At 66.5% G+C, this 109885-nt stretch carries 108 protein-coding genes and 3 tRNA genes (1 of these 111 cut by a window edge); 45 read left to right on the top strand and 66 right to left on the bottom strand.

The window, feature by feature from the left end; genetic code table 11:
- A protein-coding gene (locus RSW2DRAFT_RS06345) for a type I polyketide synthase (RefSeq protein WP_008029178.1) crosses the window boundary here: on the bottom strand, positions 1–8640 show its 5' portion. Its footprint begins 42 nt before the window's first position; the window shows 8640 of its 8682 coding nt (coding positions 1–8640); the start codon lies at positions 8638–8640; its stop codon lies beyond the left edge, outside the window.
- 129 nt (positions 8641–8769) lie between these two features.
- On the opposite strand from RSW2DRAFT_RS06345, the gene RSW2DRAFT_RS18675 reads away from it, so the two are divergent.
- Positions 8770–9792 carry a GNAT family N-acetyltransferase gene (locus RSW2DRAFT_RS18675; protein ID WP_008029176.1) on the top strand — a complete coding sequence of 341 codons (1023 nt, stop codon included), beginning with the start codon at positions 8770–8772 and terminating at the stop codon, positions 9790–9792.
- 84 nt (positions 9793–9876) lie between these two features.
- On the opposite strand, the gene RSW2DRAFT_RS06335 is transcribed toward RSW2DRAFT_RS18675, so the two are convergent.
- The 5 genes from RSW2DRAFT_RS06335 to RSW2DRAFT_RS06315 all read right to left on the bottom strand — a co-directional run bounded on the left by RSW2DRAFT_RS06335 (position 9877) and on the right by RSW2DRAFT_RS06315 (position 15039).
- On the bottom strand, positions 9877–10644 hold the full coding sequence (locus RSW2DRAFT_RS06335; RefSeq protein WP_008029175.1) for a squalene/phytoene synthase family protein: 768 nt from the start codon (positions 10642–10644) through the stop codon (positions 9877–9879).
- Positions 10641–12263 carry a citramalate synthase gene (cimA, locus tag RSW2DRAFT_RS06330; RefSeq protein WP_008029172.1) on the bottom strand — a complete coding sequence of 541 codons (1623 nt, stop codon included), beginning with the start codon at positions 12261–12263 and terminating at the stop codon, positions 10641–10643. Before cimA ends, RSW2DRAFT_RS06335 begins: the two co-directional genes overlap by 4 nt.
- 88 nt (positions 12264–12351) lie before the next feature.
- On the bottom strand, positions 12352–13794 hold the full coding sequence (gene cysS, locus RSW2DRAFT_RS06325; RefSeq protein ID WP_008029171.1) for a cysteine--tRNA ligase: 1443 nt from the start codon (positions 13792–13794) through the stop codon (positions 12352–12354).
- A gap of 180 nt (positions 13795–13974) precedes the next feature.
- Complete coding sequence (locus RSW2DRAFT_RS06320) at positions 13975–14547, bottom strand: LysE family transporter (protein ID WP_232209656.1); 573 nt, start codon at positions 14545–14547, stop codon at positions 13975–13977.
- A 36-nt stretch (positions 14548–14583) separates the two neighbouring features.
- Entirely contained in the window at positions 14584–15039 is a 456-nt protein-coding gene (locus RSW2DRAFT_RS06315; RefSeq protein WP_008029168.1) for an Lrp/AsnC family transcriptional regulator, read from the bottom strand.
- Between the two features lie 123 nt (positions 15040–15162).
- On the opposite strand from RSW2DRAFT_RS06315, the gene RSW2DRAFT_RS06310 reads away from it, so the two are divergent.
- The 3 genes from RSW2DRAFT_RS06310 (at position 15163) to RSW2DRAFT_RS06300 (ending at position 17961) form a co-directional block, all read left to right on the top strand.
- On the top strand, positions 15163–16542 hold the full coding sequence (locus RSW2DRAFT_RS06310) for a pyridoxal phosphate-dependent decarboxylase family protein (protein WP_008029167.1): 1380 nt from the start codon (positions 15163–15165) through the stop codon (positions 16540–16542).
- Entirely contained in the window at positions 16539–17375 is an 837-nt protein-coding gene (locus RSW2DRAFT_RS06305; protein ID WP_008029166.1) for a TPM domain-containing protein, read from the top strand. Before RSW2DRAFT_RS06310 ends, RSW2DRAFT_RS06305 begins: the two co-directional genes overlap by 4 nt.
- Before the next feature lie 91 nt (positions 17376–17466).
- Entirely contained in the window at positions 17467–17961 is a 495-nt protein-coding gene (locus tag RSW2DRAFT_RS06300) for a hypothetical protein (protein WP_008029165.1), read from the top strand.
- Here RSW2DRAFT_RS06300 and RSW2DRAFT_RS06295 read toward each other — a convergent pair whose 3' ends face one another.
- On the bottom strand, positions 17962–19761 hold the full coding sequence (locus RSW2DRAFT_RS06295) for an ABC-F family ATP-binding cassette domain-containing protein (RefSeq protein WP_008029164.1): 1800 nt from the start codon (positions 19759–19761) through the stop codon (positions 17962–17964).
- Positions 19762–19869: 108 nt separating this feature from the next.
- On the bottom strand, positions 19870–20619 hold the full coding sequence (locus RSW2DRAFT_RS06290; protein WP_008029163.1) for a GNAT family N-acetyltransferase: 750 nt from the start codon (positions 20617–20619) through the stop codon (positions 19870–19872).
- A 122-nt stretch (positions 20620–20741) separates the two neighbouring features.
- Here RSW2DRAFT_RS06290 and msrB point away from each other — a divergent pair, with 122 nt between their 5' ends.
- Entirely contained in the window at positions 20742–21140 is a 399-nt protein-coding gene (msrB, locus tag RSW2DRAFT_RS06285; protein ID WP_008029161.1) for a peptide-methionine (R)-S-oxide reductase MsrB, read from the top strand.
- Positions 21141–21148: 8 nt separating this feature from the next.
- Here the strand turns inward: msrB and RSW2DRAFT_RS06280 are convergent, their stop codons facing one another.
- Complete coding sequence (locus tag RSW2DRAFT_RS06280; protein ID WP_008029158.1) at positions 21149–21652, bottom strand: outer membrane protein assembly factor BamE; 504 nt, start codon at positions 21650–21652, stop codon at positions 21149–21151.
- A 170-nt stretch (positions 21653–21822) separates the two neighbouring features.
- Here RSW2DRAFT_RS06280 and RSW2DRAFT_RS06275 point away from each other — a divergent pair, with 170 nt between their 5' ends.
- The 8 genes from RSW2DRAFT_RS06275 to RSW2DRAFT_RS06240 all read left to right on the top strand — a co-directional run bounded on the left by RSW2DRAFT_RS06275 (position 21823) and on the right by RSW2DRAFT_RS06240 (position 27527).
- Positions 21823–22416 (top strand): YceD family protein, encoded by a 594-nt coding sequence (locus tag RSW2DRAFT_RS06275; protein ID WP_008029156.1) that lies wholly within the window; start codon positions 21823–21825, stop codon positions 22414–22416.
- 177 nt (positions 22417–22593) lie between these two features.
- Positions 22594–22800: a 50S ribosomal protein L32 gene (gene rpmF, locus RSW2DRAFT_RS06270; protein WP_008029154.1), complete on the top strand. Its 207-nt coding sequence runs from the start codon at positions 22594–22596 to the stop codon at positions 22798–22800.
- A gap of 25 nt (positions 22801–22825) precedes the next feature.
- Entirely contained in the window at positions 22826–23947 is a 1122-nt protein-coding gene (gene plsX / locus RSW2DRAFT_RS06265; RefSeq protein WP_040671705.1) for a phosphate acyltransferase PlsX, read from the top strand.
- Complete coding sequence (locus RSW2DRAFT_RS06260; protein ID WP_008029151.1) at positions 23944–24915, top strand: beta-ketoacyl-ACP synthase III; 972 nt, start codon at positions 23944–23946, stop codon at positions 24913–24915. Before plsX ends, RSW2DRAFT_RS06260 begins: the two co-directional genes overlap by 4 nt.
- Before the next feature lie 115 nt (positions 24916–25030).
- Positions 25031–25333 (top strand): integration host factor subunit alpha, encoded by a 303-nt coding sequence (gene ihfA / locus RSW2DRAFT_RS06255; protein ID WP_008029149.1) that lies wholly within the window; start codon positions 25031–25033, stop codon positions 25331–25333.
- A 15-nt stretch (positions 25334–25348) separates the two neighbouring features.
- Entirely contained in the window at positions 25349–26236 is an 888-nt protein-coding gene (locus RSW2DRAFT_RS17375) for a MerR family transcriptional regulator (RefSeq protein WP_008029147.1), read from the top strand.
- Positions 26237–26299: 63 nt separating this feature from the next.
- A tRNA-Pro gene (locus RSW2DRAFT_RS06245) sits at positions 26300–26377 on the top strand.
- Positions 26378–26444: 67 nt separating this feature from the next.
- Positions 26445–27527 (top strand): 2'-deoxycytidine 5'-triphosphate deaminase, encoded by a 1083-nt coding sequence (locus RSW2DRAFT_RS06240; protein ID WP_008029145.1) that lies wholly within the window; start codon positions 26445–26447, stop codon positions 27525–27527.
- A gap of 10 nt (positions 27528–27537) precedes the next feature.
- Here RSW2DRAFT_RS06240 and RSW2DRAFT_RS06235 read toward each other — a convergent pair whose 3' ends face one another.
- The 11 genes from RSW2DRAFT_RS06235 to murI all read right to left on the bottom strand — a co-directional run bounded on the left by RSW2DRAFT_RS06235 (position 27538) and on the right by murI (position 36602).
- Positions 27538–27750, bottom strand: coding sequence for a hypothetical protein (locus RSW2DRAFT_RS06235; RefSeq protein WP_008029142.1), 213 nt, complete (start codon positions 27748–27750; stop codon positions 27538–27540).
- 3 nt (positions 27751–27753) lie between these two features.
- On the bottom strand, positions 27754–28407 hold the full coding sequence (gene scpB, locus RSW2DRAFT_RS06230) for an SMC-Scp complex subunit ScpB (protein ID WP_008029140.1): 654 nt from the start codon (positions 28405–28407) through the stop codon (positions 27754–27756).
- Positions 28404–29192 carry a segregation and condensation protein A gene (locus tag RSW2DRAFT_RS06225; protein WP_008029137.1) on the bottom strand — a complete coding sequence of 263 codons (789 nt, stop codon included), beginning with the start codon at positions 29190–29192 and terminating at the stop codon, positions 28404–28406. The genes scpB and RSW2DRAFT_RS06225 overlap by 4 nt, the downstream gene beginning before the upstream one ends.
- Positions 29185–30219: a beta-N-acetylhexosaminidase gene (gene nagZ / locus RSW2DRAFT_RS06220; protein ID WP_008029135.1), complete on the bottom strand. Its 1035-nt coding sequence runs from the start codon at positions 30217–30219 to the stop codon at positions 29185–29187. The genes RSW2DRAFT_RS06225 and nagZ overlap by 8 nt, the downstream gene beginning before the upstream one ends.
- The gene (locus tag RSW2DRAFT_RS06215; RefSeq protein WP_008029133.1) at positions 30216–31205 is read right to left on the bottom strand and encodes an SPOR domain-containing protein; all 990 of its coding nucleotides are present in this window, start codon (positions 31203–31205) and stop codon (positions 30216–30218) included. The genes nagZ and RSW2DRAFT_RS06215 overlap by 4 nt, the downstream gene beginning before the upstream one ends.
- A gap of 73 nt (positions 31206–31278) precedes the next feature.
- Positions 31279–33021, bottom strand: coding sequence for an arginine--tRNA ligase (gene argS / locus RSW2DRAFT_RS06210; RefSeq protein WP_008029131.1), 1743 nt, complete (start codon positions 33019–33021; stop codon positions 31279–31281).
- A gap of 72 nt (positions 33022–33093) precedes the next feature.
- Positions 33094–33579 (bottom strand): holin family protein, encoded by a 486-nt coding sequence (locus RSW2DRAFT_RS06205; RefSeq protein WP_008029129.1) that lies wholly within the window; start codon positions 33577–33579, stop codon positions 33094–33096.
- On the bottom strand, positions 33570–34181 hold the full coding sequence (locus tag RSW2DRAFT_RS06200; protein WP_008029128.1) for a holin-associated N-acetylmuramidase: 612 nt from the start codon (positions 34179–34181) through the stop codon (positions 33570–33572). Before RSW2DRAFT_RS06200 ends, RSW2DRAFT_RS06205 begins: the two co-directional genes overlap by 10 nt.
- Positions 34182–34254: 73 nt before the next feature.
- Positions 34255–34710 (bottom strand): cytochrome c maturation protein CcmE, encoded by a 456-nt coding sequence (gene ccmE / locus RSW2DRAFT_RS06195; RefSeq protein ID WP_008029126.1) that lies wholly within the window; start codon positions 34708–34710, stop codon positions 34255–34257.
- A gap of 17 nt (positions 34711–34727) precedes the next feature.
- Complete coding sequence (argC, locus tag RSW2DRAFT_RS06190; RefSeq protein ID WP_008029124.1) at positions 34728–35756, bottom strand: N-acetyl-gamma-glutamyl-phosphate reductase; 1029 nt, start codon at positions 35754–35756, stop codon at positions 34728–34730.
- Positions 35757–35789: 33 nt separating this feature from the next.
- A complete protein-coding gene (gene murI, locus RSW2DRAFT_RS06185) occupies positions 35790–36602 on the bottom strand; it encodes a glutamate racemase (protein ID WP_008029122.1) in 813 nt (270 codons plus the stop codon).
- Between the two features lie 227 nt (positions 36603–36829).
- Between murI and RSW2DRAFT_RS06180 the strand changes: the two genes are divergently transcribed.
- Positions 36830–37723 (top strand): LysR family transcriptional regulator, encoded by an 894-nt coding sequence (locus tag RSW2DRAFT_RS06180; RefSeq protein WP_008029121.1) that lies wholly within the window; start codon positions 36830–36832, stop codon positions 37721–37723.
- 345 nt (positions 37724–38068) lie between these two features.
- Here the strand turns inward: RSW2DRAFT_RS06180 and RSW2DRAFT_RS17880 are convergent, their stop codons facing one another.
- Positions 38069–38242 carry a hypothetical protein gene (locus RSW2DRAFT_RS17880; protein WP_008029119.1) on the bottom strand — a complete coding sequence of 58 codons (174 nt, stop codon included), beginning with the start codon at positions 38240–38242 and terminating at the stop codon, positions 38069–38071.
- Positions 38243–38339: 97 nt separating this feature from the next.
- Positions 38340–38585 carry a hypothetical protein gene (locus tag RSW2DRAFT_RS06175; RefSeq protein WP_008029117.1) on the bottom strand — a complete coding sequence of 82 codons (246 nt, stop codon included), beginning with the start codon at positions 38583–38585 and terminating at the stop codon, positions 38340–38342.
- Positions 38586–38746: 161 nt separating this feature from the next.
- Here RSW2DRAFT_RS06175 and purL point away from each other — a divergent pair, with 161 nt between their 5' ends.
- From purL to grxD, 4 genes are all read left to right on the top strand, one after another.
- On the top strand, positions 38747–40909 hold the full coding sequence (purL, locus tag RSW2DRAFT_RS06170; RefSeq protein ID WP_040671739.1) for a phosphoribosylformylglycinamidine synthase subunit PurL: 2163 nt from the start codon (positions 38747–38749) through the stop codon (positions 40907–40909).
- Positions 40906–41373 (top strand): hypothetical protein, encoded by a 468-nt coding sequence (locus tag RSW2DRAFT_RS06165; protein ID WP_008029113.1) that lies wholly within the window; start codon positions 40906–40908, stop codon positions 41371–41373. The genes purL and RSW2DRAFT_RS06165 overlap by 4 nt, the downstream gene beginning before the upstream one ends.
- Before the next feature lie 66 nt (positions 41374–41439).
- Positions 41440–41682: a BolA/IbaG family iron-sulfur metabolism protein gene (locus tag RSW2DRAFT_RS06160; protein ID WP_008029110.1), complete on the top strand. Its 243-nt coding sequence runs from the start codon at positions 41440–41442 to the stop codon at positions 41680–41682.
- 16 nt (positions 41683–41698) lie between these two features.
- Positions 41699–42061: a Grx4 family monothiol glutaredoxin gene (gene grxD / locus RSW2DRAFT_RS06155; RefSeq protein ID WP_008029108.1), complete on the top strand. Its 363-nt coding sequence runs from the start codon at positions 41699–41701 to the stop codon at positions 42059–42061.
- Between the two features lie 131 nt (positions 42062–42192).
- Here grxD and RSW2DRAFT_RS06150 read toward each other — a convergent pair whose 3' ends face one another.
- From RSW2DRAFT_RS06150 to RSW2DRAFT_RS06140, 3 genes are all read right to left on the bottom strand, one after another.
- Positions 42193–42567: a cell division protein ZapA gene (locus RSW2DRAFT_RS06150; RefSeq protein ID WP_008029105.1), complete on the bottom strand. Its 375-nt coding sequence runs from the start codon at positions 42565–42567 to the stop codon at positions 42193–42195.
- Positions 42560–43066 carry a hypothetical protein gene (locus RSW2DRAFT_RS06145; RefSeq protein ID WP_008029103.1) on the bottom strand — a complete coding sequence of 169 codons (507 nt, stop codon included), beginning with the start codon at positions 43064–43066 and terminating at the stop codon, positions 42560–42562. Before RSW2DRAFT_RS06145 ends, RSW2DRAFT_RS06150 begins: the two co-directional genes overlap by 8 nt.
- Positions 43067–43289: 223 nt before the next feature.
- Positions 43290–44264 (bottom strand): DUF808 domain-containing protein, encoded by a 975-nt coding sequence (locus RSW2DRAFT_RS06140; RefSeq protein WP_008029101.1) that lies wholly within the window; start codon positions 44262–44264, stop codon positions 43290–43292.
- Between the two features lie 126 nt (positions 44265–44390).
- Here RSW2DRAFT_RS06140 and RSW2DRAFT_RS18245 point away from each other — a divergent pair, with 126 nt between their 5' ends.
- From RSW2DRAFT_RS18245 to RSW2DRAFT_RS18240, 3 genes are all read left to right on the top strand, one after another.
- Positions 44391–44534 (top strand): hypothetical protein, encoded by a 144-nt coding sequence (locus tag RSW2DRAFT_RS18245; protein WP_008029099.1) that lies wholly within the window; start codon positions 44391–44393, stop codon positions 44532–44534.
- A gap of 105 nt (positions 44535–44639) precedes the next feature.
- Positions 44640–45641, top strand: a complete 1002-nt coding sequence (gene gap, locus RSW2DRAFT_RS06130; RefSeq protein WP_008029097.1) for a type I glyceraldehyde-3-phosphate dehydrogenase — start codon at positions 44640–44642, stop codon at positions 45639–45641.
- A 211-nt stretch (positions 45642–45852) separates the two neighbouring features.
- Entirely contained in the window at positions 45853–46020 is a 168-nt protein-coding gene (locus RSW2DRAFT_RS18240; protein ID WP_008029095.1) for a hypothetical protein, read from the top strand.
- On the opposite strand, the gene coaD is transcribed toward RSW2DRAFT_RS18240, so the two are convergent.
- From coaD to RSW2DRAFT_RS06115, 3 genes are all read right to left on the bottom strand, one after another.
- Positions 46021–46512, bottom strand: a complete 492-nt coding sequence (coaD, locus tag RSW2DRAFT_RS06125; RefSeq protein WP_008029092.1) for a pantetheine-phosphate adenylyltransferase — start codon at positions 46510–46512, stop codon at positions 46021–46023.
- Between the two features lie 81 nt (positions 46513–46593).
- Positions 46594–47028, bottom strand: coding sequence for a CBS domain-containing protein (locus tag RSW2DRAFT_RS06120; protein ID WP_008029091.1), 435 nt, complete (start codon positions 47026–47028; stop codon positions 46594–46596).
- 54 nt (positions 47029–47082) lie between these two features.
- Positions 47083–47973 (bottom strand): LysR family transcriptional regulator, encoded by an 891-nt coding sequence (locus RSW2DRAFT_RS06115; protein ID WP_008029089.1) that lies wholly within the window; start codon positions 47971–47973, stop codon positions 47083–47085.
- 98 nt (positions 47974–48071) lie between these two features.
- On the opposite strand from RSW2DRAFT_RS06115, the gene RSW2DRAFT_RS06110 reads away from it, so the two are divergent.
- From RSW2DRAFT_RS06110 to RSW2DRAFT_RS06100, 3 genes are all read left to right on the top strand, one after another.
- Positions 48072–49571: a CoA-acylating methylmalonate-semialdehyde dehydrogenase gene (locus tag RSW2DRAFT_RS06110; RefSeq protein ID WP_008029087.1), complete on the top strand. Its 1500-nt coding sequence runs from the start codon at positions 48072–48074 to the stop codon at positions 49569–49571.
- Between the two features lie 75 nt (positions 49572–49646).
- Positions 49647–50336, top strand: a complete 690-nt coding sequence (locus tag RSW2DRAFT_RS06105; RefSeq protein WP_008029086.1) for a Crp/Fnr family transcriptional regulator — start codon at positions 49647–49649, stop codon at positions 50334–50336.
- 118 nt (positions 50337–50454) lie between these two features.
- Positions 50455–50658, top strand: a complete 204-nt coding sequence (locus RSW2DRAFT_RS06100) for a YgaP family membrane protein (RefSeq protein WP_008029085.1) — start codon at positions 50455–50457, stop codon at positions 50656–50658.
- A 123-nt stretch (positions 50659–50781) separates the two neighbouring features.
- On the opposite strand, the gene uvrA is transcribed toward RSW2DRAFT_RS06100, so the two are convergent.
- Entirely contained in the window at positions 50782–53643 is a 2862-nt protein-coding gene (gene uvrA / locus RSW2DRAFT_RS06095) for an excinuclease ABC subunit UvrA (protein ID WP_008029083.1), read from the bottom strand.
- Positions 53644–53861: 218 nt separating this feature from the next.
- Between uvrA and RSW2DRAFT_RS06090 the strand changes: the two genes are divergently transcribed.
- Entirely contained in the window at positions 53862–54230 is a 369-nt protein-coding gene (locus RSW2DRAFT_RS06090; protein WP_008029081.1) for a rhodanese-like domain-containing protein, read from the top strand.
- On the opposite strand, the gene RSW2DRAFT_RS06085 is transcribed toward RSW2DRAFT_RS06090, so the two are convergent.
- From RSW2DRAFT_RS06085 to RSW2DRAFT_RS06065, 5 genes are all read right to left on the bottom strand, one after another.
- Positions 54227–55399: an MFS transporter gene (locus RSW2DRAFT_RS06085; protein WP_008029079.1), complete on the bottom strand. Its 1173-nt coding sequence runs from the start codon at positions 55397–55399 to the stop codon at positions 54227–54229. The two genes, RSW2DRAFT_RS06090 and RSW2DRAFT_RS06085, sit on opposite strands and share 4 nt — an antisense overlap.
- A gap of 89 nt (positions 55400–55488) precedes the next feature.
- Entirely contained in the window at positions 55489–56883 is a 1395-nt protein-coding gene (gene lpdA / locus RSW2DRAFT_RS06080; protein ID WP_008029077.1) for a dihydrolipoyl dehydrogenase, read from the bottom strand.
- A 72-nt stretch (positions 56884–56955) separates the two neighbouring features.
- Positions 56956–57525, bottom strand: a complete 570-nt coding sequence (locus tag RSW2DRAFT_RS06075) for a DUF924 family protein (RefSeq protein WP_008029076.1) — start codon at positions 57523–57525, stop codon at positions 56956–56958.
- A 66-nt stretch (positions 57526–57591) separates the two neighbouring features.
- Positions 57592–58629: a tRNA preQ1(34) S-adenosylmethionine ribosyltransferase-isomerase QueA gene (queA, locus tag RSW2DRAFT_RS06070; protein ID WP_008029075.1), complete on the bottom strand. Its 1038-nt coding sequence runs from the start codon at positions 58627–58629 to the stop codon at positions 57592–57594.
- The gene (locus RSW2DRAFT_RS06065; RefSeq protein ID WP_040671702.1) at positions 58626–61847 is read right to left on the bottom strand and encodes a YhdP family protein; all 3222 of its coding nucleotides are present in this window, start codon (positions 61845–61847) and stop codon (positions 58626–58628) included. Before RSW2DRAFT_RS06065 ends, queA begins: the two co-directional genes overlap by 4 nt.
- A 195-nt stretch (positions 61848–62042) precedes the next feature.
- Here RSW2DRAFT_RS06065 and RSW2DRAFT_RS06060 point away from each other — a divergent pair, with 195 nt between their 5' ends.
- From RSW2DRAFT_RS06060 to RSW2DRAFT_RS06050, 3 genes are all read left to right on the top strand, one after another.
- A complete protein-coding gene (locus RSW2DRAFT_RS06060; protein ID WP_008029073.1) occupies positions 62043–62516 on the top strand; it encodes a peroxiredoxin in 474 nt (157 codons plus the stop codon).
- Positions 62517–62892: 376 nt separating this feature from the next.
- On the top strand, positions 62893–64233 hold the full coding sequence (locus RSW2DRAFT_RS06055) for a M23 family metallopeptidase (RefSeq protein ID WP_008029072.1): 1341 nt from the start codon (positions 62893–62895) through the stop codon (positions 64231–64233).
- Entirely contained in the window at positions 64223–64765 is a 543-nt protein-coding gene (locus RSW2DRAFT_RS06050) for a bactofilin family protein (RefSeq protein ID WP_008029071.1), read from the top strand. The genes RSW2DRAFT_RS06055 and RSW2DRAFT_RS06050 overlap by 11 nt, the downstream gene beginning before the upstream one ends.
- Positions 64766–64817: 52 nt before the next feature.
- Here the strand turns inward: RSW2DRAFT_RS06050 and RSW2DRAFT_RS06045 are convergent, their stop codons facing one another.
- The 4 genes from RSW2DRAFT_RS06045 to RSW2DRAFT_RS06030 all read right to left on the bottom strand — a co-directional run bounded on the left by RSW2DRAFT_RS06045 (position 64818) and on the right by RSW2DRAFT_RS06030 (position 71080).
- Positions 64818–65969: an anaerobic sulfatase maturase gene (locus tag RSW2DRAFT_RS06045; protein WP_008029070.1), complete on the bottom strand. Its 1152-nt coding sequence runs from the start codon at positions 65967–65969 to the stop codon at positions 64818–64820.
- A gap of 2 nt (positions 65970–65971) precedes the next feature.
- Positions 65972–67099 (bottom strand): peptide chain release factor 2, encoded by a 1128-nt coding sequence (prfB, locus tag RSW2DRAFT_RS06040; RefSeq protein WP_008029069.1) that lies wholly within the window; start codon positions 67097–67099, stop codon positions 65972–65974.
- Positions 67100–67240: 141 nt separating this feature from the next.
- Positions 67241–69787 (bottom strand): penicillin-binding protein 1A, encoded by a 2547-nt coding sequence (locus RSW2DRAFT_RS06035; protein WP_008029068.1) that lies wholly within the window; start codon positions 69785–69787, stop codon positions 67241–67243.
- Positions 69788–69874: 87 nt separating this feature from the next.
- Positions 69875–71080 (bottom strand): N-acetylmuramoyl-L-alanine amidase, encoded by a 1206-nt coding sequence (locus RSW2DRAFT_RS06030; RefSeq protein ID WP_008029066.1) that lies wholly within the window; start codon positions 71078–71080, stop codon positions 69875–69877.
- 196 nt (positions 71081–71276) lie between these two features.
- Between RSW2DRAFT_RS06030 and RSW2DRAFT_RS06025 the strand changes: the two genes are divergently transcribed.
- Complete coding sequence (locus RSW2DRAFT_RS06025) at positions 71277–72017, top strand: DsbA family protein (RefSeq protein ID WP_008029064.1); 741 nt, start codon at positions 71277–71279, stop codon at positions 72015–72017.
- A gap of 47 nt (positions 72018–72064) precedes the next feature.
- Here the strand turns inward: RSW2DRAFT_RS06025 and ispG are convergent, their stop codons facing one another.
- The 3 genes from ispG to hemA all read right to left on the bottom strand — a co-directional run bounded on the left by ispG (position 72065) and on the right by hemA (position 75820).
- Positions 72065–73198 carry a flavodoxin-dependent (E)-4-hydroxy-3-methylbut-2-enyl-diphosphate synthase gene (ispG, locus tag RSW2DRAFT_RS06020; protein ID WP_008029062.1) on the bottom strand — a complete coding sequence of 378 codons (1134 nt, stop codon included), beginning with the start codon at positions 73196–73198 and terminating at the stop codon, positions 72065–72067.
- Positions 73199–73283: 85 nt separating this feature from the next.
- Entirely contained in the window at positions 73284–74483 is a 1200-nt protein-coding gene (locus RSW2DRAFT_RS06015) for a helix-turn-helix domain-containing protein (RefSeq protein ID WP_008029061.1), read from the bottom strand.
- A 113-nt stretch (positions 74484–74596) separates the two neighbouring features.
- A complete protein-coding gene (gene hemA, locus RSW2DRAFT_RS06010; protein ID WP_008029059.1) occupies positions 74597–75820 on the bottom strand; it encodes a 5-aminolevulinate synthase in 1224 nt (407 codons plus the stop codon).
- A gap of 323 nt (positions 75821–76143) precedes the next feature.
- On the opposite strand from hemA, the gene RSW2DRAFT_RS06005 reads away from it, so the two are divergent.
- Positions 76144–77523 (top strand): M20/M25/M40 family metallo-hydrolase, encoded by a 1380-nt coding sequence (locus RSW2DRAFT_RS06005; protein ID WP_008029056.1) that lies wholly within the window; start codon positions 76144–76146, stop codon positions 77521–77523.
- The gene (locus RSW2DRAFT_RS06000) at positions 77520–77963 is read left to right on the top strand and encodes a GNAT family N-acetyltransferase (RefSeq protein WP_008029055.1); all 444 of its coding nucleotides are present in this window, start codon (positions 77520–77522) and stop codon (positions 77961–77963) included. Before RSW2DRAFT_RS06005 ends, RSW2DRAFT_RS06000 begins: the two co-directional genes overlap by 4 nt.
- A gap of 82 nt (positions 77964–78045) precedes the next feature.
- On the opposite strand, the gene RSW2DRAFT_RS05995 is transcribed toward RSW2DRAFT_RS06000, so the two are convergent.
- From RSW2DRAFT_RS05995 to yajC, 20 genes are all read right to left on the bottom strand, one after another.
- Complete coding sequence (locus RSW2DRAFT_RS05995; RefSeq protein WP_008029053.1) at positions 78046–78264, bottom strand: hypothetical protein; 219 nt, start codon at positions 78262–78264, stop codon at positions 78046–78048.
- Positions 78265–78334: 70 nt separating this feature from the next.
- Positions 78335–78411, bottom strand: a tRNA-Asp gene (locus tag RSW2DRAFT_RS05990).
- A gap of 34 nt (positions 78412–78445) precedes the next feature.
- Positions 78446–78522: transfer RNA gene (locus RSW2DRAFT_RS05985), tRNA-Asp, on the bottom strand.
- A 151-nt stretch (positions 78523–78673) separates the two neighbouring features.
- Positions 78674–79960: a hypothetical protein gene (locus tag RSW2DRAFT_RS05980; protein WP_008029051.1), complete on the bottom strand. Its 1287-nt coding sequence runs from the start codon at positions 79958–79960 to the stop codon at positions 78674–78676.
- Positions 79957–80955 (bottom strand): zinc-dependent alcohol dehydrogenase, encoded by a 999-nt coding sequence (locus tag RSW2DRAFT_RS05975; protein ID WP_008029050.1) that lies wholly within the window; start codon positions 80953–80955, stop codon positions 79957–79959. The genes RSW2DRAFT_RS05980 and RSW2DRAFT_RS05975 overlap by 4 nt, the downstream gene beginning before the upstream one ends.
- Positions 80955–82289 carry a histidinol dehydrogenase gene (hisD, locus tag RSW2DRAFT_RS05970; protein WP_008029045.1) on the bottom strand — a complete coding sequence of 445 codons (1335 nt, stop codon included), beginning with the start codon at positions 82287–82289 and terminating at the stop codon, positions 80955–80957. Before hisD ends, RSW2DRAFT_RS05975 begins: the two co-directional genes overlap by 1 nt.
- 34 nt (positions 82290–82323) lie before the next feature.
- Positions 82324–83124, bottom strand: a complete 801-nt coding sequence (locus RSW2DRAFT_RS05965) for an ABC transporter permease (protein ID WP_008029043.1) — start codon at positions 83122–83124, stop codon at positions 82324–82326.
- The gene (locus RSW2DRAFT_RS05960; protein ID WP_008029041.1) at positions 83121–84065 is read right to left on the bottom strand and encodes an ABC transporter permease; all 945 of its coding nucleotides are present in this window, start codon (positions 84063–84065) and stop codon (positions 83121–83123) included. The genes RSW2DRAFT_RS05965 and RSW2DRAFT_RS05960 overlap by 4 nt, the downstream gene beginning before the upstream one ends.
- 69 nt (positions 84066–84134) lie before the next feature.
- Positions 84135–85247, bottom strand: a complete 1113-nt coding sequence (locus RSW2DRAFT_RS05955; RefSeq protein ID WP_008029039.1) for an ABC transporter substrate-binding protein — start codon at positions 85245–85247, stop codon at positions 84135–84137.
- 52 nt (positions 85248–85299) lie between these two features.
- Positions 85300–86457: an ABC transporter ATP-binding protein gene (locus RSW2DRAFT_RS05950; protein WP_008029038.1), complete on the bottom strand. Its 1158-nt coding sequence runs from the start codon at positions 86455–86457 to the stop codon at positions 85300–85302.
- 53 nt (positions 86458–86510) lie between these two features.
- The gene (locus tag RSW2DRAFT_RS05945; protein WP_008029036.1) at positions 86511–87287 is read right to left on the bottom strand and encodes a glucose 1-dehydrogenase; all 777 of its coding nucleotides are present in this window, start codon (positions 87285–87287) and stop codon (positions 86511–86513) included.
- A gap of 145 nt (positions 87288–87432) precedes the next feature.
- A complete protein-coding gene (locus RSW2DRAFT_RS05940; protein WP_008029034.1) occupies positions 87433–87975 on the bottom strand; it encodes a DsbE family thiol:disulfide interchange protein in 543 nt (180 codons plus the stop codon).
- Positions 87968–88129 (bottom strand): heme exporter protein CcmD, encoded by a 162-nt coding sequence (gene ccmD / locus RSW2DRAFT_RS05935; protein ID WP_008029031.1) that lies wholly within the window; start codon positions 88127–88129, stop codon positions 87968–87970. Before ccmD ends, RSW2DRAFT_RS05940 begins: the two co-directional genes overlap by 8 nt.
- Positions 88126–88857 (bottom strand): heme ABC transporter permease, encoded by a 732-nt coding sequence (locus RSW2DRAFT_RS05930; protein WP_008029030.1) that lies wholly within the window; start codon positions 88855–88857, stop codon positions 88126–88128. The genes ccmD and RSW2DRAFT_RS05930 overlap by 4 nt, the downstream gene beginning before the upstream one ends.
- A gap of 87 nt (positions 88858–88944) precedes the next feature.
- The gene (gene ccmB, locus RSW2DRAFT_RS05925; protein WP_008029028.1) at positions 88945–89601 is read right to left on the bottom strand and encodes a heme exporter protein CcmB; all 657 of its coding nucleotides are present in this window, start codon (positions 89599–89601) and stop codon (positions 88945–88947) included.
- On the bottom strand, positions 89598–90227 hold the full coding sequence (gene ccmA / locus RSW2DRAFT_RS05920) for a heme ABC exporter ATP-binding protein CcmA (RefSeq protein WP_008029027.1): 630 nt from the start codon (positions 90225–90227) through the stop codon (positions 89598–89600). Before ccmA ends, ccmB begins: the two co-directional genes overlap by 4 nt.
- A gap of 135 nt (positions 90228–90362) precedes the next feature.
- Complete coding sequence (locus RSW2DRAFT_RS05915) at positions 90363–90716, bottom strand: Mth938-like domain-containing protein (protein ID WP_008029026.1); 354 nt, start codon at positions 90714–90716, stop codon at positions 90363–90365.
- 4 nt (positions 90717–90720) lie between these two features.
- Complete coding sequence (secF, locus tag RSW2DRAFT_RS05910; RefSeq protein ID WP_008029025.1) at positions 90721–91683, bottom strand: protein translocase subunit SecF; 963 nt, start codon at positions 91681–91683, stop codon at positions 90721–90723.
- 12 nt (positions 91684–91695) lie between these two features.
- Positions 91696–93363, bottom strand: a complete 1668-nt coding sequence (gene secD, locus RSW2DRAFT_RS05905; RefSeq protein ID WP_008029024.1) for a protein translocase subunit SecD — start codon at positions 93361–93363, stop codon at positions 91696–91698.
- Between the two features lie 45 nt (positions 93364–93408).
- Positions 93409–93747, bottom strand: coding sequence for a preprotein translocase subunit YajC (yajC, locus tag RSW2DRAFT_RS05900; RefSeq protein ID WP_008029023.1), 339 nt, complete (start codon positions 93745–93747; stop codon positions 93409–93411).
- Between the two features lie 199 nt (positions 93748–93946).
- On the opposite strand from yajC, the gene serS reads away from it, so the two are divergent.
- On the top strand, positions 93947–95236 hold the full coding sequence (gene serS / locus RSW2DRAFT_RS05895) for a serine--tRNA ligase (protein WP_008029022.1): 1290 nt from the start codon (positions 93947–93949) through the stop codon (positions 95234–95236).
- Here the strand turns inward: serS and RSW2DRAFT_RS05890 are convergent, their stop codons facing one another.
- Entirely contained in the window at positions 95237–95824 is a 588-nt protein-coding gene (locus RSW2DRAFT_RS05890; protein WP_008029021.1) for a lytic transglycosylase domain-containing protein, read from the bottom strand.
- A gap of 192 nt (positions 95825–96016) precedes the next feature.
- On the opposite strand from RSW2DRAFT_RS05890, the gene ssb reads away from it, so the two are divergent.
- The 7 genes from ssb (at position 96017) to RSW2DRAFT_RS05855 (ending at position 101368) form a co-directional block, all read left to right on the top strand.
- Positions 96017–96541 carry a single-stranded DNA-binding protein gene (gene ssb / locus RSW2DRAFT_RS05885; RefSeq protein ID WP_008029020.1) on the top strand — a complete coding sequence of 175 codons (525 nt, stop codon included), beginning with the start codon at positions 96017–96019 and terminating at the stop codon, positions 96539–96541.
- A 17-nt stretch (positions 96542–96558) separates the two neighbouring features.
- Positions 96559–97536 (top strand): acyltransferase family protein, encoded by a 978-nt coding sequence (locus RSW2DRAFT_RS05880; protein ID WP_008029019.1) that lies wholly within the window; start codon positions 96559–96561, stop codon positions 97534–97536.
- Between the two features lie 75 nt (positions 97537–97611).
- Entirely contained in the window at positions 97612–97974 is a 363-nt protein-coding gene (locus tag RSW2DRAFT_RS05875) for an SUF system Fe-S cluster assembly protein (protein ID WP_008029018.1), read from the top strand.
- A gap of 51 nt (positions 97975–98025) precedes the next feature.
- Positions 98026–98385, top strand: a complete 360-nt coding sequence (locus RSW2DRAFT_RS05870; RefSeq protein WP_008029015.1) for a HesB/IscA family protein — start codon at positions 98026–98028, stop codon at positions 98383–98385.
- A 60-nt stretch (positions 98386–98445) separates the two neighbouring features.
- Entirely contained in the window at positions 98446–99186 is a 741-nt protein-coding gene (tpiA, locus tag RSW2DRAFT_RS05865; protein ID WP_008029013.1) for a triose-phosphate isomerase, read from the top strand.
- 89 nt (positions 99187–99275) lie between these two features.
- Positions 99276–100187 (top strand): DMT family transporter, encoded by a 912-nt coding sequence (locus RSW2DRAFT_RS05860; RefSeq protein WP_008029011.1) that lies wholly within the window; start codon positions 99276–99278, stop codon positions 100185–100187.
- Positions 100184–101368 (top strand): cytochrome P450, encoded by a 1185-nt coding sequence (locus RSW2DRAFT_RS05855; protein ID WP_008029010.1) that lies wholly within the window; start codon positions 100184–100186, stop codon positions 101366–101368. Before RSW2DRAFT_RS05860 ends, RSW2DRAFT_RS05855 begins: the two co-directional genes overlap by 4 nt.
- A gap of 58 nt (positions 101369–101426) precedes the next feature.
- On the opposite strand, the gene RSW2DRAFT_RS05850 is transcribed toward RSW2DRAFT_RS05855, so the two are convergent.
- Positions 101427–101888, bottom strand: coding sequence for an Lrp/AsnC family transcriptional regulator (locus RSW2DRAFT_RS05850; protein WP_008029008.1), 462 nt, complete (start codon positions 101886–101888; stop codon positions 101427–101429).
- Between the two features lie 157 nt (positions 101889–102045).
- Here RSW2DRAFT_RS05850 and RSW2DRAFT_RS05845 point away from each other — a divergent pair, with 157 nt between their 5' ends.
- From RSW2DRAFT_RS05845 to RSW2DRAFT_RS05825, 5 genes are all read left to right on the top strand, one after another.
- On the top strand, positions 102046–102351 hold the full coding sequence (locus RSW2DRAFT_RS05845; protein WP_008029006.1) for a DUF2849 domain-containing protein: 306 nt from the start codon (positions 102046–102048) through the stop codon (positions 102349–102351).
- Positions 102344–104011, top strand: coding sequence for a nitrite/sulfite reductase (locus RSW2DRAFT_RS05840; RefSeq protein WP_008029004.1), 1668 nt, complete (start codon positions 102344–102346; stop codon positions 104009–104011). Before RSW2DRAFT_RS05845 ends, RSW2DRAFT_RS05840 begins: the two co-directional genes overlap by 8 nt.
- Positions 104001–104756 carry a phosphoadenylyl-sulfate reductase gene (locus RSW2DRAFT_RS05835; protein ID WP_008029002.1) on the top strand — a complete coding sequence of 252 codons (756 nt, stop codon included), beginning with the start codon at positions 104001–104003 and terminating at the stop codon, positions 104754–104756. The genes RSW2DRAFT_RS05840 and RSW2DRAFT_RS05835 overlap by 11 nt, the downstream gene beginning before the upstream one ends.
- Positions 104753–105157 (top strand): DUF934 domain-containing protein, encoded by a 405-nt coding sequence (locus RSW2DRAFT_RS05830; RefSeq protein ID WP_008029000.1) that lies wholly within the window; start codon positions 104753–104755, stop codon positions 105155–105157. The genes RSW2DRAFT_RS05835 and RSW2DRAFT_RS05830 overlap by 4 nt, the downstream gene beginning before the upstream one ends.
- Before the next feature lie 72 nt (positions 105158–105229).
- Positions 105230–106039: a ferredoxin--NADP reductase gene (locus RSW2DRAFT_RS05825; protein WP_008028999.1), complete on the top strand. Its 810-nt coding sequence runs from the start codon at positions 105230–105232 to the stop codon at positions 106037–106039.
- Between the two features lie 75 nt (positions 106040–106114).
- Here the strand turns inward: RSW2DRAFT_RS05825 and RSW2DRAFT_RS17135 are convergent, their stop codons facing one another.
- Positions 106115–106567 carry a hypothetical protein gene (locus RSW2DRAFT_RS17135; RefSeq protein ID WP_008028997.1) on the bottom strand — a complete coding sequence of 151 codons (453 nt, stop codon included), beginning with the start codon at positions 106565–106567 and terminating at the stop codon, positions 106115–106117.
- Between the two features lie 291 nt (positions 106568–106858).
- Here RSW2DRAFT_RS17135 and infC point away from each other — a divergent pair, with 291 nt between their 5' ends.
- Positions 106859–107347: a translation initiation factor IF-3 gene (gene infC, locus RSW2DRAFT_RS05815; RefSeq protein WP_232209655.1), complete on the top strand. Its 489-nt coding sequence runs from the start codon at positions 106859–106861 to the stop codon at positions 107345–107347.
- Between the two features lie 29 nt (positions 107348–107376).
- Here the strand turns inward: infC and RSW2DRAFT_RS05810 are convergent, their stop codons facing one another.
- Together RSW2DRAFT_RS05810 and RSW2DRAFT_RS05805 are read right to left on the bottom strand one after the other, a co-directional pair.
- Positions 107377–108429 carry an XdhC family protein gene (locus RSW2DRAFT_RS05810; protein WP_156790653.1) on the bottom strand — a complete coding sequence of 351 codons (1053 nt, stop codon included), beginning with the start codon at positions 108427–108429 and terminating at the stop codon, positions 107377–107379.
- Positions 108430–108568: 139 nt separating this feature from the next.
- Positions 108569–109885 (bottom strand): OmpA family protein (locus tag RSW2DRAFT_RS05805; RefSeq protein WP_008028993.1); only part of this gene is annotated, 1317 nt, incomplete at its 5' end.

Raw genomic sequence — 109885 nt, 5'->3', positions numbered from 1 at the left:
AGCAGAAATCGTGTCGATCTGCGCCATCCGCACCTCGCCCAGGGCAAAGCTGCCCGGGTGATGCTCCAGCCCCAGCAGGGCGGTTTCGGCCATGCAGGCGTAAAGCTGGTTCGGCGGCAGTCCGAACAGGGCCAGATCACAGGCGTTGCCCGGGGGCAAGGCAATCCGCCCGCCCTCGATCACCAGGGCATCGGGGCGACGGGCGGCCAGATCGGGGGAAACATCGCCCGGCACCGACAGATCGACCACCACCACCGGGCCGGGGCCAAGGCTGTCGGCAAACAGGATGGGCGTGCTGGTGTTGGTGGCGGTGACGATGACGTTGCAGGCGCGCAGTGGCCCCAGGCTTTCGGCCAGTTCGATCTTCGGCGCCGCCCGCCCGGCCGCTGCGGCATCTGCCCGCAAGGTCGCGGCCATCGCCTGCAACCGCGGCAGGCTGCCCGCGCGCCCCACCAGCACCATGTCGTCAAGCTGCACCGCCAGCCGCCGCAAGTAACTGCTGCCGATATTGCCCGCAGCCCCCACCACCCCCAGCCGCAGCGCCTGCCCCGGCAGATGCCGCGCAATCGCCGCCTGCACCGCCGCCACCCCGGCGGCGATGGTCAGCGCATTGCCGGTGGTCAGCCCGACATTGCTGTGCAGCCGGGTGCCATTGCGGCTGACAATCGACAGGAACCCGCCTAGCCCGGCGGTGCGGCAGCCCGACGCCTCGGCCATCTCCAGCGCCTGCTGCATCTGGTTCAGTATCGGCGCGGTGCGGCCCTGCCGCATGGCGGTTTCGATCATCAAACTGGTGGCGAGCAGCGTCAGGAGATGCATTTCCACCGCCGCCCCGCTGGCCGAGACCAGCTTTTGCACCGCCGAAAGCGTCGGCGGCACGATCGGCGCCAGCCGCGCCACCAGCGCCTCGCAGGCCGCATCCGACAGCCGCGCCCAGGAGGCATCCCAACGCCGCAGCGACGCCGGATCGGCGAAATGCGAAAGAAACGCCACGCGCGGGGTGTCGGGGTCGGCTATGGCCGGTTGCAGCGGGGCCGGGGCGGGCCAGGAAATGCTGCACTCCAGCCACTCGTTGCGCTGCAGCAAATGGCTGGCCAGATAAGCGCCGTCACCATGCTGCAACGCAGCAAAAGCGCCGTCCAGCGCCGCGATCAGCCGGTCAATCTCGGCTTCGGTGACGTAGGCCGCGGGTTGCAGCCGCAAGGTATCGGGCGCCGACAGGCTGGTGGCGACGCGGATGCCGTGGCGCAGCAAAAGATGCGAGCAAACCAGTTGTCCCAGCCCCTGATGCTGACTTGCCTGCCCGATCAGCCCCGGCTTGGCCGAAAGATCGGCCAGTTGCACCGCCTGCATCAGCCCGACACCCCGGATATCCGCCACCACATCGGGGTGCCGAGCTTGCAGCATCTCCAGTTTGCTGCGCAGCATTTCCCCGGCCCGCTGCACCCGGCCCGCGGTCTCGCCCTGCCCCAGCCGCAACGCCGCCAGCGCCACCATGGACGACGGCGCGTCCTCACCGAAGGTCGAGCTTTGCACGATGCCGAAGCCATCGACATAGCGTTCGCTGCGGATCAGCAGCGCCGAGATTTTAGCCAGCCCGCCACCCAGGCTTTTGCCGAACAGGTGGTAGTCACCCAGCACCGGCGCCGCCGACAGCCCGCCGCAGCGCCAGAAACCGCATTGGATTTCGTCGAAGACCAGCGGGAAGCCGTTTTCATCGGCAAGCCGGCGCATCTCTTGCAGGAAAGCGGCGTCCAGCGGCCAGACCCCGCCCTCGCCCTGCACCGGCTCGGCAAAGATCGCCGTCACCTGCGACAGCGGGCCATCGGCGGTCTGCAAGGTTTCCTCGGCCAGCATCGCCCGCAGCGCGTCGGGGTCGTTGCGCGGCAGCAGCCGCACCCGGAACGCCCCGGCTTTGATCGGCGCCAGCCGGAAATCGGAAAGCGCCAGCGCCCCCAGTGTCTTGCCGTGATAGCTGCCCTCGACCGCCAGGAACACCGGGCGCACCTGCGCCGCCGCCGGATGGCCATGCAGGCGGCGGCGCTGCTCGGCCCAGGCGTGCTTCAGCGCCGCCTCCACCACCTCGGCGCCGGTGCTGGCCAGAAGCGTGGTAAAGGCCTGCGTGCCGCCGCCCAGTTCCACCGCCAGCCCCCGCGCCAAAGCCTCGCCCGCCGCCGGATGCGCGCCTTGCGCATGGGTCGGGTGCTGGGCGGTCAAGCCCTGTTGCAGCACCGCCACCAGCGAAGGATGGTTGTGGCCGAACAGGCAAGAGCCATAACCGGCTACGAAATCAATCACTTCGCGGTGCTGACCGTCGATGCGGCCCCAAAGCCTTGTGCCCAGGGCCCGGTCATATACCGCGTCCAGCTTCAAGGCCGACAGCCGGGCGGCAATGTCGGGGCGCAGCTGTGGCGGGCCGTCGGTCGCAGGTTCCGGCATTTGCGGCAGCAGGGTTTCGGGCCGGTCTGCGAGCGGCAGGGGATTGAGGCCCGGGTCGGCAGCGGGTTCGGCTGCGGGCGCTGCGATTGCGCCGGGGCCAGCGGTTTCCGCCGCCGCCAGCAGCAGTGCTGCCAGATCGTTCAGCGTGGTGGCAGCACCAATGGCATCCATCGGAAAGCGCAGGCCAAGGTCTTCCTCGACGCTCATGCCGAACTCCAAGCCGGCCAGACTGTCGAACCCCAAAGCCTCCAGCGGCGCCTCCAGCGCCAGCGTTTCAACCCCCTGCCCCATCACCCGCGCCAGCCGTTGCGCCAGCGCCTGCGCCAGCGCCGGGACGCGGGCGGCGGGGTCCAGCGCCATCACCTCGGCCAACAGCGGCGCGTGGCGAGCACGCGGTTTGGCGGCACCGTAAAGGCCGCGGCAGATCGCAAGACTGGCCAGCGGCGTTGACTCTCCGGCGGCAAACCGCGCCACCACCACCGGCCCCGGCAGCGCCATCGCCTTCAAAACCTGCGCCAATCCGTCCTCGGGCAGCAGCGGGCGCAGGCCAAGCCGGGTCATCCGCGCCAGTGTGGCATCGTCCTGCAAGGCCATGCCGGACTGCCACGGCCCCAGCACCAGCGCCTGCCCGGCCAAGCCCTGCGCCTGCCGCCGCGCGCAAATCGCCGCCATCGCCGCATTGGCCGCGGCATAGGCCATCTGCCCCGGCGAGCCCAGCAGGCTGGCCACCGAACCAAGGCAGACAAAGCTGTCCAGCGTCAGCCCCTGGGTCGCCGCCTCCAGCGCCAGCGCGCCGCCGACCTTGGGTGCCCAGACCTTGGCAATCGCCGCGGGCGTCACCTCGGCCAGCAGCGCGTCGGCCAGCACGCCCGCCGCGTGCAGCACATGGCGGACCTGCAGCCCGGCCTCGTCGGCCTGCGCGATCACCGCCCGCAGCGCCGCAGCATCACTCACATCGACCGCCGCACAGATCACCGTCGCGCCACCCGCCCGCAGCGCCGCGATCTGCGCCTTTGCCGCGGCAGAGGGCGCCGAGCGGCCCAGCAGCACGAACCCCCGCACCCCATGCGCCGCCAGGTGCTGCACCAGCCCCAGCCCGATGGCGCCAAAGCCGCCGCTGACCAGCGCCGCGGCAATGCCCCCTGGTGCTGCTATCGGCGCCGGGCCAACCGTCAGCACCACCTTGCCAATGTTGCGGGCCTGCGCCATGTGCTGAAAGGCTTCGGCGGCATTCTCCAGCGCGAAATCGCTGTGCGGCAAGGCATGCAACCGGCCATCGGCAAAGGCCGCCAGCACCGCCCGCAACAGCCGCTGCCCCTCGGCCGGGCGCAGCGCGAACAGCAGTTCCATGTCCAGCGCGTGCAGGCTGACCGAGGCGTGAAAGCCGCGCATCGGCAGCGGGCTGTCCTCGACGATATCGCGCTTGCCGATCTCGATGAAGCGCCCGAACGGCGCCAGCAGGCCAAGACTGGCCGGGATCGCCGCCCCTGAAAGCGAGTTCAGCACGATATCGACGCCACGGCCTTGGGTGGCCGCCCGCACCGTTTCGACAAAGCTCAGATCGCGCGAATTGCCGACCGCCAGCACACCAAGGCCCCGCAGAAACGCCTGCTTTTCGGCACTGGCGGTGGCGATCACCTGCGCGCCAAAGGCATGGGCGATCTGCACCGCTGCCAGCCCGACCCCACCGGCTGCGGCATGGATCAGCACGGTGTCGCCCGCCGCCAGCCGCCCCAGATCGACCAGCGCGTGGCAGGCGGTGGTGAAGGCGATGGGGATGGTGGCGGCATCTACCATGCTCAGGCCCGCGGGCATCGGCACCACCGCCGTCGCCCGCGCCAGCGCATGCGTGGAGAAGGCGCTGGAGGCCACGGCCAGCACCGCATCGCCCAGTGCAAGGTCGGTGACTCCGGCCCCCAAAGCCACGATCCGGCCCGCACATTCATCGCCCAGCCACAGCGGCATGCCGGGGCGGTTTGGGTAAAGTCGCAGCGATTTCAACACGTCACGGAAGTTCAGCCCGGCAGCCTGAACCGCGATCAGCACCTCGCCGGGGCCGGGAGTGGGGGCATCGGCGGGTTGCAGGCTCAGGTTGGCAATACCGCCGCGCGGCCCGGCGATCAGGCGGCGACTGTCGCCACGCGCCGGGCCGGGGCGCCAGCCGGTCTGCGGCAGCGCAAGCGGTGTCAGGCGGGGGGCGGCAAGCGTGCGGCCTTGCAGGACCTGATCCGGCTCGTCGCGTCGGGTGGCGGCCGAGGCGAGGGCCTGGCGGATCGCCTCGGGGTCGGCATCGGCGGGCAGAACAAGGCCGACGCAGGACAGATCGGGCGCCTCGTTGCGGATCACCCGCAGGGCGGCGCGCAGGGCTTCGGCCTCGGGGCCGGGGGTGGCGGTGCGCAGGATCAGCAGCAGGTGCGGGCGCGGCGTGGTGGCCAACAGGCGGCGGGCATGGGTTGCCAGATCGGCCAGCAGGTCCGGCCCCTGCCCCGCCATTTCCGCCGCATCCGCCAGCAGGGCGACAATGCGGGGGGGCGGGTCGGGCATATCCGCACCGATACCGGGCGCTTGCAGCAGCGGTGCCAGCGTGGTGGCCAGCGCCTGCCCCGCCAGCGGCAGCAGCCACCAGCCGGTGTTCCAGCCCTCCGGTTCCACCAGAGGCGGCAGGGGAAGAAGTTCGGTGGCAAACAGCGGCCCGGTGGTGGCGGCAGCGTGACCCATATCCAGTCGGCGGATCGACAGGCCGCCCAAGGCCAGCCCGACCCGGCCCGAGGCATCTTCCAGCGTCAGATCAAAGGCCTTCAGGTCGGGGAAATGCGGCCCCGGTTGCAGGGCCAGACGCACTGCGGCCGCGTTGGGCAGGCTACCTGAAAGCTGCAACCGGGCGATCGACACCGGCACCCACAGGCCCTCGGCAGCCTCGCCCTCGGCGGCGCGCAGGGCGGGGGCCAGGGCATGCAGGGCGGCATCCAGTTGGGCGGGGTCGATGACATGGCGGGGCCAGTCGCCGGGGCTGGTGACCGTGGCGCGGGCCTGACCGGGGCAGAAATCGGCGTGGCTCAGGCCGCGAAACGCCGGGCCATAGTCAAGGCCGCTGTCGGCAAGCTGGGTGTAGAGCGCCGCCCCGCTCAGGCTGTGGGGCAGGCTTTCGGGCAGCGGCAGGGGCTGCGGCAGCGCAGCGGGGTCTTCCAGCAGCCGGGCCTGTGCCAGCAGTTTTGGCGCCCCACCGTCACCCGGAACCGCCGACAGGGTCAGCGCCCAATCCCGCTCGCCGCTGCGCAGACCCTGCACCACCAATGTGCCGGTCTGCGCCTCGGCCAGCGGCAGCATCGCCGGAAAACGGATGTCGCGCAGGTCCAGATCGCCGGGGCAAAGCCGCCGCGCCCCGGCGGCCAGCAGGTCCAGATAGAAGGCCGCGGGCAGCACGGCGCGCCCGGCCACCCGGTGCTGCGCCAACAAGGCCAGCAAGGCCGGGTCGGTGAGCGGTTGCCGCAGCAGCACTGTCGCATACTCGGGCCCAGACTCGGGCCCAGACTCGCGCCCAGACTCGGGCCCAGTCTCGGGCACAGGCTCGGGTGTCACGGCATTGGGGCGCAACTCGATGCCCGGGCCGGGCTGGAACGGCTCGAACCAGACGCGGGACCGGGCAAAGCGGTAGGGCGGCAGGTCGGGCAGATCGGCAGCGCCTGCGGGGCACAGATCGACCGGCAGGCCGCGCTTCCAGACGGCGGTGAGGCCGCTTTGCAGCCCCGCCGCATCGGCCCGACCGCGCGGCAGCGCCGGGATCACCGTCAGGCCGGCCTCGCGCAGCCAGGGGGTCAGTTGCGGCTGCGGTGCGATCTCGATGCAGGTGGCGATGCCGCGGGCCACCAGCGCCTCGGTCGCGGCGCGGAACAGCACCGGGGCGCGGACCTGTTGCACCCAATGGTCGGCGCCGGGCACCTGACCTGCGGCAATTTCGGCACCGGTGACGGTGGAGATCAGCGGAATTTGCGCCGGGTGGAACTCCAGCCCTGCGATTTCGCTGCGGAAATCGTCGAGCATCGGCTGCATCAGCCGCGAGTGGAAGGCGTGCGACACCGCCAGGGGGCGGGCGCGCAAGCCGCTGGTTTCGGCCAGATGCTGCACGCCGGCCAGCGCATTGGCACAGCCCGACAGGGTGACATTGCGAGCGGTGTTGCGGCCGGCCACCTCGGGGGCATCGGCGGCGGCGCCGACCTGCTCCAGCACTTCGGCCAACTGCTGCGGATCGCCGGTCAGCGACAGCATGGCGCCGGTGCCGGGGGCCTGCGCCATCAGCCGACCCCGCGCCAGCACCAGCCTCAGGGCAGTCTGGTCGCTCATCACCCCGGCGATGCAGGCGGCGACGATCTCGCCCAGCGAATGACCCAGCACCACATCCGGCCGCACCCCGACCGCGATCCAGCGCCGGGCCAGCGCCAGCTCGACCGCGAACAGCGCCGGTTGCGCAAGGGCGGTGTCGTCAATGCCGGGGTCAGCCTCGGTCAGCAGCCGGGTCAGCGACCAGCCTGCGGTCTGCCGGATCACCGCGTCACAGGCGGCGATGCTGGCGCGGAAACCGGCATCCTGATCCAGCAGAGCGGCGCACATGCCGGGGAACTGCGCGCCCTGCCCGGCAAAGCAGAAACCGACACCGCCGGTGGGGGCGGCGGGAACGTCCGGCATGGTGGCCAGCCGGTCCAGCCCGGCCAGCAGGCTGTCGCGGTCGGTGAAAGCGATGGCGGCGCGCAAAGGGTGGCCAGAGCGGCTGCGGGCGGCGCTGGCGGCGAGGGTGGCTGCGGGCAGCGCCGGGTTGGTGCGCAGCAGCGCCGCATAATCGGCGGCGGTGTCGCGCAACAGTTGGGCTGCGTGGCTGGAGACCGGAAACACGCCCATTTCCAAGGCCTTGGCCGGGCGGGGCGCCACAGCTTCAAGGATCACATGCGCATTGGTGCCGCCGAAGCCAAAGCTGGACACCCCGGCCCGCAGCGGGCGGTCGGGGCGGTTCAGCGGGGTGGCCTTTAGCGCCAGATGCAGCGCGGCACCCTCGGGCGGCAGGATCGGGTCGGTCAGCCCCGGCAGCGCGGGAACCGCGGCATGGCGCAGGCTGAGCACGGCTTTCAGCACGCCCACCAGCCCCGAGGCGGCCTCCAGATGGCCGAAATTCGGCTTGGCGCTGCCGACCACCACCGGGGCCGCGCCATAAACCGCCGACAGCGCCGCCAGTTCGGTGGCATCGCCGATGCGGGTGCCGGTGCCATGCGCCTCGATCAGATCGACCGCATCGGGCGGCAGCCCGGCATCGGCAAGTGCTGCCTGCATCACCGCCTGCTGCGCCGCAACCGTGGGGGTGGTGATGCTGAGGCTGGCGCCATCCTGATTGACCGCCGAGCCGCGCAGCAGCGCCTGCACCCGGGAACCCGCCCGCCGCGCATCGGTTTCCCGCGCCAGCACCAGCATGACGCAGCCTTCGGACCGCACATAGCCATCCGCGGCTTGCGAGAAACTTTTGCAGCGGCCATCGGCGGCCAACATCCGCGCCTTGGAAAACGAAATCGTCGAAAGCGGCGACAGGATCGCATTGACCCCGCCCACCAGCGCCAGATCACATTCGCCGCGCGCCAGGCTTTGCCGTGCCAGATGCAGCGCCACCAGGGCCGAGGAACAGGCGGTATCGACCGCCATGCTCGGCCCGTGGAAATCGAAGAAATGGCTCAGCCGGTTGGCGGCGATGCTTTGCGCCGAACCAAGGCCGGAATAGGCGTCGATCCGCAGCACCTCGCCATCCAGCAACTGCCGCTGCATGTAATCCGAGGTCGAGATGCCGACGAAAACGCCAGTGCGGCTGCCCTTCAGGGCGCGCGGGTCGTGACCGGTGTTTTCCAGTGCACTCCATGCGGTTTGCAAAAGCAGCCGCTGCTGCGGATCGACCAGCCTTGCCTCGCGCAGCGACATGCCGAAAAAGCCCGGATCGAACTGGTCGATGCCGTCCAGAAACCCGCCCCATTTCGGGTAGTTGTGCACGCGCGAGCCGGTTTCCAGGGCGATCTTTTGCCGGGTGGCCCAGCGTTCGGGCGGTGATTCGGTGATGGCATGGCGACCTTGCGCCAGCAGCGCCCATGCGGCTTCCGGGCTGTCTGCGCCGGGCAGACGGCAGGCCATCGCCACGATGGCGATCTTGTCGATGCCGAACCCCCTGCCCATCACGATGCCGCTGCCACCTGCCGTTTTCCCCGGCACCGGGCAGCCGCGCCCCCCCTTGTGCGACTCGACCGGCCATGCGCCAATCGCGGCCAGAGTCGCCGAAGGGATGCGCAGTTGCAAGCACTGGAGATGACGCGGTTTGCCGGCTCGGCAGCCGAGGCTGCGGTTTTCGTCAACCGCTGTTGGGCGGCGCGGTTTTCCCGCAGCGAAAGCTGCCCGCAATGGGATGCGGCGTTCTTTGACTGGCAGGTGTTCTCGCGCCCCGACAGCCTGCGGATTGCGGCGTATGCGGGGGGCGATCTGGCGGGACTGGTGTTCTCGCTGCCCACCGAGGTGGTGCTGAACGGCGATCCGCTGCGGCTGGCGCAGGCCAGTTGGCTTTCCGTCGCCCCCGAGATGGCGCGGCGCGGTGTGGCCAAGGCGCTGGCCGCGGAAATGGCGCGGCAAGAGGCGGCGGCGGGTTGCGCCTTCATGTTCGGCTATGCGGTGCCGGGCAAGGGCAGCCATGGGCCGCGGTTCTGGCAGGGCAAGGTGGCTGCGGCGCGGCGGCCCGGGCTGCGGCCCTGGGTGCGGGCGCTGGATGCGGGCGTGTTGCGCCGCTCGGTGGGCGCGGTCAGCGAGCGGCTGGCGGCGGCTTTGGCGGCGGCGTTGCGGCTGGACCGCTGTGGCGCTGTGGCGGCGGCGGTGCGGCCTTGCCGGGTGGGGGATCTGGCGGCTTGCGGCGCGCTGCTGCGGGCCGCCGACGCCGAGGCGGCGTTTCGCTATGACTGGAGCGACGATCACCTGGCCCGGCAGTTGCAGGGCGGCGGTTTTCCGACCACGCTGGTGTTCGACGATGGCGGGCTGCAGGGCTTTGCCAGCTTTCACCGGGTCGGGTTTCGCGGCAGGCAGGAGTTTTCCGCCGGGCTGATCGACCATCTGGTAACAAGACCGGGGGCGAAGGGCGTCGGTTCGGCCTTGCTGGGGGCGGCGCTGGCGGCCATGCAGCAGCAGGGGCTGGCGCTGGCGGTCTGCACCGATGCGGCGGGGGTCTCACCGGCGCTGCTGCTGCGGCACGGCTTTGCGCCGATGCCCGAGCGCTATGACCTGCTGTTCATCGGCGCCGAGGTGGCCCTGCCGCAGGCGGGCGGCATCCGGGTGCATCTGCGCTGAAGGCCCGCCACGGAAGATGTCAGCCGGGCGCGGGCTGCAACCGCCGCACACCGGCATCCGGCAGGCCGGTGTCTGGTCTGGCGGCTACCAACGCCCGGTCAGCGCCTGCCAGAGCAGGCCGCCACGCCGGGAAAACTCGGACAGGCGCAGGTCGTTTGCGGCCACCCGTTCGGGCTGCGCCACCGCCAGCTGCAACAGCGCCTGCGTCTGCCAGCCCGCCAGCAGCGCCGGATGTGCCGAGACAGGCACCAGCCGCCGCGCGCCCCGCGCCCGCGCCAGCCGCGCCAGCCCCTGGCGGGCCAGATCGGCCACCGCCTGCGGTCGCGCGTCCGGCAGCGGCACCCGGCCCCGCGCCTGCAAATCCGGCACCGCGCGCAGGTAACTGGCCAGCGCCATCGCCCAGCCGGCATCGCGCACCACGGCTTCGGTAGCCTCCGGCGCGCCCAAAGCCCGTGCGGCCAGCCACATCAGCGCCGCCCCGGTGTCCTGCAAATAACCGTCCAGCGCCGCGGCATCGGCAAAAGGCGCGGCGTAGATGTCGTGCCGCCGCGCGTCGATCATTCGGGAAATCGCAGGCAGATCAGCCGCTTGCACCACTTCGGCCAAGGGGGCGATCACCTCGTGCGGCCGCTGTGTGCCGCGACCAAGGTCGTCGATCGCGTCGGCCCACCATTGCAGCCGCATCTCGGCAATCATCGGCTCGGTGCTGGCCCAGGGGGCCCGTGCCAGTTCCAGGTTCAGTGCGTAAAGCGGCCAAAGCCGCGCCCGCGCCGCCGGGGGGGCAGCCATGCAGGCCGCAAAGCGGTCGGGGTCGCCGCGCTCTACCCGTTCGGCGCAGGCTTGCAGGCTCATGCCGGCTGCACCCCGTCGCGCACCAGTTTCCACAGCATCGCATCCAGCAGCGCCTCGAAACTGGCATCGACGATGTTGGGCGAGACGCCGACAGTGGACCAGCGCCGCCCCTGACTGTCCTCGCTGTCGATGATCACCCGCGTCACGGCATCGGTGCCGCCTTGCGTCACCCGCACCTTGAAATCGACCAGCTTCATGTCGTCGATGCAGGCCTGATAGGGGCCAAGATCCTTGGCCAGCGCCTTGGCCAGCGCGTTCACCGGGCCACGGTCGGACCCGGCACTATCCATGCTTTCCGACACGGACAGAGTCTTCTGACCGCCGATCTTCACCACCACCACGGCTTCCGACAGGCTGACCATGCGGTCATACTTGTTCTTGCGCCGTTCCACCGTCACCCGGTAGCGTTTGACCTCGAAGAACGCGGGCAGCAGCCCCAGTTCGGCCCGTGCCATCAGCTCGAAACTGGCCTGCGCGCCGTCATAGGCATAGCCCTGATCCTCGCGCGCCTTGACCACGTCAAGAATCCGCCCCAGCCGCGGGTCGCCGGGTTCCACCGCAATCCCCGCCGCCGCCAGCCGTGCGCGCAGGTTGGATTGCCCGGCCTGATTGGACATCGGGATGATCCGGGCATTGCCGACCAAAGCGGGGTCGATATGCTCGTAGGTGGTGGGGTCTTTCAGGATGGCCGATGCGTGCAGCCCGGCCTTGTGGGCGAAGGCGCTGGCCCCGACATAAGCCGCCGCCCGCCGCGGCACCCGGTTCAGGATGTCGTCCAGCATCCGGCTGGTGCGCAGGATGCCTTGCAGCGCCTGTGGCGTGACGCCGGTCTCAAAGCGCCCGGCATAGGGCGGTTTCAGCAGCAAGGTCGGGATCAGCGTCGTCAGATTGGCATTGCCGCAACGCTCGCCCAGCCCGTTCAGCGTGCCCTGCAATTGCCGGGCGCCCGCGTCGATGGCGGCCAAGGAGCCCGCCACCGCATTGCCGGTATCATCGTGGCAATGGATGCCCAAGTGGTCGCCCGGGATGCCCGCGGCCACCACCTCGGCGGTGATGCGGCCGATCTCGGCGGGCAAGGTGCCGCCGTTGGTGTCGCACAGCACCACCCAGCGCGCGCCCTCGTCCAGCGCCGCCCGCAGGCAGGACAGCGCATAGCCCGGATTGGCCTTGTAGCCGTCAAAGAAATGCTCGGCATCCAGCAGCGCCTCGCGCCCCTTGGCGACCAAGTGGGCCACCGAGGCGCGGATCGCCGCAAGGTTTTCGTCCAGCGTCACGCCGAGGGCGGTTTTCACATGGAAATCATGGGTCTTGCCGACGAGGCAAACCGCGGGGGTCGCGGCATCCAGCACCATCGCCAGCACATCGTCGTTCTCCGCCGACCGCCCCACCCGCTTGGTCATGCCGAAAGCCGTCATGGTGGCACGGGTCTGCGGCGGATTGGCGAAGAACTCGCTATCGGTCGGGTTCGCTCCCGGCCAGCCGCCCTCGATATAATCCACCCCCAAGGCGTCCAAAGCCGCCGCGATCTGCCGCTTTTCGAGAGTGGAGAATTGCACGCCCTGCGTCTGCTGCCCGTCGCGCAGCGTCGTGTCGTAGAGGTAAAGGCGCTCGCGAGTCATGGCCGGGTGCCCCCAAATTCCTTCGAAGGAATTTGCAATTTTCTTCGAAGAAAATTGGTCCTGTGGCCGCCGCCTGCGCAAAACTTGGTCATTTCAGCGCCTCCAGCTTGGCGGGGTCGAAGTTCGGGCCGGGTTGCCAGCTTGCCACCCCGCCGACGTCAGTGACCTGCACCCCGGCTTCTGTCAGCACATCGCGAATCCGGTCCGCCACCGCAAAATTGCGGCTCGCCCGCGCCTCCTGACGTTCAAACAACAGCCCGGCCACCACACTTTCGACCCAAGGTTCATGGTGCCCGCTTTGCGACACGCCAATATGAGCCAGCTCTGCCAGCATGCTCCAATCGTTGACAAACCCCAGCAGCTCCAGCCCGAAGGCAAAGGGCGCCAGCGTTGCCGCCGTGCGGTTCTTGGCCAGCACATGCAGCCGCGCAATCGCGCCCGAAGTGTTCAGATCGTTGGACAGCACGCCGATGAATTCGTCATCCGCCTTCCATTGCCCGGCTTCCTTCAACACCCGCACCATATCTGCCGAAAACCCGTGCTGATGCAGGTGCAGATACCAGTCGCGCAGCGTCGCCTCGGCCTGCGCGGCCTTCTCCGCCGTCCAGTCCATCGGCTTGGAGTAATGCGTGCCCAGATAGACCAGCCGGATCACCTCGCCCGGCACGCCCTGATCCAGCAAATCCCGCACCGTGAAGAAATTCCCCAGGCTCTTGGACATCTTCTTGCCCTCGACCTGCAGCATCTCGTTGTGCATCCAGACCTGCGCAAACCCCTGCCCCGGATGGGCGCAGGCTGATTGAGCGACCTCATTCTCGTGATGCGGGAATTGCAGGTCAATGCCGCCGCCGTGGATATCGAAACTCGCCCCCAGCAGCGCATCGCTCATCGCGGAACATTCGATGTGCCAGCCGGGCCGGCCGTAGCCCCACGGGCTGTCCCACCCCGGCGTCGCGGCGTCCGAGGGCTTCCACAGCACGAAATCCATCGGATCGCGCTTGTAGGGCGCCACTTCCACCCGGGCGCCGGCGATCATGTCGTCGATGCTGCGCCCCGACAGCCGCCCGTAATCGGGATAGCTGCGCACGTCGAACAGCACATGGCCTTCCGCCGCATAGGCGTGCCCCGAGGCGATCAGCCCGGCAATCATCGCGATCATCTGCCCGATATACTCGGTCGCCCGCGGCTCATGCGTCGGTCGCAACGCCCCCAGGGCGTCCATGTCGGCGTGATACCAGGCAATCGTCTCGTCGGTGATGGCGCGGATCGGCCGACCCGTCGCCGCCGCCTTGGCGTTGATCTTGTCATCCACGTCGGTGAAATTGCGCACATAGGTCACATGACCTTCGCCATAGACATGCCGCAGCAGCCGGAACAGCACGTCGAACACCACCACCGGCCGGGCGTTGCCGATATGGGCGCGGTCATAGACCGTGGGGCCGCAGACATACATCCGCACGTTGGCCGCATCCAACGGGGTGAAGTCTTCCTTCGCCCGCGTCTTGCCGTTGTAAAGCCTGATCCCGGCCATGCCTTCCCTCTCGCGCAGCGCAAAGCAGCGTTCCCGTGGCGGGCATAGCCTGTTCGTCTTTTGTTGGAAACGAAAAGAACGCCCGCCGGACTGATGTCAGCAGGTAATGCAGCAAATGCAGATGATTGTGCTTTCGTTCATGGCGAGGGTTCTAGCGCATCCGCCGCGCGCCGCCAAGCCTTATCCGGCAAGACCCAAGGCCAGCGCCCAAAGGCCAAAGCCGATCATCACCGCGCCCGAGCCGCGCGCCACCCACAGGCTGAAAGCCGCGGGCAACTGCCGGTGCGCGGCGGCCACCCCGCCCGACAGCAGCGCCCACCAAAGTAACGATCCGGCAAACACGCCGGAAACCAACTGCAAGGCCTCGGACACTCCGGCATCACGGGCCAGCCCCAGCCCGGCGAAGATCGCGGCGAAGGACAGGATGGTGACCGGGTTGGCCAGCGTCAGAAGAAAGGTCGCGGCCAGCGTCGGCCAGACCCCGGTCGCCGCCAGCCCCGCCGCTTTGGGTGCGGCCCCGGCCCGCAGGCCCCGCAGCCCCAGCCACAACAGGAACGCCCCGCCCAGCAGCCCCAAAGGCCGGTCGATCACCTCCAGCACGCCCTTGAAGGCGGCAAAACCGAAGGCCGCGGCGGCGGCATAGACGGCATCGGCCAGCGCCGTGCCAAGCCCCCCCGGCCAACCCGGCCAGAAACCCCTGCGCCAAGGTGCGCTGGATGCACAGCGCGCCGATCGGCCCCAGAGGTGCTGCAATCGCCAGCCCCATCAGCGCGGCTTTGGCAAACAGCATCATGGTGCCCCCCCCGGCACCAGCGGGGCGCGGCGCAGGGTGGAAAGGGCCAGCATGGTCTCGGACCGCTCCAGAAACCCCGCAGCCTTCATCTCGGCCAGAAACGCCTCGACCCCCGCCAGCGCGCCGCAGCGCAGGTGGATCAGATAGGACCACGGCCCGGTGACGTGGTGACATTCGGTGATGCCGGGATGCGCCGTGGCAAATTCGGTAAAGGCCGCCTCGCCGTCCTGCCGCAACGCCACCCAGACGATGGCCAGCACCGGCAGCCCCAGCGCATCCGCATCGGCATCCAGCGTGAAGCGGCGAATGGCCCCCTGCGCCACCAGCCGCCGCACCCGGTCGTTCACCGCCGAGGTGGAAAGCCCGACCCGCAGCGCCACATCCGCCAGCGCCTGCCGGGCGTTCTGCGCCAGAAGACCGATAATTTCCCTGTCTGTATCGTCTATATCCACGTTTTTACCTGTATATGCCGATTCCATCCGGCATTTTCACACTACCGCCAAACCACCCCGCGTCACAAGCCCCCCTTGATCTTGCGCGCCTGCCATGGCCAGATGCCGCAAAAGGAAGCCAGCATGAACCACGACGACCTGCGCCACTGGTCCAAACGCGCCGCCGACTGGGCCCATGACTATCACGCCGGCCTGCGGGATCGCCCGGTGCGCGCCGCCCTGACCCCCGGCGCGATTGCGGCCCAGCTTGCCGCCGCCGCCCCCGAGGCCGCGGAACCGATGGACACGATCTTTGCCGATTTCGAACGCATCGTGCCGCCCGGCATGACCCATTGGCAGCACCCGCGGTTCTTTGCCTATTTCCCGGCCAATGCCGCCCCGGCCTCGATGCTGGCCGAACAACTGGTCAACGCCATCGCCGCCCAGGGCATGCTGTGGCAAACCTCGCCCGCCGCCACCGAGATCGAGCAGGTGATGGTGCAATGGCTGCGCGCCGCCCTCGGCCTGCCCGAAGGGTTTTCCGGCACCATCCACGATTCTGCCACCACTGCCACGCTGTCGGCGGTGCTGACGATGCGGGAAAAGGCGCTGGGTTGGGCGGGCCTGCAGCAGGGGCTTTCCGGCCTGCCGCGGTTGCGGCTTTATGCTTCGGCGGAAACCCATTCCTCGGTGGACAAGGCCGCGAGGCTGTCCGGCATCGGCCAGGACAATCTGGTGAAGATCCCCACCGGCACCGATTTTGCCATGAAACCCGGGGCCTTGGCGGGCGCAATTCAAGCAGATTGTGACGCCGGATTTCTGCCCGTGGGCGTGGTGCTTTGCGCCGGCGGCACCTCGATCGGCGCCTTCGACCGGATTGCCGACTGCATCGCGGTGGCCCATTCGGCGGGTCTGCCGTTGCATGTCGATGCCGCCTGGGCCGGAAGTGCCATGATCTGCCCCGAGTTTCGCCCCCTTTGGGCGGGCGTGGAAAATGCCGACAGCATCGTCTTCAACCCGCACAAATGGCTGGGGGCGCAGTTCGATTGCGCGGTGCAGTTCCTGCGCGATCCGGGGCAGCAGATCCGCACCCTCGGCCTGCGCCCGACCTATCTGGAAACCACCGGCCACGAGGAAATCACCAACTTCAACGAATGGACGGTGCCCTTGGGTCGCCGCTTCCGGGCGCTGAAGCTGTGGTTCCTGATGCGCGCCTATGGGCTGAACGGCCTGCGCGCCCGCATCCGCAACCATGTGGCCTGGGCGCGGGAACTGGCGCAGGTGCTGGCAACCCTGCCCGGCGTCCAGATCACCACCCAGCCGTCGCTGTCGCTGTTCAGCTTTGCCCTTGGCTCGGATGCCGAAACCGAGGCGCTGCTGACCCGCGTCAACGACGATGGCCGGGTTTACCTGACGCAAACCCGGCATCAGGGGCGGCTGGTGATCCGGGTGCAGGTCGGGCAGTTCGACTGCACCCGCGACGACGTGATGATGGTGGCCCAAGTGGTAAAGGAGATGACATGATCCGCCTGCTGGCCGTTCTGCTGTTTCTGCCCTGCGCCGTTCTGGCCCAAAGCTTCCCCGAGCATACCTCGGTTTACGTGAACGACTTCGCGCAAATCCTTGATGATGCATCCGAAACCCGGATCGCCCAAGCGTTGGAGGCGGTGCGTGACGACACCGGCGTTCAGGCCAACGTGGTCACAATCAGCCGCCGCGCCGACTATGGCGACAGCGCCTCGATCGAGGCTTTTGCCAAGGATCTGTTCAACCATTGGGGCATCGGCAATGCCGCGCGCAATGACGGCATCCTGATTCTGGTGGCGTCCGAAGACCGCGAAATGCGCATCGCCCTCGGCTCGGCCTATCCGCCGGTCTGGGACGGCGTGGCGCTGCGGATCATCGACACCCAGATGCTGCCCGCCTTCCGCGACGGCAATATGGCGGCGGGCATCGAGGCAGGCACCTTGGCCACCATCGACCGCATCGCCCGGCCCTTCACCGCAGGCCAACCCGCCCCCGAAGCCCCGACCACGCCGTTCGACCCGACGCCCTGGATGTTCGGCGGCGCGGTTCTGCTGTCGATCCTGGTGGCGGCGCGCGGCGGGCTGGCCAATCTGGCGCTGCGGTTTCGCACCTGTCCTGCCTGCGGCAAACGCGGGTTGCACCGCGACCATACGACCCTGACCGAGCCGACCAAACTGGCCTCGGGCGTCCAGCGCATCCGCACCGCCTGCAACTCCTGCGACTATCACCGCGATGTCGAGCGCACGATTCCGTCGCTGAGTTCCTCAGGTGGTGGCGGCAGTTTCGGCGGCGGCTCATCCTCGGGCGGTGGCGCGTCGGGGCGCTGGTAGGCCACTTGCGGCAATCGGGGGGCCGTGGCAGAATTGCGCCGCAACCCGTTTCCTGACTTTGGTTTTTAACATTCAATTTCCGGAGGTTACGATGCGAACTTCAACCATGCTTCTGGCCCTGCCGCTGCTGGCCCTCGCCACGGCAGCAAGTGCCGAAAGCCTGCGCGCCAGCCATTTCGACCCGCAGACCGCTTTTGGGTCCGGCTGTTTTCGCCGCGATTATAGCAATGCCCATCTTGCCAGCCACCCGCAGCAACGGGTGACCAGCATCGCCGTGGGCCGGATGCAGGACCCGCCCGCCGATGACCTGCTGATCGTCAACATCGCCGTCACCCTGCGCGGTTCCGGCGAGGTGTTCATCGGCAGCGGCTATTGCGAGGGCAAGGGCGCGCGGCTCGATTGCGGCATGGAGGGCGACGCCGGCAGTTTCACGCTGACAGCCGCCAAGGACGGCGCGCTGCTGCTGTCGGTGGGTCGTTACGGCATCAGCTTTGAAGGCGCGCGCGATTTCGTGACGCTGGAGGGCAGCCGCGGTGACGACCGCGAGTTTCTGCTGCCGCCTGCCCGCGCCAGCGCCTGCCCATAGTTAGTCGCGCTCGGCCAGCGACATCCACTCTTCCTCGGTGGCGGCCAGCTTGGCCTGCAACTCGGTCAACGCCTGACTGGCCTTGCCGAACTTCACCGGATCGCGGGCAAACAGATCGCCCGACATCAGCTCGGTCACCCGGGCAATCTCGGTTTCCAGCTTGTCGATCACCTCGGGCAGCAGGTCCAGCCGCTTGCGTTCGGTGAAGGTAAGGCCCACCGGCTTTTTCACCGATTGCTTCAAGACCGGCTGCGAAGCTGTTGTTTTCACAGTCGGAGTTTCCACAGCCCCTTCACCGCGCTGGCGACGGTAATCCGACCAGCCGCCGGGATAGGCCATGGCCTGACCGTTGCCCTCCAAGGCAATTGTGGTGGTGGCCACCCGGTCGATGAAATCGCGGTCGTGGCTGACCAGCAGCACCGTGCCGTCATAGTCGCCCAGAATGTCCTGCAACAGGTCCAGGGTTTCCACGTCCAGATCGTTGGTCGGCTCGTCGAGGATCAGCAAGTTCGACTCGCGCGCCATGATCCGCGCCAGCAGCAACCGCGCCTTCTCGCCCCCCGACAGGGACCGCACCGGGGCGCGGACCTGACGTTCGTCGAACAGGAAATCTTTCAGATAGCCCACCACATGCCGCGGCACCCCCCGCACCATCACCTGATCCGACTGGCCCGAGACCGCCATCGACGGGTCGTTGGTCAGGTTGTCCCACAGGCTGGCGTCGGGATCGAGTTGCGCGCGGGTCTGGTCGAACACCGCAACAGCCAAGTTCGTCCCCAGCGTCACCGTGCCTTCATCCGGTTGAACTTCGCCCGTCAACATCTTGAGAAGCGTGGTTTTTCCCACACCGTTGGGGCCGACGAAAGCCACCCGGTCGCCGCGCAGCACCCGCAGGTCGAAATCGTGGCAGATGGTCAGATCGCCGAAGGCTTTCTTCAGCCCCCTGGCCTCGATCACCCGCTTGCCCGATTGCGGCCCGGCCTCCAGCTCCATCGCCGCGGTGCCCTGACGGCGGATTTGCGCGCCGCGTTCGGCCCGCAGATCGGCCAGCGCCCGCACCCGACCCTGATTGCGCTTGCGCCGGGCCGAGATGCCCTCGACCGCCCAACGCGCCTCGGCCTTGATCTTGCGATCGAGCTTGTGGCGGGCCTCGTCTTCCTCGGCCCAGGTGGCTTCGCGCCAATCCTCGAACCCGTCAAAACCCGACTCGCGCCGGCGCACCTGACCGCGGTCGATCCACAGCGTCGCCCGGGTCAGCGCCCGCAGGAAGGCGCGGTCGTGGCTGATCAGCACAAAGGCGGTGCGGGTGCTGGCCAATTCCGCCTCCAGCCATTCGATGGCCTGGATGTCCAGATGGTTGGTCGGCTCGTCCAGCAGCATAAGTTCCGGCGCCTCGGCCATCAGCTTGGCCAGCGCCGCCCGGCGTTTCTCGCCGCCCGAGGCCGAGGTCACCGGCGTTTCGGGGCGAAATTTAAGCCCTTCCGCGGCCATCGCCACCCGGTATTCCTCGCCTTCCGGCAGGTTGGACGCGGCATAGTCGCCCAAGGTGGCCCAGCCCGACAGGTCGGGGTCTTGCTCCATGTAGCCGACCGTCACCCCCGGCGGCACCACGCGGTCGCCCTGATCGGCATCGACCAGCCCGGCCATCACCTTCATCAGCGTTGATTTGCCCGAGCCGTTGCGCCCGACCAGCGCAACCCGGTCGCCCGGTTGCACCACCAGATCGAGATTGTCGAAAACCGGCTCGCCCCCGAAGGTCAGCGAGATGCGGGAAAGTTGCAAAAGCGGAATACGTGCCATGCGACGCGGGGTATCCGGGCAGGCAGGCGGCGTCAAGGCAAAGCCCGCGGCCGGGCCGGGGCCAAAATCCTTCGAAGGATTTTGCAAAAGTTTTCGAAAACTTTTGCGCTACCCCGCCACCGCACGCAGCAGACGGGCGCGGGCGGGCGGGATCGCCGCAATCTCCAGCCCGGTGAAGACATGCATGGTGTCAAGGTCGCGGTCGATCACCGCATGGTCCGACACCCAGCCGCCCATCGCCAGATAGCTGCGCAGCAGGGGTGGCATCCCTTGCGCGGCGCGGCGCGGGTCGGTCGCCTGTGGCAGGCCCCCCGCAAAGCGCAGCACCTGGGCTGCCTTGATGCCCGGCTGCCAGCGTGCAGGTGCCTGATGTTGTCGGTGCAGCAGCGCGAACGCCTCGACATGCGGCGCGGGGTTGGCGCCCTGGAACGACGAGCAGCCAAACAGCATCTGCACCCCGCGGGCATCGACGATCTGCGTCATCGCCGCCCAGGCCAGCCGCAGGATGTCGGGGTCGCGCCAATGCGGATGGATGCAGAACCGCCCGACCTCCAGCATCGGGTCGGGATAGCAGGCAAGCGCTGAAAGGTCATAGAATTGCGCGGCATAACTGCCACCGATCCCGGCACCGCTTTCCAGCGGCAGCAGCCGGAAACAGCCGACCAGCGTGCCCGAGGCCTCCTCCAGCAGCATGTGGCGGCAGCGCCCGTCCAGCGCGTCGGCATCCGAGGGGCCATGTGTAGCGGTCAATCCACGGGCGGCGATGAAGGCCAGATGCCGCAACTCCTGCGCCGCAGCCAGATCGGCGGCACTGCTCGCCTCGCGGGCGGTGTAGCGGCCTTTGCGCAGGGGCTGCATCAATGGGTTCCCGACCATGAACCCGCGGGCTTCTTGGCGAACCGGGCGGGGCGACCTAGATATGCTCTGCGCCTTGCAGCGATGCAAGCCGCGACAACAGCGCAGCCAAACGGGAGAACCGCATGACCGACAAGATCAGCAAGACCGATGCCGAATGGCGCGCCAGCCTGTCGGATCTGGCCTACAAGGTCACCCGCAAGCATGGCACCGAACGCGCCTTCAGCCATGACGATTTTCCCAAGGCGGCGGGGGTTTTCCACTGCATCTGCTGCGACGCGCCGCTGTTCGATGCGGAAACCAAGTTCAATTCCGGCACCGGCTGGCCCAGCTTTTTCGCGCCGCTGACCGCCGAATCCGTGGGCGAGACCGCAGACCGCAGCCTGTTCATGCGCCGCACCGAGGTGCATTGCGCCCGCTGCGAAGCGCATCTGGGGCATGTGTTCCCCGATGGCCCCGCCCCCACCGGGCTGCGCTACTGCATGAACGGTGTCGCCCTGCGCTTCGAGGCGCGGGACGACTGAGGCCGCGGTTACTTGATGAACTGTCCGGGGGACACCCGTCCAAGGCTGCCAAGCAATTGCTCGATCAGGCTGATGCCCTTGATGCCGGTCTTGGTGACACGCCGCGACAGCGGCACCACACGGCCTTTTTCCAGCCCGAAACGCTCGACGTTCTCGACCACGCCGGCTTCGGTGAAGGTAATGGCGACAACCTGGCGTTCCACCTCTTCCGCCGGGCGCGGGCCGTAGGATTTCCAGCGGCTTTGCACATAATACCAGCCCAGATCGTTCAGCAGCCCGGCGGCCGAGGGCCGACCGATCACCGCCGCCACGGTTTCACGGGTATCGGTGCCGACCTTGACCTGTTCCAGTTCAAGATCGGTGGGCACATAGCCATGGTTGCGGTAGATCGGCGTGCAGGCCGTGACCGCAACGACGCAAAGCATCGCCCCCAGCCAAAGCGCAAACCGCCGCAGCGGGCGATACCGATCCTGCGTGCCGCCCAACCGGCCGATCGCCTTTGCCAAACCCATTTCGCCCCCTTGCCTTGCTGGCCCAAGCCCCTTATCCCAAGGCCCGTCTCCAAAGCCGCGTCTCCGACCTGCGAAAGGCTTACAGAAGGACGGCCTCGGGTTCAAGAAAGGAACGCGCGGGCCGGTTGCGGCTGCACCACCTTGGTCCGGCCAAGCACAGGATAACCGCCATGCCGCCAAAAACGCCCAACCCCGACCTGCCCTATTCGCACCCGCTGCGGGTGGCGGCCCTGGCACCGCGCAAACCCACCCGGTTCGATCTGGCGCCCGATGCGGCGACGATGGCGCGGCTGGCCGCGGCGCTGGAGATAACCGCGCTGCGCAAGCTGCGGCTGAAGGGCGAATTGCGCCCGTTTGGCCGCCGCGACTATGAACTGGAGGCGCAGCTGGTGGCGGTGGTCGAGCAGCCCTGCGGCATTACTCTGGCCCCGGTGGTCACGAAAATCGACGAGCCGGTGCTGCGCCGCTATCTGTCGGACTGGGTGGAGCCTGCCGCCGACGAGGCCGAGATGCCCGAGGATGACAGCGCCGAACCGCTGCCCGAGGTGATCGACCTTGGCGCCGTGCTGCTGGAGGCGCTGGCCCTCGCGTTGCCGCTCTATCCGCGGGCGCCCGGTGCCGAACTGCCCGAGGATGTGGCGGGTCAGGTGTTCGCAGCCCCCGGCACCGAACCATTGCGCGACGCCGACCTGCGACCTTTCGCCGGGTTGGCGGGGCTTGCGGCCCGACTGACCAAGCCCGATAACGACGACCAACAAGGCTAGGATCGGGCGGATTGCCGGGGCTTGCGCAGGGTTCAGAAAAACACTTGCGCCCGGGCAGAAACGCAGTATGTTCCGCGCCTCGCATACAGCGTGGGTTGCTGCGTTTTTCCCATTGGGGGAAATGTTCGATCCATTCGTTAAATCAGGGGCTTGCCCCTCAATAACCGAGGTCGAGACATGGCTGTCCCGCAGAACCGAGTCACCAAATCCAAGCGCAACATGCGCCGCGCGCATGACGCTCTGGTTGCATCCAACCCGGCGGAATGCCCGAACTGTGGCGAGCTGAAACGCCCGCACCACGTTTGCGGCGCCTGCGGCCATTACGATGCCCGCGAAGTCGTGGCCACCGCCACGGCCACCGATCTGGACGAGGACGCGGCGTAAGCCGCGCCCTGACCGCGCGGCCCCGATGACAAACGGAACCACATTTCCGACCACGGGTGCCCCGCGCATTGTCATATCCGTTGACGCGATGGGCGGCGATCGCGGGCCGGCAGCGGTTGTTGCCGGCGTGGTCGATTCCGCCACCCGCACCCCTTCGGCGGCCTTCATCCTGCATGGCGATCAGGCCGAACTGGCAAAGCTGGTGGCCCGTCACGACATCCTGCAAGGCCGCTGCGAGATCCGCCACGCCGACCGCGTGGTGACCATGCACGACAAGCCCAGCCAGGTGATGCGGTCAGGCTCTGGCACCTCGATGTGGTCCTGCATCGATTCGGTGAAGAACGGCGAGGCCAAGGCGGCGGTGTCCTGCGGCAATACCGGGGCGCTGATGGCGGTGTCGATGATCCGGCTGCGCAAGGTGCCCGGCGTCAACCGCCCGGCGATTGCGGTGCTGTGGCCCTCGCGCAACCCCGGCGGCTTCAACGTCATGCTGGATGTCGGCGCCGACGTGAAGGCCGATGCCGCGGACCTTCTGCAATTCGCCACCATGGGCGCCGCCTATGCCCGCAACGGCCTAAACCTCGCGGTGCCGCGGATCGGCCTCTTGAATGTCGGCACCGAGGAGCACAAGGGCCATGCCGAGCTGAAGCTGGCGCATGACCAGATTGCCGCCGCGGCCGGTGTGGGCGGCTATGAATTCATCGGCTTTGTCGAGGGCAACGACATGCCCTCCGACCGGGTCGATGTGATCGTGACCGACGGATTCACCGGCAACGTCGCCATCAAGACCGGCGAAGGCACCGCCAAGCTGATCTCGGATTTCCTGAAGATCGAGTTCAAGGCCACCCTGCTGTCGAAACTGGCGGCCCTGTTCGCGCTGGCCACGCTGAAGCGGTTGCAGGGCCGGATCGACCCGCGCCGGGTGAATGGCGGGGTGTTTCTGGGGCTGAACGGCACCGTGGTGAAATCGCATGGCGGTGCTGACGCCACCGGCATTGCGGCGGCCATCGGCCTGGCGATCCAGCTTGCACAATCGGGCTTTCAGGACCGGCTGGCGGCGCGGGTTGCATCGGCTGGCCGGGCGGGGCAGGATGCCATCGCGGAAGGGGCAAGCCCCGACATATCAGGCATCGGTATTTCTTCATGACAATTCGCGCCGTGGTCCGGGGTGTCGGGCATTATCTGCCGGAACGGGTGGTCTCGAACGCCGAACTGGCCCAGACCGTCGATACCAGCGATGAATGGATCGTTTCGCGCTCGGGGATCGAGCGGCGCTGCATTGCCGCCGCGGGCCAGACCACTTCGGACCTTGGCGCAAGGGCGGCCGAGGCGGCGCTGGCCGATGCCGGCTGGCAGGCCAATGATCTGGATGCCATCATTCTGGCCACCTCGACCGCCGATCTGACCTTTCCTTCGGCGGCCACCATGGTACAGGCCCGCATCGGCATGACCCGCGGCTTTGCCTTTGACGTGCAGGCGGTCTGCGCCGGGTTCATCTTCGCGCTGGCCAATGCCAATGCGCTGATCATTTCAGGTCAGGCCAAGCGGGTGATGGTGATCGGCGCCGAGACCTTCAGCCGGTTGATGGACTGGACCGACCGCGGCACCTGCGTGCTGTTTGGCGATGGCGCCGGGGCCTTGCTGCTGGAAGCCGTTGAAAGCGAAGGCACTTCGGCGGATCGCGGCATCCTTGCGACCGACCTGAACTCGGACGGGCGGTTCAAGGATCTGCTTTACGTCGATGGCGGCACCTCGACCGGGGTGACTGGCAAGCTGCGGATGCAGGGCCGCGAAATTTTCCGCCATGCCGTTGAAAAGCTGGCACAAACCGCCCATACCGCGCTTGAAAAGGCCGGCCTTGGCAGCGCCGATGTGGACTGGATCGTGCCGCATCAGGCCAATCTGCGGATCATTTCCGCCACCGCCCAGCGGATGCAGGTGCCGATGGAGCGGGTGGTGGTGACGGTGCAGGACCATGGCAACACCTCGGCGGCCTCGATTCCGCTGGCGCTGTCGGTGGGCCGCGACCGTGGCCAGATCAAGCAAGGCGACTTGATCGTGACCGAAGCCATCGGTGGCGGCTTGACCTGGGGCGCCGTGGTGCTGCGCTGGTAGGTTGCGCTGGTAGCTTGGCGGCGCTTTCCGCCGATGAAACAACCCCCGCCAAGTTGTTGATATTGACTCGGAAATTCAAACCGCTCATCTTGGCCGAAAAGCCGGGAGGGATACCATGAGTGAGAAGACTCTGACGCGGATGGATCTGAGCGAGGCGGTGTTCCGCGAGGTCGGCCTGTCGCGCAACGATTCCGCGCAACTGGTCGAGGCGGTGTTGCAGCACATGTCCGACGCGCTGGTGGGTGGCGAGACGGTGAAAATCTCGTCCTTCGGCACGTTTTCGGTGCGCGACAAGTCGGCGCGCGTCGGCCGCAACCCCAAGACCGGCGACGAAGTGCCGATCAGCCCGCGCCGGGTGATGACCTTCCGGCCCTCGCATCTGATGAAGGATCGCGTCGCCGCAGGCAAGAAACGCTGATCGGAGGCGGCGCGGATGGAAAAGTCGAGCGACGCCTTCCGCACCATCAGCGAGGTCGCTGACCATCTGGAGACCCCGGCGCATGTGCTGCGGTTCTGGGAAAGCCGGTTTCCGCAGATCAAGCCGGTGAAGCGCGCGGGCGGGCGGCGGTATTACCGCCCGGTCGATGTGGCGCTGCTTTCCGGGATCAAGCGGCTGCTGCATGACGAGGGGCTGACCATCCGCGGCGTGCAGAAAATCCTGCGCGAACAAGGGGTTCGTCATGTGGCGGGCCTGGCCGAGGATACCACCCCGACCCCCGAAGCCAGCTTCGTCGATCACGCCGAAGCCCCGGCGCCGCTGGCCGAGGTGGTGTCGATGGCGGCCTGGAGCGCCCAGGCGGCGGCTCCGGCGCCTGCGGAACCGATACCCGAGCCGCAAGAACTGTCTGCCACTCTGGCCGAGGCCATGGCGGATGATGCGGCGGTCTGGCCCGGCGAAGGTCCGGCCCCCTGGGGCGATGACCCTGCCGCCGAGGATGACACCGACGACGACCAGACCGAGGAAGACGATCTGGTGTTCGATGGTGTCACCGCCGAGCAGTTCGCGCCGGAAATGGTCGAGGCCTGGCGCGCTGCCGCGGCGCATCTGCCCGACGAGCCTGCCCCCGACGTAAGCCGTTGGGCGCAGACCGATCTGTTCGCGCCGCCTCCCTTGCCCGACACCGCTGATTCGCCGCCCGAACCTGCCCCGCCCCCTGCCCCCGCTGTGGCCGAGGCGGAAAGCGTCTGGTTGCCCGCCGTGCTGCGCCGCCTGCCGCATGGCGCGCTGGCCAACCGGCTGGACGCGCTGTTGCCATTGCAGGCGCGGCTGGTGGCGTTGCGCGATGCCATGGTGCAGGCCGCCCGCAGCCCGCGGAATTGAGCCACAAGCCCATGTGCTTTCCTGCTTGCCCCGGCCCGGAATATTGGTATGTATCCCGCGTGTCGGGCCGTGGCGCAGCCTGGTTAGCGCGTCCGTCTGGGGGGCGGAAGGTCGAGAGTTCAAATCTCTCCGGCCCGACCAACACCGAAACCGCCCGCCGGTCGCAAGGCCGCGCGGGCGGTCTCGTTTTCGTCAGGGGGGCCACAGGATGACCGATACCGGCGTGCTGCCGCAGCAAGCCCTGCGCGGGCTGATCGCCAGCGGCGCGATTGCCGCAAGCCCGGCGGTGCTGCCCGATCAGGTGCAGCCCGCCAGTCTGGACCTGCGGCTGGGCAACGTGGCCTATCGGGTGCGGGCGTCGTTTCTGGCGGGTGCGGGGCGCAGCGTCGCCAGCCGGATTGCAGAATTCGAGATGCACCGGATGGACCTGACCGCCGGTGCGGTGCTGGAAAAAGGCTGCGTCTATGTGATTCCGCTGATGGAATCGCTGGCGCTGCCTGCGGGCATCACCGCCGTGGCCAATGCCAAATCCTCGACCGGGCGGCTGGACTTGCTGACCCGGGCGATCACTGATGGTGGGGTGGAATTCGACAGAATTCCAGAAGGTTACACCGGGCCCTTGTGGGCCGAGGTTTGCCCGCGCAGCTTTTCGGTGCTGGTGCGGCCGGGGATGCGGCTGAACCAGATCCGGTTTCGCCGGGGTCAGGCGGTGCTGTCGGATGCAGACCTTGCCGCCCTGCACGCCCGCGAACGGCTGGTGTCGGGCGAGGCGCTGATCTCGGGCGGCTTGGGCTTTTCGGTCGATCTGCGCCCGGCCAAGGGCGATCTGGTCGGCTACCGCGCCAAGCCGCATACCGGGGTGATTGATCTCGATCGTATCGGCCATTACCCCGCGCCGGAGTTCTGGGAGGAGGTGCGCACGCATGAGGCCCGCATCATCCTCGACCCCGGCGCGTTCTACATTCTGGTCAGCCAGGAGGCGGTGACGATCCCGCCCGACTATGCCGCCGAAATGGCGCCCTATCTGGCGATGGTCGGTGAATTCCGCGTGCATTACGCCGGTTTCTTCGACCCCGGTTTCGGCTATTCGGCGGCGGGCGGCGCGGGGTCACGCGGCGTGCTGGAGGTGCGCTGCCACGAGGCCCCCTTCGTGCTGGAGCATGGCCAGGTGGTGGGGCGGCTGGTCTATGAACGGATGGCGGCCCGTCCCGAGACGCTGTATGGCGCTGGCATCGCCTCGAACTATCAGGGCCAGGGGCTGAAGCTTTCCAAGCACTTCCGCCCAGTCTGAACCCGCACCACTAGCGCCCCAGCCGCCCGGTGATCTTCGCCGCCTGCCGGGCACGTTGCGCCAACTGCCGGGCCTTGCGGGCCTGATCCTGTTCTTCGGGCGTCATTTCCGCTGCAGGTTTGCCGCGGCGGGCGACATGGTCGATGCCGGCATTGACGCCGCGGTTCACCAGCTTGCGCAGCACCATGTTCAGGATCATGTTGATCAGTCGGTTCAGGTCCATGGCTCAATCCTCGAAAAGTTCGCTTTGGCCGGTCACCGGCTCGTCGTCGCCGTCGCCCGCCTGTCCCGGCACTCCCGGCAGCGGACGATTGTCCAGCAGCCCCGCCGCCCGCAGGTCTTTCAGCCCCGGCAGATCGCGGGCGGATTCCAGGCCGAAATGGTCCAGGAAATGCTCGGTGACCACGAACGTCACCGGCCGCCCCGGCGTCATGCGGCGGCGGCCAAAGCGGATCCAGTCCAGCTCCAAAAGCTGGTCCACCGTGCCGCGCGACACCGCAACCCCCCGGATTTCCTCAATCTCCGCCCGCGTCACCGGCTGGTGATAGGCGACGATGGCAAGGGTTTCGATGGCGGCACGGGAAAGCTTGCGGGTCTCGGTCTGTTCCTTGCGCATCAGGTGGCCAAGGTCGGGGGCGGTGCGGAAGGCATAGGCGTCGCCCACCCGCAGCAACGTCACGCCGCGCCCGTCATAGCGGCGGCGCAGCGTCACCAGCGCCTCGGCCGGGTCGCAGCCATGCGGCATCCGGGCGGTCAGTTCGGCCAGCGTTACCGGCTCGGCGCTGGCAAACAGGATCGCCTCGACCATGCGTTCCTGTTCGGCCATCACCGGCGCCTCGAACAGGCTTTTCTCTATGGGTTCAAAGTCGGTGTCGCTCATGCCTCGGCCTCGCGCCTGCGGATCTGGATCGGGGCGAAGGTATCGGCCTGGCGCAAGTCAAGCTGGCCGCGCTTGGCCATCTCCAGAATCGCGGCAAAGTGTGCTGCGGTGGCGGAACGGCGGCGCTGCGGCTGCACCTCCCAGCCCTCGGGCAGGAAGCTCAGCAGATCGGTCCAGCCGCCGGAATAGCCGATCAGCCCGCGCATCCGCTCCAGCGCCTGCTCCATGGTGTAGATGTTGTGGCGGTCCATCACGAAGGGGCGGAACTCGTCCTTGGTGCGGATGCGGGCATAGGCGCGCATCAGGTCGATCAGCGTGGCGGAATAGCTGACGTGGCGGTGGCGGGTCACGTCTTCGGGCAGGCCGCGGGCAAAGAAATCGCGGCCCAACTGGTCGCGCGCCATCAGCCGGGCGGCAGCCTCGCGCATCGCGGCCAGCCGTTCCAACTGGAAGGCCAGATGCGCGGCCATATCCTCCGCCGAGGGGCCATCGTCGCTGGGGTCGGGCGGCAGCAGCAGCCGGGATTTGAGGTAGGCCAGCCAGGCCGCCATCACCAGATAATCGGCGGCCAGTTCCAGCCGCAGCGCCTTGGCGCGCTCGACAAAGCCCAGATATTGCTCGGCCAGTTGCAACACCGAGATGCGGCGCAGATCGACCTTCTGGGTGCGCGACAGCATCAACAGCAGGTCGAGCGGCCCTTCGAAGCCATCGACATCGACGATCAGCGCCTCGGCCTCCAGCCGGTCGGCGACACTGGTGGTGGGTTGATCCCAGTCGTCAGCCATCGCCCTGCCCGTTCAGAAGGGCCGCGTGTTCGGCCTCGAGGGCGGCGATATCCACCGGGTCGGGGGCGTGGCGGGCAGCGATGGCGGCTTGGGCGCGGGCCTGGGTCGCCGGTCCCATGGATCCCGCCGCCGCCACCACCTGCTGCATTTCCGCCAGATCGCCCTTGCAATGCAGCGCGATATCGCAACCGGCGGCGAGGCTTCGGGTGGTTTTCTCGGCCAGCGTGCCAGGCAGCGCCTGCATGTTCAGATCGTCGGTCAGCAGCAGCCCGGCAAAGCCGATGTTGTCGCGGATCACCTTGATCATCGGCGCGGAACAGGTGGCGGGCTGGTCGTCGTAAGCGGTGAACACGATATGCGCCGTCATCGCCAGCGGCAGGTCGCGCAGGGGCCGGAAGGCGGCGAAATCGCTGGATTCCAGGGTTTCGGCGTCCACCGTCACCCGCGGCAGGTCCAGATGGCTGTCGGCCACGGCGCGGCCATGCCCCGGCAGGTGTTTCACCACCGGCAGCACGCCACCGGCCAGATGCGCCTCGGCCACCGCCCGCGAAAGCAGCGCCACAATGCGCGGATCGTCGGAATAGCAGCGGTTTTTCAGAAAAGGGTGGGTGTCGGGGGTCAGCACATCGGCGCAGGGGGCGCAGTTGCCGTCGATGCCGACGCTGCGCAGTTCGGCGGCAATCAGCCGGTAGCGCAGCCAAAGCATCCTTGCGGCAGCGGTCAGCCCCTGCCCCGCCGGTGCAGCTGCGATGGTCTGCGCCACGGCGTCCATCGGCGGCAGCCATTCGCGCCAATGGGGGGCGCGCAGCCGCTGCACCCGCCCGCCCTCCTGATCGACGAACACCGGCGCATCGCGCCCTACGGCGGCACGCAAGGCCCCCGTCAGGCGGCGCAATTGTTCGGGGGTTTCGACGTTGCGGGCAAACAGGATGAAGCCGAAGGGGTCGGCGTCACGGAAGAAATCGGATTCCGCGGCGGTCAGGGCGGTGCCTGCGCAGCCCAGAACGGTGGCGCCGCCGCTGCTCATCTGACCGCAACCGGGATGCAGGCGGCGTTTTCCGCCAGCAAGGCCGAGCAGAACCGGCGGGCGTCGTCTTCGGACTCGAAGCCATGGGCGCGCAGCCGGTAGAAGGTGCGCCCGCCGCTTTGCGCCGCCTGCACCACCCGGCCCTTGCCCGCCAGCAGATCGCCGAATTGCAGCGCCAGCTTGTCCCAGTCGGCGCGGGCGGTTTCCACGTCGTCATAGGCGCCGAGTTGCACCAGCCGCGTGCCGACCGCCAGCGTCGCCGGGTCGATCTCGGTCACCGACACGCTGGCCGAGGTGGTGGCGGCGGTGGCCACCAGCGTTTCCGGGCGCGACAAAGGCCGCAACGACCGCGCTACGCCACCCGGCACAACCGCCTCGGTCTCGGGGTCGGCGTTCGGCGGCGGTGGATCGGCGGCCAGCGCATCGGCCAGCGCCAGCACGATGGCATTGTCGGCAGGCGCAGTGTCGGCGGGGGCGTTCTCGGCGGGAGCGGCGGTTTCCACGGCAGCCGGGGCAATCGGCGGGCCGAAGGCCTCGGCCGCAGGGGCGACCGCCAGCGGAGTTGCCGAAGGCAACGGCGGCCCCATCGGTTCGGCTTCCACCATGACCGGCGCTTGTTCAGCCAGACCCGGCGCATCGTCCAGGGACAGTTCCACCGGGCGCGGCGCCAGCACCAGCCGCTCGGCCGGGGCTGCGGCAGTGCCCACGGCGGCAATGTCGTTGACCGCCAGCCCCTGATGCGCCGCCACTGCCCCACCCGGATTTTCCGGCGCCACCCGCATCGGGCCTTCCAGCGCCCGGATCACCGGCACGCCCATCACGTCGCGCACGGCGATCTTGTAGCCCCAATAGCCCAGGCCCAGGATCAGCGCCAGCGAGGTCAGCCCGCCCGCCACCGTGGTCAACATGCGCCCGCGCGCCCCGCGCAGCGATGCTGCAGGCGTGCCATAGCTGTCTTCGAATTCGTCGAAATCCACGTCCGCCATGCTCTGCCCCACTGCCTGCGCGCTGCTGCGCGCCGCACTGTCTTGCCCTTTTGCCCCGGCAGAGCGCTTGTTCTCAGCGCATTTCCTCGACCGGAGTTACACCCAAGATAGCAAGACCGCTGGAAATCACAACGCCCGTGGCACGCGCCAGGGCGATTTTCGCCTGTGTTATGGCGGAATCGTCCTGCACGAAGCGCAATTGCGGCGCGTCATTGCCGCGGTTCCACAGCCCATGCAGGTCCGAGGCCAGTTCGTACAGGTAGAACGCCACCCGGTGCGGTTCGTTGCCGCGCGCCGCAATCTCCACAACCCGCGGCCATTCCGCGATCTTTTTCGCCAGACCGATCTCGGCCTCGTGGTCCAGCTTGCCCAGATCGGCCGCCGCCAGCGTGGCATCATCGACGGCCACGCCGGCCTCACGCGCGCGGCGCAGCACCGAGTTGATCCGGGCATTGGCGTATTGCACATAGAACACCGGGTTGTCCTTCGACTGCTCCAGCACCTTGTCGAAATCGAAATCCAGCGCCGCGTCGTTCTTGCGCGTCAGCATCACAAAGCGGGTGACATCGGCGCCCACCAGATCAATCACGTCGCGCAGGGTGACGAAGGTGCCCGCCCGCTTGCTCATCTTGAACGGCTCGCCGTTTTTCCACAGCTTGACCAGTTGCACCAGCTTGATGTCCAAGGGCACGCGGCCATTCGACAGCGCCGAGACGGCGGCCTTCATCCGCTTGACATAGCCGCCATGGTCGGCGCCGAAAATGTCGATCAGCTCGTCAAAGCCGCGCTGCACCTTGTCGTAGTGATAGGCGATGTCGGGGGCGAAATAGGTCCAGGAGCCGTCGGATTTCATCACCGGGCGGTCCACGTCATCGCCATGCGCCGTGCTGCGGAACAGGGTTTGCAGCCGCGGCTCCCAATCCTCGGGTTCCTTGCCTTTCGGCGGCTCCAGCGTGCCTTCGTAGATCAGGCCCATGCCGCGCAGGGTCTCGATCGCAGCCTCGATCCGGCCCGTGCCATACAGCGCCTTTTCGCTGGAATAGACGTCCATCGTGACCCCCAGCGCCGCCAGATCGGCGCGGATCATCGTCATCATCATGTCGGTGGAAAACGTGCGCAGATCGGCCAGCCAGACGGACTCCGGCTGCTCCAGCAGGCTGGTGCCGTATTTCGCCTTCAACGCCTCGCCCACCGGAATCAGATAGTCGCCGGGGTAAAGCCCTTCGCGGATCTCCGGCGACAGGCCGCAGGCCTCGCGGTAGCGTTCATAAGCCGAGCGGGCCAGCACATCGACCTGACCGCCGCCGTCGTTGATGTAATATTCCCGCGTCACGTTCCAGCCGGCAAAAGCCAGAAGCCGCGCCAGCGCGTCACCCACCACGGCGCCGCGCACATGGCCCACATGCATCGGCCCGGTCGGGTTGGCGGACACGAACTCGACGTTGACCCGCCGCCCGGCCCCCAGGGTGGCGCGGCCATAATCGGCACCCTGCCGCAGCACCGCCCCCACCAGCCCCTGCCAGACCGCGGGCTGCAGCCGCAAGTTCAGGAAACCCGGCCCCGCCACCTCGACCCCGGCAATGCGCGGATCGCGGGCCAGCCGTGCGGCCAGGCTTTCGGCAATCGCCCGCGGTGCCAGGCCCGCCGGTTTGGCCAGCACCATCGCGGCATTGGTCGCCATGTCGCCATGCCCGGCATCGCGCGGCGGCTCGACCGCCACCGCCGCCAGATCAAGGCCCTGGGGCAATTCACCCGCTGCCACCATCGCGTCGATGCTGGCAATCACGAGGCTGCGGATATCGCTGAAAAGATTCATCTGGTCATGTCCCGGTTTGCCCTACCGGCAATGCCAGAGCCGCCCCCAATGGTCAATGCCGGTCCCGGTAGCCTAGCCCTGCGTCGCCCGCCAATCCTCCAGCGCCGGATTGGCATCGGTTGCCGCAGGCGCTGCGTTGGCCACCGGTGGGGCAGCCACCGTGCGGTTGCGGAAATAATAGGCCTCGCGCGCGCCGAAATAGAAGCTGACCACCGCCCCCAGCAGCCACCACAGCGGCTCCGGCACCATGTTGAGGCCCACCATGCGCTGCCCGAAACTGACCGGGTCGATCATGGCGTAAACAAACAGCCCCATGGTGCCGAAGGCCAGCATCGGCCGTGGTAGCCGGTTCAGCCCGTTCATCAGCCGGTCAAACCAACCCAAGGACGGCAGCGCGTATTCCTCGGCATATTGCTTCAAGGCCGCCGCCTGCGCCTCGGCCGAAAGCTCCATGCGGCGGGTGGCGGAGGGCGTGAACACCTCGGCCAGCCCCTTGGCGGCCTCGCCCACCGCCTGCACCGTGCCGGGTGCGCCGATCAATTCCCCGATCACCCCCATGCCGACACCCGTGCGCGATGCTGGGCTTCGGTCAACCGATAGCGGTCTGCCATGAAATCCTCGGCGCGGGTGATCCAGCCGCCTTTGCCGCCGCCCTTGCTGCGGGCGTATTTGCGGCTGGCGGGGCGGGCATCGGCCAGGGCGTAATAGTAATTGCGCCGGGCGATGGCATAGGCGTCGGCCAGATGGCGGGGGGCAGCCTCGGCGGCCATCTGCGCGGCGCGGATGGTCTGCGGCCCGATGGCACCATCAATGGTGCAGGCAAAGCCCATCTCGGTCAGCAGCCGCTGCAACACCTTCACCGCATTGGCCCCGGAATTCACATACATGTCGAACACCGAGGCCTGCACCGCCTCGGGCAGCGCCGCGATCCCCGGGCGGCGATAGTAATGTTCGGTAAAGATTTCAACGGCCTGCGCCCGGGTCAACCGCTTGACATCCTCGGTCGTCACCGCGCCATCGCCGGTATAGTCCAGCCCCAGCCGCCGCATGGTGGCCAGCGTGACACCGTATTTGGTGGCACCACCCGGATCGTCGGGGTCGTTCACATAGCCACCCTCGCGGGCGACGATTTCTTCGGCAAGCTCCGGCACGGACTTCATGAGGCACCCTTCTGCGGCACAAGACTGGCCGCAAGGGTGGTTCAGATTGGTTTACCGTCCGTAAGACCGGCGTTCAGACCCCGGGTTCCTTGGCCGGTTCCTTGTAGGTGCCCTGCGCCTTCAGCGCGTCGATCACTTCCTTGGGCATGTAATTCTCGTCATGCTTGGCAAGGATTTCGGTCGCCTTGAAGGTGCCCCCGACCATCTGGCCGGTGCCGATCATGCCGGTGCCTTCGCTGAACAGGTCCGGCAGCACGCCGGAAAACTCTACCGGAACCGTGGCCGCCCCATCGGTCACCCGAAAGCTGATGGTCTCGCCCTGGCCGCGCTGCAACGATCCTGCCTCGACCAGCCCGCCAAGCCGGAACACCTCGCCGTCCTTCGGCGGGTCAGACATCACCTGCGCCGGCGCGCGGAAGAAGTTGATGCCGTCCTTCATCGCATAGCCGATCAGCCCGGTGGCCAGCGCCAGAGTGAAAAACGCCAGCAGGATCACCTGGATACGGCGGGTTTTCTTCAGGTTCTTCATCGTTCTCCCTCAGGTCGTCACGGGAACACCGGGGCCAGCATCAGCCCTGCGGTTTCCTCCAGCCCCAGCATCAGGTTGGCGTTCTGTATAGCCTGCCCCGACGAGCCTTTGCACAAATTGTCCAGCACCGCGATCACTAGTGCGCGACCGGGGATGCGGTCGGCGATCACCCCCAGATGCACGAAGTTCGACCCCCGGATGTCGCGGGTCGAGGGCAAGAGGCCCATCGGCAGCACCTCGAGGAACGGCTCCAGCGCGTAACGGGCGGCCAGGGTGGCATGCACCTGCGCCGGCTCGCCGTTGACATAGACCGAGGCCAGAATCCCGCGGTTCATTGGCAGAAGATGCGGGGTGAACTGCACCAGCACCGGGCGACCGGCGGCGCGTGTGAACTCCTGATCGAACTCGCCCAGATGCCGATGCGTGCCGCCCGCAGCATAGGCCATGGTGCCTTCCGAAAGCTCGGCATGCAGCAGGTTTTCCTTCAGACTGCGGCCTGCGCCGGAAACCCCGGCCTTCAGGTCGATCAGGATACTGTCCAGATCAATCACCCCGGCCTCGATCAGCGGCCGCAGCGCGTATTGCCCGGCGGCGGCATTGCAGCCGGTGCCCGCCACCAGCCGCGCGGTTCTGATCTCGTCGCGGTAAAACTCGGTCAGCCCGTAAACCGCGTCCTTTTGCAGGTCGGGGGCAGCATGCGGCTTGCCATACCATTTCTGATATTCCGCCACATCGCGCAGCCGGAAGTCTGCCGACAGGTCCACCACCGGCAGATCGCGCGGCAGGTTGGCGATCACCGCCTGCGAGGTGGCATGCGGCAGGGCGCAGAACGCAAGGTCAACATGCGAAAAATCAATCTCCTCGATCCGCACCAGCGCGGGCAGGTTCAGATGCCGCAGGAACGGGAACACTTCGGCCATGGCCATGCCTGCCTTGCGGTCGCCCGACAGCGCCACGATCTGCATGTGCGGATGCGTCGCAATCAGCCGCACCAGTTCGGCGCCGGTATAGCCAGAGGCCCCGAGAATGGCGATTTTCTTCTTCATATCCGTATCTTCCAGTCTGATCTTCAACCAAATTCAAGCCGCTTCAAACTTGATCCGTCGCTTCAAAAACTGCGTGGCGCGGTTGGATACCGCAGCCGGATCGCCGGTGGTCAGGAATTTCGACGCCGTTCCACTTCCCAGAAACTCCGGCCTGCGGGTCAGGTAATCGGCCAGGCTTTCCGCCACCAGATTGGCCTGCGAATAGACCTTGACCCCCGGCCCCAGCGCCTCGGCGAAGATGTGCTGCATCAAGGGGTAATGCGTGCAGCCCAGCACCGCGGCCTGCGGCAGCGGCATCCGCCGCTTCAACGCCTCGACATGGCTGCGCACCAAGGCTTCGGCCAAAATCTCGTCGCCCTGCTCGATGGCATCGACCACGCCACCGCAGGGCTGCGCCTCGACATCGACGCCGATCGCCCGGAACGCCAGCTCGCGCTGAAAGGCGCGCGAAGCCACCGTCGCGGGGGTGGCAAACAGCGCCACATGCTTCACATCGACCTCGCGCGGCGGCGAGTTGTCGCCCCATTGCCGCTCGGTCAACGCCTCGATCAGCGGCACGAACACCCCCAAGACCCGCTTTCCCGGCGGCACCCAGCTTTCCTGCATCCGCTTCAACGCCGAGGCGGAAGCGGTATTGCAGGCCAGGATCACCAGGTCGCAGCCCTCGGCCCAAAGCCGTTCCACCGCGGCGCAGGTCAGGTTGAAGATATCCTCGGCCGTGCGCACCCCGTAAGGCGCATGCGCATTGTCGCCCAGGTAGACGAACGGCACCTCCGGCAACCGCTTTTGCAGCGCGTCCAGCACCGTCAGCCCGCCCAGACCGCTATCGAAAACCCCAACTGCCATCTGCCCCCCTTGCCCCGCCGGGACCGGGCTCTGCTGTGGCCCGTGACCCATCATAGGATTTATGCCGCCGGGGTGAAAGCACTACCGCGCCGCAGCCTTGCGATGATTTTTTGGGCAGCCGCAGACGCGCACCCGGGAAAAATCGTCATATCCTTCATTTACATGGCCAGAATAGTCACTAATTAAGCGGCGCTGTGCTAGTTTGGGCAAATTGAAGGTGGGGCGTGATGGACTGGGACAAGCTGCGGATTTTCCATGCGGTTGCCGATGCGGGCAGCCTGACCCATGCGGGCGACAGCCTGCACCTGTCGCAATCGGCGGTCAGCCGCCAGATCCGCTCGCTGGAGGAAAGCCTCAGCGTCACGCTGTTCCACCGCCATGCCCGCGGCCTGATCCTGACCGAACAGGGCGAGTTGCTGTTCGAGGCCACCAAGGCCATGGTCAAACGGCTTGACGCCGCCGCCGCCCGCATCCGCGACAGCGAGGACGAGGTGTTCGGCGAATTGCGCGTGACCACCACCACCGGTTTCGGCACGCTGTGGCTGGCGCCGCGGCTGACCGCACTTTACAAAAAATACCCGGCGCTGAAGATCGACCTGATGCTGGAGGAACGCGTGCTGGACCTGCCGATGCGCGAGGCCGACGTGGCCATCCGCATGAAGGAACCCAGTCAGGCCGACCTGATCCGCAAGCGGCTGATGAACATCCGGATGCGGCTTTATGCCAGCAGCGAATATCTGGCCGACCACGGCACGCCGCAAACCATGGACGATTTCACCCAGCACCGGCTGATCTGCCAGCACGCGGGCACGGCACAGGTGGCGGCGGGGGCAGCACTGGTGCAAGAGTTGATGTCGCATGACATCCCCTCGACCCTGACGGTGAACCACTATTTCGGGGTGTTGCAGGCGGTGCTGAACCATATCGGCATCGGCGTGCTGCCCGATTATCTGGCCGAAGATTTCCCCAACCTGGTGCGGGTGTTGCCCGATACCGAGTCTGGCGATGTGCCGGTGTTTCTGGCCTACCCCGAAGAATTGCGCCATTCCAAGCGCGTGGCGGCATTCCGCGAGTTCGTCACCGAGGAAATCTTTGCCTATCGCAAGCGCCAGCAGATGTAATGCGGGCCTTGCCAAAGCCATGCGGGAACTGCATGGCAGCCATGCTGCACATGCGGCATTTGGGCGCTTGATCCATCCGCAGCCTGCCCCTAAATGCAAGGACGAGGGCGTTGACCAAGGTTATCACCCTCATACCTCCCTGTTGGACTTGGCCGAGCTTATGCTCGGCCTTTTTTTTGGCCAAAGCCGGGATTGCCCGAAAATCCGGCAGAGCGGCGGCCCTTTGCCCACAGCTCGCGCAGCGCAGGAACACAAAACGTTACCCCGAATCACTTTGACGGCCCACGCAAAAGAAAATCGGCGCAGGAGGCCCGCGCCGATCAGGAAGCAAAGAGGGGATGCGTCTCAGGAATTGACGCGTTGGGCTTTGGCCAGATATTCCGCCGCACCATCGCGCGACAGGGTGGATTTCGGTCCACCTTCACGGGCGCGACGTTCCGCGACGCGGGCGCCGACGAAAGCCAGAACCATGAAGAAGCCGAGGGTGCCGAAGTTCAGAAAAGCAATCGCGTGATCCATGGTGACCTCCTGTTTTGGATACAGTTTCTACGCCCCCCGATTTTAATTGGATCACAGAGATTCATATTTTTCTGTGGCGGTTCATTTTCCGGTCCGGTCAATAGACCAGCGCGATGACCGCCAGAAAGAACACCAACATGCCGATCCAGCCGAACTCGGCCGCGATAAGCGAGGTCACGAACAGCAATAGCAGCACGCAGCCGACAATCAGCGCCTGGCTGCGCTGGGGCAGCGCCTTCAGCCGCGCCTCGGCCGATGCGCCATCGGGGGCGCGCCAAAGCCGCTCCAGCAGCGCCGCTACAATGGCCCGCAACCAATCCCAAAGGCTCGCCAGCACGGTCACTCCCGCCCTCCGCATTCGTTCACGCCCGCCGCCTGTCTTGGGTAACATGGGCCAACACGTCCGGGCAACATCCGAAGTCCGGCGGGTGGCACTTCAGGGGCCTTTTCCCCTGCGCGCCTTTGGATTAAGACCGCGCAACGGATGCGCAAAGGGGACGGATGATGACAGAACCAACCATCAACGAGGCCCTGATCGCGGCACATGGGCTGAAGCCTGATGAATATGCCCGTATCCTCGACATCATCGGTCGCGCCCCCAGCTTCACCGAACTGGGCATCTTTTCCGCGATGTGGAACGAGCATTGTTCCTACAAGTCCTCGAAGAAATGGCTTCGCACCCTGCCGACCACCGGCCCGCAGGTGATCTGCGGCCCCGGTGAAAACGCCGGCGTGGTCGATATCGGTGACGGTCAGGCCGTGATCTTCAAGATGGAAAGCCACAACCACCCCTCTTATATCGAGCCGCATCAGGGCGCTGCCACCGGCGTGGGCGGCATTTTGCGCGACGTGTTCACCATGGGCGCGCGCCCGATTGCCGCGATGAACAGCCTGTCGTTCGGCCTGCCCTCGCATCCGAAAACCGCGCATCTGGTCAAGGGCGTGGTCGAAGGCGTGGGCGGCTATGGCAATGCCTTCGGCGTGCCCACCATCGGCGGAGAAGTGCGCTTTCACCGCAGCTATAACGGCAACTGCCTGGTCAACGCCTTTGCCGCGGGCCTGGCCGATGCCGACAAGATTTTCTACTCGGTCGCCTCGGGCGTCGGCATGCCGGTGGTTTACCTTGGCGCCAAGACAGGACGCGATGGCGTTGGCGGCGCTACCATGGCTTCGGCGGAGTTTGACGACACGATTGAAGAAAAACGCCCCACCGTGCAGGTCGGCGACCCCTTCACCGAAAAGCGCCTGCTGGAGGCCTGTCTGGAACTGATGGCATCCGGCGCCGTGATCTCGATTCAGGACATGGGGGCTGCCGGCCTGACCTGTTCGGCGGTGGAAATGGGCGACAAGGGCGGCCTTGGCATCAAGCTGCAACTCGACGACGTGCCGCAGCGCGAAACCCACATGACCGCCTACGAGATGATGCTGTCGGAGTCGCAGGAACGCATGCTGATGGTGCTGAAGCCCGAGATGGAGGCCGAAGCCCGGGCGATCTTTGTCAAATGGGATCTGGATTTTGCCATCGTCGGGGAAACCATCCCCGAGGACCGCTTTCTGATCCTGCATGGCAACGAAGTGAAAGCCGACCTGCCGCTGTCGAAACTGGCCTCCTCGGCCCCGGAATACGACCGGCCCTGGGTCGAAACCCCCGCCGCAGCACCCCTTGGTGCCGTGCCCGCGATCGGCGCCATCGACGGGTTGCGCGCCCTGATCGGCTCGCCGAATTATGCCCATAAATCCTGGGTTTACGAGCAATACGACAGTCAGGTGATGGCCGATACCGTGGTGGCCCCGGGCCTTGGCGCCGGTGTGGTGCGGGTGCATGGCACCGGCAAGGCGCTGGCCTTCACCAGCGACGTGACCCCCCGTTACGTCAAGGCCAACCCGTTCGAGGGCGGCAAGCAGGCGGTGGCCGAAGCGTATCGCAACCTTTGCGCCGTGGGCGCCCTTCCCCTGGCCACCACCGACAACCTGAACTTCGGCAACCCGGAAAAGCCCGAGATCATGGGGCAACTGGTCGGCTCGCTGAAAGGCATCGGCGCGGCCTGCATCGCGCTGGATATGCCCATCGTCTCCGGCAACGTCTCGCTTTACAACGAAACCGATGGCACCGCCATCCTGCCCACGCCCACCATCGGCGCGGTCGGCATCCTGACCAGCCTGGACGACCTGATTTCCGGCCAGCCGCAGGACGGCGACCTGGCGGTGCTGATCGGCACCACTTTGGGCCACCTCGGTCAGTCGGCGCTGCTGGCCGAGGCTTTCGGAATCGAACAGGGCGACGCCCCGCCGGTAGACCTTGCCGCCGAGCGCCGCCACGGCGAATTCCTGCGCAGCCACCGCAAGCTGATCCGCGCCGCCACCGACCTGTCGGACGGCGGTCTGGCGCTGGCGGCGTTCGAGATGGCCGAGGCCGCCGGTCTGGGCGTCACCCTGACCGCCGCCGACATCCCGGCGCTTTACGGCGAAGATCAGGCCCGCTATCTGGTCGTCTGCACGAAGAACGACGCCGAAGCTCTTCTGAACGCAGCGAAATCCTCCAATGTTCCCGCGGAAATCGCAGGCCGGTTCGGCGGCAGTTCGGTCACCTTCGGCACCGACGCCGCACCGCTGGCGGAACTGTCCGCACTCTACCGCAGCGCCTTTGCCAAGGCGGTTGCAGGTTGACCCGGCGCGGCCTGCTGGCGACCCTGCTGGCCGCGGCCCTTGCCACCCCCGCCACCGCGGGCTGCCTGTTCTTCTGCGATGACGCGGGCAAACCCCTGCCCGCCGACAAGGCGCTGGCCAGCTTCACCGCCGACCTCGGCGCCCCCCTGCCCACAGGCGTCGATCTGCTGGCGCTTTACGAAGGTGGCTTCAACGACCGCTTCGGGCAGGTCAAACTGCGCGCCAGCCTTGAAGGCCGCGACGCGCTGCTGGCGCTGATCGTGCCCCCCGGTGGTCAATTCGCCCCGCTGAACGGCCAGCAACTGGAGATCATCAAGGCACCCGGCTGGGATCCGCTGTCCCACCCCGACCTGACCGTGGCCGCAGGCCGCCTTGGCCGCTTTGCCACCACCCATGTCGCGCTTGCCGCCGACCCCTCCGACCCGGCGCTGACCCTGATCTACATCACCGCCTTCGAGACCTGAGCCACCCTCTCTTGCAACCGCCGCCCGCCCGCTCTACATCTTGGAAAAATCCGCAGGAGCGCAAACTTGGCCATTCAAGCCCAGGATATCGAAGACCTGATCCGGGAACGCTTTCCCCAGGCCCGCATCACCATCACCGACCTCGCCGGTGACGGCAACCACTGGGCCGCAGAAGTGATCGACGAAAGCTTCAAGGGCCAGAACCGCGTGCAGCAGCAACGCGCCGTCTATGCCGCGCTGAAAGGCAAGATGGACGGCGCGCATGGCGAATTGCACGCGCTGGCGCTGACCACCAAAGCCCCCGAATAACCAAAGGAATCCCCGCATGAGCACCGCAACCGACCAGATCAAGGCCACCATCGACGCCAATGCCGTGGTGCTGTTCATGAAGGGCACCAAGTCGATGCCGCAATGCGGTTTCTCCAGCCGCGTCGCTGGCGTCTTGAACTTCATGGGCGTGGAATATGCCGATGTGAACGTGCTGGCCGATGCCGATATCCGCCAGGGCATCAAGGATTTCTCCGACTGGCCCACCATCCCGCAGCTTTACGTCAAGGGCGAGTTCGTTGGCGGCTGCGATATCGTCACCGAGATGACCCTGTCGGGCGAGCTTGACGCGCTGTTCGAAGCCAAGGGTGTGACCTACGACAAGGCCGCCGCCGAAAAGATCCGCGCCGCCAACGCCTGATCCTCGCCTGTTTGGAAGTATCCTTCGGGTGACGCGCGCTTGGAAAACAGTCCAGTGGACCGTTTTCAGCAAGGAACATGTGTAAAAACACGGGCGCAGGGGCAGACAGCCCCCGCCCCTGCGCCCGCCCGTTACAGCGTCAGCCGTTCGTCCACCGCGTCGGCCAAAGCCTCGGCCCGTGCCGCAATCTCGGCCAGAGTTTCCACGACGCGGGCCGGCACCACCGGCACCTCGACCCGCTGTGCCGCCGATGCCGGGCGCTTCTCGGCCTCGGCCAGCTTGGCCTTCAGCACCCGCACCTCGTCTTCGACCGCCGCGGTCTTGTCGGCCAGCATCAGGCCTGCCATCAGCAACATCCGCGCCTCGGGCAGCCGCCCCATCTGCGTGACCAGCGGGCCCGCCTCGTTGTCCAGCATTTGCGCCGCCGAGCGCAGGAAATGTTCCTCGCCCGCCTGGCAGGCCACCTGAAACACCTTGCCGCCAATGGTGATATCGACCTCAGCCACCGATCTGTTCCTCCTGCAAGAGCGGCGCCAGTTCCGCCAGAATCTCGTCAAGCTCGGCGGTTTCGCTTTGCCGCGCCGCCCGCAGCGCCTCCAACTCGCCCAGCATCGCCTTGTTGAGCATCTGCGGATCGGCCAGCCCCTGCGTCTGCGCCTCGCGCAGCACCCGCAACTGTTCGCGCAGCTGGATGGTGGTCTTGCGCATCCGCTGCAATTCAAGACCCTGCACGTCAAGCTGCCGGGTCATCGCCTCGATCCGCGCCTGCGCCTCGGCCAGCCCCTCGGCCTCGCGTTCCTTCACCGCCCGCAACCGTTCTCCCAGTTGCGCATTGACGGTGCGTTCATCGTCCAGCGCATCGCGCAAGGAGGCGACATCCGCCGCCAGATCACCGGCATCCGGCCCGGGCTGTGCCTCGGTGATTGGCCCCAACTGATCCAGCCCGGCACCGATGCGTTGCAGCGCGGCGGTGATCCGGCGCTCGAACTCTGCGATTTCACCCATCCTGGCACTCCCTGCGGCATCGACAACCACGGCCCCGGCCGACGCGAATCAGCCGGAACGCACTTGCCTGCAATCTTAACCCAAACACCGGCAGAAATGCGCCCCCCTTTCGAACCAAAGCCTTACCGCCCATAGCTGATGCGGTGCCTGATCCTGCCGGCCCGCGGCGGCAGCGCAAAAGTTTTCGAAAACTTTTGCAAAATCCTTCGAAGGATTTTGGGGCTCAATGCCCCGGCTTGGCCTTTGTGCCCCGCAGCAGCGCCCAAAGCGGCCCGATCACCCGCCCCGCCAGCGGGATCAGCAAAAGCCCCAGCGCCAGCCCGAACACCCCGTCCAGCGCCGCTGTCACCAGCCATTCCACCGCCGCCACCGCCTGCGGCAGCAGATGCCCCGCCGCTTGCGCCACATGGTGGATCGCTTCGGCCAACCAGCCATAGCCCAGCTCTTCCGAACCATGCAGGATGATCGAGCCGCCGACCCACAGCATCGCCGCCGTGCCGACAGTGGACAGCACCGACATCAGCACCGGCATGGCCCGCACCAGCCCGCGCCCGAAACCGCGGGTCAGCGCCAGCCGACCGCGCCGCGCCAGAAACAGGCCGATATCGTCCATCTTAACGATCACCGCCACGCCACCATAAACCAGCGCGGTGATCCCCACCCCCACCAGCGCCAGCGCCGCCGCCTCGGTGACAAAGCCGCCCTCGGGAATCGCCGCCAGCGCGATGGTCATGATCTCGGCCGACAGGATGAAATCGGTCTTGATGGCGCCTGCGACCTTTTGTTCTTCCAGATGCGCCGGATCGCCGACACCCTCGTCCGCGTCTTGGCCATGCGCCTCGGAGGGCCACAGCTTGTGGGCGATCTTCTCGGCGCCCTCGAAGCAAAGATAGGCCCCCCCCATCATCAGAAGCGGCGTGATCACCCAGGGCGCGAAGGCCGACAGCAGCAAGGCCGCAGGCAGCAGGATCACCAGCTTGTTGCGCACCGACCCCTTGGCAATCCGCCAGATGATCGGCAATTCGCGTTTGGCTTCAAAGCCATGCACATATTTCGGCGTCACCGCGGCATCGTCGATCACCACGCCCGCCGCCTTGGCCCCGGCCTTGGCAGCCCCCGCCGCCACATCGTCGATCGAGGCCGCCGCCACCTTGGCAATCGCCGCCACATCGTCCAGCAGCGCCAGCAAACCGCTCATGTCACCATCCCTGTGCTTGTCGCTGCCAACCTAGTGATGCGGGCGGCAAGAACAAGCGGCAACCGCCTTCATTCCGCCGCGGCGCTGGTCTATCGTCGCGCCAGCCCGATTTGCAGCGGAGGCGGCGTGACCGACCGGATTGCCCTTGTCCTTGGCCTGTGCCTGACCGCGCTGATCGCGGCGGACATCCTGCTGAACGGCAGTTCTGCGCTGCTGTTCCTTTTGCGCAAATTCGCCGACATGGTGGAATATCTGGCCTTCTGGCGCTGAAAACCTGAAACTCGCATTGAAATTCCCGTAGTTTCGGCGTCTTTGGCGGCTGATCGCGCCGCGGACATTCCCGGTGCTGCAAGGCTGACCACAAAGGAGTCTGTCATGACCGTGAAAGTAGCCATCAACGGCTTTGGCCGCATCGGCCGCAACGTGCTGCGTGCCATCATCGAATCGGGGCGCACCGATATTCAGGTGGTGGCGATCAACGATCTTGGCCCGGTGGAAACCAACGCCCACCTGCTGCGGTTCGACTCTGTGCATGGCCGCTTTCCCGGCACCGTGACCACCACCGCCACCACCATCGACGCCGGCCGCGGCCCGATCGAGGTTTCCGCGATCCGCAACCCGGCCGATCTGCCCTGGGCGCATGTCGATATCGTGCTGGAATGTACCGGCATCTTCACCGACAAGGAAAAGGCCGTGGTGCATCTGGAAAACGGCGCCAGCCGGGTGCTGGTCTCGGCGCCTTCCGCCGGGGCTGACAAGACCATCGTTTATGGCGTCAACCACGACACCCTGACTGCCGCCGACCTGATCGTGTCGAACGCCTCCTGCACCACCAACTGCCTGTCGCCGGTGGCGCAGGTGCTGCACCAGAGCATCGGCATCGTCAAAGGCTTCATGACCACCATCCACTCCTATACCGGCGACCAGCCGACGCTGGACACCATGCACAAGGACCTCTACCGCGCCCGTGCCGCCGCCCTGAGCATGATCCCGACCTCGACCGGGGCTGCCAAGGCCGTGGGTCTGGTGCTGCCGGAACTGAAGGGCAAGCTCGACGGCGTGGCGATCCGGGTGCCGACGCCCAACGTCTCGGTGGTCGATCTGGTGTTCGAAGCCAGCCGCTCCACCACCGTGGCCGAGGTCAACGACGCCATCCGCACCGCCGCAAATGGCCGGCTGAAGGGCATCCTGGGCTTCACCGACCAGCCGAATGTCAGCAGCGATTTCAACCACGACCCACATTCGTCGATCTTCCACATGGATCAGACCAAGGTGATGGACGGCACCATGGTGCGCATCCTGACCTGGTATGACAACGAATGGGGCTTCTCGAACCGCATGGCCGATACGGCGGTGGCGATGGGCAAGCTGATCTGAGGATCAGCGCAAGGATTTTCGAAAATCCTTGCAAAATCCTTCGAAGGATTTTGGGGCGCCCGCGGGCGCCCCTTTGCATTCCCTGCTACAGCTATGCGCCCGGCACATGGCGGCCCTGACGGATCGACGGTTGTTAGCGGTAACATAGTGGCCACATCCTAGGCAGGCAGAGGGAAAACAAACAGGCCCTGCCCTTGCGAAAGGAATAACCATGCTGAACGTGATCGAAAAACTGCAAACCGCCGCCCGCAACCGTGCGCGCTATCTGCACACCCGTAACGAGATTGCCCGGCTGCCGCTGGACGTGGCGCTTGACCTTGGCATCTACACAGGCGACGCCCATCGCATCGCCTGGCAGGCGGTTTATGGCCGCGGCTGATCAGGCGAACTTGGCCCGCAGCACCTCTTGTACCGCGGGTGTGACGAATTTCGACACATCGCCGCCCAAGCGCGCGATTTCCTTCACCAGTTTCGAGGCAATCGCCTGCCTGCGCGCGTCGGCCATCATGAACACCGTCTCGATGCTGGAATCCAGCGCGCGGTTCATCCCGACCATCTGGAACTCATATTCGAAATCCGCCACCGCCCGCAGGCCGCGGATGATGATCCCGGCACCGACATCGCGGGCGCAGTCGATCAGCAGGTTCTCGAACGGATGCACCAGAATCTCGCCGCCGGTCTTGGCGATGATGCCCTGACATTCGGCCTGCACCATGGCCACCCGTTCTTCCAGACTGAACAGCGGAGCCTTGTCGCGGTTGATCGCCACGCCGATCACCAGCCGATCGACCAGCTGCATGGCACGCTGGATGATGTCCACATGGCCAAGCGTCACCGGATCGAAAGTGCCGGGGTAAAGACCGATGCGCATGTCTGCTCCATGATTGCCCGGTGCCACGCAACAGGACGGCGCGGCGATTGGCAAGGGTGAAAGTGCCGCGGCGCAGCATTATCAGAACCCCTTGATCATGCCTTCCAGCGCATCGACCTCCATTGACAGTTCCGCCAGCCGCGCCTTGACCAGATCGCCGATCGAGATCAGCCCGACCATCCGCCCGCCCTCCAGCACCGGCATGTGGCGAAACCGGCCGCGGGTCATCTGCTCCAGCACGTCGTTGGCACGATCTTGCAGACCGCAACCCACCACCCGCGTGGTCATCAGGCTTTCCACCGGCATCCGCAGCACGCCCGGCCCGCGCCGCGCCAGTTCGCGCACGACGTCGCGTTCCGACACGATGCCCGCCACCGCCACCCCGTCGGATGAGACCACCAGCGCGCCGATCCGCTTGTCGGCCAAAAGCCCCACCACCTGCGCCATGGTCGTGCCGGGTGGCACGGTGGCCACCTGATCGTCGTGTTTCGAGGTCAGGATCTGTTTAACCAGCATCGGCAGCACCTCCCGCGTCTGATCAATGAAGGGTCTGCCATATATGTTTTTCTGTCAAGCCAAGGCTTCCAGCCGCACCACCTCGCGCCGCAGCCCTTGCGCCAGCAGATCGGCAAAGCGGTTCAGCCGTTCGACCCTGCCATCATCGGCATGGCGGATCAGCCAGAAGGCACGGGTCAGGCTGATCTGGTCGGGGATCAGCCGCACCAGTTCGGGGGCGGCTGGCAGCGCGAAGTCATGCACCACCCCCACCCCCGCGCCGTGGCGCAGCCAGTTCAGTTGCACCGACACCGAGTTCGAGGCCAGCGGCACATGCGCCACGCCGATCTCGGCCAGATAATCCAGTTCCTTGTCGAAGATCATGTCGGGGATATAGCCGATCATCCGCCGCCCGCGCAGATCGGCGGGGCTGTCAATCGCGCCATGGGCCTCAAGATAGCCGCGCGAGGCCGCCAGATGCAGGTGGTAATCGGTCAGCTTCTGCACCGTCAGGCGGCCTGCCTCGGGGCGGCTGACCGCAATTGCCAGATCGGCCTCGCGTTTCGACAGGTTGAAGACGCGGGGCAGCGCCACGATCTGCACCTCCAGCCCCGGATTGCCATCGCAGATCGCCGCCAGCACCTGCGGCAGCAGGTAGTTGGCGCAACCATCCGGCGCGCCGATCCTGATCTGCCCGGTCAGGCTGCCCGGCACGCCGCGCAGTTCCTCGGCCGCCCCCGCCATCGCCGCCTCGGCGCGCTCGGCATGCACCAGCAAGCGCTGCCCGGCTTCCGTCAGCGCATAGCCCTGCGGGCTTTTCACGAACAGCCGCGCCGCCAGCCCCTGCTCCAGCCGCGCAATCCGCCGCCCCAGCGTCGCCGGGTCCAACTTCAGCGCCTTGCCCGCGCCGGACAGGCTTTCCGCCCGCGCCACCGCCAGGAACAGCCGCAAGTCATCCCAATCCATCCCGATACCTGCGTTTTTGCAAAACCTTTTTGAAATCTTGCGCCTTTGTCGGGCATTATTGCAAGACTATAGTGCTGCCAACGCATTGGGAGAACGCCATGCAGGAACTCAGCCACTGGATCAACGGCAAGCACGTCAAGGGCAGCTCGGGCCGCTTTGCCGATGTCTTCAACCCGGCGACGGGCGAGGTGCAGGCGCGGGTGCCGCTGGCCTCCAAGGCCGAGCTTGACGCCGCGGTGGCCGATGCCGCCCGCGCCCAAGTGAAATGGGGCGCCACCAACCCGCAGCGCCGCGCCCGGGTGATGATGGCCTTCGTGCAACTCTTGAACCGCGACATGGACAAGCTGGCCGAGGCGCTTTCCCGCGAGCATGGCAAGACCATCCCCGACGCCAAGGGCGATATCCAGCGCGGGCTGGAAGTGATCGAATACTGCATCGGCGCGCCGCAGCTGCTGAAGGGCGAGTTCACCGACAGCGCCGGCCCCGGCATCGACATGTATTCCATGCGCCAACCGCTTGGCGTTGCTGCCGGAATTACCCCCTTCAACTTCCCCGCCATGATCCCGTTGTGGAAAATGGGCCCCGCACTGGCCTGCGGCAATGCCTTCATCCTGAAACCCTCGGAACGCGATCCCTCGGTGCCCTTGATGCTGGCCGAACTGATGCAGGAAGCCGGCCTTCCCGACGGCGTGCTGCAAGTGGTCAACGGCGACAAGGAAGCGGTCGATGCCATCCTCGACAACCCGACCATCGCCGCCATCGGCTTTGTCGGCTCGACCCCGATCGCCGAGTACATCTATGGCCGCGGCTGTTCCAACGGCAAGCGGGTGCAGTGCTTTGGCGGCGCCAAGAACCACATGATCATCATGCCCGACGCCGACCTTGACCTTGCCGCCGACGCGCTGGTGGGCGCGGGCTATGGTGCTGCGGGCGAACGCTGCATGGCCATCTCGGTCGCGGTGCCGGTGGGCGAGGAAACCGCCAACGCCCTGATCGCCAAGCTGATCCCCCGCATCGAAAAGCTGAAAGTCGGCCCCTACACCGCCGGAAACGACATCGACTATGGCCCGGTGGTGACGGCTGCCGCCAAGGCCAACATCCTGCGGCTGGTGGAAACCGGCATCGCCCAGGGTGCCGAACTGGTGGTGGACGGTCGCAACTTCGCCCTGCAAGGCTATGAAAATGGCTACTTTATCGGCCCGCACCTCTTTGACCACGTCACCACCGACATGGATATCTACCGCAAGGAAATCTTCGGCCCGGTGCTGTCCTGCGTCCGCGCCAAAACCTACGAGGAAGCCATCGGCTATGCCATGGACCACGAATACGGCAACGGCACCGCCATCTTCACCCGCGACGGCGACACCGCCCGCGATTTCGCCCATCGCATCAATGTCGGCATGATCGGCATCAACGTGCCGATCCCGGTGCCGCTGGCCTATCACACCTTTGGCGGTTGGAAGAAATCCGGCTTTGGCGACCTGAACCAGCACGGGCCCGACAGCTTCCGCTTTTACACCCGCACCAAAACCATCACCTCGCGCTGGCCCTCCGGCATCAAGGAAGGCGCCAGCCTGAACTTCAAACCGATGGAGTGAACGCCTGCGGCAGGGTGCCCCGCCCTGCCGCCGCTTTGCCGCTTCTACCCGGGCGGTTTCGCGCTATGATGCCGCATGACCCATACCCCCGACCCCAAAAGCCCGCAGAACGGCTGGACCGCCCGCGCCGGGCTGACCGGCCTGCCGCGCGAATTGCGCGCAGGCCTTGACGCCCTGCCGGTGATGCACCTGCCCAAGGGCAAGACGCTGTTCCGCCCCGGCGATGCCGCCACCGGCTTTTCGGTGGTGCTGTCGGGCCGGATCGAGGTGTTCCTGACCGGTCCCACCGGCAGGGAAATCCTGCTCTACGGTGTCGAGCCCGGCGAAAGCTGCGTGCAGACCACGCTGGGTCTGATGGGCGGCGAGGACTACACCGGCGAGGCGATCACCGCCAGCGACTGCGATCTGGTGATGATCCCGCGCAGCCTGTTCCTGAACCTGATGGACCGTGCAGCACCGTTCCGCAGCTTCGTGTTCCGCGCCTTTGCCGCCCGGATGCAGGGCATGATGCAACTCTTGGAACGGGTCGCCTTCCAGCGGGTCGAAAGCCGTCTGGCGGCGGTGCTGCTGGAATTGGCGCAGAACGACGAGGTGCATGCCACCCAGGCCGACCTTGCCGCCCGCATCGGCACCGCGCGCGAGGTGATCTCGCGCCGCCTTGACAGTTTCGCCCGCCGCGGCTGGGTCGAAACCGACCGTGGCCGGGTGCGGCTGACCAATCCCGCCGCCCTGCGCCGCCTGGCCGAGACCGACGCCGCCGATTGATCGCGCCTTGCGTGACCCTGTCACAGACACCGCCACACAATCGGCCTATGCTCTTCCCATGCACCCGCCTGCGGATGGCCCTGCGCCACCCGGGGCCTCACCAGAAGGAAGACCCCAAATGTTCAAAACCAATGTCGGCGGCATCGACCGCGTCCTGCGCATCGTGGTGGGCATCGCCCTGCTGGCCGCCTATTTCTTCACCACCGGCGGCGCCTGGCACTGGCTTCTGCTGATCGGCGTCGTGCCGCTGGCCACCGGCCTGATGTCCACCTGCCCGGCCTATTCGCTGCTGGGCATGTCCACCTGCCCGATGAAGAAATAACGCCAACCCCTTCATCTGTTTGAAAATATCCCCGCCGGAGGCACCAACCTCACGGCAGGGATACCCCTCGAAAGCACAGCACCAACCCGCCCCGCGGGGGCTCGATGCCCCCAAGGGGCGGCGCTACTCTGCCGCGTGCCGCCGCGGCTTCAGCATGTCCTTCAGATAGCGCCCGGTGTGGCTGCGCTCGGATTTCGCCACCTCTTCCGGCGTGCCCACCACCAATATCTCACCACCGCCATCGCCACCCTCGGGGCCGATGTCGATCACCCAGTCGGCGGTCTTCACCACATCCAGATTGTGCTCGATCACCACCACCGTGTTGCCCTGCTCGACCAGTTCATGCAGCACTTCCAACAGCTTGCGCACATCCTCGAAATGCAGCCCGGTGGTCGGCTCGTCCAGAATATACAGCGTCCGCCCGGTGGCGCGGCGCGACAATTCCTTCGACAGCTTCACCCGCTGCGCCTCGCCGCCCGACAGCGTGGTGGCCTGCTGCCCGACCTTGATGTAGCCCAGGCCCACCTGCACCAGCGCATCCATCTTCTCGCGGATCGACGGCACCGCCTGGAAAAACCCCTGCGCATCCTCGACCGTCATGTCCAGAACGTCGGCTATGCTCTTGCCCTTGAACTTGATTTCCAAGGTCTCGCGGTTGTAGCGGTGGCCCTTGCAGGTCTCGCAGGTCACATAGACATCGGGCAGGAAGTTCATCTCGATCTTCAACACGCCGTCGCCCTGACAGGCCTCGCAACGCCCGCCCTTGACGTTGAAACTGAAGCGCCCGGGCAGATAGCCGCGCGCCTTGGCCTCGGGCAGACCGGCAAACCAGTCGCGAATCGGGGTGAAAGCGCCGGTATAGGTGGCGGGGTTCGAGCGTGGAGTCCGCCCGATGGCGCGCTGATCAATGTCGATCACCTTGTCCAGATGCTCGAAGCCCTTGATGGTCTCGCAGGGCGCAGGCGTCTCGCGCGCCCCGTTCAGCCGCACCGCCGCGGTCTTGAACAGCGTCTCGATGGTCAGCGTGGATTTGCCCCCGCCCGACACCCCGGTGACGCAGACAAACATCCCCAGCGGGAAATCCACCGTCACGTTCCTCAGGTTATTCCCGCAAGCCCCGACAACCGTTGCCTTTTTCCCGCTGCCCTTGCGTCGCACCTTCGGCACCGGGATCGACCGGGTGCCGCTCAGATACTGCCCGGTCAGGCTGGCCGGATCGGCGGCCACCTCAGCCGGCGTGCCGTGGCTGACCACCCGCCCGCCATGCACCCCGGCGCCGGGACCGAAGTCGAACACATAATCGGCGGTGCGAATTGCATCCTCGTCATGCTCCACCACCAGCACGGTATTGCCGGCATCGCGCAGGTTTTTCAGCGTGGTCAGCAGCCGGTCATTGTCGCGCTGATGCAGCCCGATCGACGGCTCGTCCAGCACATAGAGCACCCCGGTCAGCCCCGAGCCGATCTGGCTGGCCAGCCGGATCCGCTGCGATTCCCCGCCCGACAACGTGCCCGCACTGCGCGAAAGGGTCAGATAATTCAGCCCGACATTCACCAGAAACCCAAGGCGTTCGCGGATTTCCTTCAGGATCGCCCGGGCAATCTCGTTGTTCTGCGCCGACAGCGCCTCGGGCACCTTGCCGATCCAGTCGAAAGCCTCGTGGATCGACATCTGCACCACCTGGCCCACATGCATGCCCGCAATCTTCACCGCCAAAGCCTCGGGTTTCAGCCGGAAGCCGCCACAGGCGCCGCAAGGCCGGTTGTTCTGGAACCGCTCGAAATCCTCGCGCACCCAGGCAGAATCGGTCTCGCGGTAGCGGCGTTCCATGTTGGGAATCACCCCTTCGAACACCCGGGAAACCTGATAAATCCGCCCGCCCTCGTCATAGCGAAAGCCGATCTCGGTCTCGCCCGAGCCGCGCAGGAACACCTGCTGCACATCGGGCGGCAAATCCTTCCACTTCAGCTTCTTGTCGAACCCATAGTGTTTGGCAATCGCATCAATGGTTTGCAGGAAATACGGGCTTTTCGACTTGGCCCAGGGCGCCAGCGCCCCCTGCGTCAGCGTCAGGCTTTGGTCCGGCACCACCAGCCGCTCGTCAAAGAACAACTCGACCCCCAGCCCGTCGCAGACCGGGCAGGCCCCCAGCGGCGCGTTGAAGGAAAACAGCCGCGGCTCGATCTCGGGGATGGTGAAGCCCGACACCGGGCAGGCGAATTTTTCCGAAAACGTGGTGCGAACCGGTTCTTCGCCCTCGGCCACCGCGGTTTCCAGCACGGCGATGCCATCGGCCAGGTTCAGTGCGGTGCGAAAGCTGTCGGCCAGCCGGGTCTGGATGCCGTCGCGCACCACGATCCGGTCCACCACCACGTCGATGGAATGGCGCAGCTTCTTGTCCAGCTCCGGCGGCTCGTCCAGTTCAAAGAACGCGCCGTTGACCTTGACCCGCTGGAAGCCCTGCTTCCTAAGCTCCAGAAATTCCTTGCGATATTCGCCCTTGCGATCGCGGATCATCGGCGCCAGCAGGTAGGCGCGGGTGCCCTCGGGCATCGCCATCACCGCGTCCACCATGTCCTGCACCTGCTGGGCGGTGATCGGCAGGCCGGTGGTCGGGCTGTAGGGCGTGCCCGCGCGCGCAAACAGCAGCCGCAGGTAATCGTAGATCTCGGTCACCGTGCCAACGGTCGAACGCGGGTTCTTCGACGTGGTTTTCTGCTCGATCGAGATCGCCGGCGACAGGCCCGAGATGTGGTCGACATCCGGCTTGCCCATCATGTCCAGAAACTGCCGCGCATAGGCCGACAGGCTTTCGACATAGCGCCGCTGACCCTCGGCATAGACCGTATCGAAGGCCAGCGACGACTTGCCAGAACCGGAAAGCCCGGTGATCACCACCAGTTGGTCGCGTGGAATATCAAGGTCGATGCCCTTGAGATTGTGCTCGCGCGCGCCGCGCACTTCGATGAACTTCTGCTCGGCCATGCCACCACCCCGTTCGGACCCCGGATACATAGGCGAAGCGCCGGGAGTCTCCAATGCGTAAACGTGAACAATGAATGAACTTAGGTTGCAAAAAGGTAGAAATCCACCGATTTCTTCGCGCCCCGGCGTCTGCGGCGGTTGCATCCTCAATAAATTCAAGTATATGAATGTGAAATCGCCATTCCGGCCCCAGACGCCGCATCAAAGGACGCTGCCCCATGTTTTCCTTCCTGAAATCCTCCGGTCCCAAGGTCCAGCCCATTGCCCCGGCCGATGCCGTGGCGCGTGTTGCCAAGGGCGAGGTGACGCTGATCGACGTGCGCGAGGTGGCCGAGGTGCGCGCCACCGGCAAGGCCAAGGGGGCGCTGCACATTCCGCTGTCGCTGATCAAGCTGAAGGCCGACCCCAAGGCCCCCGATTGCCCCAAGGGCCTGTCGGTGGACAAGCCGGTGGTGCTGTATTGCCTGTCGGGCGCGCGCAGCCAGGCGGCGGGGCAGGCGATGCTGGCCCTGGGTTACGGCGAGGTCTACAATCTGGGCGGCTTTTCGGCCTGGCAGACGGGCGGCGGCAAGGTGGTTCCGGCCTAAGCCCGCCGTGCGGCATTGATCAGGTGCAGGGCGATGCCCAGGGCTGAAAACAGCAGCACGAATCCGGCCAAGCCACTGATGCCATGGGCCAGAATCAGCGCCGACAGCATCGGCGTGCCGCTGGTGGTGCCCAGATTGCCCAGTTGCGCCACCGCCCCCGCCGCCCTTGCCCGGTCGGCCCCCGAGGCGTTCAGTTGCGGGATCGAGGCGAAGGACGCGCCCTGCACCAGCCCCAAGGCCGCGGCCAGCGTCAGGCTGGCCGTCAGCATCAGCGGCGGGTTCTGCCAGCCCAGCCACAGCGCCGCCGCTGCCGCCAAAGCCACGGCATACCCCAGCATCACCGCCGAAACCGCCGTCATCCGCCGCAGCAGCCAGACCCCCAGCGTCAGCGATACCGCGATGCTGACTAAAGGCATCGCCGCCGCCAGCAACACCTGATGCGGCGCGCCCGCGAACACCGGCAGCAGGGTCAGCAGCGCCACATAGGTTATAGTGTAGCAAAAGAACCCCAATGCCGGGGCCGCCAGCCGTGGCGAGGCATAAATCACCCCGTGCTGGCGGATAATCTCCTTCAGCGACAACGGCTTGGCTTCCTGCGGCACATCCCGCGGCAGCATCAGCCAAAGCAGCGCCGCGAACAGCGCCATATAGGCGGCATGGGCGGCAAACAGCGCCCCCGGCCCGAAAGCCTCTGCCAAAGGCCGCCCGGCCCAGGCCATCAACGCGAAAGTCACGCCGAAAAAGCTTGACCACAGCGTCATCGCCAGCCCCTGCCGCGCCAGCGGTGCGATCTGCGCGATCAGCACCGGTGCCGCCACCACAATCGCCAGATGCGAGGCGCCCTCAGCCAGCCGCAACGCCAGCATCAGCGGCAGCGGCAACATCGGCGCCTGCACCAAGGACAGCACCGCCCCGAAGCCCAGCGCCGCCACCAGCACCCGCCGATAGCCCGCCCGCTGCACCAGCAGCCCCGCCGTGGTGCCAAACACCAACCCGACAAAGCCCACCATCGACACCAGCAACCCCAGCGAGGTCGCCGCCGCCGCCGGATACTGCCGCGCCATCAGGTCATAGATCACCACGACCTTGCCGAACTGCGCCGCAGCCCCCAGCCCGGCGCCCCACAGCGCCAGCACCAGCCAGAATCCCGATTTCGGCGCATCACCCATGCCGCAGGGCTAACCCGATGCCGCCCACCGTGCCAGACCAAAATCCTTCCCAAGGATTTTGCAAGAGTTTTGCTTGAAACTCTTGGCTCTCAGAAATGCAGCGCCCGCCCGTAGGCGTCCAGCACCGATTCGTGCATCATCTCCGACAGCGTGGGATGCGGGAACACCGTGTTCATCAGGTCTTCCTCGGTGGTCTCCAACGCCCGGCCCACCACGAATCCCTGAACAAGTTCCGTGACTTCCGCGCCAATCAGATGCGCCCCCAGCAACTCGCCGGTGGCGGCATCAAACACGGTTTTCACCATGCCCTCCACCTCGCCCAAGGCAATCGCCTTGCCGTTGCCGATATAGGGGAAGCGCCCGACCTTCACCTTGAACCCGGCCTCGATCGCCTTCGCCTCGGTCATCCCCACCGAGGCCACCTGCGGGAAGCAATAGGTGCAACCGGCAATCGACCCGGGTTTGATCGGATGCGGATGGCCGCCCGCGATCAACTCTGCCACCATCACGCCCTCATGGCTGGCCTTGTGCGCCAGCCACGGCCCGCCCGCGATATCGCCGATGGCGTAAAGCCCTTCCACCCCGGTGCGGCAGAACTCATCCGTCACCACATGGGTGCCGTCGATCTTCACCCCCAGCGCCTCCAGCCCCAGGCCCTCGACATTGCCGACGATGCCGACAGCCGAAATCACCGTGTCAAACTCCGCCGTCGTGGTCGCCCCGCCGGTTTCCAGATGTGCCACCACCCGGCCGGGCGCGCGGTCCAGCTTCTTCACCGTGGTCTTTTCCAGAATCGTCATGCCCTGCTTCACAAACGCCTTGCGCGCCAGCGCCGAGATTTCCGCATCCTCCACCGGCAGCACCCGGTCCAGCACCTCGACCACCGTGGTATTGGCACCCAGCGTGTTGAAAAAGCTGGCGAATTCGATGCCGATGGCGCCCGAGCCGATCACCAGCAGGCGCTTCGGCATCCGGCTGGCGACCAGCGCGTGCTTGTAGGACCACACGAGGTCACCATCCGCCTCCAGCCCCGGCAGTTCGCGGGCCCGCGCCCCGGTGGCCAGCACGATGGATTTTGCGGTCAGCGACTCCTCGCCCTTGTCGGTGGTCACACTGACCACGCCCTTGCCGGCCAGTTTGGCAGCCCCCATCACCACGGTGATCTTGTTCTTCTTCATCAGATGGCCGATGCCCGAGGACAGTTGCTTTGCCACCCCGCGCGAGCGTGCCACCACCGCCGCCAGATCAAACCCGATGCCGCTGGCCGACAGCCCGAATTCCTTGGCCCGGTGCATCAGGTGGAACACTTCGGCGCTGCGCAGCAGGGCCTTGGTCGGGATGCAGCCCCAGTTCAGGCAGATGCCGCCTAGATGCTCGCGCTCGACAATCGCCACCGAAAGCCCCAACTGCGCCGCCCGGATCGCCGCCACATAGCCGCCAGGACCGGCACCGATCACGATCACATCAAAGTTTCTGGTCGCCATCGCACCCTCCGGGAAAAACCAGTTTAGCTTTAAACCATTTCCAGAACCCCGGCAATCCGAGGCGGAAATGCCTTAGCCGCCCAGGCTGCGCACCACCGCGCCATAGCCGCCTTCGGCCAGAAACACCGCCTCGTCGGGCGTGGTTTCCCGGCCCAAGGCGTCGTTCCGGCTGGGAAAACGGCCAAAGCGGGCAATGATCGCCTGATGCGCGCGGGCGTGCAGCGCCATTTCCGGGTCTGATGCCAGCCGTTCGGTCATCAATTGCACCGCCAGCGCCTGATCCTCGGCATTTTCCGAATGTTCGAATGGCATGTAGAAGAACTGCCGCTCGGGTTCCGGGGCGTTCATGTCCCAGCCCGCCGCCAGTGCCGCCCGCGCCGCAGCAAGGGCCAAGGGATCGGAGGCAAAGGCCTCCGCCGTGCCGCGGAACATGTTGCGCGGCATCTGGTCGGTCAGCACGATATAGGCCAGCGTCGCCACTGTGCCCTCGACCCAATGTTCCAGCCCACCGCCCAGCGCCGCCTGCCAGGCCTCGGCAAACCGCTGCCGCACCTCGGCATCAAGCTCGTCGCCGCCGGCATACCAGCCCGCGGGGCCAACCTCGCCCAGCCAGAAATCCAGCACTTCCACAGGATCGGCCATGTGTTCCCCCAGCGGCAAACGCCCCCGTCAGCCTGACAGGTCTTGCCCCGCGCCGCAACGCGGGCGTCAGGGGATCAGCAGCGAGGCGTCGCCGTAGCTGAAGAACCGATACCGCTGCACCACCGCATGTTGGTAAATCCGGGTAATCCGCCCCTGCCCCATCAAGGCCGACACCAGCATCAGCAGCGTCGATTTCGGCAGGTGAAAGTTGGTCATCAGCGCATCGGCCACCCGAAAGCGGTAACCGGGATAGATGAAAATGTCGGTGGTCCCAGCCCACGCCCGCACCAGCCCATCCGCCGCCGCCGCCGATTCGATCAGCCGCAGCGCCGTGGTGCCGACCGGGATCACCCGCCCCCCCGCCGCATGGGTGGCGTTGATCTGCGCCGCCGCCACAGTCGTCACCTCGCCCCATTCGGCGTGCATCCTGTGGGTGGTCACGTCTTCGACCTTCACCGGCAAAAACGTGCCCGCCCCGACATGCAGCGTGACTTCGGTGAAATCGACCCCCTTGGCCGCCAGCGCCGCCAGCAGGGCCGCATCGAAATGCAAGGACGCCGTCGGGGCGGCCACGGCGCCGGAGTGGCGGGCGAAAACGGTCTGGTAATCCACCCGGTCCTGCGCATCCGGGGCGCGTTTGGCGGCGATATAGGGCGGCAGCGGCATCGCCCCGGCCTCGGCCAAAGCGGCATCAAACGCCGCCCCTTCCAGATCGAACACCAGCCGCAGGTCGGTTTCCGATTTCCCGGCCACCGTGGCGCTGAAATGGTCGGAGAACCGCACCACCTCGCCCAGCGCCAGCTTGCGCAGCGGCTTGGCCAGCGCCCGCCAGCCGCCGTCGGCCGCAGGCTCCAGCAGCGTCACCTCGACCCGCGCCACCGCATTGCCGCGCGCCCTTGTGCCGGTCAGCCGCGCCGGAATCACCCGGGTGTTGTTCAGCACCAGCCGGTCACCGGGCCGGAAAATGTCCACCAGATCAGACACCTGCCGGTCGCTGATCGCATCGCCCTCGGCCAGCAGCAGCCGGGCGGCGGTGCGCGGCCTGGCGGGGCGTGTGGCAATCAACGCCTCGGGCAGGTCGAAATCGAAATCCGAAAGCTTCACGGCTGATCCCCGATCTTGGGCGGCGCGGCGCGGAACAGCTCGCGGAACATCCCCGGCGTCAGGATCGACAGCGGGTTGACCGACACCTTCGGCACATCCGAGGTGCCGCGCAGCCGGTAGGAAAACCCGAACAGCCCCTCGCCGCGCCGGGTAAACACCGCACCAAGGCCATTCAGCAGATACAGCGGCGAGATCACCCCCTGCATGTCCAGCCGCTTGCCGGCAAATTCGTAAAGCCCCGCCATCGACACCCCCAGCGACGCCCCGACCGCCGAGCCGCGGGTCAGCTCGATCGCATCCGGCGTCAGGCGAAACCGCGCTTCGGCCTCGTTGAACACGAGGCCCGTGTCGTTCAACTGCTCCAGGATACCCACCACGCTGATCGCGCTCAACAATTCCGCCAGTGCCGGGGCATTGCGCACCCGCAGGTTGGCGGCCTTGGCGGTGCCGTCGTAAATGCCCTCGGGGCCGCGCGGCACCAGTTGCAGGTCCAGCGTGCCGCCACGGGCATTGTCGAAAATCCCGGCGGCTTTCAGAACCGCCCCCGCGTCCCGCGAGGTGATGCGCACCGCACTGCCCGCGTCGGTCGGCACCACCGTGCCACTGACCGGGGCCACGCCGTTCACCGCCGCCCGGAAACTGCCGTTGAAGCCACCACGGGCCGAGAAATCGCCGGTAACGCCGGTCAGGGTGATGCTGTCCGACACCGCCACCCGGTCCAGCGCCACCTGCACCGGGCTGCTGGGGCCGGTGCCCGAACCGCTGCCCAGCGTCATCCGCCGCAGATCAAGATCGCCGCCGGTCAGCGCCACCGTCACCGCCCGTCCCGCCCCCTGCCCGGTCAGAAGCACCCCGGCCTTCAGCCAGCCGCCGACGTCCAGCATGTCGAAATTCGCCTTGTCCAGACGGCCATCGGCGCGCAGGGAAATGGCGCCAGTTGCCTTCAACCCCGGCCCCTCCAGGTCCAGCCGGTCGATCACCACGGGCTCGGTCAGCCGGGCTTGCACCGTCAGCTTGCCGGGGCGGGCCGCCGGTTTGCTCCAGCCCACCTCGGGCAGTTTCAGCACCAGCCCCCGCAGGTCCGAGGTCAGCGTCAGCCTTGTCGCCTCGCCCCGCCGCAGGTCCAGCGCCACCTCGCCCATGCCGGCACCGCCCACCATGCCCTCGGGCAGACCCGGAGTGAACGCCTTCACCGTGCGCGGCGACAACTCCACCCAGCCGGTCACGGTCGAACGCCCCTCGGCTTCCGCGCCAAAGCCCTGCGCATAGCTGACCTCGAACGGCACCTGCGCCAGCGTGCCCTTGCCCGCGATCTGCAAGCCCGAACGGTCGGCGGTCAGCGACAGGTCCGGCGCGCGCAGCACCCGCCCCGGCACCAGCACGTCGGACGAGACATCGCGCAGACGCCCCTGCACCAGATAGCTGACATCGTCGATGCGGATCTTGTCGGTCAGTTGCATCCGCAACACCGTGTCCAGTTGCGCCCGGCCCTGCCCCAGCTGCACCGGCCGCCCGGCCTTGGACATGAAGCTGAACGGCGGCGAGTCCAGCAGCGACAGCGCCGCAGTCAGACTGCTGTCGGTGATCAGCCGGATCTCGGCCTGCGGCGGCTTTTGCAGGATGTCCAGCACCGACAGCACCGAGCCCGCCATGGCGATGGCCCCGCCTTCGGGTGGCGTCACCTGACCGCTGTCCAGCACCATGGTATAGCTGTTGCCCTCGATGGTGGCATAGCCATAGCCGTTGCGGATTGGCGGCATGGTCTTCAGGAATTTCACGTCGCCATCGGCAAATTCATAGCCCAGCGACAGCCGCGGCGGCAGGCCTGGCGCAATCCGCAGCGCCGCCTTCACGTCGAACAGCAGCCCCTGTTGCAGGTTTTCCGCCAGCCAGGCCCGGGTGACCGGCACCACCGACACCGGCCACAGCGCCAGCAACCGGTCATGGCGGATCGCGTCAAGATGCAGGTCCAGCGCGGTGCTCCAACCCGCGGCGTCGGCGGCAAAATGCCCAGATGCCGTCAGCCGCCGCCCGCCTTCCACCAGTGTCACCTGCCCGAGGTCCAGCCGGAACGGGTCCAGCCGCAGCCGCAGGTCCACAGCCCCCTCGGTGAAGGTCACGGGCTCGACGAACAGCCCTTCGGGATCGACCTTGACCTGCTCCAGCCGCACCTGCGCCAGAAACGCCGGCGCCAGGCCGTCGCCCGGCACAAAAATCTGGCCACTGGCGTTCAGGCGCAACGACGGGCCTTCCACCGTCACGTCGGACAGCGCGATCTTCCGTGTGGCCGGATCATAGCGCAGCGACAGCCCGGCGCGGTCAAAGGCGATCGGGCGGGCGGCGGCATCGGGCAACAGCGCCCCCGCCGCCAGCGTCAGCGTGCCCTCCAGTGCCGACACCCCGCCGCCTGCGTCGATGCTGGTGGCCAGTTGCCCCGAGATCGGCGCATCCAGCACCCCAAGCCAGGCCAGCGGCGGGGCTTGCGCCGCAATATCGCGGGCGGGCACGCCCTGCACCCGGGCCCGGATGCGCGCTTCGGACGAGGCTTTTTGCGACACGAAATTCAGCACCGCCTGCGCCGGGGCCTGCCCCTCGCTGACCAGCGTCAGCCCCAGTTCCATCGCCAGTTCGGCCGCGCGGTTCTCCAGCGTCAGCCGCCCGTCACCGACCTGCCAGACCCGTCCGGCGCGGGCATCGTGCAGCGTCAGGGTCAGCGCCTCGGCGTCGATCCGTTCCAGATGCGACAGGGCGGGCAGCGCAAAGCCTGCATCCACCGCGTCCAGCAGCGCGGCAAAGCTGTCAAGCTGCGGCCCCACAACGCCCGCCCCCAGATCGAGGTCGAACCGGCCCTGCGCATCGCGGCGGATGGTGATCTGCGCCCCCACCAGCGTCAGGCTCTGCGCCCGCAGATCGCCTTGCAGCAGCGCCGCAGGGCTGACCGCCAACCGCGCCTCGGGCAGCCGCAGGATCGGCACGCCGTCACGCCGCGCCAGCACCAGATCGCGCAACCGCAACCGCGGCACCCAATCGCGCCCGACGGTGATCTCGATCTCGCCCACCGACACCGCCGTGCCGCCAAGCCCGTCCATCGCCCGGTTCAACCGCGCCTCGGCCTCGGCCACCGCCCAGACCGGCAGCGCAATCGGCCGCCCGGTCAATGCCATTGCCCCCAACCCCAGCCCGCCCGCCAGCAGCGCCAGACTCAGCAGAAGCCACAACCCGATCCGGCCCGCCCGCCTCCTGCGCGGCGCAGGGTCCGGCCCCGGCGGGGCACCCTGTGACCTGGTATCGCTGTCCGGCTGGTGCATCCTGTGGTCGCAGACCCCGATTGTTGGCGGTTTCTTCGGGATTGCCTTTATCTTCGGCCGAAGGCAACTAAAACCGAAGCATCGCCCTGTAAGCAAGGATCAGCCATGACAGCCCTTTCGGCCAACGACACCGCCCCCGATTTCACCCTGCCGCGCAACGGTGGTGGCCAGCTTACGCTTTCCGCCCTGCGCCCGCAGCCGGTGGTGCTGTATTTCTACCCGCGCAACGACACCCCGGGCTGCACCACCGAAGCCGTGGAATTCACCGCCCGCACCGCCGATTTCCTGCTGGCCGGTGCCACCATCGTCGGCGTGTCGAAAGACACCGTGGCCTCGCATGACAAGTTCGTGAAAAAGCACGCCCTGGGCATCGCGCTGGTGTCGGACGAGGCCGGGCAGACCTGCGAGGATTACGGCACCTGGGTCGAGAAAAGCATGTATGGCAAGACCTCGATGGGGATCGAGCGGTCCACTTTCCTGATCGGCGGCGACGGCAAGATCGTGCAAGTCTGGCGCAAGGTCAGCGTCAAGGGCCATGTCGATGAGGTGCTGGCCGCCGTGAAGGCAATGACCGCCTGACGCCGCACCGATCTGGCAGCGCCGTGCCGGGATCAACCGCTTGTTGAAACCACGGCGCCCAACCCCATTGATAGAGTCTTGCCCGGTCGCAGCCGGTTTTTGCTGCGGCCGGGGCCGGGGATTCTGTCGGTCTTGCGGCGGCCACCACCGAGCCTGACCCCGGAATATGTCAAAGACGTGCACGCTCCGGGCATTTTATCGGCAGATTCTTGCCGATCCGATGCCGATTCAGGCGGTGTCTGCCGCCCGTCCGTCAAATTTGTTGCGGGCTTGGTAACCCCTCACTAATCATTCCGCACGGCTGGCGCAGGTTATTGCGGCGCCGGTTGACCGCAGCCGCCCCCGGCATGGGTTTTGAACGATTGGAACACGCCACGTGCTGACGCGCCTCGATTACCGCATCAACGCCGCGCTGGAGCGCTATCTTCCCGAACAGCGGCTGTTCCTGAAATCCGACAATGGCACCCATTTCGTGCGGCTTCGCCCGCTGACCCAGGCCATTGCCGGTGCGGTTTTCGCGCTGGCGCTGATGTGGACGGTGTTCGCCACCGCCATCCTGTTCATGGATTCAATCAGTGCCGGTTCCGGACGCGAACAGGCCGAACGCCAGCAGGCGCTTTACGAAAAACGCCTGACCGCCTTGTCGAACGACCGCGATCTGCGCGCCGAAGAGGCCGTGCGGGCGCAGGAACGCTTCAACCTGGCGCTGGCCGAGGTGTCGAAGATGCAGGCGCGGCTGCTGGCCTCGGAAGACGGCCGCAAGGAGCTGGAAACCGGGGTTGACGTGATCCAGTCCACGCTGCGCCGCACCATCAAGGAACGCGACGAGGCCCGCGCCGAGGCCGAGCGGGTGACGCTGGCCATGGCGCAGACCGGCGGTTCCCATACCGAAGCCGGCCGGGTGCGCGACACCCTCGCCACATTGCAGATTCTGACCGGTGCCTTGGGGGCCACAGCCGAGCAGCGCGACGCCATGGCGGTAGAGACCGCCGTCGCCCACGAGGAAGCCGCACAGATCGCCCAGCAGAAACAAGAGCTTGAACTGCGCAACGACGCCATTTTCGCCCGGCTGGAAGAGGCGGTCACCGTGTCGATGGAGCCGCTGGACAAGATGTTCCGCGCCGCCGGCATGTCGCCCGACACCCTGTTGGACGAGGTGCGCCGCGGCTATTCCGGCCAGGGCGGGCCGCTGATGCCCTTCACCGCCTCCAGCATGGGCGGCGGCGTTCTCAGCCCCGACGAGGTGCGCGCCAACGCCATTCTGGGCGGTCTGGACCGGATGAACCTTTACAGCCTTGCCGCCGCCAAATCGCCGTTTGCCATGCCGGTGAAGGCGGGCTTCCGCTTTACCTCGCCCTTCGGCTACCGCCGCGACCCCAAGGGGGCGGGCACCCGCATGCACACCGGCGCCGATCTGGCCGGGGCGTACGGCACGCCGATCTTCGCCACCGCCGACGGTGTGGTGATCGAGGCAGGCTGGGGCAACGGTTATGGCCGCATGGTCAAGATCCGCCACGCCTTCGGCATCGAAACGCTTTATGGCCACCTTTCGCAAATCCGCGCCGATGTCGGACAAAGGGTATCGCGTGGCGACCGGATCGGTGATATGGGAAATTCAGGCCGATCTACCGGCACGCATCTTCACTACGAGGTCCGCATCGGGGGCACCCCGGTTAACCCCATGACCTTTATCAAGGCAGCCAAAGATGTTTTCTAAAAGCAGAATCAACGAACCCGGTGCCAAACCCGGCGAGCCTGAACGCCCCCGCGCCCCGGAAGCGCCCGCGCCGCGGCATGCGCCCAGCGACTATGTGCCCTCGGCACCCAAGGTGAAGGCGGCGCCGTCGCTGCTGTCGTCGGATCTGACGATCGTCGGCAACATCAAGACCTCGGGCGATATCCAGGTTGAAGGCACCGTCGAAGGCGATATTCGGGCGCATCTCCTGACCGTGGGCGAAAGCGCCACCATCCGCGGCGAAATCGTGGCCGATGACATCGTGGTCAACGGCCGGGTGATCGGTCGGGTGCGCGGGCTGAAGGTGCGGCTGACCTCGACCGCGCGGGTCGAAGGCGACATCATCCACAAGACCATCGCCATCGAAAGCGGTGCGCATTTCGAAGGCTCGGTGCAGCGGCAGGAAGACCCGCTGGCCGGTGGCAAGACCCCGCTGCCGGGCCAGATGCCGCAAGCCGCCGTGGCCCCGCCGCCGCCGCCGCTTGGCGCGACCAAGGCTGGCGAAGACTTCTGATCGTTCGCCAGATCGCAGGACCATGGGGCACCTTCGGGTGCCCCTTTGCGTTTCAGCGCCGCATGATCTGCGCCGCAGGCTGCCCCTTAGCCACCAGCGCCGCCATCTGCCACAGCTTCGGTCCGGCGTGCTGAAAGAACGCCTTGTAGGCGGCGCAAAGGTAATTCACCCCGCCCGGCCCGATCCGATCCTTCGGGCAACCGCCGTTGCAGGCAAAATGGTGGCTGCACGCCACGCACTGCGGCGGCAGATCGGCCTTGGCCGCGCCGAACGCCCGCTGCCGCTGCGACCACGCCATATCGGCCATCGAAGTTTGCATTATATTGCCCAGCCGATGTTCCGGCGTCACGAAATGATCGCAGGCATACAGATCGCCATTCTGCTCCAGCGCCAGCGCCGGACCGCAGGTTTCGGCAAAGACGCAGAGGCTGGCCGGATGCCCCATCCACAGCCGCAACTGCTCGTCAAAGAACTGCACGAAAACCCGCCCGACATCGTGCTGCACCCACAGGTCGAACACCTCGCACAGAAACTTGCCAAAGGCCGCCGGGCGCAGGCTTTGCGGGCTGGCCTGGCCGTCTGGCCCCGGGTCCACCAGCGGAATAAACTGGAGAAACTCGCCCTGCCCGCGCAGAAAGCGGTAAACCTCCTTGGGTTTCAGCACATTATGCGAATGAACCACGCAAAGCAGGTTGGTATCCACCTTGTGCTGGCGCAGCAGGTCCAGCCCGCGCATCACCGCATCGAAACTGGGCCGCCCGGCGCGGTCGATCCGGTAGCGGTCGTGCAGCGCCTTGGGGCCATCAAGGCTGAGACCGACCAGAAAGCTGTTCCGGGCCAGAAACGCCGCCCAATCGGTATCCAGCAGCGTGCCATTGGTCTGGATGCTGTTGCTGATCCGAAACCCCGGCGGCGCATATTGGCGCTGCAATTCCAGCACCCGCTCAAAGAACGGCAGGCCCAGCAGCGTCGGCTCGCCGCCCTGCCAGGTGAACCCGACCTCGGGCACGCCCAAGGCCACATGAGCGGCAATGTGGTCACGAATATAGGTTTCCAGCACCGCGTCGTTCATGCGGAACTTGCGTTCCTCCGGGTAAAGCCCGGTTTTCGAAAGATAAAAGCAGTAAGAGCAGTCCAGATTGCAGCGCGGCCCCGAGGGCTTGACCATCACATGAAACGGCACCCGGTTGGCTGCCTCTGGCATCCTCAGGCGTCGCCCTGCGCCTCGGCCCGGCTTTTGCCGGCCACATCCATCGCCAGCGTCGCCGCCATGAAGCGGTCCAGATCGCCGTCCAGCACGCCCTGGGTATCCGAGGTTTCCACCCCGGTGCGCAGATCCTTCACCATCTGATAGGGCTGCAACACGTAAGACCGGATCTGGTTGCCCCAGCCGGCGTCGCCCTTGGCCTCGTGCTGGGCGTTGACGGCGGCGTTGCGCTTGTCCAGCTCCAACTGATACAGCCGCGCCCGCAGCGCCACCATGCACGCCTCGCGGTTCTGGTGCTGCGATTTCATCGAACTTGTCACCACGATATTGGTCGGCAAGTGGGTGATCCGCACCGCCGAGTCGGTGGTGTTGACGTGCTGCCCCCCGGCCCCCGACGAGCGGTAGGTGTCGATGCGGATGTCGCCCGCCGGAATGTCGATCTCGATGTTGTCATCGACCACCGGATAGACCCAGACCGACGAAAACGAGGTATGCCGCCGCGCCGCCGAATCGTAGGGCGAGATGCGCACCAGGCGATGCACGCCGGATTCGGATTTCAGCCAGCCATAGGCGTTGGGGCCGGAAATCTTGTAGGCCGCCGATTTGATCCCCGCCTCTTCGCCGTCGCTCATCGACTGCAATTCGACCTTGTAGCCCTTCTTTTCCGCCCAGCGCACATACATCCGCGCCAACATGCTGGCCCAGTCACAGGACTCGGTGCCGCCAGCGCCGGCGTTGACCTCCAGGAAGGTGTCGTTGCCATCGGCCTCGCCATCGAGCAGCGCCTCCAACTCCTTGCCGCGCGCCAGTTCCACCAGATCGCGCAAGGCCTGCTCGGCCTCGCTGACGATCTCGGCGTCGCCCTCGGCCTCGCCCATCTCGATCAACTCGACATTGTCGCGCAACCCGGTTTCGATCAGCTTGTGGGTCGAGATCGCGTCCAACAGCGCCTGCCGCTCGCGCATCAGCTTTTGCGCCCGCGCGGGGTCGGACCACAGATCGCCGTCCTCGATCATCGCGTTCATTTCTTCCAGCCGGTGCGGTGCGGTTTCCACGTCCATCCGCTGCCCCAGCAGGGCCAAGGAGCGGCCAATGGCATCCACGTCTTTTTGGGTTTCAGAGCGCATGATCGGTCGGGCTTTCAGGCAAGTGGTTCAGGCCGGGGTGATAGCGCGGCGCGGCGGCGCGGGCAAGGCGGCTCATCCTTCCCTGACGGTCAGTCTTCGCAGATCAGCGAGAACCGACCGCAAGGAAGCGCCGAGCGGCGGTCAATACAGCCCGCCCGAACTCAGCGTGCCGAAATCGGCCTTGTCGGGGATCACCTTGGTCTCGCCCGTCGCCGTCGTCACCGTCGAGCCGCCCTCGTCGCTGCCGGTCTCGCCATAGGCGAACAGCGGCAGGTTCGACCCCATGCCGAAGCCGCCATCGACCATGAAACCGAAGGTCGGGTCTTCGCCATCGCGGAAATACTCGGCCACCACATTTTCGCCGCTGGCACCATCACCCAGCCGCCCGCCCGAGAACCGGTCGATGTTGATGAAATGCCCGCCCGGCGGCACCCGGAACTTGCCGCCGCCGTATTTCTTCACCGCCACCTTCATGAAGCTTTGAAACACCGGCCCGCAAAAGCCGCCCCCCGAGGCGCCCGGCATGCTGCGCGGCTGGTCATAGCCGATGTAGCAACCCGCCACGATGTTCGAGGTATAGCCGATGAACCACACGTCCTTGGCATCGTTGGTGGTGCCGGTCTTGCCCGCCACCGGCACCGGCAGGTTGATACCGCGCCCGGTGCCGCGTTGCACCACGCCCTGCAGCATCGAGGTCAGCTGATAGGCAGTGATCGCGTCCATCACCCGCTCGCGGTTCGACACGATCACCGGCGCCACCCCCGGGTCCAGGCTGGCCAACTGGCAATCGGCGCACAGCCGCTGGTCGTGGCGGTAGATGGTCTTGCCGTAACGGTCCTGCACCCGATCGACCAGCGTCGGCTCCACCCGCTCGCCGCCATTGGCGAACATCGCATAGGCCGCCACCATCTTGAACAGCGTGGTTTCCTGCGCCCCCAGCGCGTTGGCCAGAAACGGGTTCATCGGAGAATAGACGCCAAAGCGTTCGGCATAGCCCGCCACGGTTTCCATGCCGATTTCCTGGGCAATCCGCACCGTCATCAGGTTGCGCGACTGCTCGATGCCGGTGCGCAAGGGCGCCGGGCCGTAGAACCGGTTCGAGGCGTTCTTCGGCCGCCACAAGCCCTGCGGCGTGTCCACTTCAATCGGCGCGTCGATCACGATGGTGGCGGGGGTGAAACCGGAATCCAAAGCCGCCGCATAGACGAAGGGCTTGAAGCTGGAGCCGGGCTGCCGTGTGGCCTGCGTGGTGCGGTTGAACACCGAATCCTGATAGCTGAATCCGCCCTGCATCGCCAGCACCCGGCCGGTGAACACGTCCATCGCCATGAAGGCGCCCTGCACCTCGGGAACCTGGCGCAGCGACCAGCGCTTGAAGCTGTCGTCGTCGTTGGTCACCGCCCGCACCAGCACCACATCGCCCACCGAGACCAGATCGGCCGGCACCCGCGCCTTGCGCCCCAGCGTGCCGTCGGCCTGCCGCTTGCGCGCCCAGGTCACGTCTTCCGCCGGGATGAAATGGCCGTCCTCGTCTTCCTCGACGCCTTCGATGCCGATCCGGGCCGAGGTCTCCCCCAGCTCCAGCACCACCGCCGGATGCCAGCCCGCCACGTCGCGCGGCACCACCAGATCGGCCAGCGCCGCCCGCCAGTCGGCCTCGGACCCCAGCTTGTCGGCGGCAATCACCTGCCCGGTGCCGCGCCAAACCCCGCGGTCGCGGTCGAACTTTTCCAGCCCGGTGCGCAGCGCCTTGGCGGCGGCGGCCTGCAAGTCCGGGTCCACCGTGGCGCGGATGGTCAGACCGCCGCCAAAGAATTCCTTCTCGCCAAAAGTGCCGGAAAGCTGGCGGCGGATCTCGTCGGTGAAATAGTCGCGCGGCGGCAGCGCCTCGCGGAACGCCGGGAAATCGCCGTTCTGCACCGAACGCAGCGGCATTTCCTTTTCGCTGTTGTAGGTTGCCTCGTCGATATAGCCGTTCTGCCACATCTCGCGCAGCACATAGTTGCGCCGCTCGGTCACCCGGGCCTTGGCGCGCACCGGATGGTATTGTCCCGGCGCCTGCGGCATCGCCGCCAGCATTGCCGCCTCGTGCGGGGCCAACTCTCCCAGGGTCTTGTTGAAATAGGTCTGCGCCGCCGCCGCCACCCCATACGAGTTCTGCCCGAGGAAGATCTCGTTCATGTAAAGCTCCAGGATCTTGTCCTTGGACAAGGCCCCTTCGATCCGGGTCGCCAGGATCAGTTCCTTGATCTTGCGTTCGCCAGTGCGGTCGCCCGACAACAGGAAGTTCTTCATCACCTGCTGGGTGATGGTCGAGGCCCCCCGCACGTTCTGCCCGCCCGACAGCACCGCATCGCGCGCCGCCGCCAACATGCCGCCCACGTCATAACCGCGATGGGTGTAGAAATGCTTGTCCTCGGCCGAGATGAAGGCGTCCTTCACCAGATCGGGAATATCCTCGATCGGCACGAACAGCCGCCGCTCCTGGGCAAATTCGTCGATCATCCGGCCTTCGCCGTTGTAGATGCGGCTGATGGTCGGCGGGGTATATTGTGCCAGGCTTTCGTGGCTGGGCAGGTCGCGCGAATACATCCAGAAGATCGCGCCAATGGTCAGCGCGCCAAAGAACAACCCCAGCGTCACCGCGGTGAAAATGGCCCCGAAGAATGACCCGACAAACCTGACCAAAGAAAGCACCCCCTGCTTGCCGCCCCTATATAGACTGCAATCGCGCAACACAAACCCGTCGCGCGGCCAAGGCCGGCAAAACCCCGCCTAATGCCGCAATAACGCCTTCAGCGCCGAATCCTCGGCCGCCCAGGCGCTCAGGCCCTGCCCCACCGCTGCCGCCATCCTGGCCCGCCATTTCGGATCGGTCAGCCGCGCCAGATCGCGACTGGAGGACAGGAACCCCAGTTCCAGCAGCACCGACGGGATATCGGGCGATTTCAGCACCGAAAACCCGGCCTGCTGGCGCGGATGCCGGTGCATCTTCAACTCCGCCCCGGTGATTGCCGCCTGCAAGGCCAACGCCAGCCGTTCGGTGCGCGGTGCTGTTTCGGTGCGCGCCATGTCCATCAACACCGTGGCCACCAGATCGTCCTGCTCGGTCAGATCGACGCCCGCCAGCAGATCGTCGCGGTCGTGCCGTTCGGCCAAGGCCGCGGCAGCAGCGTCCGAGGCCTCGTCCGACAGGGTATAAAGCGTCGCCCCCACCGCCTCGCCCTCGGCCAGCGCATCGGCGTGCAGCGACATGAACACATGCGCGCCCGCCGCCCGCGCCACCGAGATCCGGGTCTCCAGCGGCACGAACACATCTTCCTCGCGGGTCAGCACCACCACGAAATTGCCGCTGCGCAGCAAGGCTTCCTTCAACTCGCGCGCCATGGTCAGCATCAGGTCGGCCTCCGACTGGCCCTCGCGCTCGGCACCGGGGTCGATGCCGCCATGGCCGGGGTCCAGCACCACCACCAGCGGCCCGTCACCGGCCTTGACCACGGGGGGCAGATCGGCGGCCTTGGGCACCGCCCATTCCGCAGGCTCGGGCAGCGCTGCCTTGGCGGCAAAATCCGCCGCCGAGGCAGGCTCCAGCCGCAACGCCAACTTTGCTGCCCCGCCTTCCGTCGCCATCCCGGCCTGCCGCACCAGATAAGGCCCGGTCAGTTCCAGCACCAGCCGCGACCAGCCCGGCCGGAACACCCCGGCCCGCAACCCGGCGATCCGCGCCGATCCTTGCGGCACCTGCCCGATCCCGGCCCAGTCCACCTCGCGGAAATCCAGCACGACGCGCGGCGGCGCATCCAGCAGCCGCACCCGCCACGGCACCGGCTGGCTGAGCGCCAGGTTGACCTCGATGCCCGCGCCTGCGTCCTGCACAGACGACCCCGCCACCACCAGCCGCGACAGCGCCGAAAGCTCCTGCGCCACCGCCGCCTGCGCCCAGACCAGCACCGCCAGCATGACCCCGATAATTGCCCGCATCACCCGCCCTGCATTTCATCTGTTTGCAAATATCCCCGCCGGAGGCCCGAAAGTAAACACAAGCCCCGCCCGCACCATCACAATCAAGGCATCACCGCCCCGCGCGCGGGCTTTCCCGGCTTGGCCTGCCGTCCCCGATCTGCAATGCTGACCCCAAACCCAAACGGCCGCATGGCCAAGCGCACCCGGAGATCACATGAAATTTCTTGCCGCCGCCCTGGCCCTGACGCTGGCCAGCCCCGCAACGGCCCTCGATCTGGCCAGCATGACCGATGCCGAACGCGCCGCCTTCCGCGCCGAAGTGCGCGCCTATCTGCTCGACAATCCCGAAGTGCTCACCGAAGCCATCAGCGTGCTGGAAAAACGCCAGCAGACCGCCGAGGCCGCCAATGACCTGACGCTGGTCGCCACCAACGCCGACGACATCTTCAAGGATGCCAATTCCTGGGTCGGTGGCAACCCCGATGGCAACATCACCATCGTCGAATTCACCGACTATCGCTGCGGCTACTGCCGCAAGGCCTATGACGAGGTCGAGGAACTGGTGAAATCGGATGGCAATATCCGCTTTGTCGTCAAGGAGTTCCCGATTCTGGGCGAACAGTCGGTGCTGTCATCGCGCTTTGCCATTGCGGTGCGGCAGTTGAACGGCGACGACGCCTACAAACGCGCCCATGACGCGCTGATCAGCCTGCGCGGCGATGCCACACCCGAGACCCTGACCCGGCTGGCTGCCGATCTGGGGTTCGATGCGGCCGCGGTGATGGCAAAGATGGACGCGCCCGAGGTCACCGCCGTGATCGACGCCAATCATGGCTTGGGCGACCGGCTGCAAATCTCCGGCACGCCGACCTTCGTGATCGACCAGACGCTGGTACGGGGCTATGTGCCATTGGAAGGCATGCGCAGCATCGTCGAAGACCAACGCAAAGGCTGACCGCTCATCCCTTCCTGACGGTCGGTCTTCGCAGCGAGAAGCGACCGTCAGGAAGCGACGAGCGCCTGCGCCGCCGCATCGGCCTCCAGCTCCGCCGCCTTCTTTTCCACCAGTTCGACGATATGCTCGATCATGCCGTCATTGCCCAGCTTGTGACTTTGCCTGCCGGCCAGATAGATCATCCCCGAACCCGCCCCGCCGCCGGTGAAACCGATATCGGTCATCAGCGCCTCGCCCGGCCCGTTCACCACGCAACCGATGATCGAAAGGCTCATGCTGGTGGTGACATGCGCCAACCGCTCTTCCAGCGCCGCCACGGTCTTGATCACGTCAAACCCCTGCCGTGCGCAACTGGGGCAGGAAATGATCGTCACCCCGCGATGCCGCAGCCCCAGCGATTTCAGGATCTCGAAGCCGACCTTCACCTCTTCCACCGGATCGGCCGACAGGCTGACCCGGATGGTGTCGCCCACCCCCGACCACAGCAGATTGCCCAGGCCGATCGCCGATTTCACCGTGCCGGACACCAGCCCCCCGGCCTCGGTGATCCCCAGATGGATCGGCGCATCGCAGGCCATCGCCAATTGCTGATAGGCCGCCGCCGCCAGAAACACGTCCGACGCCTTGACCGAGATCTTGAACTCGTGAAAATCGTTGTCCTGCAAGATCTTGATGTGGTCCATGCCGGATTCCACCATCGCATCCGGGCAAGGCTCGCCATACTTGTCCAGCAGGTGCTTTTCCAAGCTGCCGGCGTTCACCCCGATGCGGATCGAACAGCCGTGGTCCTTGGCGGCCTTGATCACTTCCTTGACCCGCCGCGCATCACCGATGTTGCCGGGGTTGATGCGCAGACAGGCGGCGCCGGCCTCGGCGGCCTCGATGGCGCGCTTGTAGTGGAAATGGATGTCGGCCACGATCGGCACCGTCACCTCGCGCACGATCTGGCGCAGCGCCGCGGTGCTTTCCTGATCGGGGGTCGAGATGCGCACGATATCGGCCCCGGCGGCGGCACAGCGCTGCACCTGCGCCACGGTGGCGGCCACGTCCGAGGTGATGGTGTTGGTCATGCTCTGCACCGAGATCGGCGCATCGCCCCCAACGGCCACCTTGCCCACCATGATCTGACGCGATTTGCGGCGTTCGATATTGCGCCAGGGGCGCACGGCATGCAGCGACATCGACAAGTTCCTTCGGCCTGATCCGGTTGCGCCATAGATAGCGCCAACCCGGGGGCGCGGCAACCGCGCCCGGCCAGTTTGGCAGCTATTGCAGCGGTGCTGGTGCGGTCAGATCGGCCTCGGCCACTGCGACAAACCGCGCGAGGTCGCTGTCGCCGGTCAGATCGGCCACGGCATATTTCGCCGTCAGTGCCGCGGGCGAAAGCTCGACCCCCTTGATCACCTGCGCGCCGGGGGCGGCAGGGCCATAGGTGGTGCCATTGACCGCGAAATAGACCGAGCCGGAATTGCCCGCCCGCAGCAGCGCCGCCTGTTCCATCTGCGGCACCACATAGCGTTCGCCCGCATCCAGAATCTTCTCGAACAGCACCGTGCCATCGGCCGAGGATACCCGCACCCAGGACGGCCGCACTGCCAGCAGTTCCACCGCCGGAGCATTGGCCTCGACCACCTGCACCACGCCGGGCGCTGCCGGTTGTGCCGCCGCAGGCTCGACTGCTGCCACCTGCGCCAGCCCCGGATTGATCGCGGCAATCGGTCCGTCGCGCGACACCATCACCGGCACGTCCAGTGCCTGCGGTCGATACAGCCGGTCCAGCCCCTCGCCCGAGCCAACCACCGCATCCGCCACCGCCGTGCTGTCATCCGCCGGGGCCGAGCGCACCAGCGGTGCCACGCCATCGACGTTGCCCAGCGAATCAAGCTCCGCCACCACGGTCGGCGCCTGATCAATCGGTGCCATCTGCACCCGCTGCACTTCCTGCAACACCGTGTAGCCGCCGTAGCCCAGCGCACCGATCAGCGCCACCAGCACCGCCAGCGAACCGACTGCGCCCGGCTCGATCCGGGCAAAGCCGCTTTCGACGCGCGGCACGAAAGAGGCGTTCGGATTGGCCAGCGGGTCGTGGAATTCCTGTGCCGCCCGGCTGCGCACCGCGGTGATCGCCGCAGGCGAAGCCGCTGCCGACATGCCATGCGCCACTTCGAAATTGGCCTCGCGGCAAAAGCGTTTGAAGGATTGGTCCGGGTCCATGCCCAGATAGCGCGCATAGGAACGCACATAACCGGCCACGAAGCCCTGGGTTTCAAAGGCGGAAACATCGCAGTTTTCGATCGCGGCGATATAGGTCGCCTTGATCTTCAACTCGCGCTGCACATCCAGCAGGGATTTGCCCAAGGTCGCCCGCTCGCCACGCATCAGGTCGCCCAGACGCACGTCGAAATCGTCAAACCCGCGTGGCCTTTCGGCCTCTGCCGTCGAAGGTCGTTTCCTCCGCCAGATCATGCGCAATGTCCTGCCCTGCCCCTTTGAACCCGAGTCACTTTGCCGCGACTCATGGTCCGTCTCATTAAGAAAATACTAGCACAGGGCAAGAACTTTTGCACATGCAGAACAGATCAGGCCGACTCCTCGGCGCGATTCAGCGCACAATGCGCCCACAGCGCTTCCATCGCCTGCACCAGCGCGTCGATCTGCGCCGAAGAGTGCACCGGCGAGGGCGTAAACCGCAGCCGTTCGGTGCCGCGCGGCACGGTCGGATAGTTGATCGGCTGGGCGTAGATCGAGAAACGCTCCAGCAGCATGTCCGAAACCAGCTTGCAGTGCACGGGGTTGCCGACGAACACCGGCACGATATGGGTGCCATGATCGACGAAGGGCAGCCCCGCCGCACGCAACCGCATCTTCAGGATGCGGGCGTTGGTCTGCTGGGCTTCGCGCAGCGAACCGTCTTCCTTCAGGTGCCGCACCGAGGCCACCGCCCCCGCCGCAATCGCCGGAGCCATCGAAGTGGTGAAGATGAAACCCGAGGCGTAGGACCGCACCGCGTCGCACATCTTTGCAGATGCAGCAATATAGCCGCCCATCACGCCATAGGCCTTGGCCAGCGTGCCGTTGATGATGTCGATCCGGTGGGCGATGCCATCGCGTTCCGACACGCCACCACCGCGCGGGCCATACATGCCCACGGCATGCACTTCGTCGATATAGGTCAGCGCGCCGAATTCCTCGGCCAGATCGCAAATCTCCGACAGCGGCCCGATGTCGCCATCCATCGAATAGACCGATTCAAAGGCGATCAGCACCGGCCGCCCCTTTTCGATGCTTTGCAGGATGCGGCGCAGATCATCCATGTCGTTGTGCTTGAAGATGTGCTTCTCGCAGCCCGCCCGGCGGATGCCCTGGATCATTGAGGCGTGGTTCATAGAATCCGACACGATCACCAGACCGGGGAACAGCGCGGGCAGCGTCGAAAGCGTGGCATCGTTGGCGATATAGGCCGAGCCGAACACCAGCGCCGCCTCTTTGCCATGCAGGTCGGCCAGTTCGGCCTCCAGCATCTTGTGATAGATCGTGGTGCCGGAAATGTTGCGGGTGCCGCCCGAACCGGCGCCGGTGCTTTCCAGCGCCTCGTGCATGGCGGCCAGCACCTTGGGGTTCTGGCCCATGCCCAGATAGTCGTTGCCGCACCAGACGGTGATTTCCTGTTCCGTGCCGTCCGGCTTGTGCCAGATCGCATTCGGATATGACCCCCGACGACGCTCGATGTCGATGAAAGTCCGGTAGCGTCCCTCGTCGTGCAACCGGTTCAGCGCCGTGTCGAGTGCCATGTCATAGTTCATATCGATCTCCATCACCGCTGTACGCTGCTGCCAGCCATTCGGGCCTTGGTAAAGCGTCCGGTTTGCGCAAACTTTGATATCGGTCAAATTCCGTATCTGGAAGATGGACTTTTCGCCGCAACCCAATTGTCAGTCGGCAATAGCCACGGGCCGATCCCACACTGTAACGTCGGCGCTGTCAAGATAGGTTGACACCGACATTCCGCGGCATTGTTTCCGGCAGCAATTGCCCGCCGATCCCGAAGGTGGCGACTTCAGAGCGGCTCTGGACAGGGGGGCTGGGGCTGCTAGGGTCGCCGCGAACTTCACGAAAGGAAGACCCGATGTCGCTTGATGCCGTGCTGTCCCGGATCGACGCCAGTTTGCCCGACGCCACCGACCGGCTGCTGGACCTGCTGCGCATCCCGTCGATCTCCACCGATCCGGCGTTCAAGCCCGACTGTGACCGCGCCGCCGACTGGCTGGTGCAAGACCTTGAAAATCTGGGCTTTACCGCCTCCAAGCGCCCGACGCCCGGCCATCCGATGGTGGTGGCGCATTGCGGCAGCGACGCCGACGGCCCGCACCTTCTGTTCTACGGCCACTACGACGTGCAGCCGGTTGACCCGCTGGCGCTGTGGACCCGCGACCCGTTTGATCCGGTGGTGGAAGAGACCGCCAAAGGCCCGGTGATCCGCGCCCGCGGGTCATCCGACGACAAGGGCCAGTTGATGACCTTCCTGGAAGCCTGCCGCGCCTGGAAGGCGGTTCATGGCCGACTGCCGGGGCATCTGACGATCTTTCTGGAAGGCGAGGAGGAGTCGGGCTCGCCCTCGCTGATTCCGTTCATGCAGGAAAATGCCGCAGAATTGCGGGCCGACATCGCACTGATCTGCGACACCGGGCTGTTTGATTCCACCACCCCCGCCATCGTCACCACGCTGCGCGGGCTTTTGGGCGAAGAGATCACCCTGCGCGGTCCCGACAAGGATCTGCACTCCGGCATGTATGGCGGGGCGGCGATCAACCCGATCCGGGTGCTGGCGCGAATCATCGCAGGGTTGCACGACGCGACCGGCCGCATCACCGTGCCCGGCTTTTACGACGGCGTGACCGAACTGCCCGACGTCCTCCGCGCCCAATGGCAAAGCCTGTCGTTCGACCACACGCGCTTCCTTGGTGACGTCGGCCTTTCCGTCCCCGCGGGCGAGCAGGACCGCACGCCGCTGGAAATGCTGTGGTCGCGCCCGACCTGCGAGGTGAACGGCATCTGGGGCGGCTATACCGGCGACGGCTTCAAGACCGTGCTGCCGTCCGAGGCCCATGCCAAGATCAGCTTCCGCCTTGTGGGCAGCCAAGACCCCCACGCGATTCGCACGGCCTTCCGCGCCTACGTCCAAAGTCAGCTTCCCGCCGATTGCGCGGTGGAGTTTCACGGCCACGGCGCCAGCCCCGCCGGGCAGATGCAGATCGACCACCCGGCCTTCGAGCAGGCCCGCCACGCCCTGACCGACGAATGGGGCAAGACCGCGGCCTATGTCGGCTGCGGCGGCTCGATCCCGATTGCGGGGTATTTCAAGACCTACCTCGGCATGGACGCGCTGCTGATCGGCTTTGGCCGCGACGACGACCAGATCCATTCTCCAAACGAGAAATATGCCATGGAAAGCTTTCACAAGGGCATCCGCTCCTGGGCCCGCGTGCTGGCACGGCTGACCGCATGAGCCTGGACATCCGCGACGCCACTGCCGATGACGAAGCCGCCTGGCGCGACCTGTGGCGGCAGTATCTGGCCTTCTATCAGGTCACGCTGCCGCCCGAAGTGACCGACCACACCTGGGCCCGCATCCTCGACTCTGACCAGCGGCTGACGGCGCGCGTCGCCTGCCGCGATGGTGCGATGCTGGGCTTTGCGCTGCACCACCACCACGCTTCGACCTGGGTGCTGGGCGACGACTGCTATCTGGAAGACCTGTTCGTGGCCCCGGTGGCGCGCGGCCAGGGCATCGGCCGGGCGCTGATCGAGGATGTCAAAGCCCTCGCCTGGGCCAAAGGCTGGCATCGCCTCTATTGGCATACCGATGAGGGCAACACCACGGCGCGCAAACTCTACGACAGCTTCGCACCCAGCGACGGCCACATCCGCTACCGCCTGAAGCTTTGAGAAAACCTTCCCCATTCACCTCTGCGAAAATATCCCACGGGGGTCCGGGGGTGTGAAACCCCCGGCTCCGCCCGGCAAAGGATCAGCCTTTCAGCGCCATCCGCCCCAGCTTGGCCAGCAAGATCAGCCACGGCACGCCATGCAGCGCGAAATCGAACCAGTCCAAGGGCCGCACCAGATCGCCCGCCAGCAGCATCTTCAGCTTTTCCCAGATATGCGGCTCGGGGAAGAACGGTGCCAGGCCCAGCGTCAGCGCGGCCAGCAGAGCGATGTTTAGCGGTATCTGGTCAAGAAACGACATGCGGCCTCCGGGGTTGCCGCCCGGGTGTAGCCGATACATTCAAACATTGCTATAGGTGAAAAAGGAGAAATGGCGCGGTTGACGGGGCTCGAACCCGCGACCCCCGGCGTGACAGGCCGGTACTCTAACCAACTGAGCTACAACCGCCATTCCAAGCGTTCGATCGGGCGATCCGGGGCGGTGGCGCGGTTGACGGGGCTCGAACCCGCGACCCCCGGCGTGACAGGCCGGTACTCTAACCAACTGAGCTACAACCGCACATTCCGCCCGGATCGCCGCCCGAACGTGTGGGGGGTTTACGGAAGGCGGCGGGCGGCGTCAAGCGCCGCCGAAGATAAATCAGCGCCACCACCACCTGATATTGCGCAGTGCTTACCCCCGCGGCATCGCCACAGTGCCGGCTGCGGCATCACGCGGGCCGGATGCTGTCGAAAAACCGGGTCATCAGGTCTTGCCCGGCGACCGGCGGCGACCCGGCCATGATCGCCATGGCAAAGCCTATGGCGCTGGACTGCGGGCTGTGGCCGCCCGCCCCGGCCCGCAGGTTCATCACCAGCGTCGGGCACAGGAACAGCGCCAGCCGCAGCACGTCTTCCCAGTCGCCGGGCAGCATCCCGGCACCCGCCAGCGTCGCCAGCCACGGCTTCCAGTAATGCGCGGCCTTCACCGCCAGCAGGTCTTGCCGCAGGGCGTTGGGCTGCCAGTCGGTCTCCAGATACAGCCGCACCCCGTCATGCCGCGCCGTGACGCGGAAATGGTCGCAGGCCAGCCCGGGGTCGTAAAGCCAGAACGGATGCGCCAGATGGTTGTGGAAGGTCGCCTTGACCTCGGCCAGCAGCGACGGCACCGCCGCCCCGGCAAAGGCCGGATCAAAGAACACCAGCCGGTCTGCCACCGCCCCGCGCTCATACCAGACATTGGCGTTATGCGCGTCACCATGCGCCACAATGCCCCCCGCATCGGCCAGCCGCGCCGGATGCAACCGGGCCGCCGCGCGGGCAAACAGCGTGCCGACATCGTCGCGGTATTCCACCCCGTTCAGCACCGGGCGGGCGGTGGAAAACGCCTGCCAATCCAGCGTGCAACCGGGAAGGGCAAAGCTCTGGCCCTGATAAAACGCCGCAAACCGCCCGCCCGGCCAATGGCCGCTGGCCGGATCGACCAGCCGTTGATGAAACAGCCGGTGGATCGGCTCTGCCGCACTTTGCGCCGGGGTGATCGGTGCCAGAGAGGTGCGGGCCACCGCCAGCAGATGATCCTCCAGCGCCGCCTGTGCCGCCAGCGCCCGCCCTGCCGCCAGCGCATCGGGCGCCAGATCCAGCCCGCGCAGCACGTCGGAAAACCGCGGCTCGGCGCGGCGGCGATAGACCAGGATCTGCTCGCCCGGCTGGGTCGAGGACCAAAGCGGCAGATCGACCGGCAGCCCGGCGCGGGCCAGAATGTCGGCGCGGTAATATTCGCCCGCCATCTCGGCCTCGCCCTCTTCCTGATGGAACTTGAAGAAGAAGCCTTCGCCCGCCGCCTCGAAGAAGCCGTTCAGCGAGTTCAGCGAATACTGGTCGTGGTTGATCCGCAGCCCTTGCGGCGCAATCGCGAACAGATCGGCCAGCAGCGCGGTCAACGCCGCCTCGGCGGCAGGGCTGTCCTGCCGTGCCAGTGCCCGGATCGCGGCGGTGCGCGAGGGGGCCTGCGTCATGGCTGCGGCAGGATCAGGGTTTTCAACCCCCGAGCCTCACCGGCCAGCAGCCGCCCATAGGCCGCCACCACCCCTTCCAGCGGCACTTCGGCGTCGATCAGCCGGGTCAGGTCGGCGGCCAGATCGGGCAGCATCGCCAGCACCTGCGGCAACTCCTCCCCGAAGGCATGGCAGCCCAGCAGCGCAATCTCGCGTTCGACCAGCAGGTTGGGGTCCAGCGGCAGCGCGCCATGGCTGATGCCGACCAGCGCAATCGCGCCGCCACCGGCCATCAACCCCGGCAGCGCCGCGATCACCGGGGCCGCCCCCGTGGCCTCGATCACATGCCGCGGCGGCGCATCGCCCAGACCCGCGGCGGTCAACTCCACCACCCGCCCGCCGGTGACCGCCGCCACCAGCGCCGCCCGGGCAGTATTGCGGTCGGCCAGCAGCAGCGGGTGCCCGGCGCGGGCGGCCAGCAGCGCGGCAAAGCCGCCGATGCTGCCGCAGCCCGCCACCAGCAACGGCGCCCCTGCGGGCAACGCCAGCCGGTTCAGCGCGTGCAACGCCACCGCCAAAGGCTCGGCCATCGCCAGATGCCGCGGCTCCACCCCGACCGGCGCCTTCAGCACCAGCCGGGCGGGCAGCGTCACGCTTTCGGCAAAACCGCCCTCGATCACTTCACCGACAAAGCCCATGCGGCTGCAAATCTGCCCCCGCCCCTCGCGGCAATTGCGGCAGGCGCCACAGGTGACCCGGCTGTCCACCGCCACGGCATCGCCCGGCGCCAGCCCCGTCACCCCCGCCCCCAGAGCCAGGATCACCCCGGCAAATTCATGCCCCGCCGTCACCGGTGCGCGGCTGATCCACAGGCCGGTGCGGAAATTGTGCAGGTCCGAGCCGCAAATCCCCGCCGCCGTCACCCGCAGCCGCACTTCGCCCGGGCCGGGGGCCGGGGCCTCGGGCACCTGCTCCAGCCGCAGATCGCCGACCCCGTGCAGCCGCACCGCGCGCATCACGGCGCCTTGGGGTCAAGATAGGCATCGCGCCGCGCCGAAACCGCCAGCGCATGCGACGAGAACCCCTCGTAGACCGCCAGCTTTCCCGCCTGATCGGCAAAGGCCGGATAGGCGGCGGCAGTCACATAGCCCACCGACGAGCGTTTGACGAAATCGCTGACCGACAGCGGCCCCCAGGTGCGCGCCCCGCCCGAGGTCGGCAGCACCGCATTCGGCCCCAGCCCGAAATTGGCAATGGAAACCGGGGTATGCACCCCCAGCAGCACCTCGGCCGCCTCGGTGATCCGGCCCAGATGCTCGAAAGGTGCGGTGGACAGGATCTCCAGATGCTCGGGTGCATAGGCGTTGATGAAATCGTGGCTTTCCTGCACCGAGCCGGTCAGCACGATGCCGCCCGACGGCCCCGACAGCACGGCGTTGGAAAACGCCACCCGCTGCGGCGTCATCTGCGCCCAATGGCCGGGAAGTGCCGCCAAGGCCTCGTCAACCACCCGGCGCGAATGGGTCACCAGCCAGGCCGAACTGTCGGGGCCATGCTCGGCCTCGATCAACAGGTCCAGCGCCGCCAGCCCGCCATGCACCGTTGCATCGGCAAGGATGATCGCCTCGGATGGCCCGGCGGGCAGGCCGGGGTCGATCACCCCCGCCAGCAGCCGCTTGGCCGCCACCACCCAGGGGCTGCCCGGCCCGACGATCTTCAGCGCCCGCCGCACGGTCTGCGTGCCGTAAGCCGCCGCCGCCACCGCCTGCGCGCCGCCAGCCTTGTAGACGGTCTCCACCCCGGCCAACCGTGCCGCGACCAGCGTTGCCGCATCCACCCGGCCATCCGGGGCGGGCGGGGTGAAGATCGCAAGCTCCGGCACCCCCGCCACCACCGCAGGCACCGCCGTCATCATCGTCACCGACGGAAACGAGCCCTTCCCGCGCGGCACATACAGCGCCACCGACCGGATCGGGGTGAAACGGTCACCGGCAAAGGCGCCGGGGCGGATTTCCTTCAGCCACATCGCCTCGGGCGCCTGCACTTGGTGAAAGGCCCGGATATTGGCAATGCCAAAGCGGATGGCCTCGATGATCTCGGGCGCAACCAGCGTGAAGGCCTCGTCAAATTCGGCCGGCGTTACCTGCAACCCGGCTTCGGTCAGCCCCTTTGCCCCATCCAGATCGCGGCCAAAGCGCGCCAAAGCGGCATCGCCTTCGCGGCGCACCGCCTCGATGATCGGGGCAACCTTGTCCAGAAAGCCCGACAGATCGGCCTCGGAGCGCCGCAACAGCGCCGCGCGCTGGCTGGCGCTCATCTCGGCAAGCACATGGAGGTTAACCGGTTTCATCGCATTGCCCTTCAGCAGGCGGCACTTGGCCGCGTCATTTCGATTTCAGAAAGATATCCAGCCCCACCAGCCAGTCCAGCAACGCAATCGCCAGTGCCGCCATCACGATGAACACCACCGAGATCGCCGCAAGGTCGGGCGTGATGATCGAGCGGATGGAATTGTAGATCTGCACCGGCAGCGTGACGATGCGGGCATCGACCAGCAGCAGGCTGACCAGAAACTCGTTCATCGCCAGGATGAACATCAACAGCGAACCGGTGATGATCCCCGGCGTCACCGCAGGCAGGGTGACAGACAGGAAGGTCTGCACCCGCCCCGCCCCGCAATTGGCCGCCGCCAGTTCCAGATCGGGGTCCAGCGCCGCTGCCGAGGCGGTGACCGCCCAGATCATGAACGGCAGGTTGATCACGGCGCAGGCAATGCCCACCGGCCACAACTGCCCCAGGATGCCCATCTTGCCGAAAGCCAGCATCATGCCGATGCCCGAGCCGATCAGCGGCACGGTGAAGGGCAGCAGCAGATAGACCTGAACCGCCCCGGCAAAGCGCAGCCGGAACTTGGCCAGCGCAATCCCCGCCAGCGTGCCCACCGGCAAGGCCACCGCCGTGCAGATCAGCGCCACCACCAGCGTGCGCCCGAAGGCCTGCCGCAGATCGCTTGCGGCCAGGATCTTGCCATACCACTGCAGCGAAAATCCCTCGGGCGGGAAGGCGATCATCCGCCCGGCACTGACCGAGGCCCCCATCACCACCACGGTGGGCGCCGACAGCATCACCAGCGCCAGCAGCACGAAAAACCCCAGCACCCAGCGTTGCGCGCGGCTTTGGTTCATGTTCTGGCCCGCCCCATCGCCAGCGTGCCCGCGCCGAAAGCCGTGAACACCGCCCCCACCACCAGCGAGCCGATGCCCACCAGCAAAAGCGTCAGCGCCGCCCCCAGCCCCTGATCCGAGGTGCGGAAGAACTGGTCGTAAATCGCGTTGGCGATGAAATCCTGACCGCCGCCGCCCAGAATCGCCGGCATGGCGAAATCGGTCAGCGTCAGCGACACCACCACCAGCCCCGCCCCCACCAGCCCAGGCCGCGCCATTGGCAGCACCACATGCCACAGCGTGCGGAGCCAGTTGGCCCCCAGCGACCCCGCCGCCGCCTCGGTCTCTTCGGGGATGGCGGTCAGTGCCGGGGCCAGCATCAACACGGCAAAGGGCAGCATGTATTGCACCAGCCCGAACAGCACCGCCGGATAGTTGAACAGCAACCGCTGCGGCGGCACCCCCACCAGCCCCAGCAGGTCATTGACCAGCCCGCCATTGCCCAGAATGATCAGCCAGCCATAGGCCCGCACCACCTGACCGATGAAGAACGGCAGGAACAGCGCGATCAGCAACAGCTTGCGCAGGTTCGAACTGCGGGTGCGCACCATCACATAGCCGTAAGGAAACGCCAGCAGCAGGGTCAGCAGCGTGACGATCGCGGCCCCCAGCACGCTGCGCCACAGCACCGCCAGATAGACCCCCTGATCCAGCGCCGCGCGATAGTTGTCCAGACTGTAGGCCGCCGAGGTGCGAAACGTCTTGCGGTCCAGCGTGTGCAGCGAGGCATCGGCAATCTGCACCAGCCCGATCAGCAGCACCGCCACCAGCAGCAGCGCCGGGGCCAGCATCAGCCAGCCGGTCCAGCGCGACCAGCGCCGCGGAAACAGCCGGTCGGCAGCCGCTTCCAGCCGGTCCATCAGCCGCCAGCGATAGGGATATTCGGCGCGAGAGGGGCGCATCGGTCTGCTTTCGGTGGATCGGGTTTCGCAAGGTTGGGCCGCCCGCACCGGCGCGGGCGGCCCCTGGGTTCAGCCCTGCATGATCGCCTTGAACTTGGCGAACCACTCGCTTTCGTTTTCCACCTGCACCTGCGCCGAGATCCGGATCAGATGCTCGAAATCCGCGGGCTTGGTGGGATAGGAAGCGTCGTCCACCAGATCGGCAGGCGGGGTCAGACCGGGCACCACGCCGGGCAGGCCAAGCCCGTCCAGCCAGACCTGCTGGGCGTCCTTGGTCAGGGCGAAGTTGATGTATTGCTTGGCCCAGTAAAGCTCGTTCTCCGGCAGACCGACCGGAATCCACAAGCCGTCGGTGTCGAACTTGCAGCCCTCTTCCGGCACCGTCCAGGCGATGTTCACGCCGTTCTTGCGCGCCTCGCGGGCGTTGGTCGAAATGGTGCAGGCGGCGTCGATCTCGCCGTTCTGGAACCAGGTGGTAAAGTCGGGGTCTTCACCCAGCAGCGGCTCTTGCGCCTTCATCTGTTCGACAAATGCCCAGCAGGCATCCATGTTGGCCGGAATATCCTCCAGCTTGCCGCCGCCCGCCACCTGTGCCGGGAAATGGAAGCCGATGCCGTCGTTATAAAGCGCGATGCGGCCCTTGAACTTCGGGTCCAGCAGGTCTTTCCACGACTTCGGCGCGCCGTCCGGGAACGCCTCGGGGCGGTAGGCCAGCACATAGACATAGCCATAGGTGTTGACGATCGGATAGCCCTCCAGCCCGACCGGCTTGGCCAGATCGGTGGTGCCCGCCAGGTTCGACAGGTCGGAAAGATCCTCGGCCACGCCGCGCAGCGCCGATTTGGTGGCGTTGGTGGTGGTGTCCCAGTTGATATGGATCGGCGGCACCCGCTTCTGTTCGGCGGCGGCCCAGATCTTCGGCTGGATCTCGTTGTCCTCGGTCAGATCGTGGCGGATGGTGATGCCGGTGGCGGCGGTGAACGGGTCCGACACGCCCGCTTTCAGCGCATCGACCCAACTGCCGCCCCAGGCCCGCACGATCAACTCGGCCGGTTTCTCCGGCTCGGCGGCAAAGGCGCGCCCGGCACCAAGCTGCGCCAGCAGGGCCGCACCGCCAAAGGCCACACCGCCCCGCAGGACGGCACGGCGCGACAGGCTGGGACGTTGGATGTGTCTGGTCATTTTGGTCTCCTTGTTGGGGGTAAGGCCCATTCGGGCGATTGCGGCGGCTTTCTCAGGGAACGGCTGCCGGGAAAAGGATCATGTCGCGGCGGTTCCAGCCGACCGTGACGGTTTGCCCCGGTGCTGTCAGGGCAAAATCGCTGGCATCGTGATGATAGACCTGCACGGCAATCCCGCCCAGGGCCGGCAGCACCACCTCGTAAAGCTGGCGCTCGCCTTCGAAGATCGCATCGCGCACCTGGCCTTGCAGCCGGAAATCCAGCCCCGCCAGCGCTGCGCCATCCGCCGCCATGCGGATCTGCTCGGCCCGGATCGCCCCGCGCGCCGGCGTGCCAGCGGCCAGCGCCTGCCGCGGCGTGCCGGGGCACAGGATGCCGCCACACTCCAGCCCGCCTGGCGCCACGCGACCGGGCAGGAAACTGGTGACGCCGATGAAATTGGCCACGAAGGCATTGGCCGGATCGCGATACAGATCGACCGGGCGGGCGTTCTGCTGGATGCGCCCCGCCTCCATCACGATCACCTCGTCCGACATCACCAGCGCCTCGCGCTGGTCATGCGTCACGTTGATCGTGGTCACCCCCAACTCGCGCTGGATACGGCGGAATTCCAGCTGCATCTCTTCGCGCAGCTTGCGGTCCAGGGCGGCCAGCGGCTCGTCCAGCAGCAGCAGGTCCGGCTGGAACACCAGCGCCCGGGCGATGGCCACCCGCTGCTGCTGGCCACCGGAAAGCTCGTGGATGCGCCGCCCGCCAAGCCCGCCAAGCCGCACCAGATCCAGAAACTGCTCGACCCGGGCCGGGATGCCGCGGGCATCGAAGCGCCGCATCTTCAGCGGAAAGGCCACGTTCTGCGCCGCCGTAAGGTGCGGAAACAGCGCCAGTTTCTGAAACACCATGCCAATGGCGCGCTGGTGCGGGGCCACCTTGCTGACCGGCTCGCCGTTGATGAAAATCTCGCCGCGCGTCGGGGTCTGAAAGCCTGCGATCATCCGCAACAGCGTGGTCTTGCCGGAACCCGAAGGGCCAAGGATGGTCAGAAACCGCCCCCGGGCCAGATCAAAGCCCGCATCGGCCACCGCCAGCGGCCCGGCCCCGAAATCCATATCCACGCCGCGCACCGAAACCGCTGGCCCGGCCTTGGCGGCTTGGGCAGCATTGGCGGCATCCCTGATCATCGGCTGTGGCCCCTGCTGGCGAATTCGGCCCATTCAGAACGCCTTGGCGGGCGATTTGCAAGGGCTTGGCCGCGGTTTTCACGCCGTCAAATCGCCGCCAGATAGCCGCCGTCAACCGCAAGGCATTGTCCGGTCACGTAACTCGCCGCGTCCGAGGCCAGAAACACCACCGCCCCGGCCAGATCCTGTGCCACCCCGAACCGCCGCTGCGGAATCTTGTCCAGCATGGCGCTGGCCCAGGCGTCATCGGCATAGAACACTTCGGTCATCGCCGTGCGGAAATAGCCCGGCGCAATGGCATTGACCCGGATGCCGCGCCCGGCCCATTCCGCCGCCAGCGCATGCGTCAGCCCCAGCAACCCGGATTTCGACGCACCATAAGGCGCCGCCGTCGGCACCCCGACGTAAGAGGTCAGCGAGCAGAGGTTGATCACCGCGCCGCGCTGCCGCCGCAGCATGTGCCGCGCCACCGCCTGCGTCAGAAAGAACGCACCTTTCAGATTGGTGTCGATGATGTCGTCCCACAGCGCCACCGGCACATCCTCGGAGGCGCGGATGCTTTCCATCCCGGCATTGTTCACCAGAATGTCGATCGGGCCGAACCCGGCTTCGACCGCGTCGATTGCGGCCTGAAAACTGGCGGGATCGCGCATCTCCAGCACCAGCGGCAGGGCGCGGCGCCCCAGCGCCTGCACCGCCGCCACCGTGCCGGCCAGGGCCACCGCATCGCGGCCAGTCAGCACGAGGTCGGCCCCCGCCCCGGCCAATGCCAACGCCATGCCCTGCCCCAGCCCGCGGCTGGCGCCGCTGATCAGGGCGACGCGGCCCGACAGGTCGAACATTCCGCTCAAGCTGTTCTGCATCCGGCCCTCTCTGGTCGCCCGCGACCGACAGTGATTCCCTGCGCCGCAGCATTTCCGATCCAGCGCGGACTGGAAAGCCTTGCAACAGCGGTGCCGCCCCAAAGGCAGGTGCCTCCGGCGGGGATATTTGCAAACAGATGAAGGATCAGTTGGAGGCTGTCGCCGGTTCGGCCGCCAGCGCCGGGCGGATCACATCGGTCAGGTTCTGGTCGCTGATCGGCCCGGCGATGCGCGCCAGTATCTTGCCGCTGCCGTCGATCACGAAGGTTTCCGGCACGCCGTAAACCCCGAAATCCAGCCCGGTGCGGCCCTGCGGATCAGCGACCTGCGCATCATAGGGGTTGCCATTCTGCGCCAGCAGACCCAGCGCGGCCTCCGGCTTGTCCTTGTAGGCCACGCCGTAGATCGGGATGCCCTCGGCCTGCAGCGCCATCAGCACCGGATGCTCGTCGCGGCAGGCAGCACACCAGCTGGCCCAGAAATTCACCAGCTTGACCCCGGGCTGGCGCAGGGTTTCGTCGGTGAACCCTGCCATGTCGCCCAAAGCGGTCACCTGCAACGCGGGTGCCGGTTTCTGCACCAGCATCGACGGCAGGCTGTTGCGGTCATCCTGCGACATGCCGATGTAGAACACCGCCGCCAGCCCGGCGAACAGCACGGGTGGTATGAACATCAATGCTTTAGCCATGGTCCTGCCCCTGTCGTGCTTCGGCCTCTTCCAACGCGCGCCGCATCCGGGAACCCCGCCAAAGGCTGATGCCCACCAACAACAGGATCAGCACGATCGACGCCGCATAGGCCCCCAGCACCGGTCCTGCGTATTTTCCCAGATCGGGCATCATGCGGTGCCCCTTTCGCGCGTCAGCAGCGCCTGCAAGCGCCGCGAGCGGATCTCGGTGCGGGTGCGCAGCAGCACCAGCGCCACGAACAGCGCGATGAAGCCGCCGATGCACACCAGCAACGGGAAGTAAAAGACGTCGGACACGTGTTCTTCCTTGTCCAGCGACAGGCTGGCCCCCTGATGCAGCCCCTGATTCCAGAAGTTCACCGCATAGCGCGACAGCACCGCAAACACCGACCCCACGATGCACAGCACCGAGGTCAGGTCGGCGGCAGTGTCAGGATTATCAATGGCTTGCCACAGCGCGATATAGCCCAGATAGAACAGGAACAGGATCAGGAACGAGGTCAGCCGCGGATCCCAGGCCCACCAGGTGCCCCACATCGGCTGGCCCCAGATCGCCCCGGTCACCAGCGCAATCAGCGTGAAGGTCAGCCCGATCGGTGCCGCCGCCTTGGCCGCCAGCGCCGATACATGGTGCCTGCGGATCAGCCAGATCAGCGAGGTCACCAGCATCATCAGCCAGGCGTTGATCGCCAGCATTGCGGCAGGCACATGCAGGAAGATGATCTTGACGGTCGAGCCCTGCTTGTAGTCATCCGGGGTGAAGAAGAACCCCCAGATCAGGCCCACCAGCATCGACAGCACCGCCAGCCCGGTAAACCAGGGCAAGGCCCAGGCCGAGGTCTGCATGAACTTCTTCGGATTGGCGTATTCCCAGATCGACATATGCCTGACTTACGTCCTTCCTTGCCTTGGCTCAACCAATTAACGCCGTAGCCTCTCCGAAGCCAGAGGCGCACCGAAGCCGGGCCTTCACCTTAAATTGACCCGGATCGCCGCCGCAGAGGCAAAGGGCAACAGCGCCGCCGCCCCCGCCGTGATCCCGGCCAGCAGCAGCAGCGGCGTCGATACCGCCTGCCCCTCGGCACCGCGCTTGACCACTTCGGCGCCGAAAATCAGCGTCGGCACATAAAGCGGCAGCACCAGCAGGCTGAGCAGCAGCCCGCCGCGCTTCAGCCCCACGGTCAGCGCCGCACCGAACGCGCCGATCACCGACAGCGCCGGGGTGCCCAAGGCCAAGGAGGCCACCAGCCAGCCATAGCCCGCCCCCGGCAAGTTCAGCAAAAGCCCCAGCACCGGCGCGACCAGCGTCAGCGGTAGCCCGGTCACCAGCCAATGCGCAAAGGCCTTTACCGCCACCACCCCCTCCAGCGGCATCGGCGCCGTGGCCAGAAGGTCCAGCGAGCCATCCTCGAAATCCAGCGCGAAAATCCGGTCCAGCGACAGAAGGCAGGCCAGCAGCGCGCCGACCCATAGGATGCCCGGCGCGATTTTCGCCAAAGTGCTGCCCTCCGGCCCGACGCCCAAAGGCACCAGCACCGCCACCAGCAGGAAAAACGCCAGCCCAAGGCCAAAGCCGCCGCCCGCCCGCATCGCCAGCCGCAGATCGCGGATCAACAGCGCGATCATGTGAAGGCCTCGTCAAACGCCGAGGCCGGGCCACCGTCGCGCGGGCTGCGGGCCTTGAAGGGGCCGAGGTCGAGGATTTCCGCCTCGTCCAGCCCAAGGTCGATATGGGTGGCAATCAGCGCCATGCCGCCCGCCGCCAGATGCGCCCGGATCACCCCGGCAAACAGCGCCACCGAGGCGGCATCAAGGCTGACGGTCGGCTCGTCCAGAACCCAGATCGGCCGCCCGGTGACCAGAAGCCGCGCAAGGCCAAGCCGCCGCTTCTGCCCGGCGGACAGATTGGCCGCCATCCGGTCGCGCAGGGCGTCAAGGTTCATCCGCTGCAGCGCATCTTCCACCAGATCGGTGCCATAGACCGCAGCCCAGAACGCCAGATTTTCGGTGACGGTCAACGTGGCTTTCAAACCATCGGCATGCGCGGCATAGGCCATGGATTCGGGCGGCACCGACACCTCGCCCGCCAGCGCCGGTTGCAATCCGCAAAGCGTGCGCAGCGCCGTGGTCTTGCCGATGCCGTTGGGGCCGCGCAGCACCAGCGCATGGCCCGGCCGCAGGGTGAAACTCACCCCCTCCAGCACGGTCAGACCGCCGCGCGCACAGGCCAGATTGGTCACTCGCAGTTCCATTGCACAACGCCTAACGCATTGCGTCCTTGCGGGAAAGGGCTGGCCGCAGGACGTCCTGCCGCGGCGCCCGCCGCCAGCGCCGCAAAATTCTTGCAAGAATTTTGCAAAAAGTTTTCCTGAAAACTTTTGACGGCTCTAAACCGGAAGCAGCGCCGCGGCCACCCGCCGGCCTTCGGAAATCAGCACGTTGTAGGTGCGGCAGGCGGCGGGCGAGTTCATCACCTCGACGCCGATCCCGGCCTCCTCCAGCGTCGCGCGAAAGCCCGCCGGAGCATGGGCGATCTCGGCCCCCATGCCCAGAAACAGCACATCAATCCGCCCCAGTAGCGCCAGTACCGGGGCGGCATCTTCCGGCCCCGCCCACAGCGCCGCCCCCCAGGGCGTCACCAGCACCGGGCCACGCAGCACCTTGCCGTCGATGCGAAAGAACCCCGGCCCATAGCTGTCGATCGGCCTTGCCTCGTTGAAACTGACCTCCGAGATCAGCATCGCCTCAGGCTTTGGCCTGCGACGGCATCGAGCCATCGTCTTTCGGCTTTTCGCTGCGGTCCAGCCCCAGGAACAGCACGATGTTCTTGGCCACGAACACCGAGGAATAGGTGCCCAGAATCACCCCGAAGAAGATGGCAAAGGTGAAGCCGCGGATCACGTCGCCGCCGAAGATCAGCATGGCGATCAGCGCGAGCAGCGTGGTGAACGAGGTCATCAGCGTCCGGCTCAGCGTCTGGTTGACCGAGATGTTCATCACATCGCGCAGCGGCGTGGTCTTGTATTTCTGCAGGTTTTCCCGCAGCCGGTCGAACACCACCACGGTGTCGTTGATCGAATAGCCCAGAATCGTCAGCAGCGCCGCGATGATGGTCAGGTCGAACTTGATCTGGAAGGCCGCGAACACGCCGATGGTGATGAAGATGTCATGCACCAGCGCCGCCACCGCCCCCACCGCATACTGCCATTCGAAGCGCAGCCAGATATAGACCAGAATGCAGCCCGTCGCCGCCACCATCGCCAGAATGGCGCTCCAGATCAGCTCGCCCGAGACCTTGGCGCCCACCGATTCCACCGACGGAAAGGTCATCGCCGGGTCATGCGCGTTCAGCGCCGCCTCGACGGTGTTGATCACTTCCGGCGTCACCGCCTCGTAACCCTCCAGCGGCGCGATGCGGATCATCGCCACATGCTGATCCTCGCGGAAGGTCGGGTCGAACACTTCGGTGATCGACACGTCGCCCAGATCCTGCCCGGCCAGTGCATCGCGATAGGCGCCGATATCCACCGCCATGGTGCTTTCGGTGCGGATCGTGGTGCCGCCCTTGAAGTCGATGCCGAAGTTCAGCCCCATCACCGCCCAGGCGACCAGCGCCAGAACGGTCAGCACCGCCGAGCCGCCAAAGGTCAGGTAGGCGTGCTTGAAGAAGTCGAAGTTGGTATGTTCGGGTGCAAGTCTCAGACGCATGGTTTTGCTCCCTTACACGACAATGGTCTTGGGCCGCCGCATGGCGAACCAGATCTCGATGATGGCACGGGTCACGAAGACCGCGGTGAACACCGACGTGATGATGCCGATGCCCAGCGTGATGGCAAAGCCGCGCACCGGCCCGGCCCCCACCATGAACAGCACGACAGCGGTGATGAAGGTGGTGAAGTTGGCGTCGATAATGGCCGACAGCGCCCGCTCGTAGCCGATCTCGATGGCGCGCGCCGGGTTCTTCAGCCCGCGCAATTCCTCGCGGATGCGTTCGAACACCAGCACGTTGGCATCAACCGCCATACCGATGGTCAGCACGATACCGGCGATACCGGGCAGCGTCAGCGTGCCGCCCACCATCGACAGCGCGCCGAAGATCAGCGCCATGTTGATGGCCAGTGCTACGTTGGCAAAGACGCCGAACAGCCCGTAGCTGGCCCACATGAACAGCACCACCGCCACCATGGCGACCAGTGCCGCCACCTTGCCCGCGTCGATGCTGTCCTGCCCCAGTTCCGGGCCGATGGTGCGTTCTTCAAGGAATGTCATCTCGGCCGGCAGGGCGCCGGCGCGCAGCAGCACGGCCAGCTTGGTCGATTCCTCGATGCTGAAATTGCCGGTGATGATGCCCGAGCCGCCGGGAATATGGCTCTGGATCACCGGGGCCGAGATCACCTCGTCGTCCAGCACGATGGCAAAGGGCGAGCCGATGTTGTTGGCGGTATAGTCGCCAAAGGCCCGCGCGCCGGTGGGGTTGAAGCGGAATTTCACCGCAGGCCGGCTGTTCTGGTCGAAATCGGGCTGGGCATCGACCAGTTCCTCGCCGGTGACCACCGGGGTTTCCTCGACGATGTAGAAAAGCCCCTTCTCGTCCATCGACGGCAGCAGCAGGTTGCGCGGGCCGGGGTTGGCGGCGGCATCGGTGGTAGAGGACACCACCGGATGGAAGGTCAGCTTGGCGGTGGTGCCGATCAGCGCCTTCAACTCGGCCGCCGAGCCGATGCCCGGCACCTGGATCAGGATGCGGTCGGTGCCCTGCCGCTGGATCGTCGGTTCGCGGGTGCCGACCTCATCGACCCGGCGGCGAATGATTTCAAGGCTTTGCTGGATGGTGCGGCTGTCGGTGGCCACCCGTTCGGCCTCGGACAGTTGCACCACCACGGCGTCGCCCTCGGCGGTCACCTCGATGTCATTCGAGCCGATGCCGGTCAGGCTGACCACCGGGCGGGCCAGCGCCTTGACCGCCTTCACCGCCTCGGCAATCGCCTCGGGCTTCTCGACCGAGACCCGCAGCACGCCCGGCACCGAAGGCTGCCTACGCACGTTGCCGACCTGATCGCGCACCTCGCGCAGCGCGTCGCGCACGTCGGGCCACATCGCGTCGATCCGCGATTTGTAAACGTCGGCCACCTTGACCTCGGCCAGCAGATGCGCGCCGCCGCGCAGGTCCAGCCCCAGGTTCACCAGCCCCGAGGGCAGGAACCCCGGCCACTGCGCCAGCGCCGCTTCCTGTTCGGGCGTGGCCACACCGCCTGCCGCCTCGACCATCTTGGCGGCGTCATTGTGGGTCTCGACCCGGGTGTAGAACAGGTTCGGCAGCGCATAGAACATCCCCAGGACGCAGATGCCCCAGATGATCAGACGCTTCCACAGCGGTGTGTGCAACATTATGGCGATCCGGAATCAGGCCCGCAGGCGGGCAGCAAGGGCGCGTCAGGCGGTGGCGGCGGGTTCGGTTTTCGACATCACCTGCGCGATGGTCGAGCGCGGCACCCGCACCTTCACGCCTTCGGCAATTTCCACCTCGAGGATGCCGTCGTCATGCACCTTGGTGACCTTGCCGATGATGCCGCCTTGCGTCAGCACCTGATCGCCACGCCGCAGCGCCTCGACCATGGCATTGTGCTCTTTCAGCTTTTTCTGCTGCGGCCGGATCAGCAGGAAATACATGATGGCAAAGATCAGGATCAGCGGCACGAAGCTGGTCAGGGCGCTGGCAGCGCCTCCGGCACCGGCATCGGCGGCCTGGGCAAAGGCGGGGGTCACGAACATCGGCGGTCCTCATCGGTTGGCGGGGTTTCCCCGGAATTTGATGGCGCACCCTATCCGCGAGGGCCGGTGATGACAAGGCGGGCTACTGCCGCATCCCGCAGCCGTGATGCAGCCCGCCACCCCGTCGCTTCGCCAAGATTCCGGGTTCACCCCGGCGCCACAATCGGGCATAGCAGGCGGGCAAACCTCAGGTGATCCCATGCACGACATCCGCGCCATCCGCGAAAATCCCGCTGCCTTCGACGCAAGCTTGGCCCGGCGCGGCATCGCCCCGCTGTCGCCCGAGATATTGGCGCATGACGAGGCCCGCCGCAGCGCCATTCAGGCCGCGGAATCGGCGCAGGCGGCGCAGAATACCGCTTCCAAGGCCGTGGGGGCCGCCAAGGCTGCGGGCAACGACGCCGAGTTCGAACGGCTGCGCGCGCTGGTGGCCGAGAAGAAGGCCGAGATTGCCGCGATGACCACCACCGCCAACGCCGAAGACCTGCGCTTGCGCGACCTGCTGGCCGGCATCCCCAACCTGCCGCTGGCCGAAGTGCCCGATGGCCGCGACGAGGCCGACAACGTCGAGGTCCGCCGCTGGGGCAGCCCGCGCAATCTGTCGTTTACCCCGAAAGAACACTTTGAAATCAAGGCCGTGCAGCCCGGCATGGATTTCGCCGCCGCCGCCAAACTGTCGGGCGCCCGCTTCGTCCTGCTGCGCGGCGCCGTGCTGCGGGTGCATCGGGCGCTGGGGCAGTTCATGCTGGACACCCACATCAACGAACACGGGCTGACCGAGACCTGGACCCCGGTTCTGGTCAAGGACGAGGCGATGTTCGGCACCGGCAACCTGCCGAAATTCGCCGAGGACAGCTATCAGACCACCAATGGCTGGTGGCTGATCCCCACCGCCGAGGTGACCCTGACCAACACCGTGGCGGGCGAGATTCTGGATGACGCGCAACTGCCGATCCGCATGTGCGCGCTGACCCAATGCTTCCGCTCCGAGGCCGGTTCGGCGGGCAAGGACACCTCGGGGATGCTGCGTCAGCACCAGTTCGAGAAGGTCGAGATGGTCAGCATCACCACCCCCGAGGCATCGCTGGCCGAACACGACCGCATGACCCGCTGCGCCGAGGCGATCCTGGAAAAGCTGGGCCTGCCCTACCGCACCATCGTGCTCTGCACCGGCGACATGGGCTTTGGCAGCCAGAAAACCCATGATCTGGAGGTCTGGTTGCCCGGGCAGAACACCTACCGCGAGATCAGCTCGGTTTCCATCTGTGGCGATTTTCAGGCCCGCCGGATGAACGCCCGCTTCCGCGCACAGGGTGGCAAGCCCGAGTTTGTGCATACCCTGAACGGCTCGGGCCTTGCGGTCGGGCGCTGCCTGATCGCGGTGCTGGAGAACGGCCAGCAAGAGGATGGTTCCGTCGATCTTCCGGCCGTGCTGCACCCCTATCTGGGCGGCAATACAAGGATCAATGCGGCGGGCGGGCTGGAGTGATCAGCCGCCCAGGATGCTGCTGACGTAATTGGTGGTCTCGGCATAGGGCGGCACGCCGTCGTGCGCCTCCACCGCCTGCGGCCCGGCGTTATAGGCCGCCAGCGCCAGCTTCCAGGTGCCGAACTTGTCATACATCATCTTGAGATAGCGCGCCCCGCCTTCCAGGTTCTGCTGCGGGTCATTGATATCCACCCCCAGCAGACTGGCGGTGCCCGGCATCAGTTGCGCAAGCCCGGTCGCCCCTGCGGTGGAAACCGCCCCGGGGTTCCAGCCGGATTCCTGCTGCACCAGCCGCAGGAACAGGTCTTCGGGAACGCCATGCTTGGCGGCGACGGCCTTGGCAGAGGCAAGATAGACACCCCGATAATTGCCGCGATAGGCGGGCACATCCTCGTCCGCGACCTCGCGCTTGGGCTTCAGGCGCGCCGACAGTTCGTATTGCTTGGCCAACCGCGTGTCCAACAGCCGCGCCTGCGACCGGAAGATCGAGGCGCGCGACATCGACGAGCCGGAAAGGTTCAACCCTTCCGCCGCCGCCCCCGAGGCTGTCAGCCCCAGCGCCACCACCACCACCCCGACCCGACGCATGCGCAATCCCGTGCTTGTTCGCCGCAGACTATAGGGATTTTTCGCGGTTTTGCCAGTGCCAAAGGCTGTCCCGGCCCGCCGCTTTGGGCAAACTGCCGGAAACCGCGGCCTTGGCGTCTGGTCCAGATCGCGCTAAAGGCATTATTAACCAAAACGGGCGAGGCTGCCCGCAACGAGAATCGGGAGAGTGCCATGGCGGGTTCTGTCAACAAGGTCATCATCATCGGCAATCTGGGGCGTGACCCGGAAGTGCGCAGTTTCCAGAACGGCGGCAAGGTGGTGAACCTGAACATCGCCACTTCCGAAACCTGGCGCGACAAGGCCTCGGGCGAGCGCAAGGAGCGCACCGAATGGCACCGGGTGTCGATCCTGAACGAACCGCTGGCCAAGATTGCCGAGCAATATCTGAAAAAGGGCTCGACGGTGTATATCGAAGGCCAGTTGGAAACCCGCAAATGGCAGGACCAGTCGGGCGCCGAACGCTACACCACGGAAATCGTGCTGCGGCCCTATCGCGGCGAACTGACCCTGCTGGGTGGCCGGGCCGAAGGCGGTGCCGGTGGCGGCATGGGCGATGAACGCGGTGGCTATGGCGATTACGAGGGTGGCCCGGCGGCCAGCAGCGGCGCCGCACGCGGCGGTGCGGCCTCGGGCGGCTATGGCGGTGGTGCTGCCAGCGGCGGGCGCAACGACATGGATGACGAGATTCCGTTCTGAGCCATTGACGCAATCCGATGTCCAGCGTAGCCCCCAGCGCCGCCCCCAGCGCGGACCGCAGTCGTGCCATTGATGTTCTGAAACTGGCGCTGGCCTTCATGGTGGTGGGGATCCATGCCAACCCCTTTGCGCCGCTGGGACGCACCGCGATCCTGCTGACCGGCGACGGGCTGTTCCGGCTGGGCGTGCCGGTGTTTTTGCTGTTCAATGGCTATTTCCTGCAGGCCGCCGTCAGCAAGGGCCGCGGCTGGGCTTATGTGCGCCGCGCCACCCAGCTTTATGCGCTTTGGATGCTGCTTTACCTGCCGATCTACTGGCAGATGCTGCCCGGCCATACCGCCTGGCAGAACCTGCGCAGCCTGCTGTTCGGCTACTGGCACCTGTGGTATCTGGCGGGCATGGCGATGGCGGCGGCGCTGATGGTGGGCATCGCCGGATGGTCCAGCCGGGCGCTGACTGGACTGATGGCGCTGACCTTTCTGGGCGGCATCGTGGTGACCTATGGCATCGCCTGGGACGTGATCCACCCCAACGGCGCGATCTTTTCCGACCCGCTGTCGGCGCATCGCAACCCGCTGCTGCTGTGCCTGCCGTTCATGCTGGCGGGTTTCCTGATCCGCCGCGAGGCTGTGGCCGACCGCCTGAGCCTTGGCTGGTTGCAGGTCGGGGCCGCCATCGGCGTGGCGCTGGTGCTGGCGGAATCGCTGCTGCTGGCGCGGTTCGCACTGAAGGGCGTGGCGCATGACAACCTGATCTCGCTGGGCCTTGCCGCCCCGGCGCTGATGTTGGCCGCGCTGAAATGGCCGGGCACGGTACAGGGCCGGACCTTGGGCGACTATGCCTCGGGCGTCTATTTCATCCATGTGGCGATCGTGGCGCTGCTGTTCCGTTACGCCGAACTGCCGCGGCCGGTGATCTATGCCTGCGCGGTGGGCGGGTCGCTGCTGCTGACCTGGGCGATCCGGCGCACCGGGCTGGCGCGGCGGCTGCTTTAGCAAAGTGCAAATCCTGCACTTTACCTTTGCCGCACATTCCCTATATATTTACTCAACTAACCGCGCGAGACAGCCATGAACCAGCCGCAAGACCGGATCGAGGGCACGCCCCTGATCAAGCCGTCCAGCACCGAACACCCGCTTTACGAGCCGGTGGTCGAGGCCTGTCGCACGGTGTTCGACCCGGAAATTCCGGTCAACGTCTTTGACCTTGGCCTGATCTATACCATTGAGATCAATGGCGAAAACGAGGTCGAGATCGCGATGACCCTGACCGCCCCCGGCTGCCCGGTGGCCGGCGAGATGCCGGGCTGGGTGATGGATGCCATCGAGCCGGTGGCGGGGGTGAAATCGGTCAATGTCGATATGACCTTCGACCCGCCCTGGGGGATGGAGATGATGTCCGACGAGGCCAAGCTGGAACTGGGCTTCATGTAGGCCCAAGCCGCTGAAATTCCTGCATTTGCGCCATAGCAAAAGGATCCCCCGATGTTCGGTATTCCCGGCAAACAGGCTGTCACCCTGACCCCGCAAGCGGCGACGCAGATCGCCCGGCTGATGGCCAAGCAGGGCGCGCAGGGCCTGCGAATCGGCGTCAAGAAGGGCGGCTGTGCGGGCATGGAATACACGCTCGACTATGTGACCGAGGTCAACCCGCTGGACGCGTTGGTGGAACAGGACGGCGCGCGGGTGCTGATCGCCCCGATGGCGCAGATGTTCCTGATCGGCACCGAGATCGACTATCAGACCTCGCTGCTGGACGCCGGTTTCAAGTTTCGCAACCCCAACGTGGCCGAGGCCTGCGGTTGCGGCGAATCGATCAAGTTCAAGGACGACCCCGCGGCGTGATCGCGGTTTCCTTCTGCTGCGCAATCGCGTAATCCATCCGGGAAAACCCGGAGGGACACGATGAAAAAGCTGGCCGCAGGCAACTGGAAGATGAACGGAACCGCCGCGTCGCTGGCCGAAGTGCAGGCGCTGCTGGCCGCCCACCCGGCGCCGAAATGCGAGATGCTGCTGTGCCCGCCCGCCACCTTGCTGGCGCAGATGGCCTGGGCCGCCAAGGGCAGCGTGCTGGCGGTTGGTGGCCAGGATTGCCACGCCAAGGCCTCGGGCGCGCATACCGGCGACATTTCGGCGGCGATGCTGAAGGATGCGGGCGCCGCTTACGTCATCCTCGGCCATTCCGAACGCCGCGCCGACCACGGCGAGACCGATGCGCAGGTGCGCGCCAAGGCCGAGGCCGCCCTTGCCGCCGGTCTGGTGGCCGTGGTCTGCGTCGGTGAAACCGAAGCCCAGCGCGACGCCGGCACCACGCTCGACGTGATCGACAGCCAGCTTGCCGGTTCGGTGCCCGAAGCCACGGCGGCGACGCTGGTGGTGGCCTACGAGCCGGTCTGGGCCATTGGCACCGGCCGCACCCCGACCCTGGCCGAGATTGCCGAAGTGCACGCCTTCCTCCGCGCCCGGCTGACCGACCGTTTCGGCGCTGATGCTGCCGGTGTGCGGCTGCTGTACGGCGGCTCGGTGAAGCCGTCGAATGCCGCCGAGATCTTCGGGCTGCCGAATGTCGATGGCGCGCTGGTCGGCGGTGCCAGCCTGAAGGCTGCCGATTTCGGCGCCATCGTCGCGGCGCTTTCGGCGGCCTGAACCGGCAAAAAGCGTCGCCCGCAGGCCAGACGCCCCCCGCCCCTTCCCGCAGGCTGCCCCAACCGGGCGCCCTGCCCCTTTGGTGATCCATGCCGAACCGCCGCCTTGGTCTTTTGCAGGCCAACCTGATCTGCATGGCCTCGATGGTGGTCTGGGCCGCGGGCCTGCCTGCCGCCGATGTGCTGATCGCCGCCCTGCCGCCGCTGACCCTGACCGCCCTGCGCATGAGCCTTGCCGCCGCCGTGCTGCTGCCGCTATGGCTGGCGCTGGACGGCTGGCCCGCGCTGCGAGACGCCCGCTGGGGCCGCGGCATCGTCGTTGGCGCCGCCTCGATCGGGCTGGGCGCCTTCCTGCTGATCGTGGCGCAGAAGGCCACCGATGCGGTGACGGTGGCGGTGATTTCCGCCAACATGCCGGTGATCGGCATGGCGATCGAGGTGGCGCTGGATGGCCGCAAACTGACGCCCTCGCTGGTGCTGGGCATGGTGCTCAGCCTCGGCGGCGGCCTGCTGGCCTATGCCAGTTCGATGGGCAGCCTGCATCTGGGGCTGGGGGCGCTGGCGGCGTTCGGCTCGCTGGTGGTGTTCACCCTGGGCTCGCGGGTGACGGTGACGGGCTTCCCCGACCTCACGCCGCTGGGCCGCACCGCCATCACCCTGACCGGCGCCGCCATCGGCACCACGCTGGCCGCCGTGCTGGGTCAATCGCTGGGCATGCCCGTCACCGACTGGGCGCTGTTCGGCCTGCGCGAGGCCGGGGCGCTGGCGCTGTTCGCCATCGGCGGCATGGCAATCTCGCAGCTTCTGTGGATCCTGTCGGTCGGCAGCCTTGGCATCGGCATGGCCAGCCTGCACATCAACGCAGCGCCGTTCTATGTGATGCTGATCCTGTTCGGCATGGGCGGGAAGTGGGACTGGATGCAGGCGCTGGGGGCCGCCATCGTCGGCCTGGGCGTGCTGATCGCGCAGGGCCTGCTGCGGCTGCCACGGAGAACTGCATGAAAACGCTGCAACAATCCCCCACAGACCCCGATTTCGTGCAAGACCCCTACCGGTTCTACGACCGCGCCCGCGCGGCAGGCCCGTTCTTTCACTGGCAGGAGTATGGCCTGCCCTGCGCCACCTCCTACGCCGCCGTCAACGCCCTGCTGCGCGACCGCCGCCTGGGCCGCGAGGTGCCCGCCGACCGCCGCAAACCCATCCCTGACCACCTTGCGCCGTTCTACGCGGTCGAGGCCCATTCGATGCTGGAACTGGAACCACCTCGCCACACCCGCCTGCGCAGCCTCGTTTTGCGCGCCTTCACCTCCCGCCGCATCAACGCCCTTGCCCCGGAAATTACCGCCCTGTCGCATCAGTTGATCGACGCTTTCCCCGCGGGCGACTTCGACCTGCTGACCCATTTCGGCCAGCGCCTGCCGGTGATCATCATCGCCCGGTTGCTGGGCGTGCCGGAAAGCCGCGCGGACGACCTCTTGCAATGGTCCAACGCCATGGTCGGCATGTATATGGCCGGGCGCACGCCTGCGGCCGAAACCCGCGCCATCGCCGCCACCGAAAGCTTCGTGGCCTTCCTGCGCACCTACATCACCGAACGCCGCGCCCACCCCGCCGATGACCTGATCACCCACCTGATCGCCGCCGAAGAATCCGGCCAGCACCTGAGCACCGACGAGTTGATCACCACCTGCATCCTGCTGCTGAACGCCGGACACGAGGCCACTGTCCACAGCCTTGGCAATGGCGTGAAAACCCTGCTGCAAACCGCCACGCCGCCCACAGCCCTCGCCCCCGACAGGATCGCCGCCACAGTCGAAGAAATCCTGCGCCACGACCCGCCGCTGCATCTCTTCACCCGCCACGCCTATGATGACGTCGAATTCATGGGCCACAGCTTCCCGAAAGGCAGCGAGATCGGCCTGCTGCTCGCCGCCGCCAACCGCGACCCCGGCGCCTTCGACGCCCCGGCCCGCTTCAACCCCAACCGCCCCGAGAAACCCAACCTCAGCTTCGGCGCCGGCCTGCATTTCTGCGTCGGCGCCCCCCTCGCGCGGCTGGAACTGCAAATCGCCCTGCCGATCCTGTTCCAGCGCCTGCCACACCTGCACCTGACCGAACCACCGCGCTACGGCAACCTCTACCACTTCCACGGCCTCGAACGGCTGATGGTCTCTCCGATCTAAACCCCTTCATCTGTTTTCAAATATCCCCGGGGTCCGGGGGCAGAGCCCCCGGCCTGCTTCACAACGGCATCACCGTCGTCGATTTGATCTCTTCCATGCTCAACAACGCCGTCACGTTGTAGATCCGCACCTCGGAAATCAGCGCCTGATAGAAGATGTCATAGGCCCGCGCGTTCTTCACCCGCACCTTCAGGATATAGTCGATATCGCCCGCCAACCGGTGCGCCTCCATCACCTCTGGGCGCTCGCGCAGCGCCTGCAGGAACTTGCTCTGCCACTCGGCCTCGTGCTCGCTGGTGCGGATCAGCACGAAGAAACAGGCCTCCAGCCCCAGCGCCTCGGGGTCCAGCAGGGCGGTCTGCCGCAGGATCACCCCGGCCTCGCGCATCCGCCGCACCCGGTTCCACACCGGGGTCTTCGACGAGCCGACCTTGCGGGCAATTTCGTCCAGCGACTGGCTGGCATCCTGCTGCAGCTCGGCAAGGATTTTCCTGTCCATCTCGTCCAGCCGGACCGCCATTCGCCATATCCCCCCATTGCCCGGAACCCTGTTCCAATTCCCGCCAGTATCGGAATGAATTTCCTTTTCCGCAAGGGCATCTGGCGCAGAAACGGGAAATTATCCTATAATCATCCCAACAAACCCCCGATCCCACCGCCGCCGAAGGAACCCGCCCATGTCCCGCTTCACCCCGAAAGTCGTCACCGGCAATGCGCTGATCGAGGGTGACGTGGTGTATCTGACCGTCGACAACCGCTGGACGCGCAGCCATGCCGAGGCCGAGCTGATCGAGGACGAGGCGCATGCCCAGTTGCGCCTGCTGCACGGCGCATCGCAGCGTCAGCTTGTGGTCGGCGCCTATCTGGCCGATGCCCGTCGCGGCCCGAACGGCCCCGAGCCCGCGCATTTCCGCGAGGCGTTCCGCACCCGCGGCCCGTCAAACTACCCGCACGGCAAGCAGGTGGACCTGCGCCATGTATGAGTATTCCGATTTCGACGCCGCCTTCGTGCGTGCCCGGGTGGCGCAGTTTTCGGCACAGGTGCAACGCCGCCTTTCGGGCGCGCTGACCGAGGACGAATTTCGCCCGCTTCGGCTGATGAACGGCGTCTATCTGCAACTGCATGCCTACATGCTGCGGGTGGCAATCCCCTACGGCACGTTGAACCCGACCCAGTTGCGCCAACTGGCCTGGATCGCCGACACCTACGACAAGGGCTACGGCCACTTCACCACCCGGCAGAACATCCAGTTCAACTGGCCGAAACTGCCCGATGTGCCCGCCATCCTGTCGGCGCTGGCCGATGTGCAGATGCACGCCATCCAGACCTCGGGCAATTGCGTGCGCAACGTCACCGCCGACCATTTCGCCGGCGCTGCCGCGGACGAGATCGAAGACCCGCGCCCGGTGGCCGAACTGCTGCGGCAATGGTCCACCGACCACCCGGAGTTCCAGTTCCTGCCGCGCAAGTTCAAGATTGCCATCACCGGCAGCCCCAATGACCGTGCCGTGACCCGCGCGCATGACATCGGCTTGCGCATGGTGCGGCAAAACGGTGCGCCGGGGTTCGAGGTGATCGTCGGCGGTGGCCTTGGCCGCAGCCCAATGCTGGGCACCGTGGTGCGCGGCTTCCTGCCCAAGGCCGACCTTTTGCCTTACGTCGAGGCGGTGCTGAGCGTCTATAACGAGGCCGGGCGGCGCGACAACAAATACAAGGCGCGGATCAAGATCACCCTGTTCGAGATGGGCGCCGCCGAGCTGACCCGCCGGATCGAGGCGCGCTTTGCCGAACTGCGGCCGCTGTTTTCCGGCAATGATCAGGTGCTGCTGGGGCAGATCGAGGCGGCCTTCGCCCCACCCGCCTTCCGCAACGCGCCCACCGAGGCTTATGACGCCTTCTACACCGCCGATCCGGTGTTCCGCGCCTGGGCCGATACCAACCTCGCTGCCCATCGGCAGACGGATTACGCCATCGTCACCATCAGCCTGAAGGCGCATGGCGCCACGCCAGGCGATGCCAGCAGCGCCCAGATGCGCCTGATTGCCGATCTGGCGGAAGCCTATGGCCATTCGGAAATTCGCATCAGCCACGAGCAGAACGTCATCCTGCCGCATGTCCACAAATCCGACCTGCCGGCGCTGCATGCGGCGCTTTCGCAGCAGGGTCTGGCCACCGCCAATGTCGGGCTGATTTCCGACATGATCGTCTGCCCCGGCATGGATTACTGCGCGCTGGCCACCGCCCGCTCGATCCCCGTGGCGCAGGAAATCGCCCAGCGGTTCAATGACTTGAAGCTGGAGCACGACATCGGCCCGTTGAAGCTGAAAATCTCGGGCTGCATCAACGCCTGCGGCCACCACCATGTCGGCCATATCGGCATCCTGGGGCTGGACCGGGCGGGGGTGGAAAACTACCAGATCACGCTGGGTGGCGATGCCACTGAGACCGCCGCCATCGGCGAAAAGGCCGGTCCGGGTTTTGCCTATGACGAGATCGTGCCGGCCATTGAACGCATCCTGCGGACCTATCTTGCCCTGCGGCTGGAGCCTGCGGAGACCTTCCTGCAAGCCTATAACCGCCTTGGCCTTGCGCCGTTCAAGGCCGCCCTTTACGGCGAGGAAGGCCAGCAGGATGCCGCTTGATCTGCCACCGCGCAGCGTCGCCGAGCGGGTGGCGGCGCTGAACGCCCGCTACAAGCATCACGCCGCCACGGCGGTGCTGGAACACGCGCTGAAAGATGCCGATCTGGGCCGGGTGGCGCTGGTGTCGTCGTTCGGGGCGGAATCGGTGGTGCTGCTGCATCTGGTGTCGGTGATTGCGCCGGAAACCCCGGTGATCTTTGTCGACACAAGGATGCTGTTCGCGGAAACCCTTGAATATCAACGGCAACTGGCCGATCAGCTGCATCTGTGCGACGTGCGCATCATCCGCGCCGCCCAACCGCGGGTGGCGTTTGAGGACCCCGACGCCACGCTGCACCAGTTCAACACCGATGCCTGCTGCGGCGTGCGCAAGATCGAACCGCTGGAGCGGGCGCTGTCGAAATTCGACGGCTGGATCACCGGGCGCAAGCGCTATCAGGCCGCCACGCGGTCGGATGTCGAGTTCTTCGAGGCCGAGGGCGATCATCGCATCAAGGTCAACCCGCTGGCGCATTGGGGCCGCGAGGATCTGGAGGATTACATCGTCAACAACCGCCTGCCGCGGCATCCGCTGGTGGCCAAGGGCTATCCCTCGATCGGTTGCGCGGTCTGCACCAGCCCGGTGAGACCGGGTGAAGACCCGCGTGCAGGCCGTTGGCGCGGCGCGGCAAAAACCGAATGTGGCATCCATTACATCAACGGCAAGCCCACGCGCGGCACGGCCCCGCAGGAAGACGCAGCATGAGCATCCTTGTCACCGATCAGGGCTTTTCCACCCCCGCCCCCGCCGACACCGTGGCCTTTGCCGACCGTGCCCGGCACCGCGGCGCGCTTGATCTGGCCAACACCGACGATCCGGATGCGCTGGCGGATATCCTGGACGACCTGACGCTGATCCGGGTGGCGTTTCCGGCGTTTCACGATGGCCGCGGCTTCACCATCGCCCGCCGGTTGCGGCATCTGGGCTACCTGGGCCAGTTGCACGCGCAGGGTCATGTGCTGGCCGACCAATATGCCATGGCCCGGCGCACGGGCTTTGACGCGGTGGAGATCAGCGACGATCTGGCCGCCCGCCAGCCCGAAGCCGACTGGCTGGCCCGCGCCGACTGGCAGGCCAACGACTATCAGTCGCTGTTGCGGGGTTGAAATAATGGGGTTCCCCCCGGCGCGTCGCTGACGTAATCAGGGCGTCAGTGTCCCAAAGCCGAGCAAACACCCGTGACCCTTCATCATCCCCATGCCACCCCGCTGCTGCCCGATGCCCAGACCGTCACCTTCGTGCAGCACTGGACCGACCGGCTGTTCTCGTTCCGGGTGACGCGGCCGAAATCGCTGCGCTTCCGTTCGGGCGAGTTCGTGATGATCGGGCTGCTGGGCGACAACGGCAAACCCCTGCTGCGGGCCTATTCGATCGCCTCGCCGGCCTGGGACGAGGAGCTGGAGTTCTATTCGATCAAGGTGCCGGACGGCCCGCTGACCTCGAAGCTGCAACACATCAAGGTCGGCGACCAGATCATCCTGCGCCCGAAACCCGTGGGCACGCTGGTGCATGACGCGTTGCTGCCCGGGCGGCGGATCTGGTTCCTGGCCACCGGCACCGGACTTGCCCCCTTTGCCAGCCTGATGCGCGAGCCGGAAACCTACGAGAAATACGACACCGTCATCATGATGCACACCTGCCGCGAGGTGGCCGAACTGGAATACGGTCGCCAGTTGGTGGAAAGCCTGAAGGACGATCCGCTGATCGGCGAGATGGTCGAGGGCAAGCTGTTGTATTACCCCACCACCACCCGCGAGCCTTCGGCCCATATGGGGCGGATCACCGACAACATCACCTCGGGCAAGGTGTTTGCCGACCTGAACCTGCCGCCGATGGACCCCGAAGAAGACCGCGCCATGATCTGCGGCAGCCTGGCGTTCAACCATGATGTGAAGGCGGTGCTGGAGAAATTCGGCCTGCGCGAGGGCGCCAATTCCGAGCCGCTGGAATATGTGGTGGAAAAGGCTTTCGTCGGCGACGGCATCTGACAGCCGCCGACCCGGACAGCAAAACGCCGCGCAGATCGCTCTGCGCGGCGTTTGTCTTGCTCCGGGGTGCCGGAATTACATGCCCATCGCGGTCTTGATCTGGGCCAGCGCCATATTGATCATCGCCGGGTTCGCAACAGCGGCCGAAACCGCACCTTTCAGCGACAGCTTGCTGCCGGCCGACAGCGCCGAGGCGTCGATCATCGCGTTCAGGCTGGCGGCGTTGAAATTCGCCGGGTCGAGCAGCGTGGTCAGATCGTCGGGCAGCACCACCGGTTCGGCAGCGGCTTCGGCGGCAGGTGCCGTTCCCGCGGCGGCGGCAGCGGCGGCGGCGGCTTCCGCTTCGGCAGCGGCGGCAGCGGCGGCAGCTTCTTCCGCAGCCTTGGCTTCGGCAGCGGCTGCGGCTTCGGCGGCGGCGGCGGCAACAGCCTCAAGCCGCGCCTTTTCGGCCGGCAGGTAGTTGAACTGATAATAGCCGCCACCAGCGACCAGAATCAGGATGGCACCGAAGATTACGTTCTTGTCCATGTCAGTTCTCCTCAAACCGTCGGAAAGGTCCGGCTACCGTAACGGCATGACATAAATCGCGCGCTTTGAAAAGCATGTGCCGCAGTGCGGCGGCGCAGAATGGCGTGCTGCGGTGACGCAGCCCCCCGCCAATCGGGACCTGTCGGCACATTCCGGACCGCCCGGGCGATTTGGGTTGAAGTGCCGGGCACCTGCGTCTATTTTGCCGCCCGACCGTCCATGACACGAAGGAACACCACCATAGCCCGCAGACCCCACAACGCCCCGCCGCAACGCGAAACGGGCCCCCGTGTGAATGATCGCATCCGCAATGCCGAGATTCGCCTGATCGGCGCCGATGGCGAGAACGTGGGCATCGTCAGCCCCGCCGCGGCAATGGCGATGGCGCTGGAGGCCGGGCTTGATCTGGTCGAGATCTCGCCCAACGCGGAACCGCCGGTCTGCAAGATCATGGACTTTGGCAAATACAAGTATGAGCAGCAAAAGCGTGAGGCCGAGGCCCGCAAGAAGCAGCACATCATCGAGACCAAGGAAATCAAGTTCCGCCCCGGCACCGACACGCATGACTATGACGTGAAGATGCGCTCGGTGCTGAAGTTCCTCGAAGAGGGCGACAAGGTGAAGGTGACGCTGCGGTTCCGAGGTCGCGAGATGGCGCACCAGGAGCTGGGGCTGGAGCTGCTGAACCGGGTGGCCGCCGATGTCGGCGAGGCCGGCAAGGTGGAATCGATGCCGCGGCTGGAAGGCCGCCAGATGGTGATGATGATCGGGCCGAAGTAACGGCTGGATTGTTGCAGGCGCCGGGGGTTTCACACCCCCGGACCCCTGTGGGATATTTTTCCAGAGGTGAATGAGAAAGAAGTCAGAGCTTTTTGGCTCTGGCGATGCGTTTTTATGATTTCCGCCAGGATCGAGACCGCGATTTCGGCGGGAGTGGCGGCGGCGATTTTCAGGCCCACTGGGGCGTGGATGCGGGTCAGACTTTCTTTGGAAACTCCGGTAATCTGCAGTCTTTCCAGCCGCTTGGCATGGGTGCGGGTCGAGCCGAGGCATCCGATGTAATAGGCTTCTGAGGCCAATGCCGCCAGAATGGCCGGATCGTCCAGCTTGGCATCGTGGCTCAGCGTCACCACCGCCGTGCGGGCATCAAGGCCGAGGCCGGCCAGCGCCGTATCGGGCCAGTCGTGCAGGATGCGGGCGCCGGGAAAGCGTTCGGGGCTGGCAAAGGCGTCGCGCGGGTCGATCAGGGTCACGTCATGGCCGCAGGCTTGCGCCATCGGCAGCAGCGCCTGGGCGATGTGGCTGGCACCGATCAGGATCAGCCGCAGCGGCGGCAGATGCGGCGCGATGAACCACTCGCCGTGCAGGGTGGCGTGACCGCTGCGCAGGGCTTGTCGGATTTCAGCGGCCAGCGGGTCGTCCGCTTCATCGCAAAGCCGCACCGCGCCGTTGGTCAGGTTGCTCAGCAGCGCCACGCCACGCCGCGCCGTCCGCGCCGCCACCAGTGCGGCCAGCACCGCCTCGGGCAGGGCCGCGCCGACTGGTTGCAGCAGCACCCGGATGCGGCCGCCGCAGGCCAGCCCCACTGCGAAGGCATCGCCGTCGCTGACGCCGTAGCTCAGCAACCGGGGGCGGCCTTCGGTCAGCGCAGCAGCGGCCTCCAGCACCACAGCGCCTTCGACGCAGCCGCCCGAGACCGAGCCCATGAACGCGCCGTCGCCCGCGATCACCAACTGGCTGCCCGCCGGGCGCGGTGCCGAGCCCCAGGTCTCGACCACCGTGGCCAACACCGCGCCCCGCCCGGCGCGGTGCCAGTCCAGGGCGGTTTCGGGGATCGACTCGGGGTCAGCGCGGTGTGTCATGGCACCGATCATGCCGCGTGAACCGACACGGCACCAGCGCCTGCGGTGCCAAAGGAACGGCGCCGCAGAGGGTTTCTCTGCGGCGCCGGGTCGAAAGCTGCACGTCAAGGCGCGGCGATGGGCCGCAGCCGATCTGGCCTCAGTTGGCGGCCAGACGCTCCAGCAGCGGCGAAATAAGCCGCACTGCAGCACGACGGTTGGCCGGTTCGTTGGCCAGCGTGTCGATGCGCAGCTCGGTCTCGCCATAGCCCTGCACCACCAGGTTCTCCGGCGGCACGCCGTAGTATTCGGTCAGCGCCAGCGCCAGCGACTCGGCCCGCCGGTCCGACAGCGCCAGGTTCGACGACCCCGACCCCACCGCATCGGTATGGCCTTCCACCAGGAACATCTCGGACGGGTTGGCCGCGATCAGATTGGCCACCAGCCGGCCCAGACGCGCCAGCTTGGCCGCCTCGGTCGCCTTGATCGCCGCGGAACCGGTGTCGAAGGTGATGTTGTCCACGTCGATCGTCGGTGCCAGCGCCCGCACTTCGCGGATCTCGCGGATCTGGCGCAGGCTGAAGCGGCGACCCAGATCATCGCTTTCCGAGGCCAGCAACGCGGCACGCAGGGCGGCATTCTCGTCCTGCGTGCTGATCACCAGCCGGGCCGGATCGCGCTGCGGCAGCGTGGCGACGTCGATGCGTTCCACCGGTTCCATGTCGTCGATCAGCCGCAGCACGCGGCCATCGGCGTCGATGCGCGAGCGGCGCAGCACCCGGCCCGAGGCGTCACGGATGGTGACGATCCGGCTGCCATCGTCACGTTCTATGGTGGTGCGGCTGGAGCCGTCGTCAAAGTTTTCGGTGCGCACGGTGGCGCCGGGGCGGCGCAGCAGGGTGTCGTCGTCCTTCAGCACCACATAGCGGCCATCGTCGCGTTCCACCACCACGCGGTCGCCGGTGTTGGAAACCACCTTGTCACCGTTCTTCAGAATGGCGCCGACCACCAGCGCGCCAACCACGACCAGACCGAATTTCTCCAGATCGGTCAGACCTTTGCGGCGGGCTTTTGCGCCCCCGTCGGCAGGGGCTGCCGGGGCTGCGGCCACGAAATCCTGCGCCGAGGTGCGGGTGGTTTCGGGGGTCAGCTCGATCACCGTGGCATCGGGTTCGGCCACGGTCTCGGCGGCAATCGCCGCAGCGGCGGCGGCCACCGGGGCTTCGTCGGTGGCGGTGGTTTCCGACAGGATGTCGGTCAGATTGGAGACCGCTTCGGCGGTCGGAGGCTCGACCCCTTCGGCGGTTTCAAGGATCGGCAACGGTTCGAGGGCAGGGTCGGTTGCGGGCACCACAGCGGTATCGGCAGCGGCGGCAGCGGCTGCAGCCTGGGCTGCGGCAGCGTCGGCTGCGGCCTGATCGGCAGCAGCTTGTGCGGCTGCGGCTTCGGCGGCATCGGCATTGGCTGCGGCCTGTTC

The sequence above is a fragment of the Rhodobacter ferrooxidans genome (genome assembly GCF_000176015.1).
Lineage (GTDB): Bacteria > Pseudomonadota > Alphaproteobacteria > Rhodobacterales > Rhodobacteraceae > Pseudorhodobacter_B > Pseudorhodobacter_B ferrooxidans.
Note: the sequence above shows the minus strand (reverse complement) of the source record. Positions and strands in the feature narration are given on the sequence as shown.

What these genes read in the sequence shown, in the direction of transcription:
- RSW2DRAFT_RS18675 (WP_008029176.1), top strand. Translation starts at nt 8,770, where the DNA reads ATGACGCGGTTTGCCGGCTCGGCAGCCGAGGCTGCGGTTTTCGTCAAC.
- RSW2DRAFT_RS06335 (WP_008029175.1), bottom strand. Translation starts at nt 10,644, where the DNA reads ATGAGCCTGCAAGCCTGCGCCGAACGGGTAGAGCGCGGCGACCCCGAC.
- cimA (WP_008029172.1), bottom strand. Translation starts at nt 12,263, where the DNA reads ATGACTCGCGAGCGCCTTTACCTCTACGACACGACGCTGCGCGACGGG.
- cysS (WP_008029171.1), bottom strand. Translation starts at nt 13,794, where the DNA reads ATGGCCGGGATCAGGCTTTACAACGGCAAGACGCGGGCGAAGGAAGAC.
- RSW2DRAFT_RS06310 (WP_008029167.1), top strand. Translation starts at nt 15,163, where the DNA reads ATGAACCACGACGACCTGCGCCACTGGTCCAAACGCGCCGCCGACTGG.
- RSW2DRAFT_RS06305 (WP_008029166.1), top strand. Translation starts at nt 16,539, where the DNA reads ATGATCCGCCTGCTGGCCGTTCTGCTGTTTCTGCCCTGCGCCGTTCTG.
- RSW2DRAFT_RS06300 (WP_008029165.1), top strand. Translation starts at nt 17,467, where the DNA reads ATGCGAACTTCAACCATGCTTCTGGCCCTGCCGCTGCTGGCCCTCGCC.
- RSW2DRAFT_RS06295 (WP_008029164.1), bottom strand. Translation starts at nt 19,761, where the DNA reads ATGGCACGTATTCCGCTTTTGCAACTTTCCCGCATCTCGCTGACCTTC.
- RSW2DRAFT_RS06290 (WP_008029163.1), bottom strand. Translation starts at nt 20,619, where the DNA reads ATGCAGCCCCTGCGCAAAGGCCGCTACACCGCCCGCGAGGCGAGCAGT.
- msrB (WP_008029161.1), top strand. Translation starts at nt 20,742, where the DNA reads ATGACCGACAAGATCAGCAAGACCGATGCCGAATGGCGCGCCAGCCTG.
- RSW2DRAFT_RS06280 (WP_008029158.1), bottom strand. Translation starts at nt 21,652, where the DNA reads ATGGGTTTGGCAAAGGCGATCGGCCGGTTGGGCGGCACGCAGGATCGG.
- RSW2DRAFT_RS06275 (WP_008029156.1), top strand. Translation starts at nt 21,823, where the DNA reads ATGCCGCCAAAAACGCCCAACCCCGACCTGCCCTATTCGCACCCGCTG.
- rpmF (WP_008029154.1), top strand. Translation starts at nt 22,594, where the DNA reads ATGGCTGTCCCGCAGAACCGAGTCACCAAATCCAAGCGCAACATGCGC.
- plsX (WP_040671705.1), top strand. Translation starts at nt 22,826, where the DNA reads ATGACAAACGGAACCACATTTCCGACCACGGGTGCCCCGCGCATTGTC.
- RSW2DRAFT_RS06260 (WP_008029151.1), top strand. Translation starts at nt 23,944, where the DNA reads ATGACAATTCGCGCCGTGGTCCGGGGTGTCGGGCATTATCTGCCGGAA.
- ihfA (WP_008029149.1), top strand. Translation starts at nt 25,031, where the DNA reads ATGAGTGAGAAGACTCTGACGCGGATGGATCTGAGCGAGGCGGTGTTC.
- RSW2DRAFT_RS17375 (WP_008029147.1), top strand. Translation starts at nt 25,349, where the DNA reads ATGGAAAAGTCGAGCGACGCCTTCCGCACCATCAGCGAGGTCGCTGAC.
- RSW2DRAFT_RS06240 (WP_008029145.1), top strand. Translation starts at nt 26,445, where the DNA reads ATGACCGATACCGGCGTGCTGCCGCAGCAAGCCCTGCGCGGGCTGATC.
- RSW2DRAFT_RS06235 (WP_008029142.1), bottom strand. Translation starts at nt 27,750, where the DNA reads ATGGACCTGAACCGACTGATCAACATGATCCTGAACATGGTGCTGCGC.
- scpB (WP_008029140.1), bottom strand. Translation starts at nt 28,407, where the DNA reads ATGAGCGACACCGACTTTGAACCCATAGAGAAAAGCCTGTTCGAGGCG.
- RSW2DRAFT_RS06225 (WP_008029137.1), bottom strand. Translation starts at nt 29,192, where the DNA reads ATGGCTGACGACTGGGATCAACCCACCACCAGTGTCGCCGACCGGCTG.
- nagZ (WP_008029135.1), bottom strand. Translation starts at nt 30,219, where the DNA reads ATGAGCAGCGGCGGCGCCACCGTTCTGGGCTGCGCAGGCACCGCCCTG.
- RSW2DRAFT_RS06215 (WP_008029133.1), bottom strand. Translation starts at nt 31,205, where the DNA reads ATGGCGGACGTGGATTTCGACGAATTCGAAGACAGCTATGGCACGCCT.
- argS (WP_008029131.1), bottom strand. Translation starts at nt 33,021, where the DNA reads ATGAATCTTTTCAGCGATATCCGCAGCCTCGTGATTGCCAGCATCGAC.
- RSW2DRAFT_RS06205 (WP_008029129.1), bottom strand. Translation starts at nt 33,579, where the DNA reads ATGGGGGTGATCGGGGAATTGATCGGCGCACCCGGCACGGTGCAGGCG.
- RSW2DRAFT_RS06200 (WP_008029128.1), bottom strand. Translation starts at nt 34,181, where the DNA reads ATGAAGTCCGTGCCGGAGCTTGCCGAAGAAATCGTCGCCCGCGAGGGT.
- ccmE (WP_008029126.1), bottom strand. Translation starts at nt 34,710, where the DNA reads ATGAAGAACCTGAAGAAAACCCGCCGTATCCAGGTGATCCTGCTGGCG.
- argC (WP_008029124.1), bottom strand. Translation starts at nt 35,756, where the DNA reads ATGAAGAAGAAAATCGCCATTCTCGGGGCCTCTGGCTATACCGGCGCC.
- murI (WP_008029122.1), bottom strand. Translation starts at nt 36,602, where the DNA reads ATGGCAGTTGGGGTTTTCGATAGCGGTCTGGGCGGGCTGACGGTGCTG.
- RSW2DRAFT_RS06180 (WP_008029121.1), top strand. Translation starts at nt 36,830, where the DNA reads ATGGACTGGGACAAGCTGCGGATTTTCCATGCGGTTGCCGATGCGGGC.
- RSW2DRAFT_RS17880 (WP_008029119.1), bottom strand. Translation starts at nt 38,242, where the DNA reads ATGGATCACGCGATTGCTTTTCTGAACTTCGGCACCCTCGGCTTCTTC.
- purL (WP_040671739.1), top strand. Translation starts at nt 38,747, where the DNA reads ATGACAGAACCAACCATCAACGAGGCCCTGATCGCGGCACATGGGCTG.
- grxD (WP_008029108.1), top strand. Translation starts at nt 41,699, where the DNA reads ATGAGCACCGCAACCGACCAGATCAAGGCCACCATCGACGCCAATGCC.
- RSW2DRAFT_RS06145 (WP_008029103.1), bottom strand. Translation starts at nt 43,066, where the DNA reads ATGGGTGAAATCGCAGAGTTCGAGCGCCGGATCACCGCCGCGCTGCAA.
- RSW2DRAFT_RS06140 (WP_008029101.1), bottom strand. Translation starts at nt 44,264, where the DNA reads ATGAGCGGTTTGCTGGCGCTGCTGGACGATGTGGCGGCGATTGCCAAG.
- gap (WP_008029097.1), top strand. Translation starts at nt 44,640, where the DNA reads ATGACCGTGAAAGTAGCCATCAACGGCTTTGGCCGCATCGGCCGCAAC.
- RSW2DRAFT_RS18240 (WP_008029095.1), top strand. Translation starts at nt 45,853, where the DNA reads ATGCTGAACGTGATCGAAAAACTGCAAACCGCCGCCCGCAACCGTGCG.
- coaD (WP_008029092.1), bottom strand. Translation starts at nt 46,512, where the DNA reads ATGCGCATCGGTCTTTACCCCGGCACTTTCGATCCGGTGACGCTTGGC.
- RSW2DRAFT_RS06120 (WP_008029091.1), bottom strand. Translation starts at nt 47,028, where the DNA reads ATGCTGGTTAAACAGATCCTGACCTCGAAACACGACGATCAGGTGGCC.
- RSW2DRAFT_RS06115 (WP_008029089.1), bottom strand. Translation starts at nt 47,973, where the DNA reads ATGGATTGGGATGACTTGCGGCTGTTCCTGGCGGTGGCGCGGGCGGAA.
- RSW2DRAFT_RS06110 (WP_008029087.1), top strand. Translation starts at nt 48,072, where the DNA reads ATGCAGGAACTCAGCCACTGGATCAACGGCAAGCACGTCAAGGGCAGC.
- RSW2DRAFT_RS06105 (WP_008029086.1), top strand. Translation starts at nt 49,647, where the DNA reads ATGACCCATACCCCCGACCCCAAAAGCCCGCAGAACGGCTGGACCGCC.
- RSW2DRAFT_RS06100 (WP_008029085.1), top strand. Translation starts at nt 50,455, where the DNA reads ATGTTCAAAACCAATGTCGGCGGCATCGACCGCGTCCTGCGCATCGTG.
- uvrA (WP_008029083.1), bottom strand. Translation starts at nt 53,643, where the DNA reads ATGGCCGAGCAGAAGTTCATCGAAGTGCGCGGCGCGCGCGAGCACAAT.
- RSW2DRAFT_RS06090 (WP_008029081.1), top strand. Translation starts at nt 53,862, where the DNA reads ATGTTTTCCTTCCTGAAATCCTCCGGTCCCAAGGTCCAGCCCATTGCC.
- RSW2DRAFT_RS06085 (WP_008029079.1), bottom strand. Translation starts at nt 55,399, where the DNA reads ATGGGTGATGCGCCGAAATCGGGATTCTGGCTGGTGCTGGCGCTGTGG.
- lpdA (WP_008029077.1), bottom strand. Translation starts at nt 56,883, where the DNA reads ATGGCGACCAGAAACTTTGATGTGATCGTGATCGGTGCCGGTCCTGGC.
- RSW2DRAFT_RS06075 (WP_008029076.1), bottom strand. Translation starts at nt 57,525, where the DNA reads ATGGCCGATCCTGTGGAAGTGCTGGATTTCTGGCTGGGCGAGGTTGGC.
- RSW2DRAFT_RS06060 (WP_008029073.1), top strand. Translation starts at nt 62,043, where the DNA reads ATGACAGCCCTTTCGGCCAACGACACCGCCCCCGATTTCACCCTGCCG.
- RSW2DRAFT_RS06050 (WP_008029071.1), top strand. Translation starts at nt 64,223, where the DNA reads ATGTTTTCTAAAAGCAGAATCAACGAACCCGGTGCCAAACCCGGCGAG.
- RSW2DRAFT_RS06045 (WP_008029070.1), bottom strand. Translation starts at nt 65,969, where the DNA reads ATGCCAGAGGCAGCCAACCGGGTGCCGTTTCATGTGATGGTCAAGCCC.
- prfB (WP_008029069.1), bottom strand. Translation starts at nt 67,099, where the DNA reads ATGCGCTCTGAAACCCAAAAAGACGTGGATGCCATTGGCCGCTCCTTG.
- RSW2DRAFT_RS06030 (WP_008029066.1), bottom strand. Translation starts at nt 71,080, where the DNA reads ATGCGGGCAATTATCGGGGTCATGCTGGCGGTGCTGGTCTGGGCGCAG.
- RSW2DRAFT_RS06025 (WP_008029064.1), top strand. Translation starts at nt 71,277, where the DNA reads ATGAAATTTCTTGCCGCCGCCCTGGCCCTGACGCTGGCCAGCCCCGCA.
- ispG (WP_008029062.1), bottom strand. Translation starts at nt 73,198, where the DNA reads ATGTCGCTGCATGCCGTGCGCCCCTGGCGCAATATCGAACGCCGCAAA.
- RSW2DRAFT_RS06015 (WP_008029061.1), bottom strand. Translation starts at nt 74,483, where the DNA reads ATGATCTGGCGGAGGAAACGACCTTCGACGGCAGAGGCCGAAAGGCCA.
- hemA (WP_008029059.1), bottom strand. Translation starts at nt 75,820, where the DNA reads ATGAACTATGACATGGCACTCGACACGGCGCTGAACCGGTTGCACGAC.
- RSW2DRAFT_RS06005 (WP_008029056.1), top strand. Translation starts at nt 76,144, where the DNA reads ATGTCGCTTGATGCCGTGCTGTCCCGGATCGACGCCAGTTTGCCCGAC.
- RSW2DRAFT_RS06000 (WP_008029055.1), top strand. Translation starts at nt 77,520, where the DNA reads ATGAGCCTGGACATCCGCGACGCCACTGCCGATGACGAAGCCGCCTGG.
- RSW2DRAFT_RS05995 (WP_008029053.1), bottom strand. Translation starts at nt 78,264, where the DNA reads ATGTCGTTTCTTGACCAGATACCGCTAAACATCGCTCTGCTGGCCGCG.
- RSW2DRAFT_RS05980 (WP_008029051.1), bottom strand. Translation starts at nt 79,960, where the DNA reads ATGACGCAGGCCCCCTCGCGCACCGCCGCGATCCGGGCACTGGCACGG.
- RSW2DRAFT_RS05975 (WP_008029050.1), bottom strand. Translation starts at nt 80,955, where the DNA reads ATGCGCGCGGTGCGGCTGCACGGGGTCGGCGATCTGCGGCTGGAGCAG.
- hisD (WP_008029045.1), bottom strand. Translation starts at nt 82,289, where the DNA reads ATGAAACCGGTTAACCTCCATGTGCTTGCCGAGATGAGCGCCAGCCAG.
- RSW2DRAFT_RS05965 (WP_008029043.1), bottom strand. Translation starts at nt 83,124, where the DNA reads ATGAACCAAAGCCGCGCGCAACGCTGGGTGCTGGGGTTTTTCGTGCTG.
- RSW2DRAFT_RS05960 (WP_008029041.1), bottom strand. Translation starts at nt 84,065, where the DNA reads ATGCGCCCCTCTCGCGCCGAATATCCCTATCGCTGGCGGCTGATGGAC.
- RSW2DRAFT_RS05955 (WP_008029039.1), bottom strand. Translation starts at nt 85,247, where the DNA reads ATGACCAGACACATCCAACGTCCCAGCCTGTCGCGCCGTGCCGTCCTG.
- RSW2DRAFT_RS05950 (WP_008029038.1), bottom strand. Translation starts at nt 86,457, where the DNA reads ATGGGCCGAATTCGCCAGCAGGGGCCACAGCCGATGATCAGGGATGCC.
- RSW2DRAFT_RS05945 (WP_008029036.1), bottom strand. Translation starts at nt 87,287, where the DNA reads ATGCAGAACAGCTTGAGCGGAATGTTCGACCTGTCGGGCCGCGTCGCC.
- RSW2DRAFT_RS05940 (WP_008029034.1), bottom strand. Translation starts at nt 87,975, where the DNA reads ATGGCTAAAGCATTGATGTTCATACCACCCGTGCTGTTCGCCGGGCTG.
- ccmD (WP_008029031.1), bottom strand. Translation starts at nt 88,129, where the DNA reads ATGATGCCCGATCTGGGAAAATACGCAGGACCGGTGCTGGGGGCCTAT.
- RSW2DRAFT_RS05930 (WP_008029030.1), bottom strand. Translation starts at nt 88,857, where the DNA reads ATGTCGATCTGGGAATACGCCAATCCGAAGAAGTTCATGCAGACCTCG.
- ccmB (WP_008029028.1), bottom strand. Translation starts at nt 89,601, where the DNA reads ATGATCGCGCTGTTGATCCGCGATCTGCGGCTGGCGATGCGGGCGGGC.
- ccmA (WP_008029027.1), bottom strand. Translation starts at nt 90,227, where the DNA reads ATGGAACTGCGAGTGACCAATCTGGCCTGTGCGCGCGGCGGTCTGACC.
- RSW2DRAFT_RS05915 (WP_008029026.1), bottom strand. Translation starts at nt 90,716, where the DNA reads ATGCTGATCTCGGAGGTCAGTTTCAACGAGGCAAGGCCGATCGACAGC.
- secF (WP_008029025.1), bottom strand. Translation starts at nt 91,683, where the DNA reads ATGCGTCTGAGACTTGCACCCGAACATACCAACTTCGACTTCTTCAAG.
- secD (WP_008029024.1), bottom strand. Translation starts at nt 93,363, where the DNA reads ATGTTGCACACACCGCTGTGGAAGCGTCTGATCATCTGGGGCATCTGC.
- yajC (WP_008029023.1), bottom strand. Translation starts at nt 93,747, where the DNA reads ATGTTCGTGACCCCCGCCTTTGCCCAGGCCGCCGATGCCGGTGCCGGA.
- serS (WP_008029022.1), top strand. Translation starts at nt 93,947, where the DNA reads ATGCACGACATCCGCGCCATCCGCGAAAATCCCGCTGCCTTCGACGCA.
- RSW2DRAFT_RS05890 (WP_008029021.1), bottom strand. Translation starts at nt 95,824, where the DNA reads ATGCGTCGGGTCGGGGTGGTGGTGGTGGCGCTGGGGCTGACAGCCTCG.
- ssb (WP_008029020.1), top strand. Translation starts at nt 96,017, where the DNA reads ATGGCGGGTTCTGTCAACAAGGTCATCATCATCGGCAATCTGGGGCGT.
- RSW2DRAFT_RS05880 (WP_008029019.1), top strand. Translation starts at nt 96,559, where the DNA reads ATGTCCAGCGTAGCCCCCAGCGCCGCCCCCAGCGCGGACCGCAGTCGT.
- RSW2DRAFT_RS05875 (WP_008029018.1), top strand. Translation starts at nt 97,612, where the DNA reads ATGAACCAGCCGCAAGACCGGATCGAGGGCACGCCCCTGATCAAGCCG.
- RSW2DRAFT_RS05870 (WP_008029015.1), top strand. Translation starts at nt 98,026, where the DNA reads ATGTTCGGTATTCCCGGCAAACAGGCTGTCACCCTGACCCCGCAAGCG.
- tpiA (WP_008029013.1), top strand. Translation starts at nt 98,446, where the DNA reads ATGAAAAAGCTGGCCGCAGGCAACTGGAAGATGAACGGAACCGCCGCG.
- RSW2DRAFT_RS05860 (WP_008029011.1), top strand. Translation starts at nt 99,276, where the DNA reads ATGCCGAACCGCCGCCTTGGTCTTTTGCAGGCCAACCTGATCTGCATG.
- RSW2DRAFT_RS05855 (WP_008029010.1), top strand. Translation starts at nt 100,184, where the DNA reads ATGAAAACGCTGCAACAATCCCCCACAGACCCCGATTTCGTGCAAGAC.
- RSW2DRAFT_RS05850 (WP_008029008.1), bottom strand. Translation starts at nt 101,888, where the DNA reads ATGGCGGTCCGGCTGGACGAGATGGACAGGAAAATCCTTGCCGAGCTG.
- RSW2DRAFT_RS05845 (WP_008029006.1), top strand. Translation starts at nt 102,046, where the DNA reads ATGTCCCGCTTCACCCCGAAAGTCGTCACCGGCAATGCGCTGATCGAG.
- RSW2DRAFT_RS05840 (WP_008029004.1), top strand. Translation starts at nt 102,344, where the DNA reads ATGTATGAGTATTCCGATTTCGACGCCGCCTTCGTGCGTGCCCGGGTG.
- RSW2DRAFT_RS05835 (WP_008029002.1), top strand. Translation starts at nt 104,001, where the DNA reads ATGCCGCTTGATCTGCCACCGCGCAGCGTCGCCGAGCGGGTGGCGGCG.
- RSW2DRAFT_RS05830 (WP_008029000.1), top strand. Translation starts at nt 104,753, where the DNA reads ATGAGCATCCTTGTCACCGATCAGGGCTTTTCCACCCCCGCCCCCGCC.
- RSW2DRAFT_RS17135 (WP_008028997.1), bottom strand. Translation starts at nt 106,567, where the DNA reads ATGGACAAGAACGTAATCTTCGGTGCCATCCTGATTCTGGTCGCTGGT.
- RSW2DRAFT_RS05810 (WP_156790653.1), bottom strand. Translation starts at nt 108,429, where the DNA reads ATGACACACCGCGCTGACCCCGAGTCGATCCCCGAAACCGCCCTGGAC.